Here is a 115343-nt window from a genome sequence, read left to right as displayed (position 1 = left end):
CAATCCACTGGCTTCAATCTCATTCAGTGGGGTAATTTCATAACGTTTAGCATTAATAACGTTATAAATGGTTTGGTTTTCTATGATAAAAAGCTCACCGTTTTGAGTGAATAGTGCTTTGTCAGCATCTGCAGAATATACAGGATGAATCTGTTGGTTATCTAAATTAAGCTGCACCAAAGTCGGTGTCTTATCTTCAAGCTGTTTTACTAATAGTTGGTTATGCCCTCTGTCCTGATAGATATCGACGAGGGGAAGTGGAGTATGAACAGTCGTTAGTTTGCCATCCAAATTTAAGAGGTACAGTCGCTTATGTGCAAGGATGAATAAGGCGCTTCCATTTGCATTCCAAAGTATGTTGGTTAGATTTATGGCATGAGTGAAATGACTGAGCTGAATAACTTTTTTCTGGCTTGTATCGTATAACCAGACCTGCTCGTTTCCACTTCTCGATGAAATGAATGCGACCAATGCACCATTTGGCTGTTTTTTTGCTTTAAATTCATCGACATTGCTACGCGCAAATATGGTTTTGGCGTTAAGACTTTGCGTTGGTCGTGTGTGCCATTTGGTCTGGCCTATATCTCTGTCAAAGTTGCCCATGGAGGCAACCAGCTGTTTTTTGATTGGGTTTAAAGCTGGGTACAATATCTTGTCTGCTGCTGGCTGCAAATGTGAACTAATCTTTCCAGATAAAGCTATGGTAAATAAGTGATTGTTTTTAGATACTAGCAGTAAAGGCGAATTGAAAAGCCAACGCATATGATAGATATATGAGAGGCTTTCATACTCATCAAGTGTAACCTTATTTATGCTTTGTGTATTTGAGTCGTAAATACCCAGTTCAAGGGGCAAATATTGTTTGTATTCAACCCAGGCCAATTTATTTTGATCTGAAGAATAATCCAGCGCACTGATGGTTTTATTATCCACCCTGTGAAGCTGCCTGGTATCGTTGGTCCTGATATTAAGGTGTGTAATTGAGGTTGCTTGAGGTTGCTTAGTGATGAAAGCAATTGTTTCAGCTGTTAGCCAAACAGGTTGGCTATGTGTATTCAAATCACAGCGATGATAAAGCGTCGAAGGTTGAGGTGAGCTTTTTGCTAAGTTAAATGAAATGCCTCGAATTTCACTACACTCTTGGTACTCGTTTTTTTGTTTGGGGAGCGCTTTTGTTACCTTTGTATTGTCTGGAGCCGGGTTACATTGTATTGCACTGGTAAAGACGATACGTTCACCATTTGGTGACCAACGTGGTACACCATAATTTCCCACTTCTTTTGTGAGCAGATATTCTACATTTGTGCTTAATTCTTTTCCCCAAAGTTGGTTTTTGCAGTTTTCTATAAAACGTTGAAACACAATATATTGCCCATTTGGAGAAAAACTAGGCTTTTGCTCAATATGATCTGTGGCAGTTAGCGGTGTGAGCGATTTTATAGTGAGCTCAGTTGACGTTGGCATAAACAGAGCAATCAACACAGCTATCGTTAAAAACAGCACTCCCCCCATGCTCGGCAACCTATTATTTACCCAAACGGGACGTTGATTTGATATAGATAAAGCACCATATTCCTCAGACTCCTTTTCATCTGGACAACGCCACTTTACTGTGGGTATTAAGCTGTAACCAATTTTAGGGTGAGTAGCAATGATTAGTTGAGACTGAGCTGTATCATTTAGCACTTTTCTGAGCTGGCCTATACAGCGTTGTATGGCATTGGCAGAGGTAACCGTATTTGGCCAAACGGCTCGTAAAATTGTATCGTGCGTGACTACTTCCCCTTGGTTTTTAGCAAGCATGAGCAAGACTTGCATCACTTTTGGTTCAAGTGAGAATGTGCCAAAATCTGTGGTAATTTGTGACCGCGACATATCAACATGCGCAGTACCAATGTAAAACTCGACCATTGAGTGCCTTTAGTGTGCTTCTTATTATTGTTTTTATCATTATGCGAAGTCAGTATAACGATCCAACTCATTTTATCTAGCTATATTTATTCTATCTACTTGTAAAATATAAATAAAAAAACACAGCTTTTCTCTAGGGAAACTCTAGGCCAATTACATTGAGTATCTTCTTGAGAGCAACACAATGATACTCAAAAGCAATAACGAGTAAAAAAAATGAAAAAACAATTTGTATGGGGTCTATTGGCCATCAGTATTTTATTTTCCCACTTATCTTTTTCGAAAACGGCGCTTCTACCCACCTTAACAAAAGTGCGTGATCATGTTTATAACTTAGACATTGGATACAACACCAATGTTGGTATTGTGCTTGGCGATAAATACGTTGTACTCATCGAATCGGGGTATGGGAAGGCGTCTAACAAGAAAATAATAGACGCCGTGGCGTCGCTCACAGATAAGCCCATTAAATATGTTATTAACTTGCACATGCATGGTGATCATACCGGAGGTAACAAATTTTTTGAGTCGATGGGGGCTACGATCATCAATCAAGCTAACGTTATTTATAGTGAAAACTTCGATAAACACTTCCCAGCAAGTAGTCGATTGCATTTCAATGATAAGCTGGTTTTGGAGCTCGGAAACGAAACAATATATTTGGAACACATGAATGCTCACACCTTTGATGATGCTGCCATTTACTTAAAAAAAGGGAACGTTTTTTTTATCGGAGAAAATATCCGGCCACAGCACGTCGTAAATCCTGGGGTGTTGGGCATGAGGAGCTTTAGCATATGGGGTAAAAAAGCATTTAAGTTTATCAATGATGACACAGCCATCGTGCCTGCACACGGCAAAGCAATTATCAATAAACAGGTATTAATAGAATATAGGAAAAACTACGTAGCTTGGTTTAATCGTTTCGAACAACTATCCCAAGCTGGTGCATCAAAAGAGCAAATGGTAGCGGATAAAACGGCAAAAGAACTCGCAGCAAAGTTGAACTTAGACAATGCTTCTAAGCATTTAGAGTACTATGAATACTATGCTACAGGCATAATTGATGGAGATATTGAAGTGCCTGTAACACAGGCTGTTTCACAGCTTAAAGCATATGTCGGTCGTTATACGATAAATGGAAAGCCGGATATTGTCATTGAGCTAATTGATGATCAGTTGGTTATTAAACAATTGGCCAGTATTATTTCATGGATAAAACCTCAAGATAATGATGAATTTAAAGTAATGAAATACAATGGTGGACATGTTGTGTTTGAGCGAGATAAGCAAGGCCAAATAACAAGCATAAAAACGATGCCACACGAGCGAGCGCAAAATAAAGAGAAGTTCGAAGGTGTATTTGTTAAACACTTATAACCCTATATCTTAGACTGCATTCTTTGCAATTGCTAGACTATGAGCAAGCGCTTAATATTCGGTGCTTGCCATGGTTACCTTCGAAATTTCTGTTTTCGTCGATTCTAATCTCAAAATTCCCTCTACTAAATATATGACCGTGCTGTATCTCCTATTTACGTATAGGAAAAACCTAATTATGTAAATTAGATTATGAACGGAATCATTCAAAGGAAAAATTATGATGGTGTGTCGTATTTTCACTTGTATGAGTATTCTAATGGTAGGCGTGAGCTTATTTCAAAAGGAAGTATCTGTTCAGGCTAAAATTCTATATGGACTACGCCCTATAACTATTCAGCTCCCGAGTTCTTTTTTTGACAGTCTAAGCTAATATTATGCTGTGCTATAGCATTTGGATGCTAAAGAGGGGAGGCGGATAGAGCCTACTGTATTGATAACCTTCACTGTTCAGTTTTTTCTATGAAGTCACCATTATTTCTACTGAAAATGCCAATAAATTTAGGGGCTTGTCGCCACGGTTAATTGTGAATTATTCGAGGCTGTCGGTATCGTTAGGGGAGCCAATAAGCTTCTCAATTTTTGTAGAAAGAATTGTTCCACTTAATTGGTACATCTTATCCAAAAGACAAAGAATTGCATATAAATATCGGTGATTGAATGCAATTTATGTTACTTTTTTTACATCATCATTCATTAATAATATATTTTAAATTGTATTTTTAATGGGTGTAAAATCTATAGTTCTCTGCTTAAAGTGATTTGGGTAATGTGTTTTTATAAATAGGGAGTGAGGTTTGGATTTAGAATGAGAGGTAGTAAAAATCTAATGAATTGTAACAATGAAGGTTGTTATTGCGTGGTTTTTTATTAAATTGTGTTGTGTTTTTTATGAATTTTAACTTCTTTAAAGGATGTGTGTGTTAAAAAATATTATGCTTTCTTCAACTAGTTTTTCAGGAGATATAGATTTTGGTAAAGTAACTGGCACTAAAGTTTATAGCTTCAATGATAATAAGTCGATCAAAGTATATTTTGAATAGGGAGCAACATTGGGTACTCCCGGGTGTAAAGAGCAAGAAAGACCATTTGGTATTATTACATACAGTAAAAAGTCTGAAGCATCGGTCAGTCATATGCTAAGTGTGATATTGGCAGCTCAGATGGCAAATAAAAAAGTACGCATCTTCTCACAAGCTGAGAATAGCTGTGAAATAGATTTTATTGGTCTTCAAGACTCATACTACTAATTTGTCATAAAAATCATATTTTCAGCGTTTTAAATCCTATTGGTGTAGCCTTTTTATTGGCTCTGTAGTATTTGGTCTTGGAAGTTTAAATTAACTTAATTTTAATTTTTTACTAATTCAGCTTTGGATTTTTAATTTTTAAAATTATACTTACCTAAAATTTCTCAATTTTATAATATTAAGGATGAACTTAACGTGAAAAAATTTTTGCTAGCCATCTCTATTGCTTTTTCATTTAACGCTATTTCGGGTGAATTAGTCAGAGGGGCTAAAATAACTGAGATTGCGAATACTGGGGCGAATAAAGATAACTTTTATGTGAAAGTATCAGGTGGCACTGGACCATGTGCAAACGGTCAAATTGAGTTTTTTGCGAACACTGCGCCGTCTTCATCTTCGTATGATCAGGCTTTCTCAATTGCATTATCAGCAGCTATGAGCAAGGCGACAGTGAGAATCTATAATTATGATAATGATACTTGCCATGGTGCACAGTTTATCAGTATTTCTGGTTTCTAGCCTTTTAAAATAAACTTAGAGTTATCACTAGATAGCTGTCAGCATTCGAATCGCCTTACTTAGGAGTAGGGCTTTTGGCACCTTTTCGATTTATGTAACTACTCCTTTTGGTACACTCTCTTTCATTCTAACTTATTTCATCTAAGTAATTTTAAATTTCCCAGTTCAAATTAGGCGTTATATCTATGTCACTCGGTTTTTTTGGCACTTTTAAAATAAATTTGGCGCCATTTTCTTGATGTTCATAGCTGATTTCACCATTTAAAACATGGACAACTGAGTTATAAGCGATATTCAGACCCAACCCTAAATTTCCCTCACCGAGTTGGCTTGTATAAAAGGGATCAAACATGTGCTTTTGAGTGTCCTCAGAAATACCGACGCCATTGTCTTGATACGTAATTAGCACATAATTACCATCACTTTTGACCTCAATATCAATGTGTTTAGATGATTGCTGTACAAAACCATGAGCGCAAGAGTTGTTGATGAGCTGAGCAATGACCTTAATCAAAGTTTCTGGGTGAGAGTAAATACTTACCGAGTCTCCAGTAATAGAGAAATCTATGTCTTGCTCAATACTTTGTGAGATGAGTGTACATCTTTGTGTCAATAAACTCAGGATGTCAAAATGAGATGCTTCGCTCGTGTCTAAATTAGCGGCGATGAGTTTAAATCGAGCTATCATATCAGCGGCTCGACCTGAATTATTCGCAGTGAGCGCCAGCATTTCAGATGCTTCTTCTAAAAATATTTTTAATTGTGTTGCACTTAGGGTTTGGTTTGACAGCAGTTTCCTGATCTCTTTAAGTTTTTCCTCCAGACATGACGCAGAAGTAACAACGAGCCCTAAGGGGGTATTGAGTTGATGCGCCATTCCAGAGACTAAGGTGGTCATGGCAGACATTTTTTCAGCTTCGAGAAGTTGTTTTTGGGTAGACTTTAGGTTGTTGAGTGTATCAGTTAAAGCGATATTTTTGGCTTTTATGCGGCGCACAAAAAACCAAGTTAAAAGCCCAATAATAAACATGGCAATAAGCATGATAATCAACTGCTCCTTAGCTGCTTGAGAGTTGATTTTATGTAAGGCGTTCTCTTGGGTTAGCTTTGCAATATCGCGCTCCTTGATAGCAAGGTTCAATTGAGCAGCGTGAAAAGCAACGCCTATATCTGCTTGGCCTTTCAAAAACTGAATTTTACTTTGCATGAGTAACACTGATGTGTCGAGTGCTCTTTGCAAGTTATTGATTTTTTGATAATACTCTACGAGTAATTGATAGGCGTCAGATTTCTCTTTGAGCCTAGTATGTTCATCGCTTAGTTGGATAATGTGATTTAACTGAGTGTCTGTACCGTGGTAATCCTTTTGTAAAAGCTTGATCCTTAGCAGGTCGATGGTCGGCCCTATGCTATCAGCAATGGCATTACTGTTTTTGCGTATGGTGATTGCGTGCCCTAAATGTTGTTTTGCAAGTTCAAGTTCACCAAGTGCGATGTAGGTTTTGCCAAGGTTATGATGAGACCAAGAGCTGTGGTAAGTAAACTCGTTTTGTTCTCTAATATTGAGACTTTGCTTATGAAATGTCAGTGCAGTTTGATATTCGCCTAATCCAAAATGCGCTTCCCCAAGGTTGTTTAAGCCGACCGCCATTTGCTGGAGGAGGCCTCTTTGTTTTGCATCCTGATAAAAGCGCTGAAAATAAGATTGAGCATCTTCAAAGCGGTTTAATTTTAAATAGACATTACCGATGTTGTTTTCGGTTTGTCGAAGAAATAGCTCAGTGTCCATTAAAGCAGCGAGTTTGTAGCTTTCCAAGTAATTTTCAAGGGCTCTTTCATATAGTCCCATACGCGTTAATGCGCCTGCTGTAAGGCTGTAATAACTGTATAAAATGGTAGGATCTGAGACTTCTATGCTCATTTTTTTACATTGTGATAGAGTCGATATCGCACTGTGCATGTCATCGGTTTGAATTTGAAACCAAGCTTTACCATATAACAAACGGATTTTTTGTCTGGTACTGAGTTGTTTATCGAATTTAAATAAGAAGTACTCGGTGGTCGATATCGCTTCTAAGGGGGATTGAGAAGATGCGCTGCGTATTTCTGCTCTGATCTCTTCAAACTCAGCCTCGGTGAATGCTGCAGGGAAGGCATTGAGACTAACAAACAACAATATCCAAGTAATACAACGTAACAACATCAAACGTTGGCTCTCTAATCAACTACTGAACACTAAGCATAGCAGCTAGGCTTTTTTTGGCAGTAGTGTATTTGCAGAAAATGAAATTAATAAAAATATTAATTTATAGGTACTTATAATTTGTATTAATTTAGCACTGAGCATGACTCAGTGCTTTTCATGGAAATTACGCGATGATCTTTTTTAATGCTGCCACATGGGCATTGAATGCCGCTCTGCCACATTCAGTGAGAGATATCCATGTACAAGGTCGACCTTGGCTGCTTCGTTTTGAGGTCACAATATACTCAGCCTCTTCTAATACTTTTAACTGTTTAGATAACACGGAATCGCTGACATCTAGTTGAAATTTAATCAGTTTAAAGTCGAGCTCAGCGCTAGTGGCAAGCATGGCGCAGATCTGTAAGCGATTTGGTGCATGGATAATGGGATCTAGCTCACTCATTTGGACGCTCCACATTGACCACTTCGCCCGTTGGATACATTCGTTGTAACCAAACAAGCACACCACCACACATTAGACCGCATACCCAAGGAATAAAATTCAACTCGGTAAATAGGGTAAGCTCACGGCTTACAACGACTATTACTGCAAAAAATAGTGCGCTATAAATATTGAGTTTTTTACTGGCGTTGGAGCGTGGAAGTATGGCAGGTTTTATGCCTAACAAATGGCAGCGGTATAAGTAAATTACGACAGATAGCGCAAATACGGCTCCGCCGATGATCATCATTAAAGCCCATTGATTTTCATGACGCATTAGGCCGTAGCCTGCGACAATCGCGCCATAGCCTAAACCTGTGATGGCGCTAAGCCACATTGGTGGCCGGCTATGCTGAATGGTTTCTTGCTGCGTGGATTGAATGCTTGCAAGGGCTTTTGCTGCAGCGTCTTTATCTAATTCTGAGGTGTCATTTTGTGTATTTTTCATTGCTGGTTCTCCTTAACTTTCCACTATGGAAACTAAAATCTAGCCTACACTTTCCATTGTGGCAAGTAAAAACTTTCCATAATGGAAAGTTAAATGGAAACAGGGTTACTGTGCGAGTTACGTAATCATATTGGGAGTGGTTAGGCCTTGCATCCAAAGTGAGCTTAACTTTGCAGGATCCATTTTTACTGGCTGCTGAGGCATATCTGAGAAGAATTGCTTAGCTAACTGCCGACCTATTGTTTGTGCGGTCGTGGCTTTGTTGATTCGCGTTTGGTAAAAGAGACTGAGTGCGTCTGGTATCGTTTCATGCTGATTGAGCAAATTGGTTAAATGCCAGACATCTTCGAGCGCTTGACTGGCTCCTTGCCCTGAAGTTGGCAGCGATGCATGTGCGGCATCACCGATCAGCACTACATTGTTTTGATGCCAATAAGGGAGCGGATCGAGATCGTGGACAAATATATGATTGCATGTATGAATATCTGCTGTGTTCAATATTGTGTTTATCGCTGCTGGCCAACGTTTAAACTGACATTGTGCTGCGTTAACCCAATGTTTTGTTGTGTAGTTTCGATTTATGTCACAGGCCCAAGCCGCAGCCCAATAACATGTGTCAGCTGTTGCTGGTACAATGCCAAAACGTAAACCAGATCCACGAAACTCCTCAATACAAGTATTTTTTATATTGGATGGGGTCGTGCTGATGCCAATGATGTTGATAAACCCTTGGTAAATCGGCTCAATTGGTGTTTGAAAAATGGCTTCCCTTGCTTGAGAACGGTTTCTGCCATCGGCACCGACAACAAGGTCAAACTGGTTAGAGAGTTTAATTATATCTTGGTTATCAACAGGCGTGTTGAAGTGACACAAGATGTTGAGTTGCTTGACCTGCTCATACAAGCAAAGCATTAAATCTTTGCGTAAAATACTAATACTGGGGTAGCCACACTCTTGGCTAAGTTGTAATAGGTCTAATTTTGAGTTTACTTGCCCTTGTTGGTTCATTTGCTGGACACAGCAAGGTTGCACGCCAACGGCCGAGATAGCATTAATCAACTCCATTTTATCCAACACATACAGGGCATTAGGCCATAGAGTCACGCCTGCGCCAATTTGTGATATCTCACTGTGTTTTTCAAACACTTCTACATCAAAGCCTTGCTGTTTGGCAAAAATAGCCATGCTTAAGCCTGCGATACCTGCGCCAATAATTGCAATACGTCGAGTATTTTGCATGTTTCATTTCTCCATTTAAATCTTAGCCAGACTTTGACAAATATAACGGATGGGATAAATTGGCGTTTGTGACTTTTATAATCCCAAATTATGAGTGAATTGTGCTAGATAAAGTTGAATTAAAATGGCTAATAAGCTTTGAGGCTGTGTTTGTGCACTTGAGTTTTAAACAAGCATCAGAGCAACTGGCATTGCCAACGTCAAATGTCAGTCGTCATGTTGCGCTATTGGAGCAGCAACTAAATGTGCGCTTGTTCGAACGCACAACACGAAAAATGCGCCCCACAGAGGCAGGAAAGAAACTTTATGACTCTACTTTTTCGCTGCTGGGATCCTTGCAAAGCGCCTTACAAGAAACCTCTTTGCAGACAGAACAAGTCTCGGGGCATCTAAAAATAATGACGCCAGATCTGCCATTTATGGGAGAAGTACTTGCAAGCTTTGTTGCTCAAAATTCTTTAATTTCATTGAGTTGTGATACGCAGTTAGAGGCGAAAGAAGGGGTTGTTGATGGTTTTGATATTGTGTTGAGTTTTAATCGTGGAAGCTTAGAGGACTCGGGATGGGTGGCGAAAGAGGTAGCCAGATGGCCGAGTTGTGTTGTGGCTGCTCCAAATCTGCTGGCGCTTTATCCAAAGCCAACAAGTTTACAAGAGTTAAGTTCACTGCCTTGTATCACCACGCTTAGTGTGATGCAAGGCGCACCTTGGCGTTTTAAGGAGGATCATTTATTAACTGTTCAATCAAGTTATAAAGTAAATAGTGGCAATATTGCCAGAGCCGCAGCGATTCAAGGGCTTGGTTTTGCAATATTACCTTTCCATGCCTGTGAAAAAGCCATTGAGCAAGGCCAGCTATTAGAGATAAAGTTAGACCGTGAGCCTGAAGACCTAGTATTGAATGTGTTTTACTCAGGACGAAAATATCCTTTACAGAAAGTCAAAGCGTTTATATCTCACTTGAGTGATTATTTGCGGCATAATGTATGAGCAAACTGGTATTGAGGTTTATGTTCTCTTGTATTGTACAAATCGCCATATACGCTGTGAAAACTCAGCGTGCTGAAATGTTCTTGCTCAATAGTTAGGGGCTTATGCAGGATTAGCCTTTTAATTTCTGTTGCTTATGGCTCGAAGCCATAACGAAATACTCGAATTTCGCGTTGCTCTGTATGGCAATTAGCCTTAATTGTACATGTGTCAGGAGGTGGTTCTCCCGTCTTATTTATGCCCTGATAATGTTTAAAGCTAGGGCAACTCGATACGCCATATTTGTATCCGTCACAAAAAAATGGCACTACCCAAATAATGATCAGGGTCATCCCAAAGGTGAACATTGGTCACGTTCCCACGATATTTCCAGCCTTCAAATGTTTCTGTGTAGGTTTCTGTTTTTATCACAGACACGAACGTCACTATACACTACTTCCCAATAATCTAGAGCTGAAGGGCAATCTGAGCGAGCAATTTTGATTGCACACAAGTCACAGTAACTGCTGAATCAGTACATTCTCTTAAACAATTAATAAGCAGCAAAACCATGCGTTATTTACAGCTGACCTGTAGGGAAGGTGAGAGCAAATCTCTACCCTTTTGGCACCGGCAAAGTGAGTACCCTAAAATTATTTATTAAATTTTGTTATTTCGGTTTAAACCTTTTCGTTTTTATTAGCGTCAAAGCTTAATGTAGTTAAAAAATAATAAGGATAAAAATGAAGTATTTAGTTTCTCTACTGTTGTTAGTGTGTGGTTTGCTCTCTTTTGAACTATTGGCTGAAGATAGAAAGAAAGTACTGATTATCACGTCTAATTTGGTAGATATGGGAGATCCGGATAAAAGCGATGCAAGAAACAATTTATGGGAAGTGGCACCGCCATATCATGTTTTTGTAAGTCATGGAGTTGATGTTGATTTTGTCTCACCAAAAGGCGGTAAAGTCGAGTTTCAAATGGAAGCCTACGGAATCAGTGCCTATACCATGAAATATGAAGGTTTTACCGAAAAAACAAATAATACGTTGAGCCCGTCTCAAATTGACCCAAGCCAATATTGGGGGGTATACATAGGCGGTGGCTATGGTCCATTGTTTGACGTAGCAAGCAATAAAGATTTGCAAAAAATCATCGCTGATATCTATGAAGCGGGTGGTATTGTGGGTTCAGCAGGACATGGTGCGGGGGCATTTTCAAATGTAAAGCTGTCATCAGGTGAGTTTATGATCAAAGGCAAAAAAGTCGCTGGCTTCCCCAATTCGACTGAGCGACGTAAAAGCTGGGCAAAGCAAGGGACCTTATTGCCATTCTTAGTTGAAGAACAATTAAATAAAAATGGTGCGATTGCGCAAAATAAAACCACAATGAAAGATAAAAAAGCAGTGATAAAAGATGAGCGTATTGTCTCTACGATGTTTATGTACTCTGCTGCGATTGTGGCAAAAGAAATGATGTTGGCTAAGTAATGACCGATATTATAATGCTCAGCATCTATGATGCTGAGCATTATATCGTTGCTTTAGTTTACGGTGATAAATTGATAGGTTTCATTGTATTGCCCGTCATTGTCTCGAACTACAAACGCCACTCTGTATTGCCCAGCTGTTGGGAAGGTAAAGGTCTCTTTTACCTTGCCAGGCAAATACATTGCGTCTGCACCAAATCGCCATAGTCTTTCTACAATATGGCCGTCAGGATCAGAAGCACCTGATGAGTCAAACTCACATATGAGACCTGCACATTGATAGGTAAAGTTTGCAATTGGTAAATACTTACCATCTAAATCAAAAACAGCATGTTTCACTGCGGAAATATCATTGGCATCTTCTACCACAAGCGTGACGTAGTAAGTTCCTGCCATTTCATGAACATATTCTATCTTTTCACCCGAGTACTCTTTGCGGGATGTTTCAGAGCCAATAAACCAACGGTATTTTAAGCCCGGTTTGTCATCCGTGCTCTTTGATGCGTCAAATTGGCAAGTACCATAGGTGCAAGTAGGGGTAAAATCAGCAACAGGCGCTTTATTTTGTGCACTTGCATCATCATCAATCGTTAAGTATTTCGCATATTTAACACCCCATTGACCGGTAACATCTTGAGCTTTGAGTATTAAGGTATAACGACCATCATCCCAGTTACTTGTATCGAGTGCGTAGTTTAACTGCTCTCTCGGTGAGTCATAAATACCATCGGCAGCAGGGAGTTTAAGCCTTTGTACAACGCCTTCACCTTGCTTTTTAATGACCAGTTTTACTTTTTTGACAGCCTGGCTTGGTGGTAATGGTGAATAAGATTGATTGCCAAAAAAGTCATCATAAATACCAGCGGTTAAATTGATGGGGGTACCTGGTGGTACTGCAACATCGCCGGCTCCTTCTAATTTATAGTCAAGTATCTGAGGGCCGCCTGATATTTTGTAAGGCGCTTTTGCCACTTTTGCTGCATAAATCAGGGACTTTAATGTGTTGGGGAAGATCTCACCTTCAAAGTTTCCACAGTGCTCAAAAAATTCTTTTCCTAATTCATAGGTAAAAGATGCTACGCCTAATTGGCCATAGGCATAGCCTTCGGCAGAACCACCAACATGGAAACGGTTGCCGACCTGATACGCCACATAGCCACTATAGGCAGCCAGTCGATGTCCTAACATGGATAAACCCGCTGAGTTGGGTGGTGGGGTACGTAAGTGTGACCATGGCCACATGACCATACCACCAAAACTATGAATATCTATAAACAGCCCAGCTGTATCTAGCGGTGCGGCGTCTGTGTCTAACTCTCCGCGATTATCTTCAAAAATACTGTTGATATAGTTTTGTATAACTTGTGTCTCTGGTTCTGATGCTGCTACTGGACCTTGGTATGTATTAGAGCATTGTTCATCTGAGGAATAGGGAGTTGAGTTCCAGGCAAAGTCGAAGTTACGATTTAAGTCTGCGCCAATTTGCTCTTCGTTTGTAGCACAATAGGCGGTGTTGGTGTTCTTTCGCCATTCTTTACCAAGCTCTGCATATTTTCGACCGTCAGGGTTGGCTATCAGTAAAATATGAATTTCTCGCTGGTTTAAAATCCACTTGATGTCAGGGTTGTTGCGTCGATTTTCTAGCAAGTGCTGTGCAAATTTGATGGTTGTTGCGCCTGCTGTATATTCTCTAGCATGCAAAGCGCCTTGCATGTACATGGTAGGAAGTTTTTTATGTTTGTTCCTTTTTTTATTTTTTATGACCAGCACTGTGAGGTCGTGGCCGCCAAGGCCTTGTTCTTTTTTCCATGACTGTCCAATATGCTTTAACTCGACAAAGTTTGGATATTTTTCAGCGAGTTGTTCGGCAAGCTCATATGTTTCTTCAAGCGTTGGGTAGCATGGAAAATTTGGGATCCCTGATGTTTGTGTTGTGGTTAGTATGCTTTGGTTCGCATTAACCAATGCATTTGCAGCACGGTTTATGGTTTTAGCAGGCGCGTGTTCTAAAATGACCGCACCAGATGAACGCGCTAATAAGAACTCTTTTTCACTGAGTGATACAACTAACGCATTATGCAAACTCTCGACAATTTGGCCATGGTATTGCCTTGAATAAGTAACTCTTTGATCTTCATTGCTAAAATATAAAGAGTAATTCAAGTTGTTCGGTTGGTGCGCTGTAATATTGGTTTCAACTTGAGTGTGTGCATAGGAAGGGAGTGTAAGTGCGCCAAATGCAGCAAGCAGGCTAGTTTTTATTAGTGTTTTAATCATTTTTTCTCCTTAAACTGTGAGCCCGTTATTTTGATATTTCAGAGTGAATTAATACGCCTTTTTGATTTATTTTGTTACATATATTAATAAGTGTGTAAATTGTTATTTTTGTTTCTTTAATTTAAATGGTGGCGGTGATCTTTTAATTTAAATTCATGGGTGAAATTTATATATCTATATTTTTCAATGTGTTGCGTGTCTTTGGGCTCGTTATTTACTGAGGGTTTTAAACCGTGTTTTTTGATTTTATTTGCGTTATTTTATTAAGAAATTTATGTTCTCACTAACTTTTTAGCGTTGCTACTATCAATATGAACTTGGTCTTTGTCGAATTTTAAAAAGAGTGGTGTTGCGTATGTTGTTAGCTTAGTTCAATGCATAATCGAGTGTTGTTATAAAGATGACATGCATAGTAAAGCCCACCATTAATGGTTCTACATGCAGCGAATATGGTCATTTTATAATTTGTTTTTTGTTTGGTTTTTGGAGCATAGCAACGTTATTGCTCTATATTGTTATGATTATAAATATTAAGTGAGTTTTTAATATGATGACAGGCATTCATCATGTTGCCATTATTTGCACTGACTATGCGGCTTCTAAAGCTTTTTACACGGATATTCTCGGCTTTAAAGTGCTTGCTGAAAACTATCGTGCACACAGGCAGTCATATAAGTTAGATCTGGCATTACCTGATGGTACACAAATAGAACTTTTTTCATTTCCCAACCCTCCTCCGCGGCCCAGTCGCCCAGAAGCTGCTGGACTGCGTCATTTGGCATTTCAGGTTCAAGATATCGACGTGGTGATTGCACATTTGCATTCACATCATGTTGAAACAGAGCCTGTTAGAGTGGATGAATATACACAGCAACGCTTTACCTTTTTCCAGGACCCGGATGGATTACCCTTGGAATTATATGAGGTCAAACGTTGAATAGACGTGAGATACTTTGTGCTTATATCTGTACCGTTTCAAAGCGGGCTACCAGTAAAAGTGGGAAGGTTTTAATAGAGTAGCCAGTGATAGGCTGTTTATGTCAATATAAATTCAAGCCATCAAGGATAACTTTGTAATATCATAAAGGAGCGAGCACGATGACTATTATTAGAGTCGCAACGCAGGCCGATTTATCAGGCATTATGCAATTATATAAAGCACTCAGACCCAATGACCCGGATGTGTCAGATGATGCTTTGACTTCAGGTTGGCAAGCTATAGACAACGATACGAAGAATCATTTGATTGTGGCAGAGCTTGAGGGGCAGATTGCCTCGACATGTCAGCTATCGATAGTGCCTACCTTAACAAATGATATTCGACCTTATGCAGTTATTGAGCATGTGATAACTGGCACGCAGTTTCGGCGTAGAGGGCTTAGCAAGCAAGTCATGCAAGCAGCTATCGAATTGGCTTGGGAGCATGGTTGTTATAAAGTGATGCTGTTATCTGGCGAAGCGCGCGCAGCTGCGCACAAAGTATATGAAAGCGTGGGGTTCATCTCAGGGACTGAACGCGGTTTTGTGATTAAAAATCCTCATTTGGTTAAAGGTTAATGTCTCGTGATTTAAAGGAGAACTTGGGGGCGGTGTGCTGAAACATTTATTTAGATGGCAAGTTGGACGACAAAAATCAGGTTATCAAAAGATGTTGCTTTTGGGGGCCCGTTGGCCCATTAAGTTTGATGTTTATTTGCTAAAGTTCCCAGAGGGGTGTGAAGTACCAGAGCATGTAGATGCAGTCTCTTCAGGTCGTCATTTTAGATTGAATCTGGTATTGAAAAAAGCCAAAAAAGGGGGGGAGTTTATGTGTCAGACACCACTTTACGAGTCTGATAGGGTTAAGTTTTTTCGACCTGATAGCTGCGTGCATGCAGTAACTCAAGTTGAGCAGGGGAGTAGGCTATTACTCAGCATCGGTTGGATCCGACGCTGAGTAGGTAGAGGTTACGCACCAATACGGCATATCTCATCAGGTATAAATAAATTAGGGCTGTACGGGTCTAATACTGGGCTTAATAACTGATTAACTTGGCCCTCATAGCTTTTATTGATGACCTGATTGTCTGCGTCGATGGTCACCATATCTAAACGTTTAACCGGTTCATTAAAGTCGAATGTGTTGAGATCCACCCAAATGGTATTGGCGGTGCGAGCATTACAGAAATAGTACTTCTGCTCGCTGTGATTCGCTAATGTTGTCCAAAGGGTATTTGAAATATTGGGGCTTTCGGTTATTTGTACGTTATAACCCAATGGCACACAGGCATTTGCTACGACTGATTTTGCCTGTGCTAGTGCTTCATCATGACTCGTTGGGGCATTCATGTGGCTAATGTAAAATAAAGCGCGTTCAAATCTGTCTGCTGAGAACGGCCCTCCCGGAATGGTGTGGCTAGCGGCAATATTTTCATCTGACCACTGCCATTTCCAATATGCATCAATTTTTAACTGCTTGTCGTAGTCTGGGTCGTTGGTCATGACGACATAGTCATCTTTACTGTGAATGTAAAATTGACCGTTGTGTACTTCGATAATGGCAGAGTTTCCCGTCACATCGGATACGGATAAGTGTAACGTTGCGGGTTTTCCCTCGCTATTGGGGACATCTGCTGGCACGAGTTCAATTTTTTGTTGTTCGAACTCACTGACCACTTCTTTTACAAACACAAAGTTATCTAAGACATATTGTACCCAGCGCAACACGCTAAGCTTGCCGTCTTTGCACGGCTGGTTTTGGGCATAGGTTGCATTGCAATCGTATAGTACGTTTGCGGCTAAGCCCATAGAATTGATGCCATCAGAAGATGCCCAGCCACTTTGGTCATCACCCACCATGGCAACGACGCTGGCATATTTGGAACACCATTTCAGTGCTTTTTCGTTATCTTCTTTTTTATCTGAAATGGGCATGCCTATTTTGTTTAGGCCTTTATCAAAGGTAAATAAGCTAGTGGGTAAAGGGAACATCCAGTCCATGTTTCTAGCTGTTGCAATGTACTTGCGATTGAGGTTATTTAGTACTCGAGTACACATCGACTTTCTCCTTAAACACGCTTTAAGCGGATTAATATAGGTTGATATCATCTTTGATGGTAATCTCGAACATAAGGAAAAAACATTACATGTTATAACAGCTTACCTTGCTCTAAATCATACAAAATAGGTTAAAAGTCTTTAAAGTGCGCGAGTAAATAGTCGATGGCCAAGCGCGTGCGCAAAGGTTGAAACTGCCGATTTTGATACACAATCCAGCTGGTTGCGCCTGAGCTCCAAAATGGCTTTAAAATAGGTGTGAGTTGCTGTGAACCAATGGCATTATCAAAAGTTCGCTCTGGCATATAGGCGATGCCAAGTCCTTGTGTACAGGCAGACACCACAACATTGGCATTATTACTACGCCAGTTGCCTTTAACTTTAAAGCTTTGCTTGTGACCGTCGACTAAGAATGACCAACTGTCGTTATTAGCAATAATGCAGTTATGTTGCTTTAGCTCTGACGGGTGAGTGGGTGTCCCGTTTTGGGCTAAGTATTCGGGGCTTGCCACAGCCATCATGTTACGGCTGATGAGCTTACGGGCAATTAAATTAGAGTCATGGAGTTCACCATACCGAATGGCGAAGTCGATACCATCCTCAACAAAATTAACCATACGGCTGTTAAAATCGATGTCGATAGATAGCTCTGGGTGTAGCTTAGCGAAAGCCATCAGTGCAGGTGCTAGGTAATTTTCGGCGAAGCCGCCAGCGGCACTGACACGCAGTGTGCCGCTAAGATTAAATTGCTGCTGCGCGAGTTGCTCATTGGCCTGCTGTAAACCAGTAATGAGCTGCTTACATTGTTGGTAATAAAAGGTACCATTCTCAGTGAGGTTGATTTGCCGTGTTGTTCTGGCAAATAGGCTGCAACCTACACGCTGTTCTAGTCGGGAAACTTGCCTACTAATGTGGCTTGTGCTGCAATTGAGCACCTTGGCTGCCGACGAAAAACCGCCGCTTTCCGCAACAGCGACGAATTCAAATACGCCTTCAAAGCTATCCATCAAATAACGCCTATTCTTAAGTTTTAGCTTGAACAATGAAATGTACACTTTTGCTAAATAGCAAAAGTGTTTAACTGAATTAGCTAATTATCTTTTATTTAGAAAAAATATACAGTAGTTGTCAACATAACTTAAGCCAAAGGACAAAAGAGATGAAAAAAGTGCTTATTCCCGTCACAAATCATGCAACTTTGGGTAATACTGAACAGCCCAACGGAACATATGCCCCAGAATTAACCCATGTTGTCGCTGTGCTTAAAGCGCATCAAATTGAGTTTGATATCGTATCACTTAAAGGCGGCAAGGTGCCGTTATATGGCACGGATATCGAGGACGATCAAGTAAATAGCGATATTTTGGCTGATGCCGCATTCATACAAAAAGTTGACAATACGCAGCTCATTAACGAAGTCAATATCGATGAATACGACGCTATTTTTTACCCTGGCGGTTTTGGTTTGTTAAGCGACTTGGCGACAGATAAAACTATGGGGGCATTAGCTGCGAAGCACTATGAATCAGGCGGTATTATCTCGGCTGTGTGTCACGGCCCTGCAGCCTTACTGCCTATTACTTTGGGTAATGGTAACGCGCTGATTGCCGATAAAAAAGTGACGTCATTCACGCGAGAAGAAGAAATCGATTTTGGTACCATTAATGACATTCCATTTTTGTTAGAAGAGTCTTTAACGAGGCTGGCTGCGCAGTTTAATAAAGTACAGCCATGGCAGAGCTTTACAGTAGAAGACGAGAGAGTCATCACAGGGCAAAACCCAGCCAGTGCACATGCTGTCGGCGAGTTGCTTGTGCATAGATTGACTGGGTAAGGAACCAAGTAATGATTACCGTTCACCATTTAAACGAATCGCGTTCGACACGAGTTATTTGGTTGCTCGAAGAGCTCAAGATGTCTTTTGAAATCGTGCATCATCAAAGAGATGAAAATACCAAGCTGGCGCCAGCTAGCTTAGGCAAAGTACACCCATTAAATAAAGCGCCTGTGATTGAACATAATGGTCACGTATTGTGTGAGTCAGGTGCAGTCTTGGAGTACATTTTAGACCTAAGTAGTGAAGGTTTACTCCGTCCCGCCAAAGGTGATGATACTTACTATGCGTACTTAGAGTGGCTGCACTTTGCTGAGGGGTCGCTAAGCTTACCTGTGATCACCTATTTACTGATGCAAATGGAAACGCGTACTGGTGATGCGCCGCTCGATGGGTATATTGCCAAGGAATTGAATTTAGATTTGACCTATATAGACGAGACGCTTGCTAAGCGCCCCTACTTTGCGGGCGATGCATTCAGCGCTGCAGATATAATGATGACCATTTCTTTAGAAATTGCTGACGACTTAAAGTTACTCGATAATCGACCGCATATTCAAGCTTTCCTTACACGTGTTCAAGCACGTCCTGCATACCAAAAAGCCCGTGCTTTTGGATGAGACTAAAAAGAGCTGTTAACAGCTCTTTTTATACTTCTTAATGTATTGATGTGATGCTTTGGCTTATTTTTTTAGTTCTTTCGATGCATTGGTCAATATTATGCATAACGACATTAAGTTTGTCTCCAAGTCCTTCAATGTGCTTCCATCCCTGAAACAAGCTAATCACCGCGTGCTTTTGTGCTTTTGAGCAGGCTGTCAGAAAACTGTATGGAAACCACTGCAATGAAGTGGCTGAGATCCGCTCTGCTATTTTTGTTTTTCTGTTTGCGATGAGGTCAGCAGCCACCACTCTGAGCGATGGGTTAAAAATGGGGTATTGAAAGTTGACATCGATGACCATACCCGTTGTTGCGTCGCTAAGCAGCAAGTCATAGTAATAGGTTGTTTTTTCTGCATTGTTGACATACCCCAGTGCGGGTAACATGCCGCTTTTTATATTATTCGGCATCTGTTTAAATTGTGCGACCAATTCTTGGTACTGTGTATCTGTGGTACTACTCGCGAGTACAGCAATCATGTTATGAAAATGCGCATGTTGTTGGCTGTTTGGCATCTCGTAATAGTATTTGGCAGCGCTGATGGCTGCAGTGTTTTGTAAGTAAAGACCAAAAAACTGTAGTACGTCACCACCGTAGGGTGTTGTCATTAGGTCTTCCCAGTTTGGTTGATGTGTCAGCTTTTTACTCAAATAGTGCGCAAATTGGCGCTGATGGCCAAGTTGTACATGGTCAATGAAAGCGTATTGAAGCTCTTTGAGTAGTGCATTTGCCTGCTCAGAATCGAGCGCAAGCCGATTTAATTCTCGAATGACACTGTCAATGTAGGCCATGTAGTCAATATGGCCACTGATTGCAAGAGATTGTTGGTTGTCTCGATAGGAGGCTTGTTCTTGCGGACTGAGTTGTTCAAATGGAAACTCGGCGAGTCCTGTGTCATCAACATAGCGAAAGTACCCAGCGCCATCTGTATCAAGGAAAACGCTTTGAACATTGGGCGGGAGTTTAATTAGAACTTGCTCACCTTCTAAGATTACCTTGTGTGTTAAGGCTTGTTTTCCATTCCACGATTTTATCGACACTGGGATAGTCCAAAGTATATCGCTTCTGTTTAATATATCGCTTTGTGTTAAGACATATTGGCCACCTTTTTTGGTTAAGGTGACAAGTGGGTAGCCGGTATTTTGGGTAAAACTGGTGACCATGTTTTGGAGTTTATTATCCGGTAATAAAGCCAAAAACTGGCGTGTGCTGACATTTTTACCAGCAAATTTTTTCACATAGAGTTGCAACCGCTGCTGAAGTGCATGTTCACCATAGGCTTGCTCAAGCATCTCTAGAATAGCACGACCTTTGGTGTAATAAAGTTGGCCATAAGCAATAGTATCTTCGCGTGTTTTAACATCAAAAATCAGTGGAACAGCATGGTCATTGTCGTCATTGAATGCTTTTACTTGCGGGACATAGCTACAAGCAGCGATATCCGAATAGAGTGATTGAATGACTTTAGCAGCAATAAACTCGGTAAAAGATTCATTGAGCCAATAGTCGTCATACCAAGCCATGGTGATGTCATTACCAAACCAACTATGGGCGATTTCATGGGCGATGAGCTTTTTAAATTCGCAGTGGGCGCGTGGCGGTGCATTTGAATCGGGTATTTGATTTTCATTTAATGACACTAGCCCTAGGTTTTCCATTGCTGCGACTGCGCCAAAATTGCCCACCACAAAGTCAAGCCGGCTGAAAGGGTATGAACTTTGTAAGTAGTCTTCGATAAATACCAACGAATCATTAACGACGTCTTTAAAGTATGGAGGCAACTTGATTTGTGCACTTTTAGGACTAAATACTTTTGTCTTTAGTCGTGTGTTGGCAACGTTGTACTCTGCAAACTGACCAAGCGCCAGCGCGAGAATATCGGTATTCATATTGGGTGTCTTTGTAAACTCAACCGTCTTTAAGTTACCGTTAAATTTAATTGAGGCTGGTAGGGTATTGTGAAGCACTGTATATAATTTGGGGGTAGTTACCTTAAAACTAAATGTGGCTTTTTTATCGGGTTCATCGAATGTTGGGAAGACTCTACGCGCTTCCATAGACTGAAATTGAGACAATAAATAGACTTGACCTTGATCATTTTCAACCCGGTATAGTCCTTCGACATGCTCAGATAGGTCAGCGCGATACGTAATTTTGAGTGAGGCTGTATCGCTTATTTCAATCGGTAAATTGTGTTTAATAATTTCATAGTGATTTGGCGCACTGGGACTAAGTGGGATCTCATTGCCCTGATATAGCAAAGAGACATGCTCGATAGCCAAGCCTTTACTGTGATAGGCGAGCACTTTAGTCGGTTGCATTAGTAAAACATTCAGGATTGTGGTGCCTGAAAAAGTGCTTTTATTTGGGTCTATGTGTAAATCAATGGATTGATGTTGGAGTTGGATGTGTTGTGGTAATCGATGCTCAAACGCCGTAGCCGATCTGCACATAAACACGCTTACTAGTAAAGCCAGCATAAAAAGAGTCAGTTTTAAACGCATCTTATTCCCCATTGAATTTTTATTATTGTCATTTTTTCCATGCTCAAAGTTGAACCGGTTGGGCATGAATATTGTATTGGCATTTGGTTAAGCTAGTACATAAGAGATTGCTTTTTCAAATTTAATTGATACTAAAGTCTGTATTTAACAGCAAAAAGATAGGGGTAACAGATTTGTTTTGTCAGGTCTGAGGAGCTTAACTAGACTTTGATAACAGGTAATAAAAAGCCCCGCGAGGGCGAGGCGATAGAATTTAAGCTTGTTTAGAAATTATCGTTTTTTTCTGTGTAGTCAATGACAAATAGAATAAGAGCCAAAATAAGTGAAGCCGGTAATATTGCATATATAAAGCCATCAAATATTCGTTGAAAACTTAATTCATGCACTTCTCCATTCAAAGCCACTTTTAAAAATGTAAGCCCTGTTAAAATTCCAATACAAACAATAACCAATTTAACAAATATTCTAAAACCAGTTTTAACACCCATTATTAATACTCAAACATAAATCGCTAATTACCTTTTCACTACCTTGCGTTGCAACCTCAGTATCAAATTGTTTAGCCGTGTCTGTGACTCCAACCTGTTCAAGCGCTTTATTTGTCAACGCTCCAGCGACTTGTCCAACCGCTTTTTCGACAATCTGCCCTAAAAATTTAAATGACATCCATTTAGTTTTGTGGCCTACAAAAACTTAATTAATTTGTCTCCAATAATCTTTGCCTGTGCTTGCTGTGGTAGATCTAAAAAAACAGAAGCCTCTTCACCTTTTATATTGTAAATAAAAATTATATTGGAAATTAACCATATAATTAAAACAATAAAAAGAATGACACATAAACCTATTAGCACTTTTGAAAAGAGCGCTCTTTCCGTCATTGAGGCACTTCCTACACTAAAAAACACCAAATAAAGGGCTAGCTTATTTATGATAAACTTAAAAGTTCTTAACTGTAGTTTAAGGCAAAATATACTCTCTACAAAGAAAGCCTTTTTATTCATTCTCTAATGCACCTTTCATAGGTTCTTCCAATTGTTCTGTTTTAGGTATTGGTGAAACAGTGTCAACGATTTCTTTCGCGGCAGTAACACCAAGGGGCCGTTATTCATGGCTCCACTAATTGCGCCAGTGGCTAAAGCCTTCGTATCTATCTTTCTAACATCAGATACTCCGAACTTAGCTATACCAAGTATTTTAACCCTGTTAGCACTGATTGTACTAACTAAACCACTAACAGCATATTTTTTACATTGTCATCAGTTTAGGAGTTTATTACTCCCTCCACATCAGCCAAAGACCCTACAACTTGAGTCGCATAATTTGTTGCAGCGGCAATAAGCTAAGGTGGTACAGCAAACTGACCAGTAGGCTCAACCACATTACTCGGGGCATTCCCTACATGAGTATTATGAATCACATTCAATAGCAAAAAGTACCGGGGAAATAGATTTGTTTTGTCAGATAAGGCGAACTTAACTAAGCTTTTAATAAAGGTGTTTTTTAGGCGGTATAATGGTCCTGTTGTTGCGAGCATTGATCACAGTGGGTTTAATAATTAGCTTTGCTTGCCATGCAGGGACTAAAACGGTGTCTGTGATCACCTTACCTGATTACGCGCCATTTGGGTTTTTAGACAACGGAGATACCCATGTTGTAAAGGTGGCTCCTGGGGAAGACAGTCCTGTATTTAAAGGATTTGCATGGGATGTAGTACGCGAGAGCTTTCATGAAATGGGCTACACAGTTGAGCTATGGGTGGTCCCTTGGGCCAGAGCATTAACCTACCTTGATAACGGTCGTGTCGATTTGATATTTCCTGTGAGCATCAGTGAAGAGCGCTTAAAAATATATCGATACTCCAAAGAATACGTCAATACCGTTTACTATCGTATTTATGTTTTAAAAGAACAACCCATAGAGTGGGAGTCGTTATCGACTTTAGAGGGGAAGACAATTGCGCAGATGCGAGGGTTTAATTATGGTGCTAAATGGGAGCAAGCCAATGATATTAAAAAATATGATGTAGGCGGTATATTTCAGGGGTTTGAGATGTTAAAAAGCAGAAGAGTACAAGGGTTTGCTGGCTACGAAGGCGTGTGGGATATTGTTTTGCAGCAACATGATTTAGAAGATGACATCATTAAGCTACCTATGTTTGACAGCAATAAAGAGTTTATTGCCGCATCATACGGTAATCCGATGGCTAAGAAGTTGCTCAAGCAGTTTGATTTGGGCAGGCAGCGGATCAGCGAAAATGGCACTTTGATGAGAATAAAGCACAAATGGTCTGGGTTGCTAAGTGAGCAATCTGAGGCACCCGCACAGAGAAACTAAACTCAATTCAAGAATTTGTTTTCAAGCATTTAAGTTGTTAGCCGATATTAAGATACGACTGAATAATAAGGATTATTATGAAAGTATCGTCTGCAAATGGTGTTTTGACTTACGCCTCTGTACCAGTGACCTCTTCTTATGAAAAACCGCACAATAGCGCTGTGAGTGCAGACAAGGTGTCTTTGTCAAAGCAAGCTATCAATCGCCATCCACTTTTAAGCAAACCTGCGTTTATTCAAGGTGCTGCGGATTTATCTGGAGGCGCACAGCGCAATGAATCCGGTGAGGTGACAAGTTATAGTGGTTTGTCATCACAAGCGCAGGTGGAGGATTTTATGGCAATCTTTGAGAGAATGTCATCCTCGCATCAAACTAAGCTGCGTTACTTGCCTGTGGATGAGTCATTTTTAACATTGGCTGATAAACTCACTGACCAGCAAATTGAAACTGTGATAGACAGCGCCTTTGCACTGTCAAAGCAATATGTGTCTCAGCAACAGAGCGGCCAAGAGCCAGTCAGTGATTATATTAACAATCTCAGCGCTTTATCAGATGATAAATTGGCAGTGACCTTGGATTTAACCAAGTCTGTCTTTGATTTAGGAGAACAAGAGTTAGCTGATAGGGCACTGAGCAACCGCTATCCTGTTGGGGTTATGTGGGGCACTACAGAAGATAAGCGTTTATATAAACCTGATCAGGCGCACCCTACACATGCGTTTATCACACAAGAACCGCTTGGTGCAAAGATGATAGAAGACTTAACTCATGCAGCTCAAGCGTTCACCATGGATGAACTTACCCAGTTGAAACAGAGCATGGAGGGAAGAAGTTACCTAGCGACGCGCGGTATTTTGGACATGGCCGCGCTGGTGTCTGACAATGACAAAGAAAATCTATTTACATTATTAAGTGAAGAACATGCCCACACGGAGGCGCTATTTAGTTTTTTTGGCACTCAGTCAGACAAATTAGCGTTTACGTCTTTTTATCATGCAAAGCAGGGCAGTGATATTGATGACGAAAACGTGGTTAAACTTTATTATACCTACAATACCGATTCTGATATGCAGCGCACAGCCATGATGGGTGATATGCTTAAATTGCATAGCCAGCAAGGGCTAGAGTTCGTCAATAATGCAGTCAATATGTTGCAACAGACGAATGCGTCACAAAGAAGTGATATATGGCAGCAGTGGCAGGGCGAGGCTATTGGCGCTGATGCTGTGTCTTTAGACGATTTAGCGCTGCAAATCGAGGCGAGTAAAGAAGATGAAGACGATAAAAAGCAGCAATTGCGTAATGAAATACGTGAAAGCTTTAAATGGAACTTTGCAACCGGGTTTGATAGCGCCCTCGATGAGATCAGGGTTTCAAAAACCAATAAATCAGAGCAATGGTATACTCGTTTCTGCCCCAAAATGTGTTTAGAGTAGTGCCTCTGCGTGAGAAACGGCCATTAGAAAATTATTTCAAAAGCACTGTTCTTATGTCTAGTTATTCTGTGTTTCTCCTATAATCAAGAAAACGAACCATTGGGTCGTTTTTATTTTTTCCGTAATTTCTATAATGATTAAAAATATACCTGTAGTAACAAGTTAATTAGTTAGTATACTAGAACTAGTACAATGACAAAAACGACCTGAGGCTCGGTAGAAAAACGACCCAATGGGTCGATATTAAATTGTTATATTTTCTATTGAGTAAATCAGATGTATTTGAATTTAGAAGAGCAAGATTTAGATAAATATATTTACCGTACAATACCCTTAAAACGCTTGTTTCAGTTGTTTGACGAAAAACAAAACACCTTAGTGAAGCCAAGTTTGTGGGAAGACACTTTTGAAAATTTTGTTCTACAAACAAAATTGGTCAACGAGTCAGGTGAAACAGTTGAGTATAATATCCATGACAGGATGTATGGTCAGTGCTGGACACAAGAGAAAGCATCCGACGCAATGTGGCGCATTTATTCTCAAGATAAGCGTGGTGTAAGAATAAGAACTAAGATTGGCGACCTTCTAGATAGTATTTGCATGGCAACAAACGACCAAGCTAACTGCGATCATTGTGTAGGTAAGGTTAATTACGTTAGAGAAGCAGAACTTGTCACTAGAGCTCGAGAAACCTTTTCTGAGACAGGGGGGATAACCTTTGGTGGTCTTTTTCGTTCATTATTGATTAAACGACGTGCATTTAAGCACGAAAATGAAGTTCGATTAATGTTTTGTGATTGGTCTGATGGTACGGGGGCTGAAAATATATTTAAGTACAGCATTAACCCACATGAACTTATTACTCAAATGATGTTAGATCCAAGGCTTGAACGACATGAAGCTGAAGACCTTAAAACAGAGATCCGCGCCCGAACTGGCTTTAAAGGGGACATCAAACGTTCACTACTCTATAGGCTGCCAGAAAACCTAACTATAGATGTGAAAACAAAAATATAACAATCTGTTTAAGAGTGATTCGCAACGTTTGGCATTTCTGCTATGCGTCGCGTTTAGTGTTTAAGGTGGTATGCGGCGGCTTTGGTGTTGCGTTGCTCACACCTTAACAGGGCGTTAAGTTCCTACGGGAATATTCCACATATCGACAAAGGATGTTTATGGCACAACAAGTTACTGCTGAAACCTTTACGTACAAAGAAGGTGAATTGAAATCAGCATTCGCCTTATCTACCAAAAATATAATAAAGTTTGGTGATACAGATATTTTCCCTTTCCCATATGAAACGAGAATGTTCTCAGATATTTTTGAGAAATTGTTAATTTCATTAGAAGATACACATAACGACTTTCAAGATAGGTTAAATGAATGCCCACCAGTTAACATAAGTACATGCTCAACCGTTGGTTATAATGGGTACAGGTGGGCGACTCAAATAGATCCATATTGGAATTCATATTTTCTTGGTTTAGTGCTTTCAATTACTGAGAAAATTGAAGCTTCAAGAGTTAATGATGATTATGTGTATTCATACAGATATTCCCCTGATTTTAGTACAGGTTCATTATTTAATAAGGATATAAATTGGCGCAAGTTTCAAAATGACAGCTTGGAACTAGCTAAAAGTGATCAATCTATAAACTACATCCTCACGTGCGATATAGCAGATTTTTATACTAGAATTTACCATCATAGATTAGAGAATGCTTTAGACCGAATTGATCCACAAAAAGACATTTCTTCAAAAATCAAAAAACTTATCCAAACTTTTTCTGGAACTAATTCTTATGGTCTCCCAGTTGGTGGTCCTGCTGCTAGGATCCTCGCTGAATTGGCACTCGACTCTCTTGATCACATATTGCTCATTAGCGGAGTTAAGTTTAAAAGATATGTTGATGACTTCATAATATTCTGCAAAACCAAAGAAGATGCTCATTCCGTACTAACATTGATTAGTCGTAAGCTAATGGAAAATGAAGGATTAACGTTACAAAAGCATAAAACGAATATTCTATCTAAGGACGAATTTACTTCATTGACCCAATCGAAATTATTTGGACTTGATGAAGATGAAGGTTCTCCTATGAAAGCAAAATTCATGAGCCTTCCAATTAGATTTGACCCATATTCACAAAATGCTGCTGAACAGTATGAAGAAATAAAGGAAACATTAAGTGATTTTGATTTACTAGGGATGCTAAGTAACGAGTTGCAAAAATCTAAAATTAATCAACCTTTTAGCAAGCAACTTATTAGAGCGTTTGCAGCAGTAGACGATCGAGTTTTGTCGGATGCATTTAACGTTATATTCAGTAGTATCAATGAGCTATATCCCATCTTCAATACTATAATCCAAGTGGCCACAACAAATTGGGGGCGGTTTGAAGAGCAAACTAAAAGTTTGATAAGAAATAAGCTAATTGAGCTAATTAATACAGATTCGTTTATTTTGAAAACAGAACTGAACCTTGCATACGTAGTTAAGTTATTTACCAAAGAAAACAATGTTGAGGGACAAACTGTTCTAACCGAGATACATCGCTCAAATACCGATAGTATTTTAATAACCTTGGTTGTTACTCAAGCAATGGCGAAATGGAATACTCACTATTGGTTATCAGAATTAAGAAGAACCTTTCCAACTATGACACCATGGCAAAGAAGGCTTTTCATTGTTTCATCATACCTTTTAGGTGATGAAGGCAAGCACTGGTTAACACACAATAAAGCAAAGTTTAACTTTATTGATGAAATTTATAGAGAGTGGGGAGCGTTTCGCAAAAGCAGCCGAAACCTAGAGGAGGCTTTATGATTTCAGAGTCTACTTTTTCTAAAAAATTCACTTCGTTTTGGAATGAAATACTGCCTAACTCAAAAAACTATGTCAGACTAATAAATGGTGGCTTGCTTGACCCAGTTTACGAACCTTTTGATACAGCAGAACGTAAAAACAATACAGCACTAGTAAACGTATTATCTTTTAATATGTTTCGAGAGTTATGCAATAAGAGTCAAACGATAGGTCAGCTTAGCAATAGCTCATATTTTGACAGCCAAAACTTTGAAAACTTGCTAGAAAATGGGATGGCCTATTTGTCAAAATTTAGTTACGGAGCAGAGTGTTCGTTACCTCTTTCGGTTAAAGAGAAAGAGCAAGCTAGCCAGCTTTTTAGACACATGTATATTCGTTATGTAGCTAATAATTCAAATGTAGTTATAGATCCTAAGTTTGACGGATGTGGTTTTATAAATGAATCATTCGGTGACATTATTTCAGATCATACGTTGGTAGAAATAAAGTCGGGTGAGAGACGATTTAGCCTAACTGATATAAGACAATTATTGATATACCTTGTATTGAACCATTATTCAAAAAAACCTTTTCAGATAAATTATATCGAGTTATTCAATCCAAGAATGGGAATAGCATTTACAGAGGACGTAGAAAGTTTCTGCTTAAATATTAGTGCATTGAATAGCCAAGAGTTATTCGCTGAAGTACAAAAGTTCATTGTTGATAATAACTTTGTTGAAACCTTCGGAACTTAACAAATCGTTTAAAAGGACAAAAACAGTTGGTTTTTGCTCCTGCGTAGCTTATTTTAACCAACTGTTATTTTCCCATTATTTGGGCGTTGTGAGCGAGTTTATCTGACACATAGCTGCCCCTCATCTCTACACGTTTATGTCCAAAAACGAGCTAGAACGACAGTTTGATTTTCGCTCATAGCAGACCTAATCAACTGTTAGATTAGATATGAGCTACTACAAATAAGTTTCAGAAACTAAAGCATTTTATCTTTGCTCGTCACATGAGTGTTTGAAAAAATGCATAAGCATCAAACTCAGAGCTTTGAGATAACAGAGATACAGAGTTTATAAGCTCGCTTGGTAAGTGTGATTGTATGCCATTTAAAAATGTTGCCACAGACGCGGGTTTACCTGATTTAATTTGTCGATTAAAACTCTGCCATGTATTAAATATATCGAGTTGCTTGTCTTCTTTTATAAGGGCAATATTGATTTCGTTTATAAGTACGAGTCCGCAATTATAATGTAATCGCGAGTTAGATTTTACAGCGCGGATGTAGTTGGGCTCTTGTTTTAACCCTTCAAGACAGTGACGCTGTGCAGTCACTATTTTTTCAGATAGCAAGCCAGTATTGTTTGCCACGTTTGCTGACGCGACCCCCGCTAAAAATTCAGCAGCGCCTTCATGTAGCCATGCTTCTGATGGGTTTTCAATGTCAGATCCTTGCTTTTGATAAAGGTGTGCTACCTCATGGGCAAAAAACCAAAAAATAGACTTGCTATTCACTTTTTCAATGGCTTTTTCTCCATACCAATGCAGGAAAATTTGATCGGATAAGGTGCCACCTTGATGGCCATATCGACCGTCATTGGTTTCACTAAATGAAGCAAATAAAGCAGGGCGATAATCTAATGTGCCCATTTTATCTGCAAAGAAGTCCATCAATTTAGGCAAATCTTTTTCAATGTGCTTCTTTAAGGTTGGAGGTAAGCGTCCATCAATTAAACTGACAAAGTGGGTATCTTCAATGGGGGCTTCATGACCAACATAGATCTTTTGACCACTGTCTTTACCTATCCACTGCACGTTATTTTTATGCACTTTGCCATTAACAATAATATGATTGAAAGGCGCTGTAATCGCGATTGGCCATGCGTTGGCATTGTCAGCACACATTGATGCACAAGCAAAAAAGCGTCCTGAATGAAGTAACATGCCTTCATCTGAAAATGGCGAGAATGGGGCATATTCCTTTGGTAATGGCGTATAGGTTGGTGTGAGTTTTATTTTGACCTCAGTAAATGGGCGGCCACCTTTTCTGGAGATACTTTCTTGACCAATCTCTTTGTTAAAACTGATTTCATAGTGTGAGTTGTCGGGCTGCCACCTTTTCACTCTTGAGTTATCGGGTGTTCTATTGAATACCAGCTTATTAATTGGCGTATCAACGTGATAGGTCACTGTCCATGTGTTATCTCGATGCTTTTCGATGTGTGTAAACACTTCGGCAGCAAATAGCAGTGGAGAGAATAGATAAAGTATAAAAAATATGCACAGTTTAAACACGCAACGGTTCCTTCATTTTACTTATTTATGTAGTTTGTATTTTTGCGTTTTTAGGAAACAATTAAGGATAATGAGTGTATGATAAATTAACCCTGAATATTACGCGTTTTCACTGATTTCCTGAAGCGAAAACCTTCACGGTAAGGTCGAGTAAGTCGACCTTATTTTATCATTATTAACCCGTATGAATTATCTAGGATTGCATTACTTTTTTGACACACTGGAAAGTAAAATGGCAACGGTTTTGAATAATGTGTCGACAAGTTCTTTTTCCTTGCCTCCATTTATTATATTATAATTATTTATTTCTTTATAAATACCAAACAATCCTTGATTTTTTTCGTCCTGATCGAACTCAAACTCAAAGCCGTAGGGCGTGTCTTTACCATATTTGGTATTGAGCTGTTGCGTTATGCCCTCCCAATCTTTTTTGATGAACTCAAAAGTGTAAAAAAAGAGGTCAACTTCAAGCTTGTAGTCTTCTAAGTCAAGGCTTTTAGGATCGAATACTTCTTCCTCATCTTCCTCTGTTATTTGCTCACTTGATGTATTATCTGTAATTATTTCATCAATATCTGACTTGGGTTTGTGTGTATTATTCGTTTTATTAGCACTGTCTGTTTCATGAGTGTCTGCTTGGTCATCAATACAGTCTTCCTCATCAAATTGATAGACAAAAGCGAGAACCCAAGAAAATTTAATGTCTAGGCCTTTTATCCTAGCCTCAACATCAAATTCACGATAGATATTTAGCTCAGGATCCCATGGTCTTTCTTCTATCTTTATGACTATTAAATCGAAGCCTTTAAATTTTAGCCTTTCACATAGTCGTTCAAGAGCCGCTTCAATGGTTTTGGTGCACCCATATTCAGGAGTGTTAATGCTTTTACTGTACAGCTCTATATTTGGTGGGTCATATAAAGACAGCCTTTTAAATGTGGCAGTGATTTTATTGAATTCTTCTTCACTGATATTTCCATCTTCATCCGTATCAAGAATATCATGAAAGGTAGTGAAAAAGCGGATCATATCTCGCTCTCGGCCAATCAGCTCATTACTCGGATCTTGAATGATGGAAAGAAACTTTTCGTCGATGAATGCTAACTCTTCACCTTCTTCTGGAAAATAGTGGTAGTGCAGATGAAGAGACAAGAAAATACTTTTGCTCAAGTTAACAAGCAGAAACTGATATACCGGATAAAAGGCACTTTGCAGGCATGACATTGCAAAAATAATCATATAGGTATCTTCGGGCGTTTCTACCTCGTTATCTTCAGCCGATGTTTCTGAATATAGAATGACATACAGTGAAATAATATTGATCAATCGCTTAATCGATCTTGGGTTGAGGCCGACTGAGTTGAGTACCAACTTTTCTAGGTGCTGCATGTTTTTTTCGCTCAGAGGTTGCATATTAATGCTACCAAGCAGCTCAGTTAAAAATGCGCGAGTATGTGTTTTATATTCAACAACAGGCATTTGAAAGGGCAGTTGAATGAGCTTGTCGAAAAAGCTTTTACCACTTTGCGATGAACTGATATTGGCCGTGCCATATTTTAGTTCTACTCCTCGTTTAACCACTTCAAAATCGAGTGCCAGTACAAATACCAGATGCTCAATGTCGGTAAATAGCTTAATCGTTTCTAATAGCTCGATGGCATTTTTTGGAGGAATACGGTCTAAGTCATCGATATAGACGATGATCCTGTCAAGCTGATGCGTTTCTATTTTCTTTTTTACTTCTATGGCGATTTGCTCTTTTAAATTCGCAATTGCTGAGGTGCTCGATATCCCGGATTCTTGTGCATGATTATCTTGTTGGTTGTTTGCGTGGTTTTCAGATTCAGCAAGGATTTGTGAAGAAATGCCCGCCGTGGCGTAGTTCGCAGCCACTTTTGCAGCGCCAAAAGCCAATGGTTTAATTGTTGATAAGAACATTGCGGCTTTGCTTGGGGTATTTTGTTCACCTTCATCACGGTCTGAGAGTGAAGAAATAAAGGTTTCTAAAAACAAAATAGGCAGGTCATCACTGCAATTGAACTGTGAAAAGACCCAAGTATTAAACCAAACCTGATCGACTGGCACGTCTGATTCAATCAAACCATGCTCAATCATGCGCATTAAGCTTGTTTTACCGGTTCCCCAATCACCTTGAATGGCGATGGTCATTGGTGTAGCACAGTGCTGTATAAATTTACCAAGAGATTTTGCGTATGGACTCAGGCCTAAAGCATCATTAATTACATTGGTGTGTTCTTTGAGCGGGATATCTTGAATGGCAATTGACATATACTACTATACTACTTCCATGATTTTTATATAGATATTATATGTTTAAAGTCGGTGTGTCAGCCGTGATTTTTCATTATTTATTATAAGCTAATTATATTTATTTTTATCAAGGTAAAATTAATCCTGATTGCATGGGTACGAATCATATTTAAAGTGACTTATGATTGTGCGATATAATAAGGAAAGCGGCCGAAGCCGCGAATCATATTATTTATCTAGTGTTAGATTCTGAAAAAAGTAGAGTGTATTGCTATCTATCATTGATTTTGCTGCATCTAAGTATTTTTGTTCAAGTACGCCGTTTGTTGACCACGTCGCAAAGTCATCATCATTAAGTACAGCTAAGCGACTATTATCGATGAGCCACATGCCTTCAAGCTTATCATGAGGATATTGTATCTCTTGTACGAGATCTAGCACCAGTGATTTACTGACGGGGGCTATCCCATGTGTCGTCAGTGTCTCCCAACCTGATGTTAATACTGTTTGCTCCAAAGTTTGCCCCGCAATGAGTAACCCCAAGTTATCGTCTTGTGTCAGCTCATTGTTCGGTGTGATTTGCTCTAAATTGGTGGCGTCAGTTAAGTCGATTTTGTAGATACGTTTCATCGCATCGGGCGTTTGTCCATAAAATGCACCGTCACGCTCAATCACTAAAAACTCGGTATTTGATAGCGCTACAATCCCTGAGTTTGAATTTTGCGCTTTTTCTTGTCGGTAAAGATATTGACCAATCTGTTTGGTTTTTAAGTTAATTGTAACAATGCGAGTAATATCGAGCGCTTTGACCGCGTTGTCAGGGTTGTACATGGTTGATTGCATAATACCGACTAGGGTTGTTTCATCAGGGGTAATTGCGAGTCCTTCCATCCCACGATTTGCTCTGCGCTTTGCATACTCATTAGGCAGTGTGATGACTGTACGCTCGTCATGAGCAAATGCATTGATGCGCTCTATTTCCTTACCTTCATTGTCAAAATGGACAATGTGCGGACCGTATTCATCGCTTACCCAAAAACTACCATCAGATAGCGCCACAAGGCCCTCACCATCAAGTCCATAATTATCTAATTTAATGGGGTTTTGCGTTTCATGATATGGTTGATTTTGATCTACTAGGATAGGGTTTCCATCTACTGTATAAGGTGTTTCGCCAGTGCCACCTAAATCTGAAGTGTTAGGTAGTCCGGAGATTGGCGTGCCATCAGGGCGCTTAAGTAAAATATCTTTCAATTTGACCACAGTTCCGGAGGTTGTCAGCTCAAATAGGCCAATCCTAGGTGTGTAGTCAGGTGTCGGAAATGTTTTTCCTTTACCATAATCACCGGTGTAAGTTGCATTGGGGCCGCGGTCGGTCAGCGCGTAAAATTGGTGCTTGATACTTGGGTGAGCCACCATATCTGAGCCATAGCCACCGTTTCGTATCTCGAAGCGACTCCCAGCAATACTGCCGTTTTGTAAATCAGCTCTCATCACTGAGTGAGGAAGTTTACTCCCTTGTGCATCAATTGGTGTTGGGGTACATACATAATTGGTTTGGTTTACTTCTGAGTCATCCAAAAGATTGTTACTGTTTATATCAACTCCTGAGTGTAAGGCGATGCCTCCAAAAAAGCATTGGCTATCTGCCATACTTAGTTTTTGTTGATTTACGAGGCTGACAAGGCCTGCTTTACCGTCTGTTCCTGCCGTGCCATTAGCGCCATTACTGCCAGCGAGGCCGTCTAACCCATCTTTACCATCGTCACCGCTACAAGCGCTAAGAAATATCATCAGTGAGCAGGCTATTAGGCTCAAATTCACCTTCTTCATTTTATACTCCATATTTAATTATGTGCGCAAAGGCATCGTTTGATTGGGACTGGCGCTAGCATATATTCGGTACATCAAGAATTTATGACATGGAAAAACAGAAGAAGATGGAACTGTAAGCGATAAAGGGCATCAATACGTGTAATCGTAATGACGTTATAAATGCCGTTTAATCGAGAGCTATTACAGGGCTGGGTTTATCGAACAAATAGCCTTGGGCTAAATCAACGGCAATGAATTTTGCGATGGAGAGTTGATTTTCGTGTGCTATGCCCACGGCGAGGATCTGTCCTCCATACTGGTGTACGGCTTACTTCTGCAATACGTATTTTTTCTTTGTTTATTCGGCGATTAGCAACACTATTAACTATGTTGTGGCTTGCTCAGTACCAGTAAAACGCCAGCTATCATTAAAACTAATCCTGTAAGCCTTTTTAAATCTAGCCCAAACTGTTTCACACCAAAAAAGCCACAATGGTCAATGATCGTCATTGCAACTAGCTGGCCGAGTAATACAAAGGTAATGGCGTTGGCAATGCCAAACTTTGGGGCAACCCAAGTTATGGTCAAAATATAAAACATCACAAAGCACCCACCTAAGTAAAAATACCAAGGTGTGCCCGCCACGAACAGTGTTTTTGGCACACCGCTACTGGTGAATAAATAGATAAGGGCGATGCAAAGCCCAACAAATAATAAAATCGTTGCAGCAAGGGGCGTGTTTTGTAATTTATTTCCTAAGCCGCCATTTAAAGCGGCCATAACGGGGATCCCAAGACCAGCAATGAACATAATCAGACCATAAAGAACGAGGCTATGTGTATTTTGCAGCATGTTAGACGCCTAATGTTTTGTGATGAGGCTCGGGTGTGCTTTTTGGGTACAATTTATGGGCCATTCTTATCTTAATATGAGACATATTCATTCCTTTTGTAAGCAAAATAGCTCACTGATTATTACCTGTGCATGTCGGATTTTCAACTTATCAAATCTATATTTGGTTGCTTGTTTTTTTGTGTGAATATTGTCAGTTTTGAACGACGCCCAACGCATATTGTGATTACAAAGTGAGACGTGTAATGTCCTTTAAAGCGATGTGTTTCAGATTGTTGCACATAAAGGTGTAAATTATTGAACAGAGATTTAATACTGTAAATTGGCTTTAAGTTTATCTGTTTTGCTTCGTCTTTAAAGAGGAGGTGTTCAATTTTTTATCACACCCATTTTTTGAGGTGACTCGTCTTTTTTGATGAGTAAATTTGAATATAAAAAAATGATATTTGGTAGGTGGTTATATATTTTAGTATAAATATATTTATAACCTCAGGTAGGTGATAATTTTTATTATGAATGTTTTTTAAATAACAATGAAAGATCAATAAAAGGAAATTTTTAAATGAGTAAAATAACACATAAGACATTGGCGGTGGCGCTAAGCGTAGGCTTGTTATCTCACTGTGTGCAGGCGGCTCCTGTGCTGAATAAAACAACTTATGAGTTTAATTCAGGTCTGCAAATACAAGAAGAGTTCGATATATTTGGCAATGGTCATGTTACTGATCCAAATTATTCAAACAACGAATTGAGAATCCAATTGAATGCAGATAAAGCCTATAATCAAATCGGTTTTTACGACCAAGTGCGTACTGTCTATGGTCAGGCTGTAGCATATAATATTTTAGATAGACGTTGGATTGAGTTTAAAGGCAAGCTCTTATACTATGCGTCGGTTTCGGATGGAACAAACAAGATAGAAACCATCCCATTTCGCATAATTAACCCTGCAGGCGAAACATCTGAATGGGGTGTGGTTCGCGTAAGTCTTGATGAGGCATTCAATATCGAGTATGACTATTATCCAAGCGATGACAGTATGCAGACTCCGGTTAATCAAGCTATTACAATTAATGTGAAAGACAATGATGCAAACGTACCATACTATTTTGGTGTCGAAGTCTATGCGTGGGCTAAAAATGGTCGTGTGACAGTGAATGACGATCACACCATTACCTATACACCCAAAGCGGGTTTTGTAGGCCAAGATTCGTTTAGATATCGAATTAAAGGCAATAATTTATATGATGTTACTAGTGCACCTGCGACCGTAACCATTGACGTAAACTAAGCCGAACGCTTTTAAAAAGCACGGGTATTGCCTGTGCTTTGTACTTTCCATTTAACCTCCTTGATTACCGTGTTAACGCCTTTTTCTTTTCTTCTTATGATTATTATGTACATTTATTTGCGACAGTACTCACGCAAAGTTCATACAAATAACAAAAACGAGAAGCAGGCATGGTGAAAAAAGCAATTATTATTGGCGCGACATCAGGGATTGGGAGAGCACTTGCGCTTAAAATGGCGCGACAAGGTTATGTGTTGGGGATGACGGGCCGACGAGAAGCGCTGCTGTCTTCATTACAGCAATCTATATCGAGTGACACGTACACCTGTGTGATGGACATTACCAAACCATATGATGCGGCTGAAAAGTTGGAGCAATTGATAGATAACATGGAAGGGGTCGATACAGTAATTATTAATTCGGGAACGGGTCATTGTGATCCCGAATTCCCCCTGCGTGGCGAGCTGGATACTGTCGATGTGAATGTGACAGGGTTCACTGCAATTGCAAATGCAGCCTATCGTTATTTTGCTAAGCAAGGGCATGGGCACATCGCTGCAACTTCTTCGATCATGGCGCTGCGCGGTGGACCTTGCCCAGCCTATAATGCTTCCAAAGCTTACATGTCTAATTACTTAGAGGGTCTATATTGCCGCGCCCATAAAACTGGGGTAAATATCACCGTAACAGACATTCGCCCTGGGTTTGTTGATACGCAAATGGCCAAAGGCGATGGCATTTTTTGGCTAGCGTCAGTGGAGAAAGCCGCTTTGCAAATCCTGTGTGCTGTAGAGCAAAAAAAGCGGGTGGTGTACATTACAAAGCGCTGGCGATTAATTGCTATTTTGATGCAAGTTATACCGTTTAGGGCCTTTGTGAGATTGATGTTGGGGAAAAGTGTTAAGCGTAATTAAGAAAACAGTGTTACCTATTTATTGTGGGTCTGATTAAGTAACGCTGCCTTAATCTTGCATTGGATATTAAGAAATACGCTAGATCAGCTTGTCAATCTTTGATAAATGACTAAGATCCAGCGTTTGAAATATTTTTAAACCGAGCCGCTGAGCAGAAGATGCCAAAATCGAGAACCAGTCAGTTGATATACACTGTCGCATTAAATAGAGCTTTTTTATTATTCCCGTTGGTTTTGATCTGCATGTTAGTGACCAATATCACCGTAGAAGATTTACGTTTTTTATTTGGGCATATGGATGAACACGGATATCAAAATATCATTGATAATGAAGCAACCATTACCATTTTACTGATTGGGTTTGGTGCTGTCATGGATGGTCGAAAAATTCTCTCAAAACGCGCTTGGGACAGTAAGCAAGATCCGAACTTAGAGCAGCACAAATTATTGAATGAGACCTCTGAATACTACGGGTTTATGCTCATTGTCATCGGTATTTCAATTGAGATTGTTGATCAGCTGGCAAGCTATATGCGAAATTTCCAGGTTGAGCTACTGATGTTTGAGGCGTGGTTTAGCATCGTATTAAATATCGTTGCGATTGGCGTGATGTTAAAAGCTGCGTATAAAATTGCAGTCATAGACAAGCAAGCACACCAGTTGTAACTGATAAGTGGTGTCTAGTCATCCAGTAAGTATGTTAGGCCATCGATTTTACTTGTGCTAAAGAATGCTTGCTGTTGCCAAATTGGATTGAGTACTTGATTGTCGGTGGCGACCACCCAAACAATATTGGCAAACTGCGCGGCTTTAAACCCGTAAATTGTGGTTTCAGAAAATATCTCGGTCAGTACATTTGATAGCTTGCTAATTTGTGCGCGATCGGTAAATACAGTGTTCAGTGCTATCCACCCATTTTTGGCGGTTAAGTGTTTGAGGTTTGAATAAAATTGTGGCTCAAAAATAAAGGGCAGTAGTGTTTCTGAATCGAAAATATCAACCAGTATTAAGTCAAAAGGTGTGGTGTGGGTGTGTTGTGTGACAAATTCGTAGGCATCTTTGCAATGTACCCTGCTTGTTATTTCATCGGGATTAAAAAACTGTCTGTATAAGTCAATAATGTGTTGGCTTTTTTCTACTGTCTCAATGTCTGCTTGAGGGTATTTATCACTGAGGAAGCGCAATAACCCGCCGCCACCTAACCCGATATCGAGTATTCGATTCGCTGTGGTGCACTCATAGGTCACAATGGCCATAAATAGCATATGCGGAAATACCAAACTGCTTGGCTCTGAGATGGACATGGCAGATTGCATGACGCCGTCAATGTTAAACCAACGTAGCGCGTCATTTTCCATCACTTGGATCTTTCTGCCGTTTTCCTCTATCTCTAATAGGGTCGCAGGGGTGTTGATTGGTATGTCACTCATAAGACCAGAAGTTTTAAAACCGAGACTGTTAAGTTTAGCGTTATATTTTACTTTTTGTAATATAAATCAGATAGATTGCATTGGATATAGCGTAAAAAGAAGTCATATCGGCGCAGTCATATCTGTGTTGATCTTTTACGCAAAACCAGTCACACTCGACAGGTCGATAGCAAGAATAAAAAAAATGTCATTTCGCTTTTTTACCCTTTTTATTATTACCATCATTGCATTCATGAATTCGAATGTGCACGCAAATGCCATCAGGTTTGTTGCAGAAGATTTACCGCCATATCATTATTTAAATGCACATGGGCAACCTGATGGAGTGTTAGTTGACATTGCCAAGGCACTAAAAGCGCACAGCGGCTTGGAAGCTAAGTTTGACATACTGCCGATGGCCAGAGCGCATTATGAGCTGCAAACAAAATCTGATGTGGTGATGTTAGCCTGGTTAAAAACCCCCAGCCGCGCTTTAAACTATCAATTTTTAGGCAGCATGTGCCAGAGTTCAGCATCGTTAATTGGTCTAAAAACAAACTCCGCATCTTTGGAGTCACTTGAGCAGGCTAAAAAGTATCGTGTGAGCACTATTCGGGGATATTACAGTGAGTATTACTTGAAAGAAGCAGGCTTCTCGGAGGAGCATGACCTTGTTTTAGCATCGCATTATAAAAGTATGTGGCACATGTTATATCGAGGTCGAACAGACTTTATTTTAACAAATACGAGAACGTTGCAGCGCGAACTTGATGAGCTAGGGCTAGATCCGGCATTACTAGAAAACAAATTGACCCTTCATGATTTCCCCTCAGAGCTGCACCTTGCAGCGAATTTGCAGTTTTCTAAAGCGCAGGCAAAAAAATTGCGAGAGTCACTTGCCGCGATTAAGACTTCAGGACGCTACGATGAGATTGTTCGAAAATGGCAACTACTCGACTAGTCTCATCTTAGGGACTGATAAATAAAGATTAATCTGCACAGGCTGACTTCGTTGACTACACTTTATTAACAAGCTCAACGTTAGGAAACGGTCGAAGCGTGACTAAATTTGGAGAGTTACAGCTAGAAACTGTAATAGACAGCGTCATAGATGGAATTTTTATGACCAATTTGCAGGGAGAAATTCTCAGCTTTAATATGTCAGCGACGCAAATTTTTGGCTACAGCAAAGAGGAAGTATTAGGGAAAAACATTGCACTTCTTATTCCTAAATCCGAGCAAAGTAAATACTTTAAATATTTACACAATGTTACCGACGAAAAAATAGCGCTTTTGTATAGGAAGCCATGTCGTACAGGGATAGAGCTACTTGCCCTTAAAAAAGATGCGAGCAAATTTCCTCTTGAGCTGTCCATTAGTGTATTGCCTGCGGATGAAGTCGTTCTGTGTACTGTCAGGGATATCTCGGAGCGTAAGCAGGCTGACCTTTCAATCAAGTCGTATGTCGAGCACATTGAGACCATTATGGATACGGTGTTAGATGGTCTTATTACGATTGATATGAAAGGGGTGATCCACGGTTTTAACACGGCTGCTGAAAATATTTTTGGTTATCGGGCAAGAGATGTGATTGGGCGCAATGTCAAAATGTTAATGCCTGAGCCATATCAATCTGAGCACGACTCTTACCTCAAAAACTACCACACCTCGGGAGATAAAAAAATCATTGGGATTGGGCGAGAGATCACTGGCAGGCGCAGCAGTGGGCATTTATTTCCACTAGAGCTGGGTGTCAATGAGATGACTGTACAAGGTAAAACCATGTTTGTCGGTACAGTCAGAGATATATCAGATCGAAAAGCGGCAGAAATAGCAATAGACACTTACATCCGAAAACTCCAGATCAGTAACTCTGAGCTTGATCAATTTGCCTACATTGCATCTCACGATTTAAAAGAACCGTTAAGGGGGCTTGCCAACAATGCGCTTTTTTTAGAGGAGGATCATGCCGATTCACTGGGAAAAGAAGGGTTACGTAGGATATCAAGAATTCGTTTTTTATGTACAAGAATGGAAAAGCTGGTCGACAGCTTATTGTATTACTCGCGATTGGGTAGGCAAGATTTAGCCATTGAGGAAGTGGATTTAAATGCGTTAATTGACAATGTCGCAGAGCTGACTTTACCTGAAGAAACCACGCAAAGTGTCGATTTGCTGATCCCTTCGCCATTGCCAAGTATTACCTGCGATAAGCCGCGCGTATCTGAGTTATTTCGTAACCTCATTTCTAACGCGGTTAAATATAATCAGTCCGCACGTAAACAAATAGAAATTGGGGTGAAAGCGGCTATGAATCCTCATACTCAGGTGCTGGAACCGCAAGTATTTTATGTCAAAGACAATGGCATAGGGATAGATACCTGCTTTTTTGAAGATATTTTTAGAATTTTCAAACGACTCAATGAAGAGGATGACGCAGTTCGTGGCACAGGCGTAGGTCTAACGTTTGTTAAAAAGATTATTGAAAGGCACAGTGGACATATTTGGGTCGAATCGGAACTTGGCCAAGGCAGTTGTTTTAACTTTACCTTAAAGCTAGGAGACTGAATGATGGATAAAGACTTAGGTTTGATCTTGCTGGTGGATGACAATCCAGATGATTTTGAGGCAATACTGAGAAGTTTGCGAAAAAGCCACTTTATGAATCCAATTCAATGGTGCCAATCAGGCCAAGATGCAAAAGACTATTTATATAAAAGTGGAAAGTACAGCACCCATGAGCATTTAAAACGCCCGGTATTGGCATTGGTTGATTTAAATATGCCTGGCTTGGATGGTAGGCAACTTTTGAGAGAGCTCAAAGCGGATCCCAAAATGTGCTCAATCCCAATTGTGGTATTAACAACGTCGAGTGACCCTCAGGATATCGAATCTTGTTATGCCTTGGGGGCAGCGTCTTACATTCAAAAACCCGTCGAATTTGATGATTTAGCAAACGCGTTTAAAGTCCTCAAAGACTACTGGTTTAAAGTTGTATTATTGCCCTCTATCGATGGATATGATTAACCGTTGTAATCGTCAAATTTTTCATGTGGTTATCTATATCATGTTACAAATTTATAATGGTTTCTAGCTAGATCAGATATGCCTTTGGCAGCATAATGAGTACGTTATTATCTAGAGGCTGATATGATCCAATTAAAAGATGTCGTATTTTCCAGAGTTGATGGTGAGGCTCAAAGGCGCATTATTGATAAGGTGTCTGTGACTATCCAAGATGCACAACAGGTCGCATTAGTTGGGGATAGTGGTTCAGGGAAAACCACGCTACTAAATTTACTCGCTGGGCTATTGGTACCAGACAGTGGTGAAATTAATGTCAATGGTACCGTCATATCCGAATTTGATGAAAACCAATTGGCGCGCTACCGACGCCAAATCGGTGTGATATTCCAGCATTATCAATTATTAGAAGCGCTCAATATCGCTGATAACATCACTTTTCAAGCACGTCTAAATGGCATTCAAGTGACAAAATCGGCGCTAATGGCGCTTTCAACTCGGCTTGGTATTGCACATAAATTGTCAGCTTTTCCGAGTGAACTCAGCGGAGGAGAGCAGCAGCGCGTAGGCATAGCAAGAGCCATAATCAATCAGCCAAAAGTAATCTTAGCGGATGAACCTACCGGTAACCTTGATAGTGAACGCAGTCAAGAAGTACTCGAACTGCTTCAAGCCTTATGTAAAGAGCATGAGATTAACCTAATTATGGTCACGCACAGTGAAAAGCTGGCTGTGCAATTTGAAAGACAAATAAGATTAAAAAGCGGACAGCTTCATGACGGAGTTTAAGTTAATCTTCTTTGCTTTTTGGCGGTTTTATGCGCGGCATAAAGGCCTGTTGGTTTTATTTGTACTTGGCTTTAGCCTAGGCACCGCCTTGATCAGTGCCATTTTTGGCCTTAACTTGGAGGCCTCCAAACGGTATTCAAATAGCAGTGCCTTGTTAGAAGTGCCAGTGACCCATTTTATCAAACCGACACTGGGCACCGAGCGCTTACCAGTTACTGTTAGGCAGCAGCTTTCATGGCAAACCGAGGCACAGTTTGAAGCGGTGCTCGAAGGTCGAGTACAACTTGAAAGTGGTAAATGGCTCAATATTAAAGGGGTGAACCTGTTGCATTGGATTTCGCAATCAGCGTCGAGCAGAAAAAATGGCAGTGATATAGAGCCTGATAGCCAAGCAAAGCCGCTATTTGATACGATTTATTTGGACCCCAGATTACTCGCACGGCTCGATAGTAATCCACTTTATCTAAATGGCCTGAGCTATGCAGTTTCGCCCATGGAAGGTTTGGGCTTTCAAGCACTGATGGATATTAGCTTGGCGAATAAACTGCTTAATGCGCAAGGTGAGGTGAGCTACCTTGAAGTATTTGATTTAAATGAAGCCGATGAGCTTGCACTGATTGACGTATTAAAAGGCCAAGCCAGAGTTGAGCGAGCAGGTGATCAAGCATTTGACACTTTGTCTGGGCCGTTTTTCTTTAACTTACAGGCTTTGGCGTTACTCGGCTACATCGTAGGGGCATTTTTAAGTTTTAATGCCATCAAATTGGCCTTTGCCTCTCGGGCCGCTCAACTCAAGCAGCTATATTTATTAGGCTGCCAGCCAATTAAACTAAAGCAAGCCATGTTCATCGAACTAGGCACTTTAGGGCTGTTATGTGCTTATTTTGGTGCGCTACTTGGCGTGATGCTTGCCAATATTCTAGTGGTTGATGTGACTCAAGTGCTTCGCAGTTTCTATCAATTGGATAGAAGTTTAACCGTTGAGTTGGACTGGACCTTGGTGGCATTAGGGTTTGCGCTTAATACGGCTGTTTTGTCGATCTTTTTCTTATCGAATCGTTTGTCTAAGGTGATAAAGCATAAGTTGGTTTTTTGGTTGTGCTTAGCTGCGCTTTGCGTTGGCGCTGTATTACTTGCCTTGCTAGCGCAAAGTAAGCTGGTGGCCTTACTACTTTGCGCGGTGATCTTGCTGATTTTCTTTTGTATCACGCCGGGTGTTATCTCTAAGGTATTCTCTTGTCAGTGGCCGACGAACTCTGTACTGGTTTTATGGCTCAAAGCCGATAGTCAGGGTCAGATTAAATCGTTGTTGAGCGCCGTGCTCGCGACATTAATGGCCATGGGTGCAGCCATCGGTATGTTGGTGATGGTGAAAAGCTTTAGCCAGACCCTGGATGGCCATTTAGAAAACCGTCTCAGTGCCGATCTTTATGTGCGCCCAGCGGTCGTGTCGAGCAGCATGCATCATACCCTTGAACAAATGGCAGAGATTGAACGCGTCGGGGTTTATTGGCAAGCTCGCAGTGAGGTTATTCGTGAACAAGATGCAGTACCTATAAAACTGCTTAGTTTTGGACGCGATGCGCATTTGCACCAGCAGGTGAAATTACTGGGCGGGAAAGCAGTCACAAGTGACCACTTGTCCAGTAAAACTGGCGCTATCGCCCCGTGCTTAGTGAATGAACCAGGGTGGCGAATATATGGTTTAGATATCGCTCAGGTTGTGCAAGTTCAGCAGGGCAATAAGCAGTTCAGTTGCCAAATTACAGGCATTTTTTACGATTACGGAGAGCAAGAGGCAACACTACTTACCACAACCGGTGTGATTGAAAGCAGTGACTTTAATTATCAAGCGTTTGGTTTTTCTTTGACCTTAGCGCCTGATGTAGATATCAACGATATGACCAAGTACTTGGTAGAAGAGCTGTCCATAGACAGCACTCAAATAAGCATTAATAAAGTATTTAAACAGTACGCAAAACAGCTATTTGAGAATACTTTTAGTGTTACTCACGCCCTAAACCTGTTCATCATGTTGATTGCGCTATTTGGTGTATGGGTGAGCTTTTTAACACTGGGTAGGCAGCAGCTTCAGCAAATGGCGACATTACAGACTTTAGGTGTAACGCGAGCGCAGTTATTGGCTGCCAAACTAGCCCAGACCTTAATTATATTGCTTGTTACCATCGCCTTGGCGATACCATTGGGTATTCTTTTAGGGTGGGTATTGTTGTCATACGTGATGCCACTGGCATTTGGTTGGAGCATGGCCATGGTACTTGATTGGTGGGGGATATTGGCTTTTTGTTTAGTGGTGCTGGTACTAGCCTTAGTAGTAGGAACATTGCCAATGTTACGGCTATTAAAGCGAAATATTGCAGATAGTGTGGCCCAGTTGTAGAGAGGCGAATGAAAATAAAAACGATAGTTCAATTATGTGTGTGGCTCTGTATTGCCAGCTTATTGCAAGGGTGTAGCGAACCTGCTCAAAAGGCAGTATCAACCCATCCATTTTCAATGCAAAGTGGTGACCCTGTGAGTGCAGGCACGGTATTAACTTTTCCAGAAGATCATGGCGCACATCCTGATCAGGGGATCGAGTGGTGGTACGTTACTGCAAATCTAAAAGGTGACAACGGACAGAGTTTTGGGGTGCAATGGACCTTATTTCGCGTAAGCCGACCTGAGCTATCTGCCGATCCGACAGGCCCTTGGTGGGATGGGCAATTTTATTTTGCGCATTTTGCAGTGCAAACCGACACACAGCATGTCGCTTTTGAGAAATCAGGTCGTGCATCGGATGTGATTATCCAAGCATCGCCTTTTGAGGCAAGGCTAAAAAATTGGTCGATGCAAAGTACTGAGGACACCTTTTTACCGCTGAGTTTAAAGGCCAGTCAAGATGGTTATCTTGTTGCGCTTAACATGAATAATAGCCCCAGAGTACTGCATGGCGAACACGGATTTAGCCAAAAAACGCAAGATGGTCATGCGTCTATGTATTACAGCTATCCATTTTTAGAGGTCAGCGGCGAACTTGTCTTTGACAAAAAAGTGCATAAGGTATCGGGTCGAGCTTGGCTAGATAGAGAGTGGTCCGCCGCATTTATCAACCCCAATCAAGCTGGGTGGGATTGGTTTAGTTTGCAGGGCGAGGATCCTCAAAATGGCGGCTTGATGGCATTTTGTATTCATGCTGCGGGTAAAGGGTATGAATACTGTAGTGCAACCTCGATTGATCCCGATGGCAAGACACGTGCATTTGGCAACGAGCAAGTTGGGCTGGTAGCAACCAAGCGTGTAGAGTTGGAAGGGGTGACTTACCCAATTGCTTGGCAACTGTCTATAGACGGTTTTGAACCTATTGAAATAAAAGCAGTAAATACAGATTCGAGAAATAAACTCAGCATACCTTATTGGGAAGGCCGTGTGACGAGTTCTGGTGGTTACCGTGGTGTAGGGTATGGTGAGCTGGTCGGGTATTAATTTAATGTGAGTGGCAGTGCAACTCACAATTTAGTTTGACCAACATCATTAAAAAGCGTGTTTTAGCCTAAAAAATTGCATATTGCGGAGATTTTTTCTCGCGATGTTAACGCCTAGGGATTATCATGCCCACAAAGAAACTTATATAGGCAGTAAAGTATGTCGTGCCCTCCATGTCCAAAATGTAACTCTGAGTATGTATATCAAGATCAAAGTCAGTTGATCTGCCCTGAATGTGCATATGAGTGGGACCCGTCAGAAGTTGAAGAAGATGATACGCCGGAAGTTAAAGATGCCAACGGCACCTTGCTTGTGGATGGTGATAAAGTCACGGTGGTGAAAGATCTTAAAATTAAAGGTAGCTCACAAGTGATTAAGATTGGTACCAAGGCGTTGGTGAGACGTGTTTTAGACAAAAAAGACCACGAACTTGATTGCAAAGTAGATGGTGTGGGCGAAATGATGGTCACAGCAAAGTTTGTGAAAAAAGCCTAAATACATTATTAAAGAGCGCAGCTTTGCGCTCTTTATACAGTTTATAAGTTGTTATTCTTATCATTTGGTTGCTTAAGTGGTAATTCACTGTTTACCACAGATAGATGCCCCGAGCTTCTTTGTTCATCTTCAAGTAACTGCTTTACTTTTTGCTCCGTCATGGGCTGATAAAACAAATACCCTTGCAGATAATGGATATTTAGCTCGTTACAAGCTGAGGTTTGTGGCGCGGTTTCTACGCCTTCGGCAACCATTTTAAAGTCAAGTTTAGAGAGCATGTAAGCCAACCCTTTGAGCATATCATGGTTAGTCGAGTCCGGGTATGAGATGCTTTGAATGATTGAGCGGTCAATTTTAACCATTTTGATAGGTGATTTCAGTAAGTGGGGAAGTGATGAAAAGCCCGTGCCAAAATCGTCTAGTGCTAGATTTACGCCATGTTCTGATAGTGTGGTTAAAGTTTCATTGATGATGGAGCAATCTTGTAACAAGGCTGACTCTGTAAGCTCTAGGATCAATTTATTTGCTGGAATATTCAATTGGCTCAGTGCGTCAATCACCATATAGGAAAAGCCGCCAGTTGCCAGTTGATTAGCAGAGACATTTATTGCCAGTTTAAAGTCATAACGACTTGCTTTGAGCATATCCGCAAATTGTCCAAGGGCTGACTCTAGCACCCATTTACCGATTGATTGGATCAGATCAGTTTCTTCCGCAATAGGAATAAATTCATTTGGCAATTGCGTTGTATGAGCAAATGGCCAGCGGATCAAAGCTTCTATGATCTCTATTTTTTCTGTTTTACTGTTGATGATGGGTTGATAATTGAGTTGGAAGTCTTGATTAAATGCGGCTTGCCTGAGCTCAGATTCCACCTTGTATTTGAGTAAAAACGTCTCTTGTACGTTATCCTGAAAAATTTCTATATGCTCGCCACTTTGACGTTTAGCGCGATACATGGCGATATCAGCAAGTTTAATTAAATCTTGTGCGTGCTCAGCATTTATGGGAGCTAAAGCAATGCCAATGCTTGCGGTACAGTGAATGGCATGTCCATCTAATTCGAAGGGGATTTCAAACGTACTTAAAATGCGCTTAGCAATGACTTTGGCTTGTGAAATACTGGTGAGCTCACCACAGGCAAACGCAAATTCGTCACCACCTAAGCGTGCCAATAACTCATTTTCTCTTAATATCTCTTTGATCCTGCCCGCAACGGCTATCAGCAGTCGGTCGCCTGCATCATGACCAAAATGGTCATTAATGTGTTTAAACTTATCTAAGTCGAGCATCATCACCGCGACGATTTCGTCATTTCTTCTTGTACGGGCAAGCAGCAGGCGATTTAATACTTCTTCAAAGTGAAAGCGGTTATGCAGCCCTGTAAGGGTATCCTTTTCGGCTAAATCTTTAATGTGTTGATAGCTATCATGGAGCTGTTGCTCAAGCTCATGGCGTTTTCTAGCTTGTAAAATAGAGCGTGCAAGTTGTGAGCTGGTGATCTCATGCTTGAGTAAAAAGTCTTGCGCCCCAGCGTTAATGCAATCTAATACGAGTTGATGGTCATAAAGATTACTGATCATCACAATGGCGGTATGCTTAAGGTGGTTATCACCGCGTAGTTCAATGATGGCTTCAACACCATTGACCAGCGGCATATTAAAATCCAATAAAATGACATCAAACTGCATGTCTTGGATTAATTGATAGGCTTCTACTAGGCTATTGGCCTCAACAATATCGTAATGCTGTTGCTCGCCAGAGAGTGTCTTGATGACGGTTTTTCTATCGATTGCATCATCATCAACGACGAGTAGCTTAGTATAAGTCATAAATATCTTTTCCCTGTTCAGTCCTTAACCAAATACAAACCCGTATAAATTACTATACTCACACTTAACTCTAGACTAAGGCTTATATAATTGTAGGTTTCAGCTTAATTTAGGAATAAAAAATTCCTAAAATGATTTTGCTGGGCTACGAACTTGAATAGTTGTCTTTTTTATATACAAACCTTGTCCTAATGTGTATGAATATTGGGTACATAAGTGCAATTGGTAATAAATAAAGGATCAAAAAAAGATGGAATACATCATTGCCGTGGCATTATTCGCTATTTCTACTTCAATTACACCGGGACCCAATAACATCATGGTGATGACCAGTGGGGTTAACTTTGGTGTTAAAAAGACCTTGCCGCTGTTATCAGGTATTTGCGTTGGTTTTAGCGTCATGCTGATGGTGGTTGGGCTTGGATTTGGTCAGATATTTACGCTCTTCCCGAGTCTACATTTCATTATCAAGTGTGTTGGTGTGCTTTATTTGTTGTACTTAGCATGGTTGATTGCCCGCACCGCGGCTGGTGAAATGGAGCATAAAGCGCAAAGACCTATGACGTTTATCAATGGCGCTTTATTTCAATGGGTAAATGCAAAGGCGTGGGTCGTCGCAACAGGTGCCATTGCTGCCTTTACAACGGTGGGGGAAGGGTATGTAGTGCAAAATGTCACCATTGCATTGGTTTTTTTGGTGGCTGCATTTCCTTGCGTTGGTAGTTGGCTAATATGTGGCACAGCGCTAAAGCGCGTGTTCACCCAAGGTAAAGCAAGGCAAGTATTTAATTATGCCATGGCAGGGTTGCTAGTCTTATCGGTTGTGCCTGTGATTGTTGAAGTAGTTAGGCAAGTGGAGAAGCGTGCTTTATGAGTGTTGATGTCACCGTGATACATGGCGATTTGCTGGAGCAAAAAGTGGATGCCATAGTAAATAGCTGGAATCGCAATATCATTCCTTGGTGGTTATTGCTTCCGCAAGGCGTATCTGGCGCGATTAAGCGAAGAGCGGGGACTGTGCCTTTCAAAGAGGTTGCAAAATTTGGCGCTATTCCCCTTGGTGAAGCCAGGCTGACCTCTGCAGGCAGCTTGGACTATAAAGGCATTATTCATGTCGCAGGTATTAATTTATGCTGGTTTGCTACGAAGTACTCAGTGACACAGTCTGTGAAAAGTGCAATCGCACTTGCAGAACAGCAAGGCTACAAGCACATTGCGATGCCTTTGATTGGCGCCGGATCTGGTAATCGCTCTACACGGTGGTCTTATCAATGTATTATGCATACACTTGAGCAGTTAGAGAGCCCAGTTGCAGTAAAACTAGTGAAATTTACCGCAACTTGATTTGGGCTATAGGCATAACATCCCGTTTTTAATATGCTTTTTGTAGTTTATCATTTTACTCTCACCTATACTGTGCGCTTTAAACTTTAAGCATATTGATAGCCTGTTACAGCGGAGGCCTTTTGAATATTGTCATCATAGAAGATGAGCCTGCTATTGCAGATACATTGACACATGTACTTGAGATGGGTGGCTTTAATGTCGTTTGGTTCAATACTGCGGGGGCTGGCCTTACCCACTTACAAACTAACCAGTCTGACTTATTAATTCTAGATGTAGGCTTGCCAGATGGTAATGGCTTTGAGCTATGCAAACAGATCCGTGAGTTTTCGGCACTGCCCATTATATTTCTAACGGCCCGCGCTGACGAAATTGACCGGGTTGTAGGGTTAGAGATTGGGGGCGATGATTATGTTACTAAACCATTTAGCCCAAGAGAGATGCTCGCCCGAGTAAAGCTCAGGCTCAAACCTCGTCAGTCACCATTGCCCGCAGCGGTACAAAAATTATCCAGTAGCTTAGTGTCTGAAAATTTCGATTTTTATAAAGACGGTGTTGGACTTGGTTTAACTGCACTGGAGTTTAGGGTGCTGGATGCATTGGTACAGTCTTCACCGCGCATATTGAGCCGGCAACAATTGATGGATTTTGCCCAGATGCCAGTAGAAGAGGCATATGAACGTAATGTAGATTCTCATATCAAAGCAATTCGCAACAAGCTTAAAACAGTTGATATGAGCGAACATCTCAAAACCAAGCGTGGATTTGGGTATTACTTTGAACACTTGGAGTCATGATGCAGCGGTGGCCTAAAATCCCGCTGGGGATCAGATTGTTTCTCCTCTATTTTATTATCGTGATCATGACGACTTACTTTGTGAGCTCGACACTTATCAAAGAAATTAAGCCAACAGTTAGACAGACCACAGAAGAAACCTTGGTAGATATGGCGAATTTGCTCGCTGTGCTGGTTGCGGATGATTTGGCAAATGACGCACTGCAAAACAGTAAAATAGCCGATTTACTTCAGCAGTTTGGTAATCGCAGTGTAGATGCTGCGATTTGGGGCGTGGATAAAAAGTCGATGACCCACCGAATATACGTCACTGACAGCAATGGAATAGTCGTGGCGGATTCATGGCAACAAGATATTGGTAGTGACTTCTCAAGGTGGAATGATGTATACCTGACTTTGCGAGGTGAATACGGGGCGCGCTCAACTGCCACCGACCCCAATGACCCACTTTCAACGGTGATGCATGTGGCTGCACCGGTTATACATCAAGGCAAAACCATTGGCAGCTTGACGGTTGCTAAGGCAAATCGCTCTGTTCAACCATTTATAGATTTGTCTAAGCAGCGAGTTTTTAATTGGCTCGGTATAATGAGTGTGATGGTATTGCTGGTTGGCGCTGTAGTGGCTTGGCGGATCAACTCGGCACTGAAAAAGCTGTCTGTCTATGCGTATAAAATGGGACAAGGCGAAAAGGCAAGTAAGCCGACATTCAGAGTATTCTATGAATATGCACAGCTCAGCGATGCGCTCTCGGACATGCGAAATCAGTTAGATGGCAAAGATTACGTTGCTACGTATGTTGAAACCTTAACTCACGAACTTAAGAGCCCGTTGTCTGGGATCAAAGGCGCCAGTGAATTACTCCAAATGCCCCTCGAAGAAGACAAACGCCAGCGATTTGCAAGTAATATTGAGCGAGAGTCTGCGCGGATGCAATCTTTAATTGATAAATTACTGGTATTGGCAAAACTTGAAAAGCAGCCTGAACTTGAACAAACCAGTGATATTCAAAGTCGTGATTTAGTCAATTACGTTGCAGATACAGTGAGCATTAAACTAGAGCAAAAATCAGTGAAATATCAGTTGGATGACAGCCAAAGTATTGCCCTTGTGGGCGATGAGTTTTTACTGCGCCAAGCGTTATTGAACTTGTTTGACAATGCGTTAGATTTTATTATCGAGGGCGGTGAACTCAGCGTGCGCATTGAGCAGCGAGATAAGCATTGCTGTTTTGTGATTTTTAACCAAGGCGAACACATACCGGAATATGCATTGCCTCGTTTAACAGAGCGGTTTTACTCATTGCCAAGAGCCAATGGCAATAAAAGCACAGGGCTTGGGCTGAATTTTGTTGAACAAGTGGCCAAGCTGCATTTTGGTTATTTGACCGTGTGCAATCAGCCGCAAGGCGTTGAAGTCACACTTGCGATTAAAACTCCATAAAGACTCCACATTAACTCCACAGAGACACCAAACGAGATTGATACAGTGTTGGTAAACCTGAGGAGTTAATTATGAATAACCAAAATAAAGAAAAAATCGGAATTAAGTTTGCCACGCTGATAGGAGTGATACTTTTTCTGATGATCCCTATCATGTTCATTGCCGATTTAATTGATGAACGAAGTGCTATACAACAGCAAGTGCAACAAGAAATCGCCAAAAGCAGCAGTGACGAGCAACGTCTGATTGGTCCATTTTTATACATAGAATACGAGCGGGAAGTAACGCGTAATCAGGAAACCAAAACCATTAAGAACAAAGCGTTTGTTCTGCCTGATACACTGAAAATTCATTCTAAATTAGATACGTTTGAGAAATATCGCAGCATTTATAAGGCCACTTTATACCGCTCCATTAATACCATCTCCGGTGAATTTTCAGTGTCGCACCTCAATGATCTTGAAGCAGACAAGGTTCTGTCAGTTAATTTGGTGTTTGGTATTCAAGATATTCGCGGTATAGGCCTTGATTCGGTGCTTAAGGTAGCGGACAAAGAAGTAGACATGCTACCGGGCACCTTGTTGACCAGCATCAAAGAGGGAGTCCATGCGCCAATTGCTGTTTCGGCACTATCAAAAGCAACATTGTCTTTCTCTGCCGACTTGCATTTGCAAGGCATGATGCGTCTCGCTGTGTCACCACTTGGTAGTGAAACCCATGTAAGCATGACAGCAAATTGGCCTCACCCTAGTTTTGAAGGAGAATATTTACCACTGAGTTCAGATATCGGCGATGAAGCTTTTACAGCGCGTTGGCAAGCCAGTTATTTTTCTACCAACATGCAAAGCATATTTACTGGCTGCGTGATGCGCAATGAGTGCACAGAGCTTATGCACCGTACCATGGGCGTTGCCCTAGTTGACCCGGTTGATCATTATTTAAAAAGTCATCGTGCAATTAACTATGCACTGTTGGTCATTTTACTTGTGATGGCGAGCTTCTTCTTACTTGAGCTAGTGCGTTCAGAACCTATCCATCCTGTGCAATATGGTTTTGTGGGGATCACGTTGGCAATCTTCTATTTGTTATTGATCTCACTGAGTGAACACTTAGGTTTTGGGGTTGCGTATTTGATCTCAACATTGAGTGCGACAGGTTTACTTGGCTGGTATGTGGCTGGGGTCTTAAACAGTGCCAAACTTGGTGTGTATTTTAGCATCGGTCTGACGATGTTATATAGCTTACTTTACAGCATGTTAGGGGCTGAGGACTACGCACTGCTTATGGGCAGCTTAATGTGCTTTATTGTTTTGTCTTTGGTAATGCTCCTCACTCGTAAAGTGAACTGGTATGGCTCTACTCAACACGCCGAGAGTAAGACGACTCGTGAAAACGAGCATGGGTAGGGTACTAAGGCTTAGCTCTGTTCATAAAATATAAAAATCAATCATTAAGACGGATTTATCTAGAGGGGGAACTTGTGGCAAACTTGTCGGTTTTTTGCAGTAATAACGATGGAGATTGTACTTATGCTAGACCTTGCGCTTTTGCCACTTTTTGTGATGACCTGTTTAATACTGGCGGTATCACCAGGGCCTGATTTGGTCCTCATTTCTGCTTATTCGTCTGGGCAAGGCGTATTGGCAGGTATCAGAATATCTATAGGTATTTTTGTGGCTGGTATTGTACAAACTCTCGCGGTTGCCTTAGGGCTTGGCCAGTTAATGCAGCAGTTTCCTTCTGTGATTATGATTATAAAAATGCTGGGCGCGCTGTATTTAGCATGGCTTGGTGTGACTATGCTGCGCACATGGTGGACGAATAATAAACAGCCTGAAAACTCGGCAAAAGTCCCGAGTTTATCGTCTAGTAATCTGGTTTTAAAAGGGTTTTTAAACAATTTGATGAACCCAAAAGCCATCTTATTTTTTAGTGTGTTCCTTGTGCAATTTACCAATAATGCGCAGCCAATGAGTATGCAGATCATTACGTTAGGCGTGTTGTTATGTACGATTGTATTATTGGTTAACTTTGTTTTTTCATTGGTTTTCAGTAAGGTAGCAAAGGTATTTGCTAGAAAAATTAAGATCAGCCAACATTTTGATGGCATCTTAGGTGCGCTGTTCTTGGCGCTGGCAGCGAGATTAGCGCTGTCAAAATAACACCACTACAGGATACACAATGACAACAATTGAAACCTTAGACACTGAACGGCTCAGGCTAGTTGCGCCAAATGAAGCGTGCCTAGATGCCTATTTGCAGTTTTATACCGATGGTGACGCATCAAAAATGTACGGCGGGCCGATTGAGCCTGCAAAAGTGCTTGCTAGGCTTAAAGCCGATTTGGGATGTTGGGCTTTGTATGGTTTTGGGGTGTGGGCTATACAAGAAAAAGAGACAGGTCATTATATTGGTACGTGTGGTTTTTGGCGCGGATACAATTGGCCAACCGAGCTCACTTGGTGGCTATTGCCTGCAGGCCGTGGTAAAGGCTATGCCCTTGAAGCGTCTAAAGCGGCGATTGACTATGCTTATGAAGTATTGAAATTTACACACGTTCAAACTTACATGAATGATGATAATTCAGCTGCTCGGGCACTGGTTGAGCGTTTAGGAGGCGTTAAAACGGATAGGCAATGCTTCCCTGATGGGTTGTATCGCGATATTTTTTCGATTGAAAATTAATCAGAATATTCCACTTTTTAGTAGGGCCGGTTTTTTCAATGAAATCACCGGCAAATCCGTCAGTACTGTATGCGGTGCACTAGTTTTTGGGGGAGATATTCACGCTTTCATACGCTGCAATAATATCTGACACGTCATTGTCACCGCGATTAATACGTTGATAGTGAGCAATGGTTTTACTTAAATAGGCTTTTGCATGTGCAGAGGATTGCGCATCACGATATTGCCAGATTGCTTCACCGACCGAAGAAATTGAGTGTGTTTGTACTTTGGGGTTGTTGGTCACTTTCAGTATTTCGTAATAGCGCTTATTTTCGCTAATTAATAACTCATCAATCAGATTTAAATTGTGGTGATTAAGCGTTTGTCTCAAGGTGTAAAGATGATGCACAGGGCAGAGCAAAAATTCGATGTCAGAACTTGGATTATTGGCGAGTATACTTCTGATAAACCGACCACACAGATCGCCGCCAACACCGGCAATAATGACAAGGTGCTTTCCTGATTTTCCCTCAAGCGGGAGTTTTGCAACATCCATACAGTGGGCTTGCCATTGCGTCTGCTTGTCAGCGTAAAACTGTGCGAGTTTCGCGTCTAAGGCTTCCATTAAATGCGGGACAATATCAACAAAATGCACCGTCGCATCAAGGTTTTTATCTAGTAGATTTGCACCCAGTAGGCCATGATCACAACAGCAATCCCAAATATGGGTGTACTGGTTGTCTACAAGCTGACTAATTTCTGCAAGTCGTTTACCTAACTTCATTTATCGCTCACTGTTAACTTGATAACGGGCTAAAAACATATCGACGGTTTCTTCTATGACCTTGTCTTGGGTGATGTGAGCATCAAGCTCAAAACCATACAAGCGAGGGTAAAAAATAAAGGACTTTAACTGAAAGACAAATTGCTTAGTAGCGAACGTAATATCATCTACTTCCAGTTGCTTTGCGGTGATTGCATGTTCAAGGAAGGTTTCGAAGTAGCGCATACAGCCCACTTTGGTGTTATTCAAGTGTGCAGCCATATCTGGGTTTTGTAATAGCTCTAAAAATGCCACCCGTGCGATGCGTAAAAAAGGGGCTGAGGTCAACATATCGGCTTCTGATTTTGCGATATCGATAAGCTGATCGCGCATAGGTTTGTCATTCGTATAAATACGCTCTTGGTCTTGGGTTACTTGGCTGAGCATGTTTTCAATCACGGCGTAAAGTAGCGCTTCTTTGCTATCAAAGTGGTTATATACAGTGCGTTTAGATACTTCTGCGGTTTGGGCAACCAAATCCATGCTGGTTTGTTGCGCACCCTGTTCAGCAAATAAAATCTCTGCTGCATTTATGATTTGCAAGCGTTTTTTCTCTGATAGCTTCATCAATTAACTCCTCACTTTGATGGGGCTAGTGTAGCTGAAATCAAAAAAACTTGCACTGTGTAGTTTACTTTTATTGATGCATATGAAAAACTGCACCGTGTAGTTTACTTTTTGTGGTGACATATGAAAGCTAAATATAAAGTGTCTTTTGTAGCAGCAGTATTATTTGGATTAACGGTTGGAGGATGTTCTATGGTGTCAAATTTAGATGCACAAGTGAATGAAGCAGGTTATCACTCAACTCAATTTAAAGAAGGCAAGTTTCACAACATCAACGAAACCCAACCGCCAAGTTTAAGTAAAACACTGGAGATTTTTTGGCGCTTTATGACGGAATCTAAAGTGTCGCCTGTGCCGAGCAGGCCATTACCTATGGTGCAACAGACGCCGTCTATGTTGGCACAGCTGTCGGATACACAAGTACATATGATCAAATTAGGTCACTCATCTATTTTGCTTAAAGTGTATGGTAAATATTGGTTGTTAGATCCGGTGTTCTCTAAACGCGCATCGCCATTTAGTTTTGCAGGGCCTGAGCGCTTTCAAGAAACGCCTATCTCCCTCGAAGACTTACCGCCAATTGAGCGCATTTTAATTTCTCACAATCACTACGATCATTTAGACAAAGACAGCGTGTTGGCTTTGATGGATAAAACGCAGGAAATTTTTGTTCCACTTGGTGTGGAAGGGGATCTCGCTCAGTGGGGAGTGGACAAAACCAAGGTTAAAGTCTTTGACTGGTGGCAGGAGCACGTTGACAGTGAGAGCTTGGTCGCTTTTGTGCCAACACAGCACTTTTCTGGTAGGGGGTTGGGCGATGGGAACAAAACGCTATGGGGTTCATGGGTAATAAAAGCGGGCGAGCAAAGCCTTTATTTTAGTGGCGACTCTGGTTATTTCGATGGCTTTAAAGACATAGGTCGGCGCTATGGACCATTTAACTACACTTTTATCGAAACCGGTGCTTATGACAAAGATTGGGCTGACATTCATATGACTCCAGAGCAAAGCGTGCAAGCACATATTGATTTGAATGCAGAGGTCATGTTGCCTATTCACAATGGTACATTCGATTTGGCTTTTCATGCTTGGTATGAGCCGTTAGAGCGTGTGTCCAAGGCTGCGCAGCAGCATCATGTGACAATCAACACCCCCATTGTCGGTGAGGTACTCACTGCGGGGCAGTCGCATAACAATGCCTTTTGGTGGAAATCTTTCATGTCTAACGGTTAACACATGGCGACTGTTTGTATAATATAGCGGTCCAAATTATGATGAATTTGGATCTTCTTTATGCATACAGAAATAGAACAAGCCACGATTGCGATCGTCGATCGTCAACTCGAAGCTTATAACAATCAAGACATTGACGCCTTTGCAGCGACGTACAGCGATGATGTAGAAATTTACCAATCACAAACCTTGGTGTTCAAAGGTAAAGACGCTCTGATTGAGCGCTATGGCAAAAAATTTTCTAGTTTAAGCTACTTACATGCAGCTTCTTTAAAGCGCATCGTACATGATCGTTTTTTAATTGATCATGAACTGGCTGAGTCTTCAACAGTGCCAAGTAAAGAGGTGGAGAACAGTATTAAGGTGATCGCCGCTTATGAAGTTCAAAATGGTCTTATTTGCAAAGTAACATTTATGGGTTAATGGTTTAAATAGTCTGTGACGTTTACAGAGTTTTTGATATTGATTATTATTATCAATATCAAAAGCTAAGTTATGACGGGTTATGGACTATCATCAGGTAATTGCTAAAGATGCATTTGAACAAGCATATCAAACTGCCAGTGCTGAATTTGCAGTAAAAGCAATGATGCTCAAGCATAGTCCTGCCAGTATTGATAACCTCACCGATTACATTGACGCAGGGCGCAAATTTATAGAAGTGTGCTTGAGCGGTCACGACCCGCTACTTACAACACAATTGCGCATGTGGTTTAGACGCAATCTGGTTTTAAATTCAAGCAGGGGCTCCGCAAATTTAAAGTTTAAACACATCTGTCGGGCAGAACTTGAGAAATTAGATAAGCATTTAAAAATCGTTTTTTCACATTATGGCAGTAATATTACCCCCTTGTTGCCACAAGTGAGGTAATACAGAGTGCAACTGGTTATTTGCGCTTATTGACAGCTTCTAGCAAGTCAGAAGAGAGCTTTATTAAATAATCCTTACCGTATTGTTCGTTTTCAAGTTCGTCGTATAAAAACGCAGGTAAGTCATTCACATAGTCATCACTTAAGCTTGCAATACCCAATGCACAAGCCGCAACAGTGTCCACATCGCCACCAAACGCCACTGATTTGATTAAAAGCTCAGAGTGGCTTTTTGCATTCAATAAAACCGTTAGCAATGCATTGACAGTCTCATACCCACAGCATGCGACTTCATTTTGCCACTGACAGTCCCATGTTATTTCAGTATGAGACTGAACAAATTCAGCAAGCTGCTGTTTAGGTCCTATTTGGTAATAAAAATAGTGACTAGCCAGCGCAACCGCTTGTGACGAGTTAATACCAATGGCGGTGTCATGGGTGAGTTTGGCTTGTAATTGTGCGTTGTTAAGGACATCTTCAATGTTTGGAAATAAGCCAATGGGCACTGAGCGCATTGCTGCACCATTTGCTTTGCTGTTGGGCTTAATTTGGGCTAAAAACTCTTCAGCTGAATTAATTGAGTCTAAAAATGCATAAAAACCCTTGGAGTAACCAAGGCGCTTGTCTCGTTTGAAGCACTCAACAAATTTTTGTGTAATGGTGTATTCATCCCAAGGCGCAGAGCTTATCATCAGCTCTGCGAGCGCCATCGACATTTGCGTGTCATCTGTGTAGTGACCGGGTGCGATACCGAGTCCATGCTCATGATAAGCTGTTAAATTATTAAAATTTGCAACCTTCTCTTTGCTAGCAAATTCAAAACCAGCGCCGTAAGCATCGCCAATAGCGATTTCAAGTAGCATGTGGTACTCCTAATTTTTATTTATCTTTTAACCTTTAACTTTCAACTTTGGCCATGATGAATTGATTATTTTCTTCACGAAATAAGTAGAAAGTGAATGTATTATTTTGTCTCATTGACCCTGAGCTATAAATCATAAACGTCAGTGGAGAATGTGTTAAATAGCGGTATTCAAATGGCGAACCCCATTTATCCAATGGCACGGTATTGAGCAGTTCGGGGTGAAGCTCAGTCAGTGTCTTTAAAGCGTTCAAATCAGCCAAGTTGTTGCCTGGTTTGGTGTGATAAATAGCGAGCGCCTCTGCGATTTTTAACACACGAGAGACGTCTTTGTCGGTTTGATTGCCAAATAAGCTTGTAATCATTAACAACAGCAAAAAGAGTATAACTAAGGTGCTGTAAATCGTGTTTCTTTTTATTGTCATTTTTATAGGCAACAGTTTAAGTGATAAGCGCGGTAAACATGCTGTTAAGTAAAATGTAGTAATATCATCTAGATGAATAAAAATAAAGCAAATGACGATGTATTTAAGTCGTGCCCTATGACCTCGATACCTAGACAATTCCTTAAGCCTACTAACTTTGCTAAAATGCGAGACTTAAAGGTTTACTATTGAGGAATTCATGAAACACTGGGCTGTACGTTTATCCGTTTTAATACTCATTATTTTAGCTGCAAGGCAACCTGACCTTGCGCTACAAAACCCCGGAAAGGTTATTTCTTACAAAGGATTAGTACAACCTACTGACTATAGGGGGGTAACTAACGAAACGTGTACAGCAAACAGGTTGACGTCTGTCGAACATCCATTTATCGAAAATACACTCCCTGCAATTGAAAAGGCATTTGAATTGGGCGCTGACACCGTGCACCTGAACGTGCATGCGACAGCAGATAAACAGCTGGCTATTTTTCATGATTGGACCCTAGATTGCCGAACGAATGGCGAAGGGGTGACGTCAAAGCAAACCATGGAATATCTAAAATCCTTAGATGCAGGTTATGGCTACAGTGTCGGTGAGGAGGAAGTGTATCCACTCAGAGATAAAGGGGTTGGCCTCATTCCTTCTCTCACTGAAGTGCTTACGAAATTCCCAGAAAAATCGTTTTTACTTAATGTGAAAACAGCAGGTCCAGAGTCAATCGAAGTGCTGACAAGTCATTTAAATAAGCTAACCGCTGAACAGCGCAGCCGTATTAGTTTTATGGGTATTCAAAGTGTATCAGAGGAGATTGTTGAGCAATTCCCTGAGCAAATGACGTACTCAAAAGAGGTCGGTAAACGCTGTCTTGTGAAGTACATTTTTATTGGTTGGTCACGTTACTACCCCGGATCTTGCAGTAATACAACCCTCGTAATTCCAGAGCAGTTTGGTAGGATTTTATGGGGATGGCCTGAACAATTTGCTGCACGCGCTCAACAAAATGGCAGTGAAGTCTACCTTTATCAAACTAAGCAGCCTTATTCATCAAGCAGTGATTTAAGAGAGCAGGGCATCGGCCTGTTTACTGCTGATATGTATGGCTTAACTGAAGGCGCTAAAAGCAAGTAACTTAGCGTGTTTGAATAGAGAAAGGCTGCGTGTGCAGCCTTTTTTCACTTTTAATAGACGTCTCGCACATAACGTTTTTGTTTTTTAAGGCTTGCGACATAGGCCTGAGCCTCTGCTTCATCAAAACCGCCGTGCTTGGCAATGACATCATGCAAGGCTTTATCAACATCTTTGGCCATTCTGAATGCATCACCACACACATAAAAATAGGCACCGCGTTCTAACCAACTAAAGAGCTCAGCACCTTGTTCTTGCATTTTGTCTTGTACATAGACTTTTTGCGCTTGGTCACGAGAGAATGCTAAATCTAAACGGGTAAGCAAGCCGCTTTGCTGCATTTGCTCAAGCTCTTCTTGATATAAAAAGTCACATGATTTTTGTCTATCGCCAAAAAATAACCAGTTGTCACCAGTGGCCTCAGTGGCCGCGCGTTCCTCTAAAAAGCCCCTAAATGGCGCAATACCGGTTCCTGGACCGACCATGATAATCGGTGCTGAGTGGTCTTCAGGTACCGAAAAGTGTTTGTTTGGTGCAAAGTAGCATTTCACTTTATCACCGGGTTTACAGACATCGGCCAAAAAGGTGGAGCAGACCCCATTGTGGGCGCGGTTTTCTTGCTCATAACGGACGCTGGCAATGGTTAAATGTACTTGATTGTTATGTTTCTTAATACTCGATGAGATTGAATAAGCTCTTGGCGCAAGTGGTTTAGATAAACGGATAAAATCGCTTGCGGTGAATGCATTAGGTGCATATTTTCTCAATAGGTCAACACAATCGAGACCCCAAATAAAATCATTTAAGGCTTGAGCGTCTTCTTCTAATTTAGCAATAAATTGAGCATCACCACTTCGAGCAGCCACTTCAGCGACAAACTCTTTACTGGGTATTCTGATTTCTAAGAGTTCACTAAAAATAGTTTGCAGTTCCAGCGTATGGCCATCGTATTGCTCTTGCTGCTCAGGGCGGGCCCCAAGTAGTGCGATTATTTCTTCAACTAAATCTGCGCGATTAACCGGGATCAAATTAATGGCATCCCCTGCGTCATACACTTCCTTTGAATCAAGTAACGAAAACTCGTAGTGGCATGTCTCTTTACCTGAGCCTGGTTTATTTAGTGTATAGGCGTTGATCAGTTCAGCTTCAAATGGGTTTTCACGGGTGAATTTGGGTTTGGCTTTTTTACTGGCCACAGGCGCTGCCGTGGGGATGACTTCACTTTGCCCGTTACTGCCTTTTTGTGCAATGGTGGGTAAGGTTTCAGCAATCCACTCTTGCGCGGGCGACTCAAAGGCCACATCACAATCGACCCTATCGGCAATGCGCGTTGCGCCAAGTGCTTCCAGGCGCTCATCCCATTGAATACCAGCAAGACAAAAATCATCGTAATTGGTGTCACCAAGAGCAAGCACCGAAAAATAGGTGTTATCGAAGCGAGGCGCTGTGTCACTCGTGATATCATCCCACAGTGCTTGTGCGTTATCAGGCATCTCGCCTTCACCATATGTGCTGGTGATCACCAGTAGTCGTTCAGCTTGGCTGAGCTGAGTCAATTCAGCGTCATCCATATCAAGCACCACAGGGGAAAGACCGTGGTTTTTAGCAATTTCAGCGGCTTCCTCAGCAACACCCTCAGCATTCCCTGTCTGAGAACCATAAATGATGGTAATGGGTTTAACCTGTTGCTGCGGTGCGCTGGTGGTTGATACATGCTCTTCTTTGACCAGCAAGCGTGTATGCAGACCTGCTAAAAAGCCGCCTAGCCATTGTCTTTGATCGTCGTTAAATGGGATATCCTGTGGTAAAAACGGGACTTTTTTGTTGCTTTTAATGTGTTCCATAATCTTCTCCTACTTACGCAGCGTGCCTGACGGCTTCTGAAAGTACATGGCAATAATGTGTGGCGAGTAATTCATTTAAACTGCGATATTCAAGTAAGGCTTGTTGCACTGCTTTGTCTCTATGAATGATCCACACACTGGTTCCAATCGCTGGTGAGTCACATACCTCTCTAAGAGAGAGAGCATCTTTATAATCTTGCACACGCTTTTGCGCCAGTAAGCAACTAAGTGCTTGGTCATCATAACTGGCTAGGGCTTCTTTGGCGTCTTTAGCTAACGCATCGATAAGCTTGTGATCTAACGTATCAAACAAATAATGTGCGTTTACCTCTGTATAGCCTTGTGCATGTTGCTTTTGTACTAGCTGATCTGCTCTATGCAAAATCCCCGCGCTGCTGATATATCGATAGACAAGGGCTGTATCACAGTCCCCATAGTCGGGGAGTTCACCATCAAATAAGCTGATATTGGAGTTGTGATAGTCCTGATATGCATGCTTTATCGTTTTAACCGACTTTTCAGCCCAGCCTTGTGATAGCTCTTCCAACATGGTGCGTCTATTGAGCGTTTGCACAATGCGATCCGCACAGTGATACTGGAATAACGCATTCGGGATAAGCACATAAAAGTGCTGTTTGGTAGTTTGCCAGTCATCTAGAAGCGCTTGAACTTTTAAGGAGCGTGTTGCTGTGACGTGATCAGTCAGGTGTTGCAATAGTGCTTGTTCTTGCCCTTTGCAAATCGCATCGTCTTCCCCTAGGTTCAAAGCGGTGACTGAATCTTGGGAGCAGAGTTCACTTATTCGTCCTGATGGATCGTATTGATAAGCGGTGCCACCGCTCATGCCGTTACCAAAGCCTTTGCCATATGTGCCAATATTCACAATTGCACCATTGGTCATATACTCGCAGCAAAAATCGCCAACGCCTTCAATCACAGCAACAGCGCCTGAGTTCCTAACGCCAAATCGATCACCCGCTTGTCCGTTAACGTAAAGCTGTCCGCCCGTCGCACCAAACAAGGCAAAGTTTCCAATGAGGACATTTTCTTCTATAGAGTTATTACCATTGGTAACGACGATTTGTCCGCCACTTGCACCTTTTCCGACACCATCATTGCAAGTCCCTATATGTTGCAGAAACATACCTGAGTTATTAAAAGCGCCATAACTTTGGCCTGCGGAGCCCGTGGTATGCAGTTTGATGCTATTGGGTTTGAGCGTTTTACGACCATTTTCAAGGCGCATTATGGCGGGGTGGTTTTCAATGTCGGTATCAGGTAAGCGGTAATTCAAAATACGCTCAATGTCGATGGCCAATTGACCACCCACGGTTTTGTTACAGTTGTTAAGCTTGACAGGTTCGCTTTCAAACTGGGTGAGCTTGGTGGTAAGAAAATTTTCTTCTAATTGCTGCAGCCAAGCATTGTCGATATCAAAATTGGCTTCTAAATAAATGGGCTTGGTTATGTTTATTTCTTGGGCTGGCTTCAACATTGCAGTCATATCCAGCTTACCGACCATGGCAGGGTGAGATACTAAATGCAATAGATCTGAGCGCCCTCTAACTTCCGCAAGCGAACGATAACCAATACTGGCTAAAATCTCACGGACTTCGTGGGCCACATTCATAAAATACTGTGCAAGCGCCCTTGGATCGCCTCGATACACCTCTGGGTTGGTGGTTAATCCAGCAGGACATTTTAGATTACAATTTTTGGCCATCACACATTTGAGCATCATTAAAGCGGTGGTACCAAACTCAAATGAATCCCCACCGAGCATTGCTGATTTAACGACGTCACTACCAGTTTGGTGTGCATTTGAGCAGCGAAGCGTTATTTTGTCGCGCAGGCCATTCTCGCTCAGCGCTTGATGCACTTCTGCAATGCCAATGTCGGCAGCGCGTCCTGTGTGTTTTAAACTGGTTACTTGCGCAGCGCCTGTACCGCCTGTATTGCCTGCGACATTGATAACATCTGCGCCAGCCTTGGCGACACCCACAGCAATAGTACCAATGCCTTCAGAAGACACGAGCTTGACAATAACACGCACGCGCGCCGCTTTTGCATCATGAATTAACTGGCCTAAGTCTTCGATTGAATAGGTATCATGATGCGGTGGAGGAGAAACGAGTTCGACCCCTGGCGTCCCCCCTCTTGCTGCTGCGATCACCACGTTTACTTTTGGTGCGGGTAATTGCCCGCCTTCGCCTGGTTTTGCACCTTGGCCAATTTTGATTTCGATTTCCTGTAGTGCAGGATCGGCCAAGTAGCCAGTCCACACACCGAAGCGTCCTGAGGCAAACTGCTTAATTTTACTGGCTTTAACTGTATTGTATCGGCGTGAGTTTTCACCGCCTTCACCTGAGTTACTCATTGCACCTGCGATATTGGTGCCTTGCGCAACAGCCTCGTGGGCCTTTTCAACTAAGGCGCCATGGCTCATTGCGCCCGAGGCGAATGTTGCTGTGATCTCATGAGCGGGTTGCACATCAATGATAGAAACCTGATCTGCGCCACTTACTAGTTTGCTGCATAACTTATCAAGTGTTGAGTTAGTCCGCGTTTCAATGAGTATTTTGTCATTGGCTGGTAAAACTTCATACACTTCTGTTTTGAATAGCTGATTGAGCGCTTCAGCCAGAGAATGATTGATATCTGCATTATTGGCGCTGTGGCTCAATAACCATTTGTGCTGTGCGATAGGTTCAACATTTAGGCCCCTCACATGCACTTTAAAAGAGCCTGAAATTTCAATTAATTTGAGCGCATTAACGAAGGCTTGCGTGCTGTTGAGTTGAGTAAAGTCTAAGGGCAGGGCGAGTACGTCTCGCAGTGCCGCTGGTCGGTGATGACGTTCAACCAGTAAATTCTGACTAAACTCTCTGTAAGCTTGCGTTATCTTAAATTGAGCGATTTGCTCAGGTGTTCTTGCTTCGAAGCCTAAGTCTTTGTAACCATCGTCCTCTGGCAGGATCACACCTGTGTCCGTGGACTCTAATTGTGATTCATCAATATATTGAATTTTCTCTTCTGTCATATTGATGTATTCACGTACGGCGGTTGTGCCAAAGCTGTGGCCTGCTCCTTGCGCACGCTCTTTGAATAAGCCGAGCACGGGGATTTGGTCTTCAGCTTGCACTTCAAAAACTTTTTTATGCCAACTAACGGCGCTTTCTACGAGGTCTTTAAAGCGTGCACCGCCAACCGGTGAGTGAATATTCGGGAAAATGGCTTTGAGTAATGGGTCGTGAGTATCTATGAAGTTGGCTTCAAAAAACTCACCGCCAATGTAGCTCTCGACTGTGCACAATCCGAATTTACCCATGGTTTTCATCAAGGCTTTTTCAGCGGCTTTTTGATATCGAGCCAGTGCATCGAGTACCGCTTGTTCATTTGCGAATAATTCAACAGCGCGATTGTAGACCGTGATAGGGCACACCGCGGATGCACCAAATCCAAGTAAGCAAGCAAGATCATGGGTGCTGGCAGCTTGACCTGTGTGACATACTAGACTGGTATTAAATCGCAGCCCCTCAGCGATTAATTTTTGGTTAATGGTTGCAACGGCGAGCAGTGCTGGAATGGCTGCCTGCTGATGGGTAACCGCTTGGTCACTTAAGATGATAATATCGCAGCCGTCCTGAGCTAGTTGCTCGGCGCGACAAGCTAGGGTCTTGAGTGCATCAAGTAATTGCTGCTGATGGTCTGTATGCTCTGGATCAATATTAAACAGCATAGGCAAAGTGCTCACCTTGAGTGCGGTTTGGGTACTGATCTTGGCCAAATCTTGAGGTTTTAAAAGCGGAGAGTTGAGCACAATTTGGCGGTGACTTGTGGGGCTAATATTGGGTTTTGCTCCCAAAGCAACACGTAAAGTCATACCATCGACTTCGCGAATGCTGTCTAGTGGTGGGTTTGTCACTTGTGCAAAACGCTGACTGAAGTAGCGTGATACTCCCCCTTCTTCACGAGTAAGTACGTTAGGCGCGAGGCCATAACCCATTGCTGATATTTTTTCAGAGCCATCTTGCAACATGGGGTCAAGCATAAACTTAAAGCTTTCCTGGTTCATGCTATACGCAACATGTTGTGCTGCAATATTGAGCTGAGTATTGTGAGTGACATCGCTTTGATTCACAGTGGGGAGCTCTGCCAGTGTGAGCCTTGCTTTGTTTAACATCGCCGCGTAATCGTGCTCAGCTGCAAGCTCTTCCATGATTTGTGCGGTGAGCTTTATCTCTTTGTTTTGATGGTCGAAGACAATCATACCGCCCGCTTCAATACGGCCTCTGCGAATAATCTCCTCTTCGGCAAAATCGATTTGTCCAGCTTCGCTCATTACCGCGAGATAGTCATGGGTTTCAACGCTGCGAAGTGGTCTTAATCCCAATCTATCTAATCGTGCGCCAACCTTTACGCCGTCGCCAAAAATAAAGGCCGCGGGGCCGTCGTTTTTCTCTTCATATAGTGAAAAGTACTCAAGCATCGCGCGCACGGGCTTAGACAAGCTTTCATCGTTTTCCCAAGCTGGAGGCATCATAGCCAGCGCAGCCACATCAATCGGCATATCGTCTTCGATAACGCGTCTTGCAAGGGTTTGATCAAGCCGAGCCGAGTCTGATTGGCCAGCAGGAAATATTAAGCGCTTGTTTTTATATTTTGCAATGGCATTCTCACTGAGTCTGTTTTTTCTATCAGTATTTAACTCGCCATTGTGTGCCATTCTTCTAAATGGCTGCGCGAACATAGGATTTGGCGCAGTATTGGTCGAAAACCGAGTATGAAAGAATAAAGTGTGGATCTGCTGATCAGGATCGCTGAGGTCTGCAAAATAGGGGATCACTTCCCAGCTATTTAATCGACCCTTTAAAACTTGTGTTTGCGAGCTCATTGACAGTGGATACAATCCGCGAAGTTGCTCGGTGGTAAACGCATGCAGTTCAATGTCTTCAAGTGCTTGATGTATTAAAGACTCAAAGACGGATTGGCTGCTGATATGAACGGGTTTAGCAAAAATAAATTGCTTAATATTCAGCTGTGCCTGTCGACTAGCAGGGTTTAGTACAGACCTATTAGTTGCGACATCTCGTGTCATGAGGACTTCTAACTTGTGTGTAGCTAGAACTCGGTTTATCAATGACAGTGCATCTTCACGATTGGCACTGTCGTTGGGTAAGAAAAAGTTAGCGACACCAAACTCACCTAATTCTAGGTTTGATTGTTGAGTCACTTTTCTAAAAAATGTGAGAGATAAATCAATATTTACACCAGCGCCATCGCCAATTCCTTCGGCATTCATACCACCTCTGTGTGGGATCATACATAGTGCCTGATGTGCGTGTTGGATAAGTTGATGTGTTTTTAAGCTCTGCTTGTGAGTAATAAAGCCGACACCACAACTAGACTTATCGAGGTCTTTATCAAATAAATATCGTTTCATAGTGTACCCAATTCAGTAAAACGGGTGTGCTCATCTTGGTTATTGGCATTGAAAACGAGCTACACATTTTTTAAGCAGGCTTTCCAAGCTACTTCTTTGTGAATTTATATGCAAATGATAAATATTTGTATTCTCTTGTTTGTGGCTGTTTAAGTGGGTTTTGTTGCTTTTGTAAAAAATAGATTCTTGTTAAGGTTCTGTTTTTGAATGGGTTTGTGTTGTTTTCTGGGTGTTTTTAAATGTAATTGAATATTTTTCACGCGTGTGAATGTTTATTGTGTAAACGGCTTTGTTCACTTGAGGTTTTTTGAATAACCCTAGGGATATTGAGTAAGGGGGGGGGTCTGAAAAATAGCCTTGCTGAATGGCTTTTCCTGTGTTAGCTTAAACAAGTTATGAATACTTATATTTCTGAATTACTTATCAATTTTTCTTGGTGGCGCTCTTAATTGAGCGGCGCTTGAATACGTGTGTTCAACTGCTGCCGAGAGGTGAGAGTTGATTCACAAACACTGTCTCTTTCGGTAGTAAATAAACAAGGAGACAGCGATGACACATACCATTCTTACCGGTGACAGACCGACCGGACCATTACATTTAGGCCATTTTGTGGGCTCTTTGCAGCACCGTGTATCTTTGCAAGAAGAGTACAATCAAACAATTTTGATCGCGGATATGCAGGGGTTGACTGATAATGGCCATAACCCCAAAAAAGTTGCAGACAACATCTTTAATGTGATGGCTGATTATTTGGCTGTCGGCATTTGTCCAACTAAAACGACGATTTGTTTGCAATCGGCGCTTCCTGCATTAGCCGAGCTTGCAATGTATTATGCAAACCTTGTGAGTGTTGCCCGATTGGAGCGTAACCCAACAGTGAAAGCGGAAATTGCCAGCAAAGACTTTGGTGCTTCTATTCCTGCTGGTTTTTTAAGTTACCCGATAAGCCAAGCGGCTGATATCACTGCTTTTGATGCAACATTAGTGCCTGTGGGGGAAGATCAACTCCCAATGATTGAATTAACCAACGAAATTGTTCGTAAACTTAACCATGTTGCCGGTAAACAAGTTTTAATTGAAGCCAAGCCGTTATTGAGTGAGGTATCCCGATTACCGGGTGTTGATGGCAAATCTAAAATGTCTAAATCACTTGGCAATGTGATTACTTTTGGCAGTACAGATGATGAAATTGTCAAAGCCGTCCGAGCGATGTACACCGATCCAAATCATATTCGTGTTGATGACCCAGGTCAGGTTGAAGGGAATGTTGTATTTACTTACTTGGACGCTTTTCATGACGATAAAAGCTATGTTGCATCACTCAAAGAGCATTATCGTCGAGGCGGCTTGGGAGACAGTAAACTCAAAGGCATACTTGCAGATTGCTTAGTGAATTTAATTACCCCTATTAGGGCTAGACGAGCACAGTACATTGCAGATCCTGGTCAGCTGAGAGCGGTTTTATTGGCAGGTACAGAGCAGGCAAATCAAAAATCACAGCAAGTATTAGGAAGAGTGAAGCAGGCGTTTGGACTAAATATTCTTTGAAAGGTCATTATGTGACCGGCCACATGTTAAATGTGGCCGGCACGCCTCATTCCCAATACGCTTGGGCCATTACTCAGGTTGTTTTAATGGCACATGTTGGAAGATATCCGGATCAATTTCACGGGTGTTGAAATTAGGGAAATCTCGAACTGAAGCCATTTTTTGCGGGTCTCCTGTGACCATTCTCAAAAGCTGATTAGTATCTGCTTTGAAATAATATGTGGCGGGACCTTTGCCATTGGGGCGTTGAAAGTGCCAAATATCAGCTTCAAACCCCAGTACCTCGCACGTTCCTTGGAACTGAGCATCACACAATTCGAGCACATCTTGCATTAGAATTAACTCGTGGCATGGGTCAACTTCGTCGTTTAATACTTGCTCTGTAAACGTGCTCTGCTTGTCCATATGTTCACGACTGTATGCAACTTTCGATTTGAAAGACTCATTGGTTGCAGGGTACATGATTTCAGACATCCATAACCGGTGACCTGTTTTTTCTTCAGACCATGGGTTGAAAAGGCCGTCGATTCTGCACACATTGCGCGTATAATCAAACCAGCAGTAACCCGATGTGATGTGGTCGTCTGGCTGCATAGGTTGCCAGTAAGAAATATAACTGGTGCTCCACTGTGCAGGTAATTTAGGTCGCTGCTTTTGTTTGTGCAGGTCCATATTATTTATCTCCACGAGCCAGTGCTCTCTCAAGTGCTTGGCCAAGTGCTGCGGGCAGTGGCGGTAATTCGCTACGGCGCTCTGCAAAACTTTGTGCAATTTCTGGTGGTGATAAATGCATTCTGTCTTCCACTGTTTCAAACCATAAACGGCTGATAGTGGCATGTTGGTCAAATAAACGCATGATAGGCATTACATGCTGGTTAAAGTCAGTCAATGCTGCTTGCACATTGTCTGGGTTGTCATACACGGCTTTAACTAATATCTGTGCCCCAACCACTGCCATGGTTGTACCGTGACCGATTGAGAAGTGGCCAGACTGTAGCGCATCACCAAGTAGTGCAACATTGCCATCAAACGCTTGTTCATGGCTTAAAGTCATAAAGTTACGCCATTTTAGGCCTTCTTGTGCCATCACTGGATTGCCGTCTAAGTCATCTTCAAAAACCGATGCGATGAACTTTTCAGCATCTTGCGCTGACATTTCATCTAGGCCAGACTTTTGATAAGTCTCTTCGCTACATTCCACCACGAATGTACTCATCGTGCTGGAATATTTGTATGAGTGCGCGACAAAAATACCCTTTGAATGAGATTTAAAAATCAGGTTCATGGCATCAAATGTTTTGGGCGTGCCGTACCACATATAACGGTTTTTGCCGAATTCGATTTTAGGTTTCAATGCGTCACGGTAGTAAGTGGTGGTATGGTTGATGCCATTTGAGACCACCACTAAATCATAGTCGTTACATAATAGTTCGGCATCTTCAAGGGCTGGCTGTTCATAGTCAATGGTTATGCCTAAGCTGACGCATAGCTGTCTAAGCTCTCTTACCATGGATTTTCGCTCTGCACCGCACAGTGTCACGCCGGTACTTTTTAGCGCGCTTTGGTTGTGGTGAGTGAGTTTGAAGTCCTCCAAATACTGAGCGTCTAGCGTTTCATGGTTTGCTAGGTAAGACAGTGGATTAGCAGGGTGGTGCGGCGCACGACCTGGCAATACCACGCCCCAGCCAACAACGTTTGCATCTGGGTGATTCTTTTCAATGATGCGAATATCCCACTCTGGCTGTAATTTTTTAGTTTCACTTGCGAACATCAGGCCAGATGGGCCTGCACCAACGACTAAAATCTTCATTAATTCATTCTCCCTATTTTATACCAAACGTTTTGCTTTTCTTGCTTGTCTCTAAGTTCACTGTAACGCATTGAAGTGAAATATAATTTTTCTGCCATATCTGGCGGATAATGATCTGGAAACTTCTGGTTCATGTAACGTGCAAACCGTGCTCGCATAAAGAATATTGGGTCAGAGCAGCTAAGGACCTCGTAGTTTGCTCGTGCCATATCTTGCATTGCATCCGCTTCGATTTTTCGAAGTTCTGTGAATTCACTCAGTACTTTGTCAAAGTCATCGCCATATTGCTCAAATAAAGTATCTAGCACGTAGGCATCTTCAAGCGCCATATTCATGCCTTGCCCTAAAAATGGCGCTGTGGCATGCGCTGAGTCGCCAATCAGTAGTGCAGTGTTTTTATAGTGGAATGTAGAAGAGCGAACATTAATTAAGTCATTGCTGGGCTTCACCATAAATTGTTCAAACATATCCTGGCGAATATCTTCTGGGACCATCGGGTAGTACTGGTCGAAGAATGCACGCATGGCGGTGCGGTCATCACTGTGTAAACTCACTTGCCCTGTGTAAGGTAAACAAACCGCGAAGCTGATACTGCCATCAGGTATGGTCGCCGCTCGGCCTGCAAATTGGCCACCTGAATCCATACCAAAGAAGTAGAGTAGATCTTTGCGTAAGCCCACTTTTGAGGCGTCTGGCACCACAAGCGTTTTGTAACCATGTTTGAAGAAAGACTGGTGGAACTCAAAGCGTCGGCAGTTTGACTGCATGGCCTCGCGCACACATGAGCGTGCGCCGTCTGCGCCTATCAATAAGTCACCTTTGTGAGTGACAAAGTTGTCTTCACTGTCTTTGGTCATGACTGAGCTATCGTCTAAGTTGACTTCAATACAACGTTGGTCATAGTGGTAATGAACGCCTGCTAGTTCAGCGTATTTATTGAGTAAAACTTGAAACGCACTGCGACTTAATGACAGTGGTTTGAGCTTATCAAGCGGCGGCAGTTCACGTGTTTTAGGTTCACCTTTGATAAAAAATGACATACCAGATACTTCAACGCCACATGCTTGCAATTCCTCAACAGGGATCCCCGCAGCGACGACAGCTTCAATGCCTCTTACTGTCATACTCACACCAATGGCGCGTGAACTAACTTGGTCAATATAGTCGGCCTGGCTTTGTAGGGGATTTCCACGTTTTTCTATGATGTGTACATCGTATCCACGTTTTGCTAAGTATATGGCTGTCAGGCCACCGGCTAGACCGCCGCCAATGACGATTATTTTCTTCATGATTAAGCTTCCCTTGAAAGTTTGCCAGTTGCGATTTCATGCATCTGATTTTGAAAAAACTCTAATAACTCAATTTGTGTTGTTGGAGGTTTTGCACAGACCATAGCTCTGCCCATATCAGCAAGCTGTTTACACTGCTTTGAGATGGCCATACACCCTTGCTCTAGGTCTGAAAATACTTGTGTTTCAATTGGTTCTGGCACAGGTGGACCTGCGTTTCTGCCCAGCGTACCCGATGGTAAGGTCATTAATAAAACCGATAGTGGTCTTAAAATGCCAGTCATTAAATCTATGGCACCATTCATTAAACGAGAGCGGCGCATGCTGCCCAGTGGCTGAATGGCAAAGTGCTGCATCATGAGTTGAAACATCAATTCATGACAGCCTTTATAAAATTGCATGAGTTCTACAGCAGCAGGATCGGTAACGAGATTACAGCCTGTTCTCGGTTCAAAAACAGGGTTTTTTAACACCGGATAAGCTGGCTCGAACGGAATGTCGCTGTTGGTTAAAGTTTTAGAGATGGCCCGAAGACGATTAAAGTGACTGACTTCGAATTGTGGTGAGTCAGCAGCAACACCTTCGCCTTGCTCTGTGACGAAGTTAATGGCAAATAGTGCAGTTTCTTTGTCGTACACCTCAAATTGATAACCGGGATATTCACGATTGATAATTTCATTTAAGAATAAGTGGTGTTCACCACCGAGGTTGACCCGCTCTTTGCCAAATAAATCGGGGATCTCTTCAATACCTTTGGTGATATCCGCGTAAAAATCTGCGATAGATTTCCCAACAGTTGGAAAAAACGCGGGCCACTCAAAGCGCACAAACTTTGCGATGATGTGCTCAGAGAAGGGTTCAAAAGAAAACTCAGTATCGAGGCCAAACTTGTCTTTGGCTTCTTCACCAAGTACGGGTTTACCCGGATAAAACGGCTCACCAAGTGCCATCAATAAGTTATTGACGACCAAATAATGGATCATCTCTTCATGCGCTATTTCGAGTAAAGCGCCACGCCATCCGCTGTTTAATCGTCTATCTTCGCCACCATTTACTAATTCAAGTTGTTGTTCACTCCAACGGCCCATAGAGACAAAGTGCTCACCAATGGCATAGTTAGGTAACGAATAGGCACTGTAGATATATTGCAACATAATCGACAGCTCAAGATCGACGGCATCTTTTAGTGCACTAATCAGCTGTGCTTTTGTTTTTATATTGCCACTGATTTGTGCCTTTGGCTGCGCATTGGGTAAGATTTTAGGCATGGCCGATTGTTCGACATTACATAAATACTTTAGGAATAATTGTGCGTGTGCGGCAGGCATTTCACGGGTACTTGGCATGTAATAGCTTTTATCCCTATTTTTGGGGTCGCACATTTGCCACATTAAACGGGCATAGGTTTCACACTTACATTTATCCGCCATGCTAAAAACGGCTTCGGTCATAAACGGATAAAACAGCTCGTAGTACGCCATGACATGTTGATAAAGAAAGTCGTAGTCAACTTGCTCTGTCGGCGTATCTGCGAGTGCCCAAGCATCTGGGAGCACTCTGATTTGCACTGAGCTATAAAACTCACCTAAAAATATTTCTGCGCTACCTGCGGATAAACTCTCAACCATAATGCTGCCATGACCACTATTGTCAGTATCAAGATACGCACAGCAAGTGACGGTGTCAGGTGTCAGCGTGTGTGTTGCTAATTGTGATATTGACGCTGGTTTTCCACGATAATAACTGCGCACACCTAATTCGACTGTACTGGGCTCTTTTGTAACTGAGTTTGGGCTTTCCATGGCGACAATATGGTGCTCAGCTTGAATATACCAATCGCTTTCATACCAAGTGTGACGTTCGGAACATAACTTCAATGAGTGTTGCTCAAATTGGCTATCAATATCAGGGAGCCGAATGTCAATTATCCCAGAGTTAGTTGCATTATTGAGATAACTGTCTTTTGGTATGACGGCGATCACTTGGCCACTATTTGACTTTAAATAGAGGTCGCCAAGATCTACTTTCTCACTGAGTTTTGGTGGCATGCCATTTTCAACTGGCATGGTTTCTTCATATCGCTGGTGGGGCAAACTTATGGCGGTATTTAGACTCAACCAGTTATCTCTTATTGATAAGGCAATTGGTGCATATTGTTCGCTGTTATCTGGTCTTAAGATTCTGCCAGTAGGGCAAGTGGCCATATCGTCGTTGTGCCATAAACTAATGGTGCCGTGTAAGTCACAAAATACAGGCATATTAGGCGCTTTGGGTGGAGACAAGTTGCTTACGCAGTACTGAATTAGCAAGCCTTTTACTGTAGGGTCTTGAAGCTTTTCTCTGAGTGCAGTCAGAAACTCAGAGTCCAAACCAAGTTGATTGAGAATAAAGTCTTGACTGTCCTTACTTACTGTAAATTGAAATAAGCGAGCTTCGCTCATTTCCTCATAGAGAAAATGGTTAATAGGCTCTTCGATATAACCACGGTTAAGCCAGCGAACACCATGGGTACAGTCGATATCTGCTGAAAGAATATGCGCAGTGTTAGCTGACGAATTAGGATCGGTGATGGTGAGCTGACCTGCGTAAATTAAGGCTGAATCTCGTCTTGTTGGGTCATTATCAACCCAGCGAGCGCGATTAAATGAAGTTCTTAAATATTCGTTATAATGTCCCCACAGTGACAGTTTTTTCCCGACGAGCTTATCATCGGTAATGTACTCCCCAGGGCGTAACTGAACTGAAGTGACGAGTGTATTTTCCCAACTGAAATGGTTATTACCACGCATGTTATACCCTGTTGCGAGGTTAAACGCGCCGTCTTCGTCAATGTGTCCTTGAGCGTTAAATTTTGGCCCCATCGACTTCATGTAGTCATGAAAGGCGTGTGGTGGTTTAGACACATCATAGGGTTTACCATCCTTGAGGGCCGTGTTAGTCGATATATCTAACGTGTTACTGATATTACGATTACCTGTTGGCACATTAACACGCGCAACCCCTTTAAAATGAACTCGGGGAAAATCGAGAATACTCATTTATAAAAACTTCCTAGTTACTGATTTCTTAATTATGTCTGTGTCTAATGACAATTAAACGTGCGCAAGTTCGTAATCTTTTTGATTCAGTACTTGCCTTTGTCTCACTCTTTCTAGCACTGTTTTAGCAGCATTGGTGCCAGCGATAATACCGCCCTCCATCCAGCCACAATGAGGTGTATATGCATCTGACGTTGAGATAATGTGTGACTTTTTATGCTCTAATGTTTTTGGATGATTAGGGCTAGACTCTTGCGAGAATTCAACACCATGGACCCAATGTTTGTATGTGTGTGTAATGGGGTCTGGGAGTTGGCTAACATGGCACTTTAAAGCATCTGCCATGAGTTCTTTTACTGTTTTTAAGTAATGTGCTTCACCTTTTAATGTGGCGTCACGCCAAAAATTTGCGTAGTCACTATCGGTATAAAAAAATACATACCGGTTGTCCTTAAAATACAGCTTTCTGATAGGGTTATTGGCAATGACAACGTGATCGGCTAAATCCATTTCTTGCCACCAAGGCGTATCATAAAATAAAAAGCCTTTGAACAGCGGAATAGAGCCATAGGTATAGTTACTCCAATCTTGTGGGAAGCCGCAGTTAAGCTTTTTCATTGCGGTAGGTGGAAAAGTTAAAATCATCTCACCTTCATCGATGACGACTTCTTGTTGATTGTCATTTAAAAGTTTCAGTGATGGCGTGCTACTGTCAGCTTCTATTTCGATTAACTCGTGGCCAAAATAAAACTCAACACCATGCGCTAATGCTTGCTCGTATAGGCGCTCAGGAAGTGCAGAAAACCCTTCTTTAAGATTGAACCACTCATAACCAGCATTGTCAGAAAACCCTTGAATCTCAGGGTGCTTTTCAATGATATCGAATGCAATATGTGGCGTGATGTTTGGTAATGATAATGAGTCATAACCTAGGGCGTTGATCATTTCTCTGGCCTGATTCCTGCCTACATAAATCGTTAAAAACTCTTCAAATGAATCATGCGCATGCTCGTCACACAAAGGTTTCAAATTTTTCAGAATACTCTTTAAACTTTTATGCAATGCTTGTGGGCGCTTTAGTTGTGTAAAAGGGAATTTTTCATACGCCAAATTCAGCAATTTAACCTGCTCTTTGACATTATGATGAAGCCCTGAAGAAAAGCGTCCTGCACCAAGGTCAACATAATGATCATTGACTTTTATCGCATGTGCTCGCCCACCGACGCGATTTTTATGTTCATAAACTCGAATGGTTTTCTTTTTGCACTCATTTGATTTTGCTAACGTTAGCGCGCAAATGATACCTGAAATGCCCGCCCCGATGATTGAGATTGTATTTTCTCTAACCGTCATGTTCCATGTTTCCTTGAGTTTTCCTAAAAACTTGTAGCTCTAAATGAAACTTCATTAATAATTAACATTATTTAAATATTAAAAATCATTGTTAAGCCGGTTTATTCACTGAAACACGAAACTGTTAAATTCGTATTCCATAAAATCAATAGATTATGATTAATTAAACTCGCTGTAATTGCTGAGGAGCATGATACCACTATCGTTTGCAATAATTAACATTGATCACGAGAATGTTATTAAAATAATGATATTTTCGGTCTGTAATAATTTTTAAACTGTTTTGTTTATTGCAATTTGTGCATTTACTTTATTGCGATTTTAAATTTAATTTATTTTTTTGAAATAAAGCAGTGTGCCAGTTTCATGATTGGTACATGAATTTTTGTTTTCAATTTAGGGATAAATATGTAGGAATTGTGGAGATGAGATTTCAGCGCATTACACGATGGCTTTTACTTGGGAGCACGAAGTGTAAATAGCTAAAATGGACTATTGATTAATGTTATGAATTTAAAAGGGTTTTAGTAATAAATTGGGGAAGGTGTCGTCTTGTAATGGGATCTTTTTGCAGGTGGCTCAGAGATTAATACTTGTTGATGAAAGCTTGAATTTTGACTGCGATTTTGCTTTGGATTTGTACCGATTACCTAAAGTGGTAAAACAATAGGTAAATCGGTATTTGTTTATTTGCAATGTAAAAACTAAGATGAATTTTTTATAACTTGATGTAGATCTAGTTATTTTTCATTAGTTTTTTGAGTGTAAATAGCGAGAAGGCTAGAGCAAATAGTCCGCCAACTGTATCTGCAATCGGGAAAGACCACCATAATGCGTCAGGAGTAAACGCATCTGGCAGTACTGCCATCAATGGTAAAAGTACAATATAGGTGCGCGCAGCATCTAGCATGGTTGCAGGAAGCGCTCTACCCATGCCTTGAAAGAGGCCACTGGACATCATACAAAACCCAGATAGTGCAAATGCGCAAAATGAGATGAGCGCGATGTGTTTACCGAGTTCCGTGACGTGCTGATCTTGAGTAAAGAGTGCGATAAGCCACTGCGCGTTAAGGCAAAGTATAAAAGTGACGATAAGCCCCCAGCCGACACTCATTGCGCACGCGACAATGTATGCTTTATATACTCTTTGGTACTGTCCTGCGCCATAATTGAATCCCGCTAGCGTTTGAAGCGCAACCATCATGCCGATTATAGGCAAGAATAAAAACATATAGCTACGTACTAAAATACCATGGGCTGTAATGAGTGGCTCAGAATTTTCTGCAAAAACGGTTGATATAGAATATATAGTTGCAGCGAGAATGACCGAAAAACCGCCATGAGATAACAACACAGGTAACCCGAGACTAATAATTTTAGTGTGGACTCTTAAAGGGCTAAAGAGTTGCTGTTTGTTGAATTGAACTTTACTCTCACCTTTAGCTTGCAGTTGTAGCGCCATTACAAGTGCAATGCTGATTGCGCAAATGGTCGCCCATGCAGCACCGGCGACACCCCATTCAAATACAAAGATAAAAATGGCATCTAAAATGATATTTAAAACAGAAGCTGTTGTGAGCACTTGCATCATGGCCTTTGGGTTGCCCGATGCCCGAAATCCTTCAGTGATTTGGTTGCATACAAAACCGACGACCCAAAACAATACAATAGGGGTTATGTAGCTATTCGCCTGTACTTTTAATGAGTCAGGTACCGCTAATAGGTTAAAGATGTTATCTAGATTAAAGTAGGTGACTAAGCACAATATCAATGCTGCACTCATGGCGAGTAAAAACGAGGCCGAAAATACTTGATTGGCATCATGTTGCCGTTTTGCACCTAGGTATCTAGAGACGAGTGAAGCCATGCCACTGCCGAGCATTGTGCTTATGGCGATTAAAAGCATTTGGATTGGAAATACGGCTGAAACGGCCCCCATTGCTTGAGCGCCAATACCTTGCGAAATAAAGAGTGCATCCACAAAACTGTATAAACCGCTAATTAGCATGCCTAAAATTGTAGGGATCGCTAAAAAACAAAACTGTTTAAATATTGGCGCAGTTAGCAACGGTGATTCTTGTTGTGCTAACTCAATGTCTGCTGTGGTCGTACTCATAGATTATCCTTGTGAACTGTTGATTGCTGTCGCTAGTGTACTGAAAAAAAATTAATAAAGTTAACTGTTTGTTTGTAAAATTTTAAATTTTTCATTTGCTTGTGGTTTTTATCTTGGTTATCAAATCGCACACCGAATAAAACTTGATGATTTTGCCATGTACTTTTTGTGACTATTTTGTTCAAGTGCTCACGCTCTTTGTATTGATACAGAATATAAGTTGCTTATCTGATGGCATTTCTATATTTTATTGGTATGTTATATTGTATCTTTTTGTGGAGAGATAAATGCTAGGAAGTTTTCAGCAAACAGGAGATCGTGTATCGATTGGTCTCGCTTTGTTGTGTTTAGCACATTGTCTATTATTACCATTAATGGTTTTAGCATTGCCATTTTTAGCGACTAGCTTTCTAAAACAGGAAGCGTTTCATCAAATGTTGTTGGTAGGCGTTTTATTAACCAGTGTTTTGGCTTTGTATAGCGGCTGCAAGACTCATCGCAAATGGCAAATTTTTGGCGGCGGTATTGCTGGGTTGGTTGTGTTGAGTATTGCTGCGTTATTTGGTCATGATTGGTTTGGAGAGTTCGGAGAGTCCATCTTAACGGTTATCGGTAGCCTTATCGTTGCTTATAGTCATCTTATTAATATTAAGACGTGCAGAAGCGCATCTTGTCATAATTAACGCCGTTTAATTGATAAAAGCTACTTTGTGAAAGCCACTTTGTGCAAGTGGTTTTCAATCCCTGAGTTTTCCCCGCATCAACCTCTATTGTCGTCTTTTTAACAAATAGGTTATTTAACCTGCATGTACTATGCTCAATGCATTGGATTTGTAAAAAGGTGTGTGCGTTGCTGGATTTTAATCATAACTCTCAGTGTGTTAGCCAAGTTAGTTTAATGGCATTCTACCGGCCATCCGATTGTAATTTGGTAGGTGCAGACTAATGGACGGGTTTAGAAACTTTGCACGTATCCCCATTGCACTAAAAATCTTTGTGGTTGTTGTTTTTGGTTTATTAGCGCAGGTTGCAACTTTGCAACTGTACACATTAAAGCAAACCACAGACAGTCATTTAGCCACGCGTATCGACGAAGTGAAAAGCTTATTTGTGCAAGCCAAATCAGCCATCGAATTTATGAATACACAAAACCGCCTTGATGCAATGGAAGAGTACTTGAGTTTAATGAAGACACACTCTGAAGTTGCTTTGGCTATGGTGTTGGATCACCACGGTGTGGTTGAGACAAGCACTAATCACAACTATGTTGGTGTGGTGCCGCAACAGGTCGCGCAGAGTTTGAAACTCTCGCCAGCATCGGCGCAACAAATTAGCGATGCTTTGTCTTCGTCACAAGGCCTAACGCTTTTTGACCAAACATCAAAGAAGTTGGTGCTAATTGGGCCTATTGTTGATGCTAATTTGAATAATTCGCCGAAGTACTTGATGATTTTGGCAGACTATGCACAAGCATCACGGTACATACAAAATTCGACCATGCATGCTTTTACACCATTATTTGTGATTATGTTGGTGACCGCTTTACTCGTCGCGCTGATATTTCATGTTTCCATTCAAAAGCGTTTACAAAAAATCTTTCGCCATTTTGATACATACAATTCAGAGCAAGATGTCGCGCTGATTGAGATCAGTGGCATGGATGAACTGAGTGAGCTTGCAAGGAGAAGTAATCGCTTATTCCAAGATTTAGCGAGCAGTCATGCAGCGACAAAAGAGCAGAAAGATTACTTTCAGGCGTTATTTGAGGGATCACCGATGCCGTTGTCATTGTTGATGAAAAAGGCAATATTTTAGATCTTAATCATGTCGCAGAGTCCTACTTAAACGGTCAATTACAACCTCAAGCGCACTTTAACTCGCACTTCAAATTATCTCACTGTTGTGATGATACACAGCTATTAAGCTTATCTATCGAGGCAGAAAGAAACCAAGGTCTCAGCGTCAAAAGTTTTTGGCTATTTGAAGATAAATGGCATGCAATTAACTTGTCAGTGACCAAGCTCAATATGAAAAAGCAGACACTGGCCTGCTATTTGGTGGCGTTTGTCGATCAGCAACAAGAGTTTGAATTGAACTTGCAGTTGCAGCTGAGTGAGCGCAAGTTTTACTCCATTATTGAAAATATTCCTGAAAGCGTCTTTCTACTACAAGAAAATACCGAAGTGGCATACCTCAACAGTCAGTTAAAACGGTTTTTATCCATTGATAAGTCGATTAAAGACTCTAAGCAGCTATTGCAAGCGTGTCCCAAAAACATTGCTGATTTCATTGAGCAACGCATGGATTCAGTGATGAGTGGAGAAAGCTATATAAGAGAAGAGGTGCATTACAAACACAAAGGGGAAACCTTTTATAGTGCCATCACATTATTTCCGATTGTTAAAAGGTCGGACCGTAAGTTTGCCATGGCTGGGGTTATTTCTGATATTACTGCGCAAAAGAGAACGGATCATACCCTGCAACAGACTCAAAAAAGGCTTGCAGGGCTTGTGAGGCATGCCCCATTAGCAATTATTGAGTGGGATAAGTCATTAACCATTGTATTTTGTAATCAGGCTGCATCTAGTCTGTTTGGTGTAGGGCAAAATGACCTTGTGGGTAGTAATTTGGCCGAAGTGGTCACCTCAGAGTTTAATACCGAATTAGAAAGTTATTTATTGAGTACTGTTTCAAATGAGACTTCTGCAAAACAATTGATTGCGATCACAGATGCGCAGGGACAGCAAAGAGTCACTGAGTGGCAAAGCTTTATGGTATACGAAACTCAAAATGAGCCACCACGATACGCTTCTTTGGTATCTGACATTACGATGCTACACGAGGTCATTGAGTCTTTGGAGTTAAAAGAGGCTGAAAAAGACGAAGTCTTACAGTCGATGGTTGACCCTGTGATCACAATCAATGATAAAGGGCAGATCTTAACATTTAATAAAGCTGCAGAGGCCGCGTTCCAGTATCAGGCTGGGAATGTCATCGGTAAAAATGTCAAAATGCTTATGCCTAATGAATTTGCCAAACATCACGATACATTTATCTCAAACTACATGACAACAGGTCATAAGCAGGTTATCGGGATTGGCCGTCAGGTTGTTGGTCAGCGCGCAGATGAAAGTGTTTTTCCGATGCATTTATCGATTAGCGAGCTGCCGCTGATGCCAAATGGCGTAAGAAGGTTCATTGGGAATTGTGTTGATCTCACCAATATCAAAGAAAAAGAAGAGCAGCTAAGGCGCTCGATGAAAATGGATGCACTAGGTAAGTTGACAGGCGGTATAGCCCATGACTTTAATAACTTGATTGGCATAATGCTAGGCTATAGCGACATTGTGCTGATGCAACCTGAACTTGATGAAGACATTGAAAACCACGTCAAAGCGATTGTAAAAGCAGGCGAACGTGCGACCAATTTAACGCAAAAACTCTTGAATTTCTCGCGCAAGGAAAGTGAGTTAACGGAAATATTTTGTTTGAATAATGCGTTGATAGAGAGTCGGCAGCTTTTGGAAAAATCACTGAAAGCAGACGTTAGATTGGTATTTCACCTAGCTGAAAAACTACCCAATGTCAGCGTTGATAAGCATGACTTTGATGACATGATATTAAATTTGGTTATCAATAGTGTGCATGCAATTGAAGACGCTGGTACGGTGAGCGTTTCAACCCAGACTCAGCTTTACCAAAATGACTTAGTAGGCGCTTCGCCGAGCTTACATGTAAGGTGTGAGGTGGCTGACACGGGGACGGGTATTCCTGATGAATATATAGATAGTATATTTGACCCGTTCTTTTCGACAAAAGGAGACAAAGGCACTGGACTTGGGCTGAGCCAAGTGTATGCCTTCATTCAACGGAGTAGGGGACAAGTAGAAGTAAAAACGAGTGAGCAGGGGACGCAATTTTTAATCTATTTTCCTGTCGTAGATGCTAAATCTTCTCAGATTTCTCATATTGAAGCGATACCCAGTCAAGCTCAGCATATGCCTTATAAAATTATTGTGGTAGACGATGAATTATCACTTGCTGATGTGGTAGCGAAGTTGCTTCGCCAAGTCGGGCATCAGGTTGATATATTTGATAATGGGAGTGATGCACTGCAGGCTATGATGCATACTCAGTATGACTTGGTTATTTCTGATGTACTCATGCCTGATTTAAATGGATTCAGCTTAGCTAAAAAAGCGGTGCAAAGGTGCCCCGAAATTAAGATCCAGATGATAAGTGGCTATGTTGACGTTGAACAAGTCACTGACTTTGATGAGCAACTTTATGACAACCTTTTAAGAAAGCCCTTTCGTCCCCAAGAATTACTCAATAGAGTCGCTCAGTTGTGTTCAGAATAATTCTGGCTTATTGGTGCTGAAATCAATATTAGTATCAGCCTCAGGTAACGATGTTTTTTCCATTGCAAAGTATTTGTCTGTTTGTTCGATGACGTTTGTGAGGTTTGACTTGAGTAAATCCATCTTAGGCTCAAGGGCACTGAGTTTTTTAGCTTCTTTGGCAATGAGATTGGCGATGAAAAGCTCTTGTTCTTCAGTTAAGTCGAGAATATGAAAACTGGAAGAAATCTGATGATTTAAGTCGTTTGTAACATCGAGTATCAAGCTTTTATACTCATCAGAAATATTTTGCAAAGAGCTTATTCCACTGGTGATATCTAAGACGATTTGCTCTATGGCCTGTTGACGCGCCAAATCTAGTAATTTGGACTCAACCCCTTCAATAATTGCGACAGAAATATCTTGAATGGCACCGCTTTCTTCTGGTGACTCCGGCATATTCTTAATTAAGAAGGAGACATTTTTTTCATTAACAATAAGACGCCTGCCAAAATGATGTAATCTGCCTTTGGTGCAAAGTAGTTCAAAAATATTTTGCTCAATCGGGCTTATTTGTGTCTCGTTTGGGCCATAAAACTGCATAGTCTCTTGGTTTATCATGATGCTGCTGAGCATACCCAGCTGCTTCATAGTAGAAAAGAACTGGTTAACGACTTGTTTTTGATTTCTGCATTGATTGAGTAATTTAAAAAATTGCATAACCAAGCTGTAATGGGATGCTTGTTGCATTGAAGACAGTGCGAGTGTAATGGACTCTTGTTCGCTGGCCTTTAGAATGGTTTGTGATTGAATGAATTCACTGACTTTTTGTACTTTGGTGATCAGCTCTTTCATCTGGAAGGGCTTTGCAATGAAATCATCCGCACCTACGTCAAAGGCACGTAATCTCATATCCAAATTATTGTAGCCAGACACTAAAAAAACAGCACAATTTGTTGGAGATAACTCCGTTTTAATTTTTTCACATGCCGCCAAGCCATCTATGCCAGGCATACTAATATCCATTAAAACGACTTGTGGTGTGAAATGTTCGAGAATGTCATAAGCTTGGGTTGCCGAGTCTGCTTGTTCGCAAACAAAAAAAGGTTTTAAGGCGGCGGTGATCATATCCCTTACTGCTTGTTCATCGTCAACAATAAGCACCTTAGCTTTGTCTGCCATAGCACACATACCCCTAAACTTAGCTTTAAATCGTAATTAATTATCTTGACTATCATCAGCATAGTGTACAACCAAAACATATGCTAAGTATTTACGACTGCTCACGGTCAAGGAGATAAATTAGATTTAACCAAAGGGGCGTTATAAGTTAAAGAAATCTCTGAGTTATACAAGGGATTATGGTGGCGATAAGCGTAAAGAGAGTGAGCACTTTACAGGCTCACTCGTCGGTTATATTAGTACTGAAGTTGACCTCCATTGTTGATAAATGTGACGTACTCTTGCCACAGTTCATCTACACTTCTGCCCACTGTCTGTTGGAAAGCGGCTTCAAAAGACCAAGTGTAATTACCTAAATCTTTGGCGGCTTTGTTAAATTTATACAGGAAATCGGCATCGTGTGTTACACGTACATAATGCAAGAAAAAACCCGTAGTGGTGTAGCCACCTAGCCATTTTTTAGGGTCGGTCACATCAGGCGTACGCGTTTTGTGTAGGCCCTCACCAATTCTCACTGCATCAGCAAGCCCTTCAGTATACGCCCAGTAGGCTTTACCATCTCCATAGCTGTCGTGAGTCAGTGGAGAGTTGTTATATCCATGTGTTACCTCATGAGACAAAATGCCATCGATTTCATCGCGGATCGCTGCATCTGAGTTACCACTGTCACGGTAAATTTTCTCTAGGTGACTGGTGCTTACAACAATGGTCATTTCACCAGAGCCATCTTGTCCCATCTTGTATGCAACGAACTCATTTCCCCAATGATCTTTTGCTCTAAGCTCAAACTGAAGGTTTCTAAAACGATTTGATTCAACTGGGTCGCGATACAGGATTTTTGCCACATCGACACAGCGATTTGCCATATGTCCTGCTGGATCTGAGATGATGCGTTTGAATAAGATAGACCCTTGAGTTTGTGGATCTACATCAACAAAGTCAACTTGAGGTTTTTTCCACTCACCATTTGGTGGTGTGGTTACCTCTTCTTTTATGTTTATGGTGTAACTGGTATTTGCGTATCCATATACAGACACATAAACATCATTACCTTTTAAGTTACACGATTCATTGGCAGTTGGCGTTGTGCTGCTACAGTCAAATACTTGTGTGGTTGGTTGAGCTGCGCTTCTCATGTACAGATCTGCATCGCCCGTCCCAGTGGTTGTTGCAATGATTTTATTGGCAACATTAAACGGGCCAAAGTGCTGCCATTGACCGGCGTTTAAGCTATTGCTTTGCGAGATAGGTAAGCTACTTGGTAGCGTTATATTTTCGGCAAACATCTCGATTTCAGCGATTTGCAGTATGTTTGCGCCATTGGTTGATGACACATCTACTTTTACAAATGCAAAACTTTGTGGGTTAGCAACTGTGAATTGCTTTGTCTGATAACGGTCATTGAAAGATTGGTTGTAACGCGTGTCGAGTACCACCCAGTTAATGCCATCATTTGAACCTTGCAGCTGCCAATCTTGCGGATCGCGACTTGGGGCATCATTGGCTGAGGTGATGCTGTAAGAGGTAACTTTTTGTGGCTGTGAAAACTGATAGCTTATCCAACCTGAAGATGAGAAGGTCAGCCATTTACTGTAATTATTGTTATCAAAAGCTTTGGTTTTCCCTTCAAAAGTACCATTTTCGCCGGAAACTGATATGGCATTGGGGTTATCGGACGTCAGATCCGTTTGCGCTACTGCTGAAGCGGAAAGTAAAGCACCAAGCAAACATGCTAGGCTGGTTTTTTTTAGTGAACTCTGTGTTATTTGCGTTTTCATATATGCAACCTTGTATCGTTCCAAAAAAATTGATTGTGGCTCGTTCCCATATTATTTGGCTTGTTAGTTATTTTGTTTTTTTACTTGATTAGTAATTGCCAAAATAATTGGAACGGTTTAAATGATTGGTTGTATTTTGAACTTTGTCAAAGGTTTTTTTACATTTTTATAACTGGTGTGTGTGGATTATGAGCCGATTGAGTTGGTATTTGAAATTATTATGCAATGATCTGTTTGTTTTTTGAACTTTTTTATTCTTCATTGTTAATATGAAAAATATATAGTTTTCATAGGGGTAACTTATATGCCATTTTACAGTGCGCTGGATAATCAATAAAATGAATTCACTAACTTCGAGGTAGCGGTTGCTGCCTTGATCAAACGAAAAAAAGTACAGGAGTAATCTATGGCTTGCGTAATTGAGCGGGGAAGTATTGATGAGCTCATGGAGATTGAAAATCAAATTCCTGAGTTTTCGACACCAAAAACAAAACAGCTTATAGAAACACGATTACAAGGTAAAACAGTATTGCTGCTAGTTGCGAAAAGAGAGGGTAAACCTATCGCATATAAGCTTGGGTACGCCGAGGATGAGAAACATTTTTACAGTTGGCTAGGTGCAGTAGTACCAGAATTTAGAGGTGAGGGCATCGCACAAACATTGTTAAATGAGCAAGAGCGATGGTGTCGGTCTTCGGGTTTTGAAAGCATCGCTGTTAAATCAATGAATAAATTTAAAAATATGCTCATGATGTTATTAAAAAACAACTACAGCATCGTGGCGTGCCACCCACTAGAAGATGGCACTGACAGTAAGATTCACTTTTTAAAAACGCTCTAAATTGTCATCAAGGTTATTTTTGACGAGCTGCTCTTTTTTCAAAAAGATAGTTGATAAACAAGGCTGTACAAATAATGCCGCTGCCTAGTGATAGGGATAATAGGTCTGCTTGTCGGTTCCAAATGATGACATTGACTAAGACGCCTGCGGGGATCAAAACGTTGTTCATGATCGCTAAATTGCCAACAGAAACCAGCGTTGCGCCCTTATTCCACAGGAAGTAACCGAGCCCCGAGGCGATGAGTCCTAGATAGATTAATATGCCCCATTGAAATTCGGTGGTTGGCAGTTTTTCACTGTTGCCAAGCAGTACGTAACTCAGCCCTGTGACAATTAGGGCACCTAAAAAGAAAAAACCAAAACAAGTATGCTGCGCGGGCAGAGGGGTCTGAGTCGGTAATCTTTTATACAAAACCTGTCCAAGCGCAAAGCACACATTAGCACCTTGAACGAGTAATAGCCCAAACCAGAAATCTTCATTTATGTTAGCTTGGCGAATAGTAATCGCACCCGCAGTAGCGAGCAAAGCGACAAATAGATAGTGAAGTTGGAGTTTTCTTTCTAGTAAGTCATTAATGACCGTGATGTAAACGGGCGTCATGACGGTAAACAAGAGTACTTCAGGTACGCTTAAGTAGAGAAAAGAGTGGTAGTAAAAGCCGTACATTAAACCAATTTGAATTGCCCCTATTGCCATTAACGTCAGTGCGACGCGCGCTGTTACATTCGATAACTTAGTAAATGGCAAAAAAATAAGTAACGCAATCGCGACTCTGCTAAAAGCTGAGAACCAGGTGTCAACTTGACCTGCGAGGTAAACGCCAATCAAACTGAACGAAAATGCCCATATAAGGGTAACAAAAGAGAGATAATACATAACATCAAATTACTGTTTTTCGTTATGGTAAAAGGTCGTAGAGAATAAATCGAGCGAAAGGTGAAAAAAGTCAGGTGCAAGCCTACATGGACCGAGATCTAAGCTTTGTTCAATCAAAGCATCGAAAAAACCGAACTAATTAATCATTATAATATGATTTTAATTTACTACCTAGTCGCTACAATGAAGTTGTTTTCACATTTATCCCTTTCATGATTACCCATGATGTGTTAAAGGCCACCATTTTATGGTGGCCTTTTTATTTTCGTTTTAGGGTTTTCTCATCGCTTGTATTAATTTATGGCATTACCTGTGCTCAATGACACTTTTATACATCTTTATTTGTGTTTGTTCATCTTACGCTAAACTTCAATCTTGCATTTTAGCCCCATATGGCGTGATTCACCTTGTAGAAGACCGCGCCTGTTAATGTTGTTAGGAGTTTAAGAATGAAGAAGTTGATAAGTCTGAGCCTTGTGTTAGCCATGGTAATTGTTTCGGGATGTGCATCTATGGGCGCGGGTGATAATGTGCAAAAACGTGCTCAAATCATGAAGATGAAGAATGAAACACTCTCTCAATTATACAAAGAAAAGCCAGACACTCGAGCGCAGCTACGCTCAGCTGTGGGCTATGCCGTCTTTTCAAATGCAAACATCAATTTGCTTTTAGTCTCTGCGGGCACGGGTTATGGCGTTGTGCAAAATAACCAAACAGGCCAGTTTACTTATATGAATATGGCTGAAGGTGGCGTCGGGCTTGGGTTAGGTGTTAAAGATTATCGCTTAATTGTTGTGTTCCATACTGCCGAAGCCTTAGATACATTCGTCAATCACGGTTGGACTTTTGGTGGTAATGCGGATGCAGCTGCAAAAGCTTCTGATAAAGGTGCTGCGGTTCAAGGCGAGGTATATTACGGCAATATGTCTGTTTATACGCTTACTCAAAGTGGCCTTGCGCTACAGGCAACAGTGAAAGGGACAAAGTTTTGGCCTGATAAATCATTAAACTAAGCCAGAAAACAGGCGTTACTTGAGAATCATTAGGACATAAAAGTATTTTTTATAAGATTTCGCTTTTTGTTCTTGTGAGGTGTAGAAGTATTCGCTATAAACAACGTAAGCATATCTAATTATTTTAGAGGGTAACGTGTTCAAGGAAATTGACGACCTCAGTGATAGTTTAGTTTTAATTGTAGAGGACTCAGCACTGACGCAAAAAGTGCTGGGTGCTTGCTTAGATGGATTGTGCCGTGTCGACGCAGTTGACAGTGCCGAAGAGGCGATAAATTATTGCCTCAAATCTCCCCCAGATTTAATTTTGATGGACTGGATCTTAGGTGGAATGACAGGGCTTGAAGCGTGTAAAAAAATTCAAGCCATGGATGAGTTAAATGACATTCCCATTATATTTGTCACCTCCAACACGAATGAAAATCAACAAGAGCTTTGCTGGGATGCGGGGGCAGTTGACTTTTTAGGTAAGCCGATTGTGGCCCGGACATTAGTTAATCGAGTGAGAACCCACTTAAAATATAAGCGTCAAACCGACATATTAAAGCAGTACTCTTTTTTTGACGGCCTGACTGAGGTATTTAATCGGCGCTACTTCGACATGGAGTGCACGCGTTTATTTCGGCAAAACCTCAGACAACAGCAGTGTATGTCTATCATTATGCTAGATATTGACTACTTTAAGTTATTTAATGATCAGTATGGACATTTACAAGGTGACGATGCGTTAAAAGCGGTTGCAAAGGTTGCTGTGAAAATGGTGAACCGACCACTTGATAGCGTATTTAGATATGGCGGCGAGGAGTTTGCTGTTTTGCTGCCTAACACGAGCGAAGAAGGCGCGCTGAAAATTGCGCAGTCGATTGTGCATGCTGTTAGAGGGCTTGAAATCCCGCATTGTAAATCTGAATTTGATGTGGTGACAGTCAGTGCTGGTGTCGCAGTAGGGCAATATGGTGTGTATGACAATGTTGAAGATCTGATCCAAAAAGCGGACGAAGGGCTTTATAAAGCTAAGTCAAACGGGAGAGATCAGGCTTATTTAATTAATGAAAAGTAGTGGCAGAAATAGGTGTGATCAGCCCGATCACACCTATTTTTTTGACCTACATATTAAATAGCAAGGCCGATACCGCTAACAGACCAACCGTAAGTACAAAGTATGTGCTTAGCTTACCCTTGTACTTTTGTAATGCTGGCACTTTATAAATTGCGATTGTTGGCATGACAAACAGTATCAAGGCGATGATCGGGCCCGATATTGCCCCCATCATGTCTAGAATACTTGGGTTGATCACCGCACAAATCCAAATAGAGATAAACATCACCACAACGCCTAACTTGTCAGCTGCTTTATAGCTGATAGAGGTTTGTTTTGTGACCAGACCATTGAAACTCTCTCTTGCACCTAAAAAGTGCCCTAAGAATGAAGAAGTAATGGCAATAAATGCAACCAATGGACCGAGTGTTTCAATAAATGGGTTGTTGTATACGTTAGCCAAATAAGACAGCACAGATACATTAGCCTCTTTTGCCTCAGTCATTTGCTCAGGGGTTAGTGAGAAAATACACGAAAATACAAACAACAAGACGAATGCGATGAGCATCAACGCGGTGTTGCGCAGAATACTCTCAGCTTTGAGAGTGGCTTCTGACTTATAGTGTCTGCGTTGTGTGTTAGCAAAGCTAGAAATCGCCGCGGCGTGGCTAAAAGAAAATACAACAATGGGTACTGACAGCCAGAGTGTCTCAGTTAATGAGCCCACATCAGGAGCAGATATCGTTGGAAGTTGCCAATTAGGGATTAGATATAAAGAGAGAAACAGCAGCACGCCGACTAATGGATAAACAAGTACCGCAAAGGCTCTAAGGAGCAACTTCTCACCCCCTAGCATGATTGCGATCATGCCAGCAACAAGTACACCAGACAGTAAAACTCTTGGTAATGACTCCATCTCCAGCTGGTTTACCATGAAGCTATCAACGGTGTTGGTTAAACCGACACCGTAAATAAGTAATATTGGGAATATTGAGAAAAAGTATAGCAATGAGATCAAGCGACCACTGGTGGCACCAAAATGCTCTTCGACAACGTCGGTAAAATCTGAGTCGCTATTTTTCGAGGATAATACAAATCGAGCAAGACCTCGGTGTGCCAAATAAGTCATCGGAAAAGCAAGTACAGCCATGATCATTAAGGGCCAAAACCCACCAATGCCAATATTGATTGGTAAGAATAAAATACCCGCGCCTACAGCTGTACCAAACAGACTGAGTACCCAATTAGTATCATGTTGGGTCCAGCGTGATTCGCTGATATTGACCACGTCATTCGCGCCTCCCACTTGTGAATTACTCATACTTGTTGTCCTACGTTTTAGTTTTAATCGCGCGGATGATATATAAATTCGCGCATTGATGCATGTTTATTCGGTTTGATTGAGGTTTTTTTAACCTTTACGGCAGCTTTGTGGTTAACAAATGCTCACTTTGATAAGGGCATTGTTGGTTCAAAAAGTGATAGGTGTCTTGTGAGAGTAACTAGAGGGGGCCCGCGTTTTGTAGGATATGACAACGTTTCACGTTCTACGAAACTTATTATTCAGATTGTCATAACGTGTATGTTGTCCTGAGAGGTCGTGCTCAATGAGGCCTTTATGGATTTTAAAATATTATGCTTTTAAATCAGCCTGGTATGATTTTTTATTTGAAATATATAAATAATGATTTTCTTCATAACTTTATCTGATTGTGTGCTTTGTACCTTAATTGTTTCCGATATGAGTGTTAGAATTCTGGTGTCTTTTAATTGTTATTGACCTTTGGTTGCATGTTTGACTGGGGCAAATTTAAAGTGGTAAGAATTTATGCTGTATTATCTTTTCGTAGGTGCACTTGTATGGTTTTGCTTCACGCTTTTTAGCAAGAGTAATTCTTTTTTTGAGTAAAGTGAGTTTAGTTTAAGCGCCAAACCTAGTAGGTAGTGGAGTCACTCTAACGCTGAGACTTGATTAGTGACCTCTGCCTAGCACACTCGTATTTAAATACTGATGAAAGCGGTAACAGCCACTTAACTGTCAATTTATTTAGTGGAAATATTACATTTTCAAACATTCCCTGACTGATTCACACACCCGCTTGAACTATGATTTCCACATCAAACATGATTGGGGAAAAACAATGAAAAAACTATTAACTGTATCAATGATCGCTTTATTGGCAAGTGGCTGTGCGCATCATAATAATGTAAGACCATCACAAGATGGTAAGCATTACGTCAACCTAACTTCTGAAACGCGACAAAAAGCAGGCGAAGAAGCACTAGAACAAGCCAACTATTATTGTAGTGAGAACGGCAGCACGCGTGCGTATATTGTCAATGAAACGATTACTTACATGGGTTCGATGCCAGAAGATGAGTATTTGAAAAATCGCAATTTAGCTGAGGCAGTCGAAGTCGCAGGTGCAGGTATGTCAATTTTAGGTGGTGGACGTGTCGATGATCTGGGCACCGCAATGTGGATTGGCGGTGGTATTGCAGAAGATACTATGGGCGAACCTTATCAAATTAACCTGTCATTTAGTTGCAAGTAAGTAAATGCACGAATCATTACATACGCTATCAGCTAGCGGTCGCTTTGTCGGCCGCTAGTGGCATCAAGTCCCATTACGTTGTTCGAGCACTATACAAAACCACGGTATATCTGAACTCCCCTAAAAATCTAAACTTCACTCACCTTTGTATCGCAATTGACTTAAATTAGGTAGGTGTCTCGTGATATGCCCAATAATTAAATCAGTTGTGATGTTAAGTTATTGCGAAGCTTACTTGTACTATGAGTTCTTTCTCTTATTCTATTGAACATTTTTTAATTTAGGCTTGAATCTGTTGTGGAAGGAGTTTAGGTCTTTATTGGCAAACTCAATATCATGACAGAAAAACCTAAATCGTGTTTAAACCTTTTGTATAGTGGCTGCGTCTTAACTGTTAAATATCGTATAAAAAGGACAACAAGATGAAAGCTTTCATGTTTACAGCACTGGCATTATCTTCACTTTACGCTTCAGCAAACCAATATTACTCTTCGGATTATGAATTTGTAAAAAGCACCTCTTTGACATTATCAGCCAAAGAGGTTGACCAATTTAAAATCGATGCAGGAGCGGGCAGCCTCAAATTGATAGGAGAAGACACGGACAAAATTAGCGTTACCGCTGAGATTTTTCAGTCAAGCGAAGGAGGGGATTATTGCTTAGATTTATCCCAGCGTGGAAGTTACGCTTTGCTAAAAGCCAATGTGTGCCATAACAGGGTCAACAACACGTTAGTCCATCTTTCAATTACCGCGCCAAAAAGTTTAATTACACAGATCAAAGACGAGTCAGGCTCGATTGATGTATCACATGCAAGTGTTCAAAGTATTGATGATGGCTCTGGTTCGATTAATATCATGGATAATCTCACTTCTATAAATATAGATGATGGCTCTGGCAGCATTGAGGTTTCTAGTGTTCAAGGTGAGTTAGATATTGATGATGGTTCAGGCAAAATCGTAGTTGAGGATATTAAAGGTAATGTGTGGATAGAAGATGGCTCGGGTAAGGTGGTCGTTGATAACGTCACAGGTAAAGTGTCAGTTGATGACGGCTCTGGTAGTATTTCTGTGCGAAATGCACAATCGTTCGAGTTGATAAATGATGGTTCCGGCAGAGTAAATTTGAAGAATATCCGTGACCAACAAAATTAATTTGGTTCTGTGAGTGATTGTCGCTCATATCTGAACTCACAGCATATGTGAAGGGGGGGAGACTTCATTTGGCTGGCAGCTATGAGCGAATTTAAGAAATTTAACTCAATTCACATTCATATCAGTTTGTAGAGCGGCTTGTTTTTTTAAACAACACACGCTGCCCAAAAGGGCTTAGGAAAGGTCTGCGGTATAGACCTTGTTGTGTTTCAACTTCATGGAAAAACTAAGCTTGCCTGCTTATACTCTTGCACAAGATAACCCATAGTAGTATGTCAATTTATGTATTTTAAATTTTCAGTAGATACTATTCATAGTCAAAATATACACGAAGCAGCCAAACTCGTTGTCACTACATTTAATGAAAGAGAGCCATTGGCCGCAGTAAATAACGCTCCACCAAAAGAGTTTGCTGAGTTTATCCTGGATTTAACGCAGCATTGCGCAAATAATGGGTTGGGATTTGTAGCCAAAGAATTGACAACGAATAAAATTATTGGCGCTATTTTGGCTTCAGATCTGGCCGAGGCGCTTAATCAAGCTGATACCAATGACGAAGGGCCAAGCAATCCAATTGCGACTTTGATAACAACGCTCAATAATCGCTATTTTAGGGGTGAAACTTTACCAGATAATACTTATTTAAATATTAAGTTTGTTGCAATGGACGATAGGTACAAAGGACAGGGAGTCGTTAACAAATTGATATCTGAGTGCATGAGCGAGGCCAAGAAAAAGGGCTTCGAATATGCGCAGGCTGAAGCTACTGGAAATGTTTCCCAACATATTTTCGAAAATAAATTGGGGTTTGAAGAAAAAGCATTTATTAAATACAGAGAGTTCACTTTAGGTGGTGAACAACCCTTTTTTGAAATTACAGAACATGAAGGGATTAAGCTGCTTATCAAACGGATTTAACGTTCACGTTTGTATTAAGCGCACACACCCTGGGAATACGTCCGTGCAACTTGCTTATACAAAAGCTTGTTTGATCATCAACGGCTTTTTGTTTGTGTTTTAGATTAGACGAACTGTACTGAAAGACTCAAACTGGCTTGTCGCTGAACTTCAGTAAAGAGCGACAAGCCGTCGTTGATAAAACAAGTGGTAATCAGCACTGTTCAATTTCTTAATAACCGCTTCGACGATAGAATCAGTTGCTGTACGATAAGCTTAAAAATATAAGACTAATGTAAGGCGAGAGGCTTATTTCCTCTCGCGATGCTAGCTAGTAGTGTTAAATAGTGTGTAGCAAATTGACGTTTTCATGATACAGGTTGTCGTTATTGATATATTCGTTGTCATCAAAAACGACAAGCTTGGTTCTGTTAGCTTAGTTAACGGAATATCCGATACGACCATTGATTATGACAGTGTCGATTTTCTTTATATCACTAATTGCCTCCCATGGACGACCATTAATGATGAGGATATCGGCAAGTTTTCCCTGTTCAATGGTCCCAAGTTGCTTTGATTTTTTGAGGGCAATAGCGCCATTTCTTGTCGCTGCGATAACGGCTTGAGCATCGCTTAAACCCGCATCAACTAAACGTTTTAATTCCATATGATAACTGTATTGACCATGCTCTTTTACAGGAGAGTCGGTGCCAACTCCTAACATGACATTCGATTGTGCTAGGTATGGGATGTTTAAATGCCCTTTTGGCTCTCGACCGAGCGTAGGAACATACGTCACTTGATTGTTTGCAACCGCATCAAGTGTCTCTTGGCGAATGATGTTTCCATGTCGAATACCGTGTTCAACACTTGTCACCCCAGTGTTAATCGCTTCGATTGTTTCGTTTTGACCACCGGTGTGCGCCGCGACCCAAAGGCCATTCTTTTTTGCAAGCGAGGTAATCGTAGCCAGTGTTTCCCGAGACATTCGAGGCATTTCAATATCATTAACGCTGTCGCTATGACCTTGATAAACAACCTTAATACCGTCTATTCCTTGTAAGATTAGCTGTTCGATTTTTTCCGTGATCTGTTCTGGTGACTCTGACTGAAAAGTCATTTTTTTTAATACCCAGGTCGGAATGTCTTTTCGTTGAGTAGGGTGACCCCCTGCAACAGTAAAGATTGGACCTGCGATAAATAATCGAGGGCCCGCTAATTTACCTTGAGACAATGACTTTTTTAAATCAAAGATAGCTGGTGCTATATCTCCTAGAGAACGATAACTGGTTACGCCAGCTTTAATTAGGTCTTGTCTAACACTGGGCAAAAAGCGAAGTTGATCCCAAATCGTATTTAACAGGCTGTCCTGTTTGGATTGCGCTTTTCCTCCAAAGAAGTGACCATGCAAATCAATTAGACCAGGCATAATTGACTTTCCCGCAGCGTTAATAATCAAGGTGTTTTGCGAAACATGACAGCTTTCTCCGAGACAAGCGATTTTACCATCGGTTATTAAGATCCCCGGGTTGTTTATTGCAAACTCCGAGGTAGCGTCAAATAAAGTGCCGCCTTGTATCCACATATTTTGCAGCGGCTTTTCCCAAGTGTACAGGTCATGTTTATACGCTAACATGAACGCTAAACCGGAACTAATTAAAAATACGATCAGATATGCAAAGCACTTTTTCATCACTTTTCTCCGGCTATTGGTCTTAGTTAAATTTTAATCGGGCGTTGTTCAAAGTACCTCTGGAGCTGTTCGACCGCAGTTGTTGCTGGTGAGCGACTCCACGGATATCAAGATCACCAGCGTCATTCATTTCTATGTTTGAGTTTTCTGCCTGAACGACGAGATTCGCATTAGCAGTGTCGTTAATTTGAACACTGAGTTGTTTGGCCGTTAAGGATAAGCTAGTGATATCGCCAGATCCTGTGGTCACAATAGAGATGTGATCTGCGACCAATTGGTTTTCGCCTGTTAATGTGGCTGCACCTGCGGTTTTAATGTATTTTAATTTTTTGTATGTCACGTAAACCTTTACCGACTCACCGCTGTGGTAGCCTTGTGGGGTCACGGTTAAGGTGCCATTTTCAATATGTGTGATTACATCAGTGATGGGCATGCCACGAGCAAATACTTTGACTTGTTGATGATCAGATTGAGAGATAAAAACATCAGCAAGTCCACTAACAATGATACTGTCAAAATCTTTGACTTCTCTGATTTCCTGTTGATGGGCAAAGTTGGTGCAGCCTGACAACATCGTGGTGAACAAGATTAAAATAATAGGGAGTGAATGATTCATGTTAGCCTCTAGCGCTTTATTGATGTGAGCATTATTGAAAAAACGCTAGCTGTAGTTAATGGAGTAATGTCATGAAAAAAAATGACATTTGTCATTTATCAATAAAAATGGGTAGTTTATGTGGTGGCATGTTGATTAAGAAAGCATCCAATCGCGCAGGTTAATTGGATTCTTAGCCGCAGGTATTTTCCTGCGGCGTAGTCTGTACTATTTCTCTAGTCCAAAAGGGTCATCGATACTATAGCTTGGCTCTGTAAACCATTTTGGGCCTGACTCAGTGATGTAAAAGTGATCTTCAAGGCGAATACCAAATTGATCTGGTATCACTAACATGGGCTCATTGGAAAAGCACATGCCCGGCGCTAATCGTTGTGGGTTGTCTTTGACAAGATAAGGGCGTTCGTGAATATCTAAACCGATACCATGTCCTGTTCTATGCGGGCAACCTGGTAACTGATAATCTGGCCCTAAGTTATGTTTAGCAAAGTAGCTTCTTGCTGCGTAATCCACATCACCGCATGTCGCGCCAATTTGGGCTGCATTAAAAGCATGTAATTGCGCTTGTTTTTCATGTTCCCATATCTCCCTTTGATAGTCTGTCGCTTTGCCAAAAACATAAGTTCGGGTAATGTCACTCAGATAACCGTGCAGTTTACAGCCTGTATCGATTAACACCACATCACCTTGTTTCAGAGTTTGTGGCTCCTTCACGCCATGCGGAAATGAAGAGGCTTTACCAAATAAAACAATACAGAAGTAATTTCCCGAAGCGCCCACTTTCTTGTGTGCTTGCGCTATGAACGATTCGACTTCAGTGGTCGTGATGCCTTCGTGCAGCATGGAAGCTGCGGCTTGTTGTACAGCCAGTGTCATATCCATTGCTCGTTGAATTAAAGCGATTTCGTTCGCCGATTTGTGCATACGGCAGTGGCTGGTCACTTGATGTCCGTTAACGACATTCAGGCTCGGGTTCGCTTTATTGATCCCATCGACGACAAAAAAAGCTGTACTTTCATCAATGGCTAGCGTGGCATTGTGCGATATCCCGCACTCTAAAAATACCTGCCCCAGAAGTTGATAGGGGCATTGTTCTTCTTGCCACGCATGTACTTTCCCTTTGATCACTTGGTACTCGCTGATTGTACCAAGCTCAAAGAAAGGTGCGATAAAACAAACTTCCCCTTGGGCTGGCAATAATGCACCAACGAGCCGTTCACTGGCTGACCAATCTAACCCAGTAAAGTACTTTAAGTTAGTACCAGCATTAAGGAATAAAGCATCGATATTATTGGCTTGCATATATGTTTGTGCCTTGGCCATACGAGTTCGGTAATCTTCCTCGATAATGGGTTGTATCCCTGATGTCATTGTATTGAGGTTATCAAGTGCTGCTTGCTTTGATTGAAAGCCTATACCTATCATAAATGTATCCTATTTCGTTATTATCGAGTACTACTGAAAACGCGTGATGCTGTAAGGGGTAATATCAAATACAGTTGGCTGATTTGCAACCAAGTTTGCGATGAGTTCACTGGTGATCGCGGCTTGTGTAAGCCCCAGATGTTGGTGCCCTAACGCAAACAGTATATTTGGGTGTTCAGGGGCTTGGCCAATAACAGGTAGTGAGTCCGGTAAAGAGGGCCTAGGGCCCATCCAGTAAGTACCTTGGCGAACATCACTAAACCCCTTGAGCATGCCTTTAGCGTGAGTAAGTAATGAAGCGGCTCTTGCATAAAAGGGCGGACGATTTAGACCTGCAAACTCAACGGTACCTGCGAGACGAAGTCCATTTTTCATTGGTGTCATAATGAACTGGCGATCTGCGGAAGCTACAGGGCGGCTCAAAGCATGTGTACTGAGCATATTATGATAGCCTCGCTCAGCTTCGAGTGGCAGTTTATAACCCAGTTGCTTGCACAACTGCTTACTCCATGCTCCAGTACAAATCACCACTTTATCAAAGTGAGGCGGCGAGCCCTGTGTATCGGTAGCCACAATCACTTTGTCATGTTGCTGTATGTTGGTAACGGCTTGTTGTATGAACTGACCACCTAAGCGGAGAAATTCCTGAAAGAGGGTGTTTGATAATTTATATGGGTCGGTCGTATGCGCGACATCTTTGAAAAGTAATGCATAGTTAATTTTATTATGAAGCTGTGGCTCTAAAGCTTGTGTTGCTTGTTGATCGAGCAGCTCAACGTTGACACCATTTGAGACATACGCCTGATATAGTTTTTCAATGTCATCATAACAGAATTTCTCAAAGGTCAGTAAACTCCCATTACACGTGATATGTGCATCAAAATTTGCCCCTAATAATCGTCTGTATGCATCGATTGCTGCAAGATTAAGGGCTTTCAGGGCCTCTGTATTGTGCCGATAAGCGCGTGCTGGCATATTGCTACAAAATCGAGCAAACCATGGTAGCGCCTTGACCAAATATCGCCAATCAATGCGCAGAGGACTCAACTTGTTCATCAACATACCGGGCAGCTTTTTGAACAGTGCTTTGTCGGCTAAAGGAAAGACCTGCTCTGTTGCAAAGTGCCCAGCATTGCCCATAGAGCATTGTGTACCTACTCCGTTGGGATCGAACAAGCTTACTTGATACCCATGGCGCTGCAATTGTACGGCATTACATACCCCGATTATGCCAGCGCCGATGACTGCAATTTTATTATTTTTAGTCATTTATGCGTGCTCTTTTCAAATTGCATCTCGTGCACTTCTGTCGTAGATAACTTTTTATATTCTATTAAATTTATACTTTTCATTGAGTTAAAGCCTTTTTTTAGATGTTTCATCGGAGATTATGATTTTTTCCAAAATGGTATATTGATTATTGTATACAATATACCTATAGTAAAAAGCAAGAACGATAACAGAGGAATAACCATGAACGTAGATTGGCAAGGGGTTTACCCTGCAGTGACCACACAGTTTAACGAAGACGAGACGATTAATTTCGAAACCACCAAATCGATGATCAATTCGCTGATTGAAGATGGGGTACATGGCATCATTGTGTTAGGGACTGTGGGCGAAAATTGCTCTTTACGTGCAGATGAAAAACGACAAGTTTTGCAAGCCGCTAGAGAGGTTGTCGCTGGTAGGGTACCTTTACTTTCAGGCGTGGCGGAAACCACCACTTCACTGGCCGTGGAATTTGTTCAAGATGCTGAAAAAATAGGCATTGATGGATTTATGGTCCTACCGGGAATGGTCTATCGCTCAACTGAGCGTGAGGCTATCCATCATTATCAATACGTTGCACGTTCAACAGCATTACCCATTATGATTTATAACAACCCGATTACTTATGGTGTCGATGTGTCAATTGAAGGTATGCGTACACTGGCGTTGGAAGACAATATTGTCTCAGTCAAAGAGGCAACAGAGGACACGCGCCGGATCAGTGAGCTTTTGTCCGCTTTTGGTGAGCGCTTTGTCATTTTTGGTGGAGTGGATGACATTGCATTAGAAAGTTTGATGTTAGGCGCGACAGGTTGGATTTCTGGCCTGACGAATGTATTTCCTCGTGAGTCAGTGGCTATTTACAAACTTGCACAGCAAGGCAGGTATGCTGAAGCCACAGAGGTGTGGCGTTGGTTTTTACCGTTACTGCGCTTGGACACAGTACCGACTTTGGTGCAATGCATTAAATATGCGGAGCAGCTGGCAGGGCGAGGCAGTGAAAAAACACGTTCACCACGATTATCCCTGACTCAAGACGAAAAGGCTTATGTGAGCCGTTTGTATGATGATGCGATCACCAACCGCATTGACCTCAGTAAATTTAATCTCGATTAAGGGTTTTCAACATGAACAGGGGGACATTTTTTTGTATTGATGGCCACACGTGTGGCAACCCTGTGCGTCTTGTTACCAGTGGCCACCCAAATCTTAGGGGGGCCACGATGGCTGACAAGCGGCAGCATTTTCTTGCTGAGTTTGACTGGATCCGCAAAGCTTTAATGTTTGAGCCCCGCGGGCACGATATGATGTCAGGTGCATTTTTATACCCACCTTGCAGCGACGATGGTGATGTGAGCATATTGTTTATTGAAACATCAGGGTGTTTGCCTATGTGCGGGCACGGCACCATTGGCACGGTGACATTTGCGCTGGAGCAAGGGTTAATCCACCCACAAGAAATGGGCTTAGTCAAAATTGATACGCCAGCAGGTCGAGTAGATGCGCAATATGAGATGCATCAAGATAAAGTAAAGTGGGTTAGGCTCGTTAATGTGCCTGCATTTTTGGCACATACAGATGTGACTATTGAGACTGAAGCACTTGGGGAATTAAGTGTTGATATCGCATATGGCGGTAACTTTTACATCATTGTTGAGCCACAGGGAAATTTTAAAGGCATAGAAAGCACAGATGCCGACACATTAATCAAAATGAGTCGTGAAGTGCGCACTGTGGTTAATGCGACAGTCAAGTGTATCCACCCAGAATCTGCCCATGTACATGGGGCATCGCATGTACTTTGGACTGGTAAACCACAAAATGACGATTCTACGTCCGCAAATGCGGTATTTTATGGAGATAAAGCCATTGACCGTTCTCCTTGCGGTACAGGCACCAGCGCACGTATGGCTCAGCTCTATGCAAAGGGGCACTTAAAGCCACAGCAAGATTTTATCCATGAAAGCTATATTGGTAGTCAATTTATTGGGCGCGTCGAAGAGGTGACAGAAGTGGCAGGTAAACTGGCAATTCGTCCTAGTATTCAAGGTTGGGCGGTGCGCACGGGCACGAACTGCATAACTGTAGATGACGATGACCCTTATGCATTTGGATTTCAAGTGATCTAACACTGTTTTTCAAATTCATCAATAACTGGAGGTAATAATGAAATTATATGGACAGAGTTATATCGCGGGCAATTGGCAAAACAACCAACAAGGCGACACTTTTAACAGTTTTTGTCCGGGCACCAACGAATATTTACCTGCGATGTTTTTCGAAGCCACTGAAGCGCAAGTAAGACGAGCAACGGCGTCAGCTGATAGGGCGTTTAAGTCGTATCGTCGAATCTCAAATCGTCAACGGGCACAGTTTTTAAGTACCATTGCTGATGAAGTGACAGTCCTAGGCGATGCGCTTATAGAAACGACAATGTTAGAAACTAATTTGCCGCGTCAGCGCCTAGAAGGAGAACGTGCGCGAACCATCGGTCAGCTGCGTGCTTTTGCTGAAGTGTTAGAACAAGAACTTACACCGCTCAACTTAAACTGTGTTGATGAAGGTGACGAAACAAGGTTGCCTATTGCTAAGCCGCACACAGCCTTAACACATATTCCAATAGGGGTGGTGGCTGTATTTGGCGCGTCAAACTTCCCATATGCTTTTTCGACACTTGGTGGAGACACTGCCGCGGCGCTTGCAGCAGGCTGCCCTGTGATAGTGAAGGCACATCCAGCTCACCCTGCAACCAATGAGTTGATGACAAAAGCAATTGATAAAGCCATCAAGCAATGCGGGATACCTGACGGCGTGTTTTCAATGCTTCAAGGTAGTCAGCACCCACTTTCTCATCAATTAGTGAAAGACCCTGTCGTTAAAGCGGTTGGCTTTACAGGATCGCTTGCTGCTGCAACAGCATTACTAAAAACCATTAATGATAGGAAAGAGCCTATTCCGTTGTATGGGGAGCTGGGTAGTGTAAACCCTCAAATTGTATTGACAGGGCAAGATGCACATCAGCAATCAATATTGGCGACTCAATTGGTGAATTCGCTGGTTATGGGTCACGGTCAATTCTGTACCAGCCCGGGAATATGGTTTGTGCCTGAGGAAGATATCGACTTTGAACGAGCTGCGATTAATGCGGTTGAAGTTGCGCATTCAGACACACTGCTGACGACGGGCATTTTACAGACTTATAAGAAACGCACAGACATGTTACGTCAGCATCCCAATATAGCGTTAGTGGCGCAAGGTACGCTCAGTAAGCAATACCATGCGGCTGTTCAACTTTATACCTGTAGCGCTGATGACTTTGTTCAACACAAACTTCTGCAAGAAGAGATATTTGGTCCGTGTGCTATTGTGGTTAAATATCGAGATGAAGAGGCGCTAGTGCACGCGGTAGAGGCGTTAGACGGCCAGTTAACAGCGAGCGTTTATGGCAGCGCAGATAAGCTGCACGAACAAGCCGAAATAATAGAGTCTCTGAGTTATAAGGTGGGACGTTTAATCTTTAACCAAGCGCCTACTGGTGTGGAGGTATGCATGTCGATGAATCATGGCGGACCTTTTCCTTCTTCAACAGATGTGAAAAGCACCTCTGTTGGTACACGCGCAATTTTGCGTTTTTTACGTCCGTTATGTATACAAGGTGGTATTTAACGCCGTCGTATTAGCCGAGCCTGGTCTTGATAGGCTTGGCTATTACCACGCGCAATACAAAGATAAATGGGGCCTGCGTGCATTTTTGATTTAGCTACGTATAATGTAAGTCACTGTAAATTTTTGATTAACCCCATGGCGATTGTACATAAAACTAGAACTCAACTTGTTGCCGAAGCGATTAGAGATAAGATTTTAAGCGGCGAGATAAAGGCGGGAGAGCCTTTGCGTCAAGCGGCATTGGCTGAAGAGCTCAATGTTAGTCGCATCCCTGTTCGAGAAGCGCTGTTACAATTAGAAGCAGAAGGATTAGTTAACTTTGAAGCACACAAAGGCGCGACAGTCACCAGTCTCAGTGCTGATCAGATTGATGAAATATTTGATTTACGCGCTTTGTTGGAAGCGGAGTTGCTAAGGCATTCGGTCATGCATTTAACGAATCGTGATTTGCTTGAAGCGGAAGCCATTTTAGCGGATCTTGAAGATGCTATTTCAGCTGGGGACTCTCAGCTTGCGACTGGCAAATTAAATGCAGAATTTCACGATAAGTTATACTCGAGGGCTAATAGACCTCAAACACGTGAACTTGTTGCGGTTTATAGCAAAAACTCTGAACGTTATGTTCGAATGCACATTTTGTTAGCTGGCGGTATTAATACTGCGCCAGAAGAGCATCGAAAGTTATTACAACTGTGCAGAGATAAAGAGATAGACAGCGCGTGTGAGTATTTAAAACATCATATTTTGAGTGCTAAAAAAGGTATTAAAGCACTGCTTTTAAAACTAGAAGAAGGTGCTTAAATAACAGGCAAGCCATTTATCTCTGCTTGTTGAGTAAAATGGCTTATCTCCCATCAGTACTTCTCTTATTACTGGCAATATTACTGCCAGACACCAACACTCATTTCGGATGTAAACCCTGGACCAAATGCGGCAAGTAAACTGGTTTCACCCTTTGTGGCTTGTTCAAAGGTGCGACGCAATACATCGATAACTGCAACGCTGGACGTATTGCCAGTCTCAGCTAAGCAGGCTCGAGAGTGCTTCACTTTATCTGGATCAAGGTTTAAACAGCGCTCTAATTCATCTAGGATGCGTCTGCCACCGGTGTGAAATATGGTATTGTCGACGTCATTGGCATCGATTTCCAGCTTTTCTTGGCAAAAGGACTGTAGATAAGGCGCTACGTGGGGGATTGAGTGCATGACATCTTTGTCCAATGAAAACTTAAAGCCTTTATCTGTCAGTTGATACTCGATGTATGGCATCGTGTCTTCAATGGTGACACTCTGATTATGTGTCAATCTTAACCCTGAAATTTGGTCATCTCCTCGCATCACTACCGCAGCTGCACCATCCGCAAAAAGTGAGTTGCTTATAAAGTCTTGCAGTCTACCTGCCTCTTTATGAAAGCACAGAGATGAGGTTTCAACGCAAACAATCAATACGTTTCTATCTGGACGGTGCTCACAATATTCAAATGCGCGTCCAATCGCTGAAGCGCCAGCCACACATCCGAGTTGAGCAATGGGGATTTGCTTAGTATCAGCTCTGAGTGACAGACGATTTATGAGATGTGCGGTGAGTGATGGCATCATAAACCCAGTACAAGAAGTGGCGATGACCATATCAATTTCGTCAACATTTAATCGGGCATTATGAATGGCTTCACGAGCGACTTTTTCAGCCATTTCAATGGCGGCATCTTGATATACCTTGGCTCGCTCGCCAAAGTTTCCCTGCTTAACCACATCCGTTAAAGGCATGATCAGGTGCCTCTTTTTGACTTCTGCGTTTTGTATCATGTCAAAAGCACGCTTTTTGTGAGGACTGTCGGGATGGCAGATCTCGATGACCGTCATAATATCGTCGGCATTCACTTCGTAGTTTGGATAGTAAGTTGCTGGTTTACTTAAAGTTGTCATGATAATTCTCTCCTTAATTGAATGACTTAAAGCAAGACCTACAACTGCTTTCTTTTATTTCACAAATTTTATAAATAAATTTAACTTTTTTGGTTTTTCATAGTTAAGCAACTGATATTAAATAATTTATATTTTAAATTATTTTTTGTTATCTCAGTAATGCGGGTAATGGGAGTGAGCACACCTAACAGTTGCTAATTTTGCATTTAAGTGGGCTGTTACACTCGATTTTACGCGGTAAAATCAGCTTGGATAACATTGGTTTACAACCTAAAACGCATCTTTACGCATCTTTTCCTATCTTTTCATTGGTTTTAAGTTTTTGATTTTTAATGGCTTTTTTGTTTGTTTTTACATGAGGGGTGCCTGCGCTCATGGGTCTGAGTGTGTATTGAGTTTTTATTGCGCTTTTATTAATTTTTCATTCATTTTCGCCGCTCTAATGTCATCTCAAGCGCCATGGCAAGTCAAAACAACATCTATTTAGGAAAGTATCTATGAGAAAAACCGCCATCAGTATTGCGATTGCATTGTCAACGGGAAGTGCAATAACCCCGGTATTTGCAAAAGAGCAAGCCACACAAATCGAAAAAATAGAGGTAACAGGCTCTCGTATTAAACGCTCTGACATGGAAACTGCAAGTCCGGTTACATTTATTGGCGCGGATGCTATTCAAGCCAGTGGTGCGGTTACCATTGATGATGTGCTTCAGGATATCACAGCAGCAGCCGGCGCAATGACCAATCCAGGGGTCAATAATGGTTCAGGAGGAAATGCGAGTATTAATTTACGTGGTCTTGGCGCACAGCGTACTTTGGTGTTGGTAAATGGCCGAAGAATGATTAATTCAGGCACTGGTGCTGCATCAACGGTGGATCTTAACACCATCCCTGTCGCGATGATTAAACATATCGAAGTGCTTAAAGATGGCGCTTCAGCAGTATATGGCACTGATGCGGTAGCAGGCGTTGTAAATATCATCTTAAAAGATGATTTTGAAGGGGCAGAACTGAATGCACAAACTGGATTATCTGGTGAAGGAGATGCTGAGCAGCATAATATTGATTTGACTGTGGGTACCAGTTTTGACCGTGGAAACATGGTATTTGGTATCCAATACATGGAAAGGGGCTCCGCAAGTCAAGCAGATAGAGACTTTTCATCTTGCCCAATTAGCGAGGTAGATGGCGGAAAATCACTGACATGTGGTGGTTCAACCATTACGCCGAATGGTCATTTGTATCTTGAAAACGGAAAAGAGCTGCAAGGGGATAAAGAGGGTAACTATGCGGAGTACAACCCTGAGACAGATCCATACAACTATGCTTCAGATAGCTACTTATACACGCCGATGCAAAGGCTCAATCTAACTGGCACTGTGAACTACGAGCTAAATGACCGCACCACTTTATTTACTGAAGCAATGTACTCAAAGCGTTGGTCGGAACAACAAATGGCGCCTCAACCTGTTTGGTTTGATTTTACTTACACAGAGGAGATGGGCGATGATCTCTTAGAACATGGTGCAGACTATGGGGATACAATACACTATCGTCGTCGCATGTCTGATACTGGTACGCGTGATTTTTCACAAGTTGTTGATACAGTCAGAACAGTCGTTGGTGTTGAGGGGTTTTTAGATAATGATTGGAGCTGGGATGTTGCTGTTAACTTTGGCCGTAACGACTCAGTTGATCAGCTCTCTAACTTGCATAATATAGGCAGTTTAACCGAAGACATTGAACTTGGAAATTTCAACCCACTAGACCAATCTGCATGGTCAGCAGATAACATGACGGATTACTTGTATACTGAGCAAAATACAGGTGGTAGCCAGATGTTGAACTTCAGTGCGTCATTGGCTGGTGAGCTTATTGAATTGCCTGCAGGCTACTTGGGCTTCGCAACGGGGATTGAAAAAAGGACTGAAAAAGCGTGGTATACACCGGATTCTTTGACGTCTCAAGGGCTGGCTAATGACCCTAAAGTTGAGCCTACCAGTGGCTCATACGATGTGAATGAAGCGTTTGTTGAGCTTGCTATTCCTGTACTTGCAGATGTGGCTTTTGCACAAAACTTAGATTTAAGTGCAGCCGTGCGAGCATTTGACTACTCAAGTTTTGGTAGTGACTCAACATGGAAACTTGGTTTTACTTGGAAATTAAATGAACAGTTAATGTTCAGAGGGGTGAAATCAACGGCATTTCGTGCTCCAACCGTAGATGAATTATATGGTGGAAAATCCCCATCTTTTGAGCAGATCTCTCATCCGTTGCTAGATAGTCAAGCTGAAGTTATCGTGGGTGGAAACGCAAATTTAACCCCCGAAGAAGCGGATACGTTAACGTTTGGGTTAGTGTATGAGCCAAGCTTTGTCGAAGGCTTATCTTTGACCGTTGATTATTATGATATTGCGATCACTAATGCCATTAGCGAAGTGAACAATCAGTATATCATTGATAACTGTGTAAACAGCAGTGGCGACCTGATCAATCAAGATTCAGCAGTCTGTTCGTCAGCAAATGTTGAGATAGCCAATGGTAAAGCAACGTTTAACAACCAATTACAAAATATTGGTGATGAAACGACTCAAGGTTATGACATCAATGTGGCTTATAGCTTTGATGCCGCGGGCTTAGCTTGGCAAGCTGGTTGGGACACTTCAATCTTAAAAGAAAGAACCATCACCATGGCTGGCGAAACGTTCGATTACACGGGGCTTATTACCTCTGGCCTGGGTGGGTATGCTGATATTAAATCAAGTTTAAGTTTGGCGGTGAAAGCTGATGCGTGGAGTGCTAACTACAAAATCAGATATTTATCGGGCATGGACAGCTTTAGTTGTTTAAGTGAACCAAGTAGCTGTTATGCGCCAAGTACACCTAGTGTCACCTATCACGATATTTCAGGAAGTTACTTTGTCAGTGAGACCATCAAGTTGACAGGTGGCATTAACAATTTATTCGACAAGCAGCCACCATATTACTCAGGTAACAATGACTCAAACACGGATCCATACACCTATGATACGTTGGGCAGATATGTCTATGCGGGTATGAATATTCAGTTCTAATTGTTTAGGTACTATTTTCGTTTTTCACACTCTCCGTAGAGGGACCAAAGGGCATGCTTAGTTGCAGCCCTTTTTTTATTTGTAAAAATTGAAAGCTAAATACGGCGGAGTTTCGTTTAACGACTATATTGAGAGAAGATAATAAAGTAATTGGAGCTAGGATGAGCGTCCGTATTTTAGTGATCGATGATGACAAAACATATAGAACGTTGCTTTCGCAGACGTTTGCTGATTATGAAGTGAGTGTGGCTTCCAGCGGTGAAGAAGGTCTGCAAGAGGCCATTGAGCTCAAACCCCACGTGATCTTATTAGACATCGTGATGGCAGGTATGGATGGATATGCGACATGCTGCGAGTTGCGTAAAATTGAGCATTTGCGCCACACGCCCATTGTGTTTATCTCAAATTTGTCGTCGTCAGACTGTCGTTTAAAGGCATTCGAGATTGGTGCCAATGAATACGTGTGCAAAACTACGCATCCAGATGAACTCAAAGCTAAAGTGGTTGCAATCCTTGAGGCTGATCATGATTACTTTGAAGCACATGCGGACATAGCGCAAAAAGAATCGTTATTGCTAGATTTACAAAGACAAAATGCGTGCATGAAATCAATTGGCTTGTTTATGCAGGCAACACACTATTGTAGCGATCTTGTGGTGTTACAAAAAATATTCATCAATACGTTGTCGAGTTTGGGGCTGCGGGCTGTTATCCACTTTAAAAATCGAGAACTACTTCGGAGTACTTCCGGTAGTGTGGCTAAACTCGAACATGAATTGTTACTTCATCATGAGGACTTTGAACGGGTACATCAATTTGACCATGGCCCAATGGTATTTAATTGGCGCAGCAGTATTTTGTTGGTTAAAAATGTAGGTGAACTCAGCGATATTTGTGCCCACGTTATGGATGCACTAGAGCTTGCGATTAGCAACCTAAATCGCAGAGCTGAAATGGTGGAGCAAATTTTATCAATAGAAAAAACCAACAAAGAGATATTGGCCAGTTTAAAAGAAACAAAAAGCAAGTCGAATACCACGCTTAAGCAACAGTTGTTCGATTCAGGTCTGATTTCTCAGTTCGACCTTCAAGATGAAAATGATTTAGATGAGCTTATTGCCAGTTCCAGTGATGATTTAGTGGGTATGGTTGAAGCGTTTGGTGATAACGCAGAAAAAATCAGTGCCATTTTGGGGAGTTTGAAAAAGCCACCTCAAGAACTGAGGTTTTTATTTAAAGAAAGTATCAGTAACGCAGATGCCACCCTGTTTTAAATATTAGACTCACGTTAGTATAAATACTTGGGTTGTAGCGTGAGTTTTAATTACTTTAAAAACAACTGTTTGCATTTTTCTAAATCTTTTTTTAAATTTTTTTCTTGAAATCTTATCGCCTCGTCCATAGATAGAGTTATGAGGTCGCCGTAAGGGACCTAACTTTAATTAACATATTGTTTAATATGCCAATTCTCTGCTTTTTTAAGAGTGAATTCGGCTTAATATCGCTTTATGAGGATACACTTATGCGTACTGTAGATTTATCACCACTTTATCGTTCATTCATCGGTTTAGATCACCTAGCATCACTAATGGACTCAGCTCAAAGAAGCTCAGAAAAGCAGTCTGGATTTCCCCCGTACAACATCGAAGCATTGGATGAAGACAAATATCAAATTACCATGGCCGTTGCAGGATTCAGCGAGCAAGAATTATCATTAGAGTCAGAAAATAATACGCTGACGGTGAAAGGCGAGAAGCAAAATAAAGCGTCTAATGTCGAACGCAAATTTATTCATCAAGGCATCGCAGAGCGCAATTTTGAACGTAAATTCCAGTTGGGTGACCACATTAAAGTGATGGGTGCAGACTTAGAAAATGGCTTGCTGAAGATTGACCTTGAGCGCGAGGTACCAGAGGCAATGAAACCGAGAAAAATTGCCATTGGCACAAGCCAGCTGTTAGAAAAAGAATAACCTCCTTTACTTGTTTTCTTGTTATGTTGTTTCCAACCAGCCGCCATTTGGCGGCTTTTTGCGTTAGAAAAATAAATTCTAAAGTCTATATCCCTCGTTATTTTCTGGATTAAAAAGGAACACTGTGTCTTTACTTGTTCAGTTCATCACCGTATGGTTGTGTTAATTTTATGTAACCAAGGAATGAGCGATGCGGTTTTTACTTTTTTGGCTATTGATATTTACATGTCCACAGGTGTTAGCAAGTAAAGCAATAGCAACAACACAAACATTGACAGAATACACATCATTTACTCAACATGGTGACCACCGGTTCGCGGTGAATCTAATGCCAGCTGATTTAAAATCAAGGCATATACTGGCACTCGAATTAGGATGCGCAGAGCAAGGCTGTAGTGATTGGGACTACACCGTCCGTCTTGAATGGTATCAAGGGGAAAAGCGTTATGAACTTGGACGTTTGATAACCCCCTATGCCGGTTACATGCAAAGAGGAATGCATGGGTTTGATAGAAACTGGCGTCGTACTTTTTATTTTGATGTATCACATCTTGCACCGGTGTTAAGCGGAGAAGGCACATTTAACGTTCACTATGGCGGTTGGGGAGCTAAAAAAAGTGCCTTCGGTATTGCTGCCAAACTCATTTCTAAACCCGCATATCAGACAAAATCGGTGAAGCGTGTCATTCCTTTATATGAGTCAGGTTCTGAGGGGTGGCCATATAAAACAGCAGAAGATTTTGCACAGCGCTTACCTGTGAAAACGGTGACCTTTGAAGCCGATGAACAATACGCCGAAGTTAAGATGATTGTAACGGCACATGGACATGCGCTGTCTTATGACAATCCTGATGGTAAAGCTGAGCTGTGTGGTGAGTGGTGTGATAGATACTTCACATTAGAGCAAGATGGCAAGTTGGTCGTTAAGCAGAACTTGTGGCGAGATGATTGCGATCAGAGCGCCACTTTTCCACAAGGGGGGACTTATCTTTTCGCCCGTGCCAACTGGTGTCCTGGCGAAGCCATTGAGCCTTTTAGCTATCCGGTCAGCACATCAGTAGAGGGATCGTCTTTATTTGATTTAGATTGGCAAGCATATAGTTGGCAGCCATCTCAATATGGTACAGACGCACCTAGGTATATTGTTAATGCGGTTTTGGTTACCTATGGCGAGCAGGAAGTCGAAGAAGATGTTGCGCTTACATCTATCGTTAAGCCTAATTCAGCCATGCCTGATCGAATCGGATTGTCGTGTGGAGAAATTGAGGTAGACGTGAAGAACCTTGGCAAATCAACGGTTGATGAGCTGTGGTTTGATTACGGTATTGAAGGTTTGCGCACTCACCAATACCATTGGCAAGGTGAAATTGAAGCAGGTGAATCAAAGCGTATTGCGTTTTCATCACAGTTTTTGGGGAACTATGACCCAGAGCTCGCTAAGCTGAACATTTCTGTTCGCAGTGAGTATGATCAACAGGAGGGTAATAATAGTCAAGCTGTTCAGTTCAAGGCACCAGTGGCGGTTGAGCACAGCGCCATGTTGCGCCTACTTACAGGTAAAAACGGCGCGGAAAGCAGCGTGTCTCTGCTAGATAAATCGCAAACACTCATCAAGCGCTGGGATATGTTTGCCGACTCAAGTTGGCATGAATTAACACTCGATGTGCCTGCTGGCTGCTATACACTCAAAGTACATGACAGCCAACATGATGGCTTGGCATTTCCATTTTTTAATCAGCGTAAAGGTAAAGGAGAGCTTGCACTCCATCACAGCGATAAATTAGACGCGGCCGTGACACAATTACAGCCCGACTTTGGTCGTGAGTTGAGCATTCCTATCACGGTTGGCTATGAAATGGGGGGCTGTGCGGCAAGTGCTTGGCAAGCTGATCTTGCCTACAATGTCAAAGGCCAAAAGGTGGCTTATCAAGGAGTGATATATCAAGCGCGGCATTGGAGTTACAATTTTGCGCCCAATAAATCTGGGCCTTATGACCCTTGGCAAGCGATCAGCTACTGTGATGGAAGTGCACTTTAATTAAACATATTTACTCATAGTAACGGCTGAGTTTTGGGTTGGTGTTGCGCAGTAATTTTGCAATATCAGCCCGCGTTTCTACCGTTTTATTTTGGCTTAGTTTGAAGTTACCAGACATAGTTTCCAGTTTAACGTCGAAAAAGATTAAACTTTTGCACATGGCTTTTAATCTATTTTCAGGTACAAATGAAAGCTGCCACGGATCTTGTTTATCCTCGAACGCATTTAAAATATGCTGCATTGCCTTTAATTGCTTCTCAAAATCATGGATAGAGTGCAAGGTGCCAGAGGCTTGTACCGTGACATAGTCCCATGTTGGCAGGCTAAGCCCTTTGACTTGATGTGGGGATAAATACGTATCAGGTCCTCTAAAGACAATATCTACGGGCAACGAAATACAATGCCTAATCGGATTTGACGCAACCGCATGACCATAGAGCGTGTGTGTATCTCTGCAAAGGCTGACAGGAAGATGGCAAATATGCGTTTGTTTATTATCTTTACAGATGAATGTTGCCAGTGGGAAATGTTCAATTACTTCAAATAGCTGATTGTCATCTTGCACTTTGTAATCTTTGAGCGGATACCTCATAACCATGACTCCAGACGCTGTTTAATGTCTGGCCACATATCATCTGTGATACTAAAGCGCGCTGTATTTCTAAAGCTACCATCTGGCAACTTTCTATTTTTAAGGTGAATGGCTTCGAAGTGTGCACCTAAACGCGCAATGGCACTGCGGGATTTATGATTTTGCTCATGGGTCTGAAATTCAATTCTGACTAACCCCAACGTTTCAAATGCATGTTTAAGCAATAAATACTTAGCGTGTGTATTGATATGACTACGTTGCCAGTCTAAGCCAATAAAAGTGTGGCCAATTTCAGCTTGAAGGTTTTGCGGATCCACTCTAAATATACGTGTATTACCGGTGACTTGGTTGGTTTCAATATCGATAATGGCAAAGACAATTTGCTCCAGCGGGTCGAATTGTGCAGTTTGTTCAAACCAGTCTTTTAAGATCTCTGGACTTTGACAATATTTACTTGGAACCCAGCGCCAAAGCGCCTCGGCTTCACCCACCTTTTGCAATGCATCAAGATGTGAATGTGACAGGGGGTCTAAACGCACTTTGCTAGAGCACAATGATATCGGTTTTAACATACATTTCTCCTTAGGCAATGACGATACATGTTTGCTATGCGTTAAGATTACGCTTTTGTGGTTACGTTTAAACAACCAGATCTTAAAATTTGCCTATACCAGCTTGATAGAAGACAGAGAGTTTTGTACGCTCAATAACACCTAATACTGCTGCGATAAAATGATGTTCACAGGGCTTCCATTAGATAAAAAAAATAAAGCAAAACATATTCAAATGGCAGAGCAAGTGCGCTCAGCGATTCAAAAGGGCCATATAAAGCCCGGTGAAAAGCTGCCGTCAGCCCGGGCTTTAGGACAGCTTTTTTCTGTGAATAGACACACGGTGATGAATGCGCTGCAAAACTTGGTTGCTGAAGGGTGGTTGGTATCTGAGCTTCGCAAAGGCTATAAGGTCAATAGCCAATTGCCTATCGTGCATAGCACACAAGTCAATGAACAAGACGCGATATTTGAGCCAATTACGCCACAATTTGCTGCGGTTCTCCCTAAAAACTCGTCACCGACTTTAGATGAATATACCTATAATTTTGCGGGTGGATTGCCGGATATAACTCAGTTTCCATTTGATGAGTTCAAGCGTAGCATCAATAAAGTGTGTCGTAGTAGCAACGCCCATGCACTTCATTATCAAAATGTGGCTGGGGAGCCCGAATTACGAGCACAATTAAAAGCATACTTGCGCAAAGCGCGAGGATTACCCTGTGACGATGTACTGGTCTGTAATGGCTCACAGGAAGCCTTGTTTTTAACAGCACACGCGTTTTTGAACCCTGGTGAAGGGGTTGCAATGGAGTCACTTGGCTATCCGCCAGCAAGGCAAGCTTTTATGGCTGCCGGTGGTGTGATTTACGATCTTAAACAAGATGAGCAGGGCTTGTGTGTAGAATCATTGGCACAATGTTTTGCCAGCTCGACAGTTCGCTTATTGTATTTAACGCCTCTGCATCAATACCCCACTACACTC

General features: G+C 41.6%; 96 protein-coding genes (2 of these 96 running past the window's edge). 55 read left to right on the top strand and 41 right to left on the bottom strand.

All coding sequences use genetic code 11. The features are described from left to right. A protein-coding gene (locus JF50_RS09990; RefSeq protein ID WP_039609285.1) for a winged helix-turn-helix domain-containing protein crosses the window boundary here: on the bottom strand, positions 1-1911 show its 5' portion. 204 nt of this gene lie to the left of the window's left edge; the window shows 1911 of its 2115 coding nt (coding positions 1-1911); it begins with the start codon at positions 1909-1911; its stop codon lies off the left edge, out of view. 216 nt (positions 1912-2127) lie between these two features. On the opposite strand from JF50_RS09990, the gene JF50_RS09985 reads away from it, so the two are divergent. The 3 genes from JF50_RS09985 (at position 2128) to JF50_RS09975 (ending at position 5060) form a co-directional block, all read left to right on the top strand. Continuing rightward, positions 2128-3291, top strand: coding sequence for an MBL fold metallo-hydrolase (locus JF50_RS09985; protein WP_039609284.1), 1164 nt, complete (start codon positions 2128-2130; stop codon positions 3289-3291). A 1052-nt stretch (positions 3292-4343) separates the two neighbouring features. Beyond that, on the top strand, positions 4344-4541 hold the full coding sequence (locus JF50_RS09980) for a hypothetical protein (protein WP_039609283.1): 198 nt from the start codon (positions 4344-4346) through the stop codon (positions 4539-4541). Positions 4542-4736: 195 nt separating this feature from the next. Then, entirely contained in the window at positions 4737-5060 is a 324-nt protein-coding gene (locus tag JF50_RS09975) for a DUF5992 family protein (RefSeq protein WP_052262224.1), read from the top strand. Positions 5061-5211: 151 nt separating this feature from the next. On the opposite strand, the gene JF50_RS09970 is transcribed toward JF50_RS09975, so the two are convergent. From JF50_RS09970 to JF50_RS09955, 4 genes are all read right to left on the bottom strand, one after another. Then, positions 5212-7263, bottom strand: coding sequence for a tetratricopeptide repeat-containing sensor histidine kinase (locus JF50_RS09970; protein ID WP_039609282.1), 2052 nt, complete (start codon positions 7261-7263; stop codon positions 5212-5214). A 166-nt stretch (positions 7264-7429) separates the two neighbouring features. Beyond that, a complete protein-coding gene (locus JF50_RS09965; protein WP_039609281.1) occupies positions 7430-7708 on the bottom strand; it encodes a transcriptional regulator in 279 nt (92 codons plus the stop codon). Further along, positions 7701-8195, bottom strand: a complete 495-nt coding sequence (locus JF50_RS09960) for a hypothetical protein (protein WP_039609280.1) — start codon at positions 8193-8195, stop codon at positions 7701-7703. The genes JF50_RS09965 and JF50_RS09960 overlap by 8 nt, the downstream gene beginning before the upstream one ends. A gap of 117 nt (positions 8196-8312) precedes the next feature. Further along, positions 8313-9434: an FAD-dependent oxidoreductase gene (locus tag JF50_RS09955; protein WP_039609279.1), complete on the bottom strand. Its 1122-nt coding sequence runs from the start codon at positions 9432-9434 to the stop codon at positions 8313-8315. Between the two features lie 101 nt (positions 9435-9535). Between JF50_RS09955 and JF50_RS09950 the strand changes: the two genes are divergently transcribed. Next, the gene (locus JF50_RS09950; RefSeq protein ID WP_039609278.1) at positions 9536-10423 is read left to right on the top strand and encodes a LysR family transcriptional regulator; all 888 of its coding nucleotides are present in this window, start codon (positions 9536-9538) and stop codon (positions 10421-10423) included. A gap of 722 nt (positions 10424-11145) precedes the next feature. Then, positions 11146-11892 (top strand): type 1 glutamine amidotransferase domain-containing protein, encoded by a 747-nt coding sequence (locus JF50_RS09945; RefSeq protein ID WP_039609277.1) that lies wholly within the window; start codon positions 11146-11148, stop codon positions 11890-11892. A gap of 53 nt (positions 11893-11945) precedes the next feature. Here JF50_RS09945 and JF50_RS26035 read toward each other — a convergent pair whose 3' ends face one another. Further along, positions 11946-14168 carry a M14 family zinc carboxypeptidase gene (locus tag JF50_RS26035; protein ID WP_052262223.1) on the bottom strand — a complete coding sequence of 741 codons (2223 nt, stop codon included), beginning with the start codon at positions 14166-14168 and terminating at the stop codon, positions 11946-11948. A 547-nt stretch (positions 14169-14715) separates the two neighbouring features. Between JF50_RS26035 and JF50_RS09935 the strand changes: the two genes are divergently transcribed. From JF50_RS09935 to JF50_RS09925, 3 genes are all read left to right on the top strand, one after another. After that, positions 14716-15105, top strand: a complete 390-nt coding sequence (locus JF50_RS09935; protein WP_039609276.1) for a VOC family protein — start codon at positions 14716-14718, stop codon at positions 15103-15105. A gap of 161 nt (positions 15106-15266) precedes the next feature. Continuing rightward, positions 15267-15725, top strand: a complete 459-nt coding sequence (locus JF50_RS09930; RefSeq protein ID WP_039609275.1) for a GNAT family N-acetyltransferase — start codon at positions 15267-15269, stop codon at positions 15723-15725. Positions 15726-15816: 91 nt separating this feature from the next. Continuing rightward, on the top strand, positions 15817-16104 hold the full coding sequence (locus JF50_RS09925; RefSeq protein ID WP_235423418.1) for a 2OG-Fe(II) oxygenase: 288 nt from the start codon (positions 15817-15819) through the stop codon (positions 16102-16104). An 11-nt stretch (positions 16105-16115) separates the two neighbouring features. On the opposite strand, the gene JF50_RS09920 is transcribed toward JF50_RS09925, so the two are convergent. Beyond that, positions 16116-17204: a linear amide C-N hydrolase gene (locus JF50_RS09920; RefSeq protein ID WP_052262222.1), complete on the bottom strand. Its 1089-nt coding sequence runs from the start codon at positions 17202-17204 to the stop codon at positions 16116-16118. Positions 17205-17335: 131 nt separating this feature from the next. Beyond that, entirely contained in the window at positions 17336-18211 is an 876-nt protein-coding gene (locus JF50_RS09915; RefSeq protein ID WP_039609273.1) for a LysR family transcriptional regulator, read from the bottom strand. Between the two features lie 152 nt (positions 18212-18363). Here JF50_RS09915 and JF50_RS09910 point away from each other — a divergent pair, with 152 nt between their 5' ends. Beyond that, positions 18364-19038 (top strand): type 1 glutamine amidotransferase domain-containing protein, encoded by a 675-nt coding sequence (locus JF50_RS09910; protein ID WP_039609272.1) that lies wholly within the window; start codon positions 18364-18366, stop codon positions 19036-19038. An 11-nt stretch (positions 19039-19049) separates the two neighbouring features. Then, the gene (locus tag JF50_RS09905) at positions 19050-19658 is read left to right on the top strand and encodes a glutathione S-transferase family protein (RefSeq protein ID WP_039609271.1); all 609 of its coding nucleotides are present in this window, start codon (positions 19050-19052) and stop codon (positions 19656-19658) included. Between the two features lie 37 nt (positions 19659-19695). Here the strand turns inward: JF50_RS09905 and JF50_RS09900 are convergent, their stop codons facing one another. The 4 genes from JF50_RS09900 to JF50_RS09885 all read right to left on the bottom strand — a co-directional run bounded on the left by JF50_RS09900 (position 19696) and on the right by JF50_RS09885 (position 23204). Then, a complete protein-coding gene (locus JF50_RS09900) occupies positions 19696-22152 on the bottom strand; it encodes a M1 family metallopeptidase (RefSeq protein ID WP_160290463.1) in 2457 nt (818 codons plus the stop codon). A gap of 314 nt (positions 22153-22466) precedes the next feature. Next, complete coding sequence (locus JF50_RS09895; protein ID WP_039609269.1) at positions 22467-22691, bottom strand: hypothetical protein; 225 nt, start codon at positions 22689-22691, stop codon at positions 22467-22469. Further along, complete coding sequence (locus JF50_RS09890) at positions 22681-22869, bottom strand: hypothetical protein (RefSeq protein WP_039609268.1); 189 nt, start codon at positions 22867-22869, stop codon at positions 22681-22683. The genes JF50_RS09895 and JF50_RS09890 overlap by 11 nt, the downstream gene beginning before the upstream one ends. A 17-nt stretch (positions 22870-22886) precedes the next feature. After that, the gene (locus JF50_RS09885; RefSeq protein ID WP_039609267.1) at positions 22887-23204 is read right to left on the bottom strand and encodes a hypothetical protein; all 318 of its coding nucleotides are present in this window, start codon (positions 23202-23204) and stop codon (positions 22887-22889) included. A 511-nt stretch (positions 23205-23715) separates the two neighbouring features. On the opposite strand from JF50_RS09885, the gene JF50_RS09880 reads away from it, so the two are divergent. The 5 genes from JF50_RS09880 to JF50_RS09860 all read left to right on the top strand — a co-directional run bounded on the left by JF50_RS09880 (position 23716) and on the right by JF50_RS09860 (position 29538). Beyond that, positions 23716-24537 (top strand): substrate-binding periplasmic protein, encoded by an 822-nt coding sequence (locus JF50_RS09880; RefSeq protein WP_039609266.1) that lies wholly within the window; start codon positions 23716-23718, stop codon positions 24535-24537. 77 nt (positions 24538-24614) lie between these two features. After that, a complete protein-coding gene (locus tag JF50_RS09875) occupies positions 24615-25973 on the top strand; it encodes a hypothetical protein (RefSeq protein WP_039609265.1) in 1359 nt (452 codons plus the stop codon). Between the two features lie 276 nt (positions 25974-26249). Next, complete coding sequence (locus tag JF50_RS09870) at positions 26250-26990, top strand: DUF2971 domain-containing protein (protein WP_039609264.1); 741 nt, start codon at positions 26250-26252, stop codon at positions 26988-26990. A gap of 158 nt (positions 26991-27148) precedes the next feature. Beyond that, a complete protein-coding gene (locus JF50_RS09865; protein WP_052262221.1) occupies positions 27149-28801 on the top strand; it encodes an RNA-directed DNA polymerase in 1653 nt (550 codons plus the stop codon). Continuing rightward, the gene (locus JF50_RS09860; protein WP_039609263.1) at positions 28798-29538 is read left to right on the top strand and encodes a hypothetical protein; all 741 of its coding nucleotides are present in this window, start codon (positions 28798-28800) and stop codon (positions 29536-29538) included. The genes JF50_RS09865 and JF50_RS09860 overlap by 4 nt, the downstream gene beginning before the upstream one ends. Positions 29539-29797: 259 nt before the next feature. On the opposite strand, the gene JF50_RS09855 is transcribed toward JF50_RS09860, so the two are convergent. The 4 genes from JF50_RS09855 to JF50_RS09840 all read right to left on the bottom strand — a co-directional run bounded on the left by JF50_RS09855 (position 29798) and on the right by JF50_RS09840 (position 36025). Beyond that, positions 29798-31087 carry a hypothetical protein gene (locus JF50_RS09855; protein WP_039609262.1) on the bottom strand — a complete coding sequence of 430 codons (1290 nt, stop codon included), beginning with the start codon at positions 31085-31087 and terminating at the stop codon, positions 29798-29800. 204 nt (positions 31088-31291) lie between these two features. Next, complete coding sequence (locus JF50_RS09850) at positions 31292-33376, bottom strand: KAP family P-loop NTPase fold protein (RefSeq protein WP_039609261.1); 2085 nt, start codon at positions 33374-33376, stop codon at positions 31292-31294. A 210-nt stretch (positions 33377-33586) separates the two neighbouring features. Next, positions 33587-35191, bottom strand: a complete 1605-nt coding sequence (locus JF50_RS09845) for an esterase-like activity of phytase family protein (protein WP_039609260.1) — start codon at positions 35189-35191, stop codon at positions 33587-33589. A gap of 363 nt (positions 35192-35554) precedes the next feature. Beyond that, complete coding sequence (locus JF50_RS09840) at positions 35555-36025, bottom strand: DMT family transporter (protein WP_039609259.1); 471 nt, start codon at positions 36023-36025, stop codon at positions 35555-35557. Positions 36026-36587: 562 nt separating this feature from the next. On the opposite strand from JF50_RS09840, the gene JF50_RS09835 reads away from it, so the two are divergent. From JF50_RS09835 to JF50_RS09825, 3 genes are all read left to right on the top strand, one after another. Next, positions 36588-37316 carry an Ig-like domain-containing protein gene (locus tag JF50_RS09835; RefSeq protein WP_039609258.1) on the top strand — a complete coding sequence of 243 codons (729 nt, stop codon included), beginning with the start codon at positions 36588-36590 and terminating at the stop codon, positions 37314-37316. Between the two features lie 170 nt (positions 37317-37486). Continuing rightward, positions 37487-38230 carry an SDR family NAD(P)-dependent oxidoreductase gene (locus tag JF50_RS09830; protein ID WP_200890390.1) on the top strand — a complete coding sequence of 248 codons (744 nt, stop codon included), beginning with the start codon at positions 37487-37489 and terminating at the stop codon, positions 38228-38230. Positions 38231-38388: 158 nt separating this feature from the next. After that, positions 38389-38895, top strand: a complete 507-nt coding sequence (locus tag JF50_RS09825) for a hypothetical protein (protein ID WP_152614499.1) — start codon at positions 38389-38391, stop codon at positions 38893-38895. A 14-nt stretch (positions 38896-38909) separates the two neighbouring features. On the opposite strand, the gene JF50_RS09820 is transcribed toward JF50_RS09825, so the two are convergent. After that, the gene (locus JF50_RS09820; RefSeq protein ID WP_080760200.1) at positions 38910-39659 is read right to left on the bottom strand and encodes a spermidine synthase; all 750 of its coding nucleotides are present in this window, start codon (positions 39657-39659) and stop codon (positions 38910-38912) included. A gap of 184 nt (positions 39660-39843) precedes the next feature. On the opposite strand from JF50_RS09820, the gene JF50_RS09815 reads away from it, so the two are divergent. The 7 genes from JF50_RS09815 (at position 39844) to JF50_RS09785 (ending at position 47432) form a co-directional block, all read left to right on the top strand. Continuing rightward, complete coding sequence (locus tag JF50_RS09815) at positions 39844-40599, top strand: substrate-binding periplasmic protein (RefSeq protein ID WP_080760198.1); 756 nt, start codon at positions 39844-39846, stop codon at positions 40597-40599. Between the two features lie 98 nt (positions 40600-40697). Then, positions 40698-42206: a PAS domain S-box protein gene (locus JF50_RS09810; protein ID WP_039609255.1), complete on the top strand. Its 1509-nt coding sequence runs from the start codon at positions 40698-40700 to the stop codon at positions 42204-42206. Then, positions 42207-42665 (top strand): response regulator, encoded by a 459-nt coding sequence (locus tag JF50_RS09805; RefSeq protein WP_039609254.1) that lies wholly within the window; start codon positions 42207-42209, stop codon positions 42663-42665. A 123-nt stretch (positions 42666-42788) separates the two neighbouring features. Beyond that, positions 42789-43451: an ABC transporter ATP-binding protein gene (locus JF50_RS09800; RefSeq protein WP_039609253.1), complete on the top strand. Its 663-nt coding sequence runs from the start codon at positions 42789-42791 to the stop codon at positions 43449-43451. Then, positions 43438-45852: an ABC transporter permease gene (locus JF50_RS09795; protein ID WP_039609252.1), complete on the top strand. Its 2415-nt coding sequence runs from the start codon at positions 43438-43440 to the stop codon at positions 45850-45852. The genes JF50_RS09800 and JF50_RS09795 overlap by 14 nt, the downstream gene beginning before the upstream one ends. 8 nt (positions 45853-45860) lie before the next feature. Beyond that, complete coding sequence (locus tag JF50_RS09790) at positions 45861-46937, top strand: lipocalin-like domain-containing protein (RefSeq protein ID WP_152614498.1); 1077 nt, start codon at positions 45861-45863, stop codon at positions 46935-46937. A 159-nt stretch (positions 46938-47096) separates the two neighbouring features. Next, positions 47097-47432 (top strand): zinc ribbon domain-containing protein YjdM, encoded by a 336-nt coding sequence (locus JF50_RS09785; protein WP_039609251.1) that lies wholly within the window; start codon positions 47097-47099, stop codon positions 47430-47432. Positions 47433-47473: 41 nt separating this feature from the next. Here the strand turns inward: JF50_RS09785 and JF50_RS09780 are convergent, their stop codons facing one another. Next, the gene (locus JF50_RS09780) at positions 47474-49264 is read right to left on the bottom strand and encodes a putative bifunctional diguanylate cyclase/phosphodiesterase (protein ID WP_052262220.1); all 1791 of its coding nucleotides are present in this window, start codon (positions 49262-49264) and stop codon (positions 47474-47476) included. Between the two features lie 250 nt (positions 49265-49514). On the opposite strand from JF50_RS09780, the gene JF50_RS09775 reads away from it, so the two are divergent. The 7 genes from JF50_RS09775 to JF50_RS09745 all read left to right on the top strand — a co-directional run bounded on the left by JF50_RS09775 (position 49515) and on the right by JF50_RS09745 (position 55532). Continuing rightward, positions 49515-50138 carry a LysE family translocator gene (locus JF50_RS09775; RefSeq protein ID WP_039609250.1) on the top strand — a complete coding sequence of 208 codons (624 nt, stop codon included), beginning with the start codon at positions 49515-49517 and terminating at the stop codon, positions 50136-50138. Continuing rightward, the gene (locus tag JF50_RS09770) at positions 50135-50608 is read left to right on the top strand and encodes a macro domain-containing protein (protein WP_039609249.1); all 474 of its coding nucleotides are present in this window, start codon (positions 50135-50137) and stop codon (positions 50606-50608) included. The genes JF50_RS09775 and JF50_RS09770 overlap by 4 nt, the downstream gene beginning before the upstream one ends. A gap of 122 nt (positions 50609-50730) precedes the next feature. After that, complete coding sequence (locus tag JF50_RS09765; RefSeq protein WP_039609248.1) at positions 50731-51405, top strand: response regulator; 675 nt, start codon at positions 50731-50733, stop codon at positions 51403-51405. Then, entirely contained in the window at positions 51402-52847 is a 1446-nt protein-coding gene (creC, locus tag JF50_RS09760; protein ID WP_200890389.1) for a two-component system sensor histidine kinase CreC, read from the top strand. Before JF50_RS09765 ends, creC begins: the two co-directional genes overlap by 4 nt. 71 nt (positions 52848-52918) lie before the next feature. Beyond that, positions 52919-54253, top strand: a complete 1335-nt coding sequence (gene creD, locus JF50_RS09755) for a cell envelope integrity protein CreD (RefSeq protein ID WP_039609246.1) — start codon at positions 52919-52921, stop codon at positions 54251-54253. 108 nt (positions 54254-54361) lie between these two features. Further along, complete coding sequence (locus tag JF50_RS09750; RefSeq protein WP_235423412.1) at positions 54362-55009, top strand: LysE family translocator; 648 nt, start codon at positions 54362-54364, stop codon at positions 55007-55009. Positions 55010-55028: 19 nt separating this feature from the next. Then, positions 55029-55532, top strand: a complete 504-nt coding sequence (locus tag JF50_RS09745) for a GNAT family N-acetyltransferase (protein WP_039609244.1) — start codon at positions 55029-55031, stop codon at positions 55530-55532. A gap of 79 nt (positions 55533-55611) precedes the next feature. Here JF50_RS09745 and JF50_RS09740 read toward each other — a convergent pair whose 3' ends face one another. Beyond that, a complete protein-coding gene (locus JF50_RS09740; RefSeq protein WP_052262219.1) occupies positions 55612-56298 on the bottom strand; it encodes a tRNA (adenine(22)-N(1))-methyltransferase in 687 nt (228 codons plus the stop codon). After that, positions 56299-56904, bottom strand: a complete 606-nt coding sequence (locus JF50_RS09735) for a TetR/AcrR family transcriptional regulator (protein WP_039609243.1) — start codon at positions 56902-56904, stop codon at positions 56299-56301. Positions 56905-57096: 192 nt separating this feature from the next. Here JF50_RS09735 and JF50_RS09730 point away from each other — a divergent pair, with 192 nt between their 5' ends. From JF50_RS09730 to JF50_RS09720, 3 genes are all read left to right on the top strand, one after another. After that, positions 57097-58137, top strand: coding sequence for an MBL fold metallo-hydrolase (locus tag JF50_RS09730; RefSeq protein WP_039609242.1), 1041 nt, complete (start codon positions 57097-57099; stop codon positions 58135-58137). A gap of 60 nt (positions 58138-58197) precedes the next feature. Next, on the top strand, positions 58198-58560 hold the full coding sequence (locus JF50_RS09725) for a nuclear transport factor 2 family protein (protein ID WP_039609241.1): 363 nt from the start codon (positions 58198-58200) through the stop codon (positions 58558-58560). An 82-nt stretch (positions 58561-58642) separates the two neighbouring features. Next, positions 58643-59008 (top strand): hypothetical protein, encoded by a 366-nt coding sequence (locus tag JF50_RS09720; RefSeq protein WP_039609240.1) that lies wholly within the window; start codon positions 58643-58645, stop codon positions 59006-59008. Between the two features lie 16 nt (positions 59009-59024). On the opposite strand, the gene JF50_RS09715 is transcribed toward JF50_RS09720, so the two are convergent. Together JF50_RS09715 and JF50_RS09710 are read right to left on the bottom strand one after the other, a co-directional pair. Beyond that, positions 59025-59870 (bottom strand): ADP-ribosylglycohydrolase family protein, encoded by an 846-nt coding sequence (locus JF50_RS09715; protein ID WP_039609239.1) that lies wholly within the window; start codon positions 59868-59870, stop codon positions 59025-59027. Positions 59871-59904: 34 nt separating this feature from the next. Further along, on the bottom strand, positions 59905-60234 hold the full coding sequence (locus JF50_RS09710; RefSeq protein WP_039609238.1) for a hypothetical protein: 330 nt from the start codon (positions 60232-60234) through the stop codon (positions 59905-59907). A 259-nt stretch (positions 60235-60493) separates the two neighbouring features. Between JF50_RS09710 and JF50_RS09705 the strand changes: the two genes are divergently transcribed. Further along, on the top strand, positions 60494-61423 hold the full coding sequence (locus JF50_RS09705; RefSeq protein ID WP_052262218.1) for a glycerophosphodiester phosphodiesterase family protein: 930 nt from the start codon (positions 60494-60496) through the stop codon (positions 61421-61423). Between the two features lie 50 nt (positions 61424-61473). Here JF50_RS09705 and JF50_RS09700 read toward each other — a convergent pair whose 3' ends face one another. Next, on the bottom strand, positions 61474-63264 hold the full coding sequence (locus JF50_RS09700) for a sulfite reductase subunit alpha (RefSeq protein WP_039609237.1): 1791 nt from the start codon (positions 63262-63264) through the stop codon (positions 61474-61476). 13 nt (positions 63265-63277) lie between these two features. Beyond that, on the bottom strand, positions 63278-68707 hold the full coding sequence (locus JF50_RS09695; protein ID WP_039609236.1) for a glutamate synthase-related protein: 5430 nt from the start codon (positions 68705-68707) through the stop codon (positions 63278-63280). 549 nt (positions 68708-69256) lie between these two features. Here JF50_RS09695 and trpS point away from each other — a divergent pair. Continuing rightward, the gene (gene trpS, locus JF50_RS09690) at positions 69257-70255 is read left to right on the top strand and encodes a tryptophan--tRNA ligase (RefSeq protein ID WP_039609235.1); all 999 of its coding nucleotides are present in this window, start codon (positions 69257-69259) and stop codon (positions 70253-70255) included. Between the two features lie 69 nt (positions 70256-70324). On the opposite strand, the gene vioE is transcribed toward trpS, so the two are convergent. The 6 genes from vioE to JF50_RS09660 all read right to left on the bottom strand — a co-directional run bounded on the left by vioE (position 70325) and on the right by JF50_RS09660 (position 79861). Then, positions 70325-70927 carry a violacein biosynthesis enzyme VioE gene (gene vioE / locus JF50_RS09685; protein WP_039609234.1) on the bottom strand — a complete coding sequence of 201 codons (603 nt, stop codon included), beginning with the start codon at positions 70925-70927 and terminating at the stop codon, positions 70325-70327. Between the two features lies 1 nt (position 70928). After that, complete coding sequence (locus JF50_RS09680) at positions 70929-72065, bottom strand: tryptophan hydroxylase (protein WP_039609233.1); 1137 nt, start codon at positions 72063-72065, stop codon at positions 70929-70931. After that, positions 72065-73354: an FAD-dependent oxidoreductase gene (locus JF50_RS09675; RefSeq protein ID WP_039609232.1), complete on the bottom strand. Its 1290-nt coding sequence runs from the start codon at positions 73352-73354 to the stop codon at positions 72065-72067. Before JF50_RS09675 ends, JF50_RS09680 begins: the two co-directional genes overlap by 1 nt. A 2-nt stretch (positions 73355-73356) precedes the next feature. Beyond that, complete coding sequence (gene vioB, locus JF50_RS09670; RefSeq protein ID WP_039609231.1) at positions 73357-76392, bottom strand: iminophenyl-pyruvate dimer synthase VioB; 3036 nt, start codon at positions 76390-76392, stop codon at positions 73357-73359. A 54-nt stretch (positions 76393-76446) separates the two neighbouring features. Next, complete coding sequence (locus JF50_RS09665) at positions 76447-77745, bottom strand: FAD-dependent oxidoreductase (protein ID WP_039609230.1); 1299 nt, start codon at positions 77743-77745, stop codon at positions 76447-76449. A 736-nt stretch (positions 77746-78481) separates the two neighbouring features. After that, positions 78482-79861, bottom strand: a complete 1380-nt coding sequence (locus JF50_RS09660; RefSeq protein ID WP_039609229.1) for an MATE family efflux transporter — start codon at positions 79859-79861, stop codon at positions 78482-78484. A gap of 287 nt (positions 79862-80148) precedes the next feature. Between JF50_RS09660 and JF50_RS09655 the strand changes: the two genes are divergently transcribed. The 3 genes from JF50_RS09655 (at position 80149) to JF50_RS09645 (ending at position 84222) form a co-directional block, all read left to right on the top strand. After that, complete coding sequence (locus JF50_RS09655) at positions 80149-80544, top strand: MerC domain-containing protein (protein WP_039609228.1); 396 nt, start codon at positions 80149-80151, stop codon at positions 80542-80544. A 262-nt stretch (positions 80545-80806) separates the two neighbouring features. Then, a complete protein-coding gene (locus JF50_RS09650) occupies positions 80807-81676 on the top strand; it encodes a hypothetical protein (protein WP_039609227.1) in 870 nt (289 codons plus the stop codon). 212 nt (positions 81677-81888) lie between these two features. Then, on the top strand, positions 81889-84222 hold the full coding sequence (locus JF50_RS09645) for a PAS domain S-box protein (RefSeq protein ID WP_039609226.1): 2334 nt from the start codon (positions 81889-81891) through the stop codon (positions 84220-84222). Here the strand turns inward: JF50_RS09645 and JF50_RS09640 are convergent. Next, positions 84214-85383 (bottom strand): response regulator, encoded by a 1170-nt coding sequence (locus JF50_RS09640; RefSeq protein ID WP_039609225.1) that lies wholly within the window; start codon positions 85381-85383, stop codon positions 84214-84216. The genes JF50_RS09645 and JF50_RS09640 overlap by 9 nt on opposite strands. Before the next feature lie 236 nt (positions 85384-85619). Next, entirely contained in the window at positions 85620-87161 is a 1542-nt protein-coding gene (locus tag JF50_RS09635; protein WP_039609224.1) for a basic secretory protein-like protein, read from the bottom strand. A 406-nt stretch (positions 87162-87567) separates the two neighbouring features. Here JF50_RS09635 and JF50_RS09630 point away from each other — a divergent pair, with 406 nt between their 5' ends. Continuing rightward, positions 87568-88002 (top strand): GNAT family N-acetyltransferase, encoded by a 435-nt coding sequence (locus JF50_RS09630; protein WP_039609223.1) that lies wholly within the window; start codon positions 87568-87570, stop codon positions 88000-88002. Between the two features lie 13 nt (positions 88003-88015). On the opposite strand, the gene JF50_RS09625 is transcribed toward JF50_RS09630, so the two are convergent. Further along, positions 88016-88879 carry a DMT family transporter gene (locus JF50_RS09625; protein ID WP_039609222.1) on the bottom strand — a complete coding sequence of 288 codons (864 nt, stop codon included), beginning with the start codon at positions 88877-88879 and terminating at the stop codon, positions 88016-88018. 449 nt (positions 88880-89328) lie between these two features. On the opposite strand from JF50_RS09625, the gene JF50_RS09620 reads away from it, so the two are divergent. Both JF50_RS09620 and JF50_RS09615 read left to right on the top strand, forming a co-directional pair. After that, positions 89329-89892 (top strand): YSC84-related protein, encoded by a 564-nt coding sequence (locus JF50_RS09620; protein ID WP_039609221.1) that lies wholly within the window; start codon positions 89329-89331, stop codon positions 89890-89892. Positions 89893-90028: 136 nt separating this feature from the next. After that, positions 90029-90952, top strand: a complete 924-nt coding sequence (locus JF50_RS09615) for a diguanylate cyclase (RefSeq protein WP_039609220.1) — start codon at positions 90029-90031, stop codon at positions 90950-90952. A gap of 46 nt (positions 90953-90998) precedes the next feature. On the opposite strand, the gene JF50_RS09610 is transcribed toward JF50_RS09615, so the two are convergent. Further along, entirely contained in the window at positions 90999-92252 is a 1254-nt protein-coding gene (locus JF50_RS09610) for an aromatic amino acid transport family protein (protein WP_039609219.1), read from the bottom strand. A gap of 820 nt (positions 92253-93072) precedes the next feature. On the opposite strand from JF50_RS09610, the gene JF50_RS09605 reads away from it, so the two are divergent. The 3 genes from JF50_RS09605 (at position 93073) to JF50_RS09595 (ending at position 95558) form a co-directional block, all read left to right on the top strand. Further along, the gene (locus tag JF50_RS09605; RefSeq protein WP_039609218.1) at positions 93073-93486 is read left to right on the top strand and encodes a hypothetical protein; all 414 of its coding nucleotides are present in this window, start codon (positions 93073-93075) and stop codon (positions 93484-93486) included. Between the two features lie 422 nt (positions 93487-93908). Next, entirely contained in the window at positions 93909-94640 is a 732-nt protein-coding gene (locus JF50_RS09600; protein WP_039609217.1) for a hypothetical protein, read from the top strand. 282 nt (positions 94641-94922) lie between these two features. Continuing rightward, entirely contained in the window at positions 94923-95558 is a 636-nt protein-coding gene (locus JF50_RS09595) for a GNAT family N-acetyltransferase (protein WP_039609216.1), read from the top strand. 415 nt (positions 95559-95973) lie between these two features. Here JF50_RS09595 and JF50_RS09590 read toward each other — a convergent pair whose 3' ends face one another. From JF50_RS09590 to JF50_RS09575, 4 genes are all read right to left on the bottom strand, one after another. Next, on the bottom strand, positions 95974-97230 hold the full coding sequence (locus JF50_RS09590; protein ID WP_039609215.1) for an amidohydrolase family protein: 1257 nt from the start codon (positions 97228-97230) through the stop codon (positions 95974-95976). Positions 97231-97252: 22 nt separating this feature from the next. Next, complete coding sequence (locus tag JF50_RS09585) at positions 97253-97846, bottom strand: GIN domain-containing protein (protein ID WP_039609214.1); 594 nt, start codon at positions 97844-97846, stop codon at positions 97253-97255. Between the two features lie 207 nt (positions 97847-98053). Next, complete coding sequence (locus JF50_RS09580) at positions 98054-99268, bottom strand: M24 family metallopeptidase (RefSeq protein WP_039609213.1); 1215 nt, start codon at positions 99266-99268, stop codon at positions 98054-98056. 30 nt (positions 99269-99298) lie between these two features. Continuing rightward, the gene (locus JF50_RS09575) at positions 99299-100537 is read right to left on the bottom strand and encodes an NAD(P)/FAD-dependent oxidoreductase (RefSeq protein ID WP_039609212.1); all 1239 of its coding nucleotides are present in this window, start codon (positions 100535-100537) and stop codon (positions 99299-99301) included. A 204-nt stretch (positions 100538-100741) separates the two neighbouring features. Here JF50_RS09575 and JF50_RS09570 point away from each other — a divergent pair, with 204 nt between their 5' ends. The 4 genes from JF50_RS09570 (at position 100742) to JF50_RS09555 (ending at position 105007) form a co-directional block, all read left to right on the top strand. Next, the gene (locus JF50_RS09570) at positions 100742-101656 is read left to right on the top strand and encodes a dihydrodipicolinate synthase family protein (protein WP_039609211.1); all 915 of its coding nucleotides are present in this window, start codon (positions 100742-100744) and stop codon (positions 101654-101656) included. Positions 101657-101667: 11 nt separating this feature from the next. Then, a complete protein-coding gene (locus tag JF50_RS09565) occupies positions 101668-102669 on the top strand; it encodes a 4-hydroxyproline epimerase (RefSeq protein WP_039609210.1) in 1002 nt (333 codons plus the stop codon). A 37-nt stretch (positions 102670-102706) separates the two neighbouring features. Continuing rightward, complete coding sequence (locus JF50_RS09560) at positions 102707-104206, top strand: aldehyde dehydrogenase (NADP(+)) (RefSeq protein WP_039609209.1); 1500 nt, start codon at positions 102707-102709, stop codon at positions 104204-104206. 135 nt (positions 104207-104341) lie between these two features. Beyond that, positions 104342-105007, top strand: coding sequence for a GntR family transcriptional regulator (locus JF50_RS09555; protein ID WP_039609556.1), 666 nt, complete (start codon positions 104342-104344; stop codon positions 105005-105007). A gap of 80 nt (positions 105008-105087) precedes the next feature. Here the strand turns inward: JF50_RS09555 and JF50_RS09550 are convergent, their stop codons facing one another. Continuing rightward, positions 105088-106131, bottom strand: a complete 1044-nt coding sequence (locus tag JF50_RS09550) for a type III polyketide synthase (RefSeq protein WP_039609208.1) — start codon at positions 106129-106131, stop codon at positions 105088-105090. 497 nt (positions 106132-106628) lie between these two features. On the opposite strand from JF50_RS09550, the gene JF50_RS09545 reads away from it, so the two are divergent. The 4 genes from JF50_RS09545 (at position 106629) to JF50_RS09530 (ending at position 113215) form a co-directional block, all read left to right on the top strand. After that, a complete protein-coding gene (locus JF50_RS09545) occupies positions 106629-109205 on the top strand; it encodes a TonB-dependent receptor plug domain-containing protein (RefSeq protein WP_039609207.1) in 2577 nt (858 codons plus the stop codon). A 161-nt stretch (positions 109206-109366) separates the two neighbouring features. Further along, positions 109367-110479: a response regulator gene (locus JF50_RS09540; RefSeq protein ID WP_039609206.1), complete on the top strand. Its 1113-nt coding sequence runs from the start codon at positions 109367-109369 to the stop codon at positions 110477-110479. Positions 110480-110727: 248 nt separating this feature from the next. Next, positions 110728-111177 (top strand): Hsp20 family protein, encoded by a 450-nt coding sequence (locus JF50_RS09535; protein WP_039609205.1) that lies wholly within the window; start codon positions 110728-110730, stop codon positions 111175-111177. A gap of 190 nt (positions 111178-111367) precedes the next feature. Then, on the top strand, positions 111368-113215 hold the full coding sequence (locus tag JF50_RS09530) for a peptide-N-glycosidase F-related protein (protein WP_039609204.1): 1848 nt from the start codon (positions 111368-111370) through the stop codon (positions 113213-113215). Between the two features lie 10 nt (positions 113216-113225). Here JF50_RS09530 and JF50_RS09525 read toward each other — a convergent pair whose 3' ends face one another. Both JF50_RS09525 and JF50_RS09520 read right to left on the bottom strand, forming a co-directional pair. Then, positions 113226-113807 carry an FMN-binding negative transcriptional regulator gene (locus JF50_RS09525; protein WP_039609203.1) on the bottom strand — a complete coding sequence of 194 codons (582 nt, stop codon included), beginning with the start codon at positions 113805-113807 and terminating at the stop codon, positions 113226-113228. Next, complete coding sequence (locus tag JF50_RS09520; RefSeq protein WP_039609202.1) at positions 113804-114379, bottom strand: GNAT family N-acetyltransferase; 576 nt, start codon at positions 114377-114379, stop codon at positions 113804-113806. The genes JF50_RS09525 and JF50_RS09520 overlap by 4 nt, the downstream gene beginning before the upstream one ends. 160 nt (positions 114380-114539) lie before the next feature. Here JF50_RS09520 and JF50_RS09515 point away from each other — a divergent pair, with 160 nt between their 5' ends. Continuing rightward, on the top strand, positions 114540-115343 hold the 5' portion of the coding sequence (locus JF50_RS09515; RefSeq protein WP_327077595.1) for a PLP-dependent aminotransferase family protein. It continues 636 nt past the right edge of the window; only the first 804 of its 1440 coding nucleotides appear in the window; the start codon lies at positions 114540-114542; its stop codon lies off the right edge, out of view.

It is taken from the genome of Pseudoalteromonas luteoviolacea, assembly GCF_000814765.1.
GTDB classification, from domain to species: domain Bacteria; phylum Pseudomonadota; class Gammaproteobacteria; order Enterobacterales; family Alteromonadaceae; genus Pseudoalteromonas; species Pseudoalteromonas luteoviolacea_H.
The sequence above is the reverse complement of the archived record's forward strand: the minus strand, read 5'-3'. Positions and strand labels throughout refer to the sequence as shown.

Bases quoted from the DNA above. Each gene is read 5' to 3' on its own strand.
- JF50_RS09985 (WP_039609284.1), top strand. From the start codon at position 2,128: ATGAAAAAACAATTTGTATGGGGTCTATTGGCCATCAGTATTTTATTT.
- JF50_RS09970 (WP_039609282.1), bottom strand. From the start codon at position 7,263: ATGTTGTTACGTTGTATTACTTGGATATTGTTGTTTGTTAGTCTCAAT.
- JF50_RS09965 (WP_039609281.1), bottom strand. From the start codon at position 7,708: ATGAGTGAGCTAGATCCCATTATCCATGCACCAAATCGCTTACAGATC.
- JF50_RS09960 (WP_039609280.1), bottom strand. From the start codon at position 8,195: ATGAAAAATACACAAAATGACACCTCAGAATTAGATAAAGACGCTGCA.
- JF50_RS09955 (WP_039609279.1), bottom strand. From the start codon at position 9,434: ATGCAAAATACTCGACGTATTGCAATTATTGGCGCAGGTATCGCAGGC.
- JF50_RS09945 (WP_039609277.1), top strand. From the start codon at position 11,146: ATGAAGTATTTAGTTTCTCTACTGTTGTTAGTGTGTGGTTTGCTCTCT.
- JF50_RS26035 (WP_052262223.1), bottom strand. From the start codon at position 14,168: ATGATTAAAACACTAATAAAAACTAGCCTGCTTGCTGCATTTGGCGCA.
- JF50_RS09935 (WP_039609276.1), top strand. From the start codon at position 14,716: ATGATGACAGGCATTCATCATGTTGCCATTATTTGCACTGACTATGCG.
- JF50_RS09930 (WP_039609275.1), top strand. From the start codon at position 15,267: ATGACTATTATTAGAGTCGCAACGCAGGCCGATTTATCAGGCATTATG.
- JF50_RS09925 (WP_235423418.1), top strand. From the start codon at position 15,817: ATGTTGCTTTTGGGGGCCCGTTGGCCCATTAAGTTTGATGTTTATTTG.
- JF50_RS09920 (WP_052262222.1), bottom strand. From the start codon at position 17,204: ATGTGTACTCGAGTACTAAATAACCTCAATCGCAAGTACATTGCAACA.
- JF50_RS09915 (WP_039609273.1), bottom strand. From the start codon at position 18,211: ATGGATAGCTTTGAAGGCGTATTTGAATTCGTCGCTGTTGCGGAAAGC.
- JF50_RS09910 (WP_039609272.1), top strand. From the start codon at position 18,364: ATGAAAAAAGTGCTTATTCCCGTCACAAATCATGCAACTTTGGGTAAT.
- JF50_RS09905 (WP_039609271.1), top strand. From the start codon at position 19,050: ATGATTACCGTTCACCATTTAAACGAATCGCGTTCGACACGAGTTATT.
- JF50_RS09900 (WP_160290463.1), bottom strand. From the start codon at position 22,152: ATGTGCAGATCGGCTACGGCGTTTGAGCATCGATTACCACAACACATC.
- JF50_RS09895 (WP_039609269.1), bottom strand. From the start codon at position 22,691: ATGGGTGTTAAAACTGGTTTTAGAATATTTGTTAAATTGGTTATTGTT.
- JF50_RS09890 (WP_039609268.1), bottom strand. From the start codon at position 22,869: ATGTCATTTAAATTTTTAGGGCAGATTGTCGAAAAAGCGGTTGGACAA.
- JF50_RS09885 (WP_039609267.1), bottom strand. From the start codon at position 23,204: ATGAATAAAAAGGCTTTCTTTGTAGAGAGTATATTTTGCCTTAAACTA.
- JF50_RS09880 (WP_039609266.1), top strand. From the start codon at position 23,716: ATGGTCCTGTTGTTGCGAGCATTGATCACAGTGGGTTTAATAATTAGC.
- JF50_RS09875 (WP_039609265.1), top strand. From the start codon at position 24,615: ATGAAAGTATCGTCTGCAAATGGTGTTTTGACTTACGCCTCTGTACCA.
- JF50_RS09870 (WP_039609264.1), top strand. From the start codon at position 26,250: ATGTATTTGAATTTAGAAGAGCAAGATTTAGATAAATATATTTACCGT.
- JF50_RS09865 (WP_052262221.1), top strand. From the start codon at position 27,149: ATGGCACAACAAGTTACTGCTGAAACCTTTACGTACAAAGAAGGTGAA.
- JF50_RS09860 (WP_039609263.1), top strand. From the start codon at position 28,798: ATGATTTCAGAGTCTACTTTTTCTAAAAAATTCACTTCGTTTTGGAAT.
- JF50_RS09850 (WP_039609261.1), bottom strand. From the start codon at position 33,376: ATGTCAATTGCCATTCAAGATATCCCGCTCAAAGAACACACCAATGTA.
- JF50_RS09845 (WP_039609260.1), bottom strand. From the start codon at position 35,191: ATGAAGAAGGTGAATTTGAGCCTAATAGCCTGCTCACTGATGATATTT.
- JF50_RS09840 (WP_039609259.1), bottom strand. From the start codon at position 36,025: ATGCTGCAAAATACACATAGCCTCGTTCTTTATGGTCTGATTATGTTC.
- JF50_RS09835 (WP_039609258.1), top strand. From the start codon at position 36,588: ATGAGTAAAATAACACATAAGACATTGGCGGTGGCGCTAAGCGTAGGC.
- JF50_RS09830 (WP_200890390.1), top strand. From the start codon at position 37,487: ATGGTGAAAAAAGCAATTATTATTGGCGCGACATCAGGGATTGGGAGA.
- JF50_RS09825 (WP_152614499.1), top strand. From the start codon at position 38,389: ATGCCAAAATCGAGAACCAGTCAGTTGATATACACTGTCGCATTAAAT.
- JF50_RS09820 (WP_080760200.1), bottom strand. From the start codon at position 39,659: ATGAGTGACATACCAATCAACACCCCTGCGACCCTATTAGAGATAGAG.
- JF50_RS09815 (WP_080760198.1), top strand. From the start codon at position 39,844: ATGTCATTTCGCTTTTTTACCCTTTTTATTATTACCATCATTGCATTC.
- JF50_RS09805 (WP_039609254.1), top strand. From the start codon at position 42,207: ATGATGGATAAAGACTTAGGTTTGATCTTGCTGGTGGATGACAATCCA.
- JF50_RS09800 (WP_039609253.1), top strand. From the start codon at position 42,789: ATGATCCAATTAAAAGATGTCGTATTTTCCAGAGTTGATGGTGAGGCT.
- JF50_RS09795 (WP_039609252.1), top strand. From the start codon at position 43,438: ATGACGGAGTTTAAGTTAATCTTCTTTGCTTTTTGGCGGTTTTATGCG.
- JF50_RS09790 (WP_152614498.1), top strand. From the start codon at position 45,861: ATGAAAATAAAAACGATAGTTCAATTATGTGTGTGGCTCTGTATTGCC.
- JF50_RS09785 (WP_039609251.1), top strand. From the start codon at position 47,097: ATGTCGTGCCCTCCATGTCCAAAATGTAACTCTGAGTATGTATATCAA.
- JF50_RS09780 (WP_052262220.1), bottom strand. From the start codon at position 49,264: ATGACTTATACTAAGCTACTCGTCGTTGATGATGATGCAATCGATAGA.
- JF50_RS09775 (WP_039609250.1), top strand. From the start codon at position 49,515: ATGGAATACATCATTGCCGTGGCATTATTCGCTATTTCTACTTCAATT.
- JF50_RS09770 (WP_039609249.1), top strand. From the start codon at position 50,135: ATGAGTGTTGATGTCACCGTGATACATGGCGATTTGCTGGAGCAAAAA.
- creC (WP_200890389.1), top strand. From the start codon at position 51,402: ATGATGCAGCGGTGGCCTAAAATCCCGCTGGGGATCAGATTGTTTCTC.
- creD (WP_039609246.1), top strand. From the start codon at position 52,919: ATGAATAACCAAAATAAAGAAAAAATCGGAATTAAGTTTGCCACGCTG.
- JF50_RS09750 (WP_235423412.1), top strand. From the start codon at position 54,362: ATGGAGATTGTACTTATGCTAGACCTTGCGCTTTTGCCACTTTTTGTG.
- JF50_RS09745 (WP_039609244.1), top strand. From the start codon at position 55,029: ATGACAACAATTGAAACCTTAGACACTGAACGGCTCAGGCTAGTTGCG.
- JF50_RS09740 (WP_052262219.1), bottom strand. From the start codon at position 56,298: ATGAAGTTAGGTAAACGACTTGCAGAAATTAGTCAGCTTGTAGACAAC.
- JF50_RS09735 (WP_039609243.1), bottom strand. From the start codon at position 56,904: ATGAAGCTATCAGAGAAAAAACGCTTGCAAATCATAAATGCAGCAGAG.
- JF50_RS09730 (WP_039609242.1), top strand. From the start codon at position 57,097: ATGGTGTCAAATTTAGATGCACAAGTGAATGAAGCAGGTTATCACTCA.
- JF50_RS09725 (WP_039609241.1), top strand. From the start codon at position 58,198: ATGCATACAGAAATAGAACAAGCCACGATTGCGATCGTCGATCGTCAA.
- JF50_RS09720 (WP_039609240.1), top strand. From the start codon at position 58,643: ATGGACTATCATCAGGTAATTGCTAAAGATGCATTTGAACAAGCATAT.
- JF50_RS09715 (WP_039609239.1), bottom strand. From the start codon at position 59,870: ATGCTACTTGAAATCGCTATTGGCGATGCTTACGGCGCTGGTTTTGAA.
- JF50_RS09710 (WP_039609238.1), bottom strand. From the start codon at position 60,234: ATGATTACAAGCTTATTTGGCAATCAAACCGACAAAGACGTCTCTCGT.
- JF50_RS09705 (WP_052262218.1), top strand. From the start codon at position 60,494: ATGAAACACTGGGCTGTACGTTTATCCGTTTTAATACTCATTATTTTA.
- JF50_RS09700 (WP_039609237.1), bottom strand. From the start codon at position 63,264: ATGGAACACATTAAAAGCAACAAAAAAGTCCCGTTTTTACCACAGGAT.
- JF50_RS09695 (WP_039609236.1), bottom strand. From the start codon at position 68,707: ATGAAACGATATTTATTTGATAAAGACCTCGATAAGTCTAGTTGTGGT.
- trpS (WP_039609235.1), top strand. From the start codon at position 69,257: ATGACACATACCATTCTTACCGGTGACAGACCGACCGGACCATTACAT.
- vioE (WP_039609234.1), bottom strand. From the start codon at position 70,927: ATGGACCTGCACAAACAAAAGCAGCGACCTAAATTACCTGCACAGTGG.
- JF50_RS09680 (WP_039609233.1), bottom strand. From the start codon at position 72,065: ATGAAGATTTTAGTCGTTGGTGCAGGCCCATCTGGCCTGATGTTCGCA.
- JF50_RS09675 (WP_039609232.1), bottom strand. From the start codon at position 73,354: ATGAAGAAAATAATCGTCATTGGCGGCGGTCTAGCCGGTGGCCTGACA.
- vioB (WP_039609231.1), bottom strand. From the start codon at position 76,392: ATGAGTATTCTCGATTTTCCCCGAGTTCATTTTAAAGGGGTTGCGCGT.
- JF50_RS09665 (WP_039609230.1), bottom strand. From the start codon at position 77,745: ATGACGGTTAGAGAAAATACAATCTCAATCATCGGGGCGGGCATTTCA.
- JF50_RS09660 (WP_039609229.1), bottom strand. From the start codon at position 79,861: ATGAGTACGACCACAGCAGACATTGAGTTAGCACAACAAGAATCACCG.
- JF50_RS09655 (WP_039609228.1), top strand. From the start codon at position 80,149: ATGCTAGGAAGTTTTCAGCAAACAGGAGATCGTGTATCGATTGGTCTC.
- JF50_RS09650 (WP_039609227.1), top strand. From the start codon at position 80,807: ATGGACGGGTTTAGAAACTTTGCACGTATCCCCATTGCACTAAAAATC.
- JF50_RS09645 (WP_039609226.1), top strand. From the start codon at position 81,889: ATGAAAAAGCAGACACTGGCCTGCTATTTGGTGGCGTTTGTCGATCAG.
- JF50_RS09640 (WP_039609225.1), bottom strand. From the start codon at position 85,383: ATGGCAGACAAAGCTAAGGTGCTTATTGTTGACGATGAACAAGCAGTA.
- JF50_RS09635 (WP_039609224.1), bottom strand. From the start codon at position 87,161: ATGAAAACGCAAATAACACAGAGTTCACTAAAAAAAACCAGCCTAGCA.
- JF50_RS09630 (WP_039609223.1), top strand. From the start codon at position 87,568: ATGGCTTGCGTAATTGAGCGGGGAAGTATTGATGAGCTCATGGAGATT.
- JF50_RS09625 (WP_039609222.1), bottom strand. From the start codon at position 88,879: ATGTATTATCTCTCTTTTGTTACCCTTATATGGGCATTTTCGTTCAGT.
- JF50_RS09620 (WP_039609221.1), top strand. From the start codon at position 89,329: ATGAAGAAGTTGATAAGTCTGAGCCTTGTGTTAGCCATGGTAATTGTT.
- JF50_RS09610 (WP_039609219.1), bottom strand. From the start codon at position 92,252: ATGAGTAATTCACAAGTGGGAGGCGCGAATGACGTGGTCAATATCAGC.
- JF50_RS09605 (WP_039609218.1), top strand. From the start codon at position 93,073: ATGAAAAAACTATTAACTGTATCAATGATCGCTTTATTGGCAAGTGGC.
- JF50_RS09600 (WP_039609217.1), top strand. From the start codon at position 93,909: ATGAAAGCTTTCATGTTTACAGCACTGGCATTATCTTCACTTTACGCT.
- JF50_RS09595 (WP_039609216.1), top strand. From the start codon at position 94,923: ATGTATTTTAAATTTTCAGTAGATACTATTCATAGTCAAAATATACAC.
- JF50_RS09590 (WP_039609215.1), bottom strand. From the start codon at position 97,230: ATGAAAAAGTGCTTTGCATATCTGATCGTATTTTTAATTAGTTCCGGT.
- JF50_RS09585 (WP_039609214.1), bottom strand. From the start codon at position 97,846: ATGAATCATTCACTCCCTATTATTTTAATCTTGTTCACCACGATGTTG.
- JF50_RS09580 (WP_039609213.1), bottom strand. From the start codon at position 99,268: ATGATAGGTATAGGCTTTCAATCAAAGCAAGCAGCACTTGATAACCTC.
- JF50_RS09575 (WP_039609212.1), bottom strand. From the start codon at position 100,537: ATGACTAAAAATAATAAAATTGCAGTCATCGGCGCTGGCATAATCGGG.
- JF50_RS09570 (WP_039609211.1), top strand. From the start codon at position 100,742: ATGAACGTAGATTGGCAAGGGGTTTACCCTGCAGTGACCACACAGTTT.
- JF50_RS09565 (WP_039609210.1), top strand. From the start codon at position 101,668: ATGAACAGGGGGACATTTTTTTGTATTGATGGCCACACGTGTGGCAAC.
- JF50_RS09560 (WP_039609209.1), top strand. From the start codon at position 102,707: ATGAAATTATATGGACAGAGTTATATCGCGGGCAATTGGCAAAACAAC.
- JF50_RS09555 (WP_039609556.1), top strand. From the start codon at position 104,342: ATGGCGATTGTACATAAAACTAGAACTCAACTTGTTGCCGAAGCGATT.
- JF50_RS09550 (WP_039609208.1), bottom strand. From the start codon at position 106,131: ATGACAACTTTAAGTAAACCAGCAACTTACTATCCAAACTACGAAGTG.
- JF50_RS09545 (WP_039609207.1), top strand. From the start codon at position 106,629: ATGAGAAAAACCGCCATCAGTATTGCGATTGCATTGTCAACGGGAAGT.
- JF50_RS09540 (WP_039609206.1), top strand. From the start codon at position 109,367: ATGAGCGTCCGTATTTTAGTGATCGATGATGACAAAACATATAGAACG.
- JF50_RS09535 (WP_039609205.1), top strand. From the start codon at position 110,728: ATGCGTACTGTAGATTTATCACCACTTTATCGTTCATTCATCGGTTTA.
- JF50_RS09530 (WP_039609204.1), top strand. From the start codon at position 111,368: ATGCGGTTTTTACTTTTTTGGCTATTGATATTTACATGTCCACAGGTG.
- JF50_RS09525 (WP_039609203.1), bottom strand. From the start codon at position 113,807: ATGAGGTATCCGCTCAAAGATTACAAAGTGCAAGATGACAATCAGCTA.
- JF50_RS09520 (WP_039609202.1), bottom strand. From the start codon at position 114,379: ATGTTAAAACCGATATCATTGTGCTCTAGCAAAGTGCGTTTAGACCCC.